At 66.9% G+C, this 112,959-nt stretch carries 107 protein-coding genes and 1 tRNA gene (2 of these 108 only partly in view); 49 read left to right on the forward strand and 59 right to left on the reverse strand.

Translation table 11 applies throughout. The features are described 5' to 3' along the window. Positions 1–603: the beginning of a trigger factor gene (gene tig / locus KEC55_RS10015; RefSeq protein ID WP_176047267.1), read on the reverse strand. Its footprint begins 744 nt before the window's first position; the window shows 603 of its 1,347 coding nt (coding positions 1–603); the start codon lies at positions 601–603; the stop codon falls past the left edge of the window. Positions 604–991: 388 nt separating this feature from the next. On the opposite strand from tig, the gene KEC55_RS10020 reads away from it, so the two are divergent. Together KEC55_RS10020 and KEC55_RS10025 are read left to right on the forward strand one after the other, a co-directional pair. Beyond that, entirely contained in the window at positions 992–2,137 is a 1,146-nt protein-coding gene (locus tag KEC55_RS10020; RefSeq protein WP_282505313.1) for a glycerate kinase, read from the forward strand. 62 nt (positions 2,138–2,199) lie between these two features. Then, the gene (locus KEC55_RS10025; protein WP_039367176.1) at positions 2,200–2,649 is read left to right on the forward strand and encodes a MarR family winged helix-turn-helix transcriptional regulator; all 450 of its coding nucleotides are present in this window, start codon (positions 2,200–2,202) and stop codon (positions 2,647–2,649) included. Between the two features lie 170 nt (positions 2,650–2,819). On the opposite strand, the gene KEC55_RS10030 is transcribed toward KEC55_RS10025, so the two are convergent. Continuing rightward, positions 2,820–3,818 (reverse strand): 2-dehydropantoate 2-reductase, encoded by a 999-nt coding sequence (locus KEC55_RS10030; RefSeq protein WP_282505315.1) that lies wholly within the window; start codon positions 3,816–3,818, stop codon positions 2,820–2,822. 100 nt (positions 3,819–3,918) lie between these two features. Then, positions 3,919–5,076 (reverse strand): helix-turn-helix transcriptional regulator, encoded by a 1,158-nt coding sequence (locus tag KEC55_RS10035; protein ID WP_282505317.1) that lies wholly within the window; start codon positions 5,074–5,076, stop codon positions 3,919–3,921. 302 nt (positions 5,077–5,378) lie between these two features. Between KEC55_RS10035 and KEC55_RS10040 the strand changes: the two genes are divergently transcribed. The 4 genes from KEC55_RS10040 to KEC55_RS10055 all read left to right on the forward strand — a co-directional run bounded on the left by KEC55_RS10040 (position 5,379) and on the right by KEC55_RS10055 (position 9,121). Next, positions 5,379–6,425 carry a porin gene (locus tag KEC55_RS10040; protein WP_282505318.1) on the forward strand — a complete coding sequence of 349 codons (1,047 nt, stop codon included), beginning with the start codon at positions 5,379–5,381 and terminating at the stop codon, positions 6,423–6,425. 21 nt (positions 6,426–6,446) lie between these two features. Next, positions 6,447–7,655, forward strand: a complete 1,209-nt coding sequence (locus tag KEC55_RS10045) for an MFS transporter (RefSeq protein ID WP_282505319.1) — start codon at positions 6,447–6,449, stop codon at positions 7,653–7,655. Between the two features lie 14 nt (positions 7,656–7,669). Next, positions 7,670–8,779 carry a class II histone deacetylase gene (locus KEC55_RS10050; protein ID WP_282505321.1) on the forward strand — a complete coding sequence of 370 codons (1,110 nt, stop codon included), beginning with the start codon at positions 7,670–7,672 and terminating at the stop codon, positions 8,777–8,779. A gap of 111 nt (positions 8,780–8,890) precedes the next feature. Beyond that, positions 8,891–9,121, forward strand: a complete 231-nt coding sequence (locus KEC55_RS10055) for a hypothetical protein (protein WP_124450463.1) — start codon at positions 8,891–8,893, stop codon at positions 9,119–9,121. 139 nt (positions 9,122–9,260) lie between these two features. On the opposite strand, the gene KEC55_RS10060 is transcribed toward KEC55_RS10055, so the two are convergent. Further along, positions 9,261–9,347 (reverse strand) — tRNA-Leu (locus KEC55_RS10060). A gap of 236 nt (positions 9,348–9,583) precedes the next feature. Here KEC55_RS10060 and hpnD point away from each other — a divergent pair. Then, the gene (hpnD, locus tag KEC55_RS10065; protein ID WP_282505323.1) at positions 9,584–10,417 is read left to right on the forward strand and encodes a presqualene diphosphate synthase HpnD; all 834 of its coding nucleotides are present in this window, start codon (positions 9,584–9,586) and stop codon (positions 10,415–10,417) included. Between the two features lie 9 nt (positions 10,418–10,426). Here the strand turns inward: hpnD and KEC55_RS10070 are convergent, their stop codons facing one another. The 3 genes from KEC55_RS10070 to KEC55_RS10080 all read right to left on the reverse strand — a co-directional run bounded on the left by KEC55_RS10070 (position 10,427) and on the right by KEC55_RS10080 (position 13,629). Next, positions 10,427–11,647, reverse strand: coding sequence for a DUF1501 domain-containing protein (locus KEC55_RS10070; protein WP_282505324.1), 1,221 nt, complete (start codon positions 11,645–11,647; stop codon positions 10,427–10,429). A 67-nt stretch (positions 11,648–11,714) separates the two neighbouring features. Next, entirely contained in the window at positions 11,715–13,217 is a 1,503-nt protein-coding gene (locus KEC55_RS10075) for a DUF1800 domain-containing protein (protein WP_282505326.1), read from the reverse strand. A 133-nt stretch (positions 13,218–13,350) separates the two neighbouring features. After that, positions 13,351–13,629, reverse strand: coding sequence for a hypothetical protein (locus KEC55_RS10080; RefSeq protein WP_282505327.1), 279 nt, complete (start codon positions 13,627–13,629; stop codon positions 13,351–13,353). A 258-nt stretch (positions 13,630–13,887) separates the two neighbouring features. On the opposite strand from KEC55_RS10080, the gene ompR reads away from it, so the two are divergent. The 4 genes from ompR (at position 13,888) to KEC55_RS10100 (ending at position 17,366) form a co-directional block, all read left to right on the forward strand. Then, on the forward strand, positions 13,888–14,622 hold the full coding sequence (ompR, locus tag KEC55_RS10085) for an osmolarity response regulator transcription factor OmpR (RefSeq protein ID WP_006478565.1): 735 nt from the start codon (positions 13,888–13,890) through the stop codon (positions 14,620–14,622). 40 nt (positions 14,623–14,662) lie between these two features. Further along, positions 14,663–16,024 (forward strand): ATP-binding protein, encoded by a 1,362-nt coding sequence (locus tag KEC55_RS10090; RefSeq protein WP_282505328.1) that lies wholly within the window; start codon positions 14,663–14,665, stop codon positions 16,022–16,024. A 189-nt stretch (positions 16,025–16,213) separates the two neighbouring features. Next, a complete protein-coding gene (locus KEC55_RS10095) occupies positions 16,214–16,762 on the forward strand; it encodes a peroxiredoxin (protein WP_043188036.1) in 549 nt (182 codons plus the stop codon). A gap of 76 nt (positions 16,763–16,838) precedes the next feature. Then, on the forward strand, positions 16,839–17,366 hold the full coding sequence (locus tag KEC55_RS10100; RefSeq protein WP_282505331.1) for a carboxymuconolactone decarboxylase family protein: 528 nt from the start codon (positions 16,839–16,841) through the stop codon (positions 17,364–17,366). Between the two features lie 136 nt (positions 17,367–17,502). On the opposite strand, the gene ispF is transcribed toward KEC55_RS10100, so the two are convergent. After that, positions 17,503–17,988, reverse strand: a complete 486-nt coding sequence (gene ispF / locus KEC55_RS10105) for a 2-C-methyl-D-erythritol 2,4-cyclodiphosphate synthase (RefSeq protein WP_034188783.1) — start codon at positions 17,986–17,988, stop codon at positions 17,503–17,505. Between the two features lie 28 nt (positions 17,989–18,016). Then, positions 18,017–18,727: a 2-C-methyl-D-erythritol 4-phosphate cytidylyltransferase gene (gene ispD / locus KEC55_RS10110; RefSeq protein WP_059233911.1), complete on the reverse strand. Its 711-nt coding sequence runs from the start codon at positions 18,725–18,727 to the stop codon at positions 18,017–18,019. Between the two features lie 107 nt (positions 18,728–18,834). Here ispD and mfd point away from each other — a divergent pair, with 107 nt between their 5' ends. The 4 genes from mfd (at position 18,835) to KEC55_RS10130 (ending at position 25,290) form a co-directional block, all read left to right on the forward strand. After that, positions 18,835–22,305, forward strand: coding sequence for a transcription-repair coupling factor (gene mfd, locus KEC55_RS10115; protein WP_282505332.1), 3,471 nt, complete (start codon positions 18,835–18,837; stop codon positions 22,303–22,305). Positions 22,306–22,409: 104 nt separating this feature from the next. Continuing rightward, positions 22,410–23,630, forward strand: coding sequence for an acetylornithine deacetylase (argE, locus tag KEC55_RS10120; protein ID WP_282505333.1), 1,221 nt, complete (start codon positions 22,410–22,412; stop codon positions 23,628–23,630). A 60-nt stretch (positions 23,631–23,690) separates the two neighbouring features. Continuing rightward, entirely contained in the window at positions 23,691–24,710 is a 1,020-nt protein-coding gene (locus KEC55_RS10125; RefSeq protein WP_282505334.1) for a threonine/serine dehydratase, read from the forward strand. 145 nt (positions 24,711–24,855) lie between these two features. Then, positions 24,856–25,290, forward strand: coding sequence for a DUF3574 domain-containing protein (locus KEC55_RS10130; protein WP_282505335.1), 435 nt, complete (start codon positions 24,856–24,858; stop codon positions 25,288–25,290). An 87-nt stretch (positions 25,291–25,377) separates the two neighbouring features. Here KEC55_RS10130 and KEC55_RS10135 read toward each other — a convergent pair whose 3' ends face one another. Then, a complete protein-coding gene (locus tag KEC55_RS10135; protein ID WP_282505337.1) occupies positions 25,378–27,900 on the reverse strand; it encodes a penicillin-binding protein 1A in 2,523 nt (840 codons plus the stop codon). Positions 27,901–28,343: 443 nt separating this feature from the next. Between KEC55_RS10135 and KEC55_RS10140 the strand changes: the two genes are divergently transcribed. The 4 genes from KEC55_RS10140 to KEC55_RS10155 all read left to right on the forward strand — a co-directional run bounded on the left by KEC55_RS10140 (position 28,344) and on the right by KEC55_RS10155 (position 31,702). Continuing rightward, positions 28,344–29,024, forward strand: a complete 681-nt coding sequence (locus KEC55_RS10140; protein WP_059233905.1) for a PspA/IM30 family protein — start codon at positions 28,344–28,346, stop codon at positions 29,022–29,024. Between the two features lie 80 nt (positions 29,025–29,104). Then, complete coding sequence (locus KEC55_RS10145; RefSeq protein ID WP_282505340.1) at positions 29,105–30,268, forward strand: tetratricopeptide repeat protein; 1,164 nt, start codon at positions 29,105–29,107, stop codon at positions 30,266–30,268. A 222-nt stretch (positions 30,269–30,490) separates the two neighbouring features. Next, complete coding sequence (gene mscL / locus KEC55_RS10150; protein ID WP_176047291.1) at positions 30,491–30,922, forward strand: large conductance mechanosensitive channel protein MscL; 432 nt, start codon at positions 30,491–30,493, stop codon at positions 30,920–30,922. 333 nt (positions 30,923–31,255) lie between these two features. After that, the gene (locus tag KEC55_RS10155) at positions 31,256–31,702 is read left to right on the forward strand and encodes a hypothetical protein (protein WP_027784713.1); all 447 of its coding nucleotides are present in this window, start codon (positions 31,256–31,258) and stop codon (positions 31,700–31,702) included. A gap of 66 nt (positions 31,703–31,768) precedes the next feature. Here KEC55_RS10155 and KEC55_RS10160 read toward each other — a convergent pair whose 3' ends face one another. Continuing rightward, positions 31,769–32,662 (reverse strand): NAD(P)-dependent oxidoreductase, encoded by an 894-nt coding sequence (locus KEC55_RS10160; RefSeq protein WP_282505341.1) that lies wholly within the window; start codon positions 32,660–32,662, stop codon positions 31,769–31,771. Positions 32,663–32,797: 135 nt separating this feature from the next. On the opposite strand from KEC55_RS10160, the gene KEC55_RS10165 reads away from it, so the two are divergent. Both KEC55_RS10165 and KEC55_RS10170 read left to right on the forward strand, forming a co-directional pair. Then, a complete protein-coding gene (locus tag KEC55_RS10165; RefSeq protein WP_006493215.1) occupies positions 32,798–33,007 on the forward strand; it encodes a dodecin in 210 nt (69 codons plus the stop codon). A gap of 220 nt (positions 33,008–33,227) precedes the next feature. After that, on the forward strand, positions 33,228–34,157 hold the full coding sequence (locus KEC55_RS10170) for a LysR substrate-binding domain-containing protein (protein ID WP_006490213.1): 930 nt from the start codon (positions 33,228–33,230) through the stop codon (positions 34,155–34,157). A gap of 97 nt (positions 34,158–34,254) precedes the next feature. On the opposite strand, the gene KEC55_RS10175 is transcribed toward KEC55_RS10170, so the two are convergent. Continuing rightward, positions 34,255–35,667 carry an 8-oxoguanine deaminase gene (locus KEC55_RS10175; protein ID WP_282505343.1) on the reverse strand — a complete coding sequence of 471 codons (1,413 nt, stop codon included), beginning with the start codon at positions 35,665–35,667 and terminating at the stop codon, positions 34,255–34,257. 509 nt (positions 35,668–36,176) lie between these two features. Between KEC55_RS10175 and uraH the strand changes: the two genes are divergently transcribed. Continuing rightward, the gene (uraH, locus tag KEC55_RS10180) at positions 36,177–36,530 is read left to right on the forward strand and encodes a hydroxyisourate hydrolase (protein WP_011352401.1); all 354 of its coding nucleotides are present in this window, start codon (positions 36,177–36,179) and stop codon (positions 36,528–36,530) included. Between the two features lie 52 nt (positions 36,531–36,582). Next, the gene (locus KEC55_RS10185) at positions 36,583–37,776 is read left to right on the forward strand and encodes a urate hydroxylase PuuD (RefSeq protein ID WP_176047293.1); all 1,194 of its coding nucleotides are present in this window, start codon (positions 36,583–36,585) and stop codon (positions 37,774–37,776) included. 100 nt (positions 37,777–37,876) lie between these two features. On the opposite strand, the gene KEC55_RS10190 is transcribed toward KEC55_RS10185, so the two are convergent. Both KEC55_RS10190 and KEC55_RS10195 read right to left on the reverse strand, forming a co-directional pair. Then, complete coding sequence (locus tag KEC55_RS10190) at positions 37,877–38,287, reverse strand: ACT domain-containing protein (RefSeq protein ID WP_282505345.1); 411 nt, start codon at positions 38,285–38,287, stop codon at positions 37,877–37,879. Positions 38,288–38,359: 72 nt separating this feature from the next. After that, on the reverse strand, positions 38,360–39,280 hold the full coding sequence (locus tag KEC55_RS10195; RefSeq protein ID WP_282505346.1) for a LysR substrate-binding domain-containing protein: 921 nt from the start codon (positions 39,278–39,280) through the stop codon (positions 38,360–38,362). A gap of 133 nt (positions 39,281–39,413) precedes the next feature. Between KEC55_RS10195 and KEC55_RS10200 the strand changes: the two genes are divergently transcribed. Further along, on the forward strand, positions 39,414–40,229 hold the full coding sequence (locus KEC55_RS10200) for an aminotransferase class IV family protein (protein ID WP_282505347.1): 816 nt from the start codon (positions 39,414–39,416) through the stop codon (positions 40,227–40,229). A 12-nt stretch (positions 40,230–40,241) separates the two neighbouring features. Here KEC55_RS10200 and KEC55_RS10205 read toward each other — a convergent pair whose 3' ends face one another. After that, complete coding sequence (locus KEC55_RS10205) at positions 40,242–40,646, reverse strand: RidA family protein (RefSeq protein ID WP_282505349.1); 405 nt, start codon at positions 40,644–40,646, stop codon at positions 40,242–40,244. A 152-nt stretch (positions 40,647–40,798) separates the two neighbouring features. On the opposite strand from KEC55_RS10205, the gene KEC55_RS10210 reads away from it, so the two are divergent. Next, positions 40,799–41,764, forward strand: a complete 966-nt coding sequence (locus tag KEC55_RS10210) for a LysR family transcriptional regulator (RefSeq protein ID WP_282505351.1) — start codon at positions 40,799–40,801, stop codon at positions 41,762–41,764. 81 nt (positions 41,765–41,845) lie between these two features. Here KEC55_RS10210 and KEC55_RS10215 read toward each other — a convergent pair whose 3' ends face one another. From KEC55_RS10215 to KEC55_RS10265, 11 genes are all read right to left on the reverse strand, one after another. Continuing rightward, positions 41,846–42,358 (reverse strand): ureidoglycolate lyase, encoded by a 513-nt coding sequence (locus KEC55_RS10215; RefSeq protein ID WP_282505352.1) that lies wholly within the window; start codon positions 42,356–42,358, stop codon positions 41,846–41,848. Then, entirely contained in the window at positions 42,355–43,368 is a 1,014-nt protein-coding gene (gene alc / locus KEC55_RS10220; protein ID WP_282505353.1) for an allantoicase, read from the reverse strand. The genes KEC55_RS10215 and alc overlap by 4 nt, the downstream gene beginning before the upstream one ends. A gap of 62 nt (positions 43,369–43,430) precedes the next feature. Next, positions 43,431–43,952, reverse strand: coding sequence for a 2-oxo-4-hydroxy-4-carboxy-5-ureidoimidazoline decarboxylase (gene uraD / locus KEC55_RS10225; protein ID WP_282505354.1), 522 nt, complete (start codon positions 43,950–43,952; stop codon positions 43,431–43,433). Then, on the reverse strand, positions 43,949–44,902 hold the full coding sequence (gene puuE, locus KEC55_RS10230) for an allantoinase PuuE (protein WP_282505356.1): 954 nt from the start codon (positions 44,900–44,902) through the stop codon (positions 43,949–43,951). Before puuE ends, uraD begins: the two co-directional genes overlap by 4 nt. A 149-nt stretch (positions 44,903–45,051) precedes the next feature. After that, positions 45,052–45,843: an aspartate/glutamate racemase family protein gene (locus KEC55_RS10235; protein ID WP_282505357.1), complete on the reverse strand. Its 792-nt coding sequence runs from the start codon at positions 45,841–45,843 to the stop codon at positions 45,052–45,054. A gap of 10 nt (positions 45,844–45,853) precedes the next feature. Further along, entirely contained in the window at positions 45,854–47,338 is a 1,485-nt protein-coding gene (locus KEC55_RS10240) for an NCS1 family nucleobase:cation symporter-1 (protein ID WP_282505358.1), read from the reverse strand. Positions 47,339–47,487: 149 nt separating this feature from the next. Next, entirely contained in the window at positions 47,488–48,192 is a 705-nt protein-coding gene (locus KEC55_RS10245) for a GntR family transcriptional regulator (protein WP_282505359.1), read from the reverse strand. Positions 48,193–48,499: 307 nt separating this feature from the next. Next, positions 48,500–49,438, reverse strand: coding sequence for a muramoyltetrapeptide carboxypeptidase (ldcA, locus tag KEC55_RS10250; protein ID WP_282505360.1), 939 nt, complete (start codon positions 49,436–49,438; stop codon positions 48,500–48,502). 81 nt (positions 49,439–49,519) lie between these two features. Then, on the reverse strand, positions 49,520–50,116 hold the full coding sequence (gene tadA / locus KEC55_RS10255; RefSeq protein ID WP_282505361.1) for a tRNA adenosine(34) deaminase TadA: 597 nt from the start codon (positions 50,114–50,116) through the stop codon (positions 49,520–49,522). Next, a complete protein-coding gene (locus tag KEC55_RS10260; protein WP_012328731.1) occupies positions 50,113–50,514 on the reverse strand; it encodes a DnaJ family domain-containing protein in 402 nt (133 codons plus the stop codon). The genes tadA and KEC55_RS10260 overlap by 4 nt, the downstream gene beginning before the upstream one ends. A gap of 279 nt (positions 50,515–50,793) precedes the next feature. After that, positions 50,794–52,011, reverse strand: a complete 1,218-nt coding sequence (locus KEC55_RS10265; RefSeq protein ID WP_282505365.1) for an MFS transporter — start codon at positions 52,009–52,011, stop codon at positions 50,794–50,796. A gap of 289 nt (positions 52,012–52,300) precedes the next feature. Between KEC55_RS10265 and KEC55_RS10270 the strand changes: the two genes are divergently transcribed. The 8 genes from KEC55_RS10270 (at position 52,301) to KEC55_RS10305 (ending at position 58,394) form a co-directional block, all read left to right on the forward strand. Beyond that, positions 52,301–53,071, forward strand: a complete 771-nt coding sequence (locus KEC55_RS10270; RefSeq protein WP_282505367.1) for a GntR family transcriptional regulator — start codon at positions 52,301–52,303, stop codon at positions 53,069–53,071. Then, on the forward strand, positions 53,068–54,807 hold the full coding sequence (locus KEC55_RS10275; protein WP_282505369.1) for a fumarate reductase/succinate dehydrogenase flavoprotein subunit: 1,740 nt from the start codon (positions 53,068–53,070) through the stop codon (positions 54,805–54,807). The genes KEC55_RS10270 and KEC55_RS10275 overlap by 4 nt, the downstream gene beginning before the upstream one ends. Positions 54,808–54,818: 11 nt before the next feature. Continuing rightward, complete coding sequence (locus KEC55_RS10280; RefSeq protein ID WP_175920231.1) at positions 54,819–55,064, forward strand: 4Fe-4S dicluster domain-containing protein; 246 nt, start codon at positions 54,819–54,821, stop codon at positions 55,062–55,064. 31 nt (positions 55,065–55,095) lie between these two features. Next, complete coding sequence (locus tag KEC55_RS10285) at positions 55,096–56,091, forward strand: HEAT repeat domain-containing protein (RefSeq protein WP_282505372.1); 996 nt, start codon at positions 55,096–55,098, stop codon at positions 56,089–56,091. Continuing rightward, positions 56,088–56,366, forward strand: coding sequence for a gamma-butyrobetaine hydroxylase-like domain-containing protein (locus KEC55_RS10290; protein WP_282505374.1), 279 nt, complete (start codon positions 56,088–56,090; stop codon positions 56,364–56,366). Before KEC55_RS10285 ends, KEC55_RS10290 begins: the two co-directional genes overlap by 4 nt. 105 nt (positions 56,367–56,471) lie before the next feature. Next, positions 56,472–57,350 (forward strand): NAD(P)-dependent oxidoreductase, encoded by an 879-nt coding sequence (locus KEC55_RS10295; protein ID WP_282505376.1) that lies wholly within the window; start codon positions 56,472–56,474, stop codon positions 57,348–57,350. 8 nt (positions 57,351–57,358) lie between these two features. Then, complete coding sequence (locus KEC55_RS10300) at positions 57,359–57,847, forward strand: NUDIX hydrolase (protein WP_282505377.1); 489 nt, start codon at positions 57,359–57,361, stop codon at positions 57,845–57,847. 97 nt (positions 57,848–57,944) lie between these two features. Beyond that, positions 57,945–58,394: an acetyltransferase gene (locus KEC55_RS10305; protein ID WP_282507512.1), complete on the forward strand. Its 450-nt coding sequence runs from the start codon at positions 57,945–57,947 to the stop codon at positions 58,392–58,394. Between the two features lie 64 nt (positions 58,395–58,458). On the opposite strand, the gene KEC55_RS10310 is transcribed toward KEC55_RS10305, so the two are convergent. Then, positions 58,459–59,013, reverse strand: a complete 555-nt coding sequence (locus tag KEC55_RS10310) for a TetR/AcrR family transcriptional regulator (protein ID WP_282505378.1) — start codon at positions 59,011–59,013, stop codon at positions 58,459–58,461. Positions 59,014–59,094: 81 nt separating this feature from the next. On the opposite strand from KEC55_RS10310, the gene KEC55_RS10315 reads away from it, so the two are divergent. Then, on the forward strand, positions 59,095–59,775 hold the full coding sequence (locus KEC55_RS10315) for a DJ-1/PfpI family protein (RefSeq protein ID WP_282505380.1): 681 nt from the start codon (positions 59,095–59,097) through the stop codon (positions 59,773–59,775). Between the two features lie 256 nt (positions 59,776–60,031). Further along, a complete protein-coding gene (locus KEC55_RS10320; protein ID WP_282505381.1) occupies positions 60,032–60,649 on the forward strand; it encodes a 3'-5' exonuclease in 618 nt (205 codons plus the stop codon). A 206-nt stretch (positions 60,650–60,855) separates the two neighbouring features. On the opposite strand, the gene guaA is transcribed toward KEC55_RS10320, so the two are convergent. From guaA to KEC55_RS10350, 6 genes are all read right to left on the reverse strand, one after another. Next, a complete protein-coding gene (gene guaA, locus KEC55_RS10325) occupies positions 60,856–62,475 on the reverse strand; it encodes a glutamine-hydrolyzing GMP synthase (RefSeq protein WP_282505383.1) in 1,620 nt (539 codons plus the stop codon). 107 nt (positions 62,476–62,582) lie between these two features. After that, positions 62,583–63,182, reverse strand: coding sequence for a hypothetical protein (locus KEC55_RS10330; RefSeq protein ID WP_282505385.1), 600 nt, complete (start codon positions 63,180–63,182; stop codon positions 62,583–62,585). Between the two features lie 6 nt (positions 63,183–63,188). After that, on the reverse strand, positions 63,189–64,649 hold the full coding sequence (guaB, locus tag KEC55_RS10335; protein WP_282505386.1) for an IMP dehydrogenase: 1,461 nt from the start codon (positions 64,647–64,649) through the stop codon (positions 63,189–63,191). A gap of 51 nt (positions 64,650–64,700) precedes the next feature. Further along, positions 64,701–64,862: a hypothetical protein gene (locus tag KEC55_RS10340; RefSeq protein ID WP_282505387.1), complete on the reverse strand. Its 162-nt coding sequence runs from the start codon at positions 64,860–64,862 to the stop codon at positions 64,701–64,703. A 65-nt stretch (positions 64,863–64,927) separates the two neighbouring features. Next, the gene (locus tag KEC55_RS10345) at positions 64,928–65,737 is read right to left on the reverse strand and encodes a DUF2182 domain-containing protein (protein WP_282505388.1); all 810 of its coding nucleotides are present in this window, start codon (positions 65,735–65,737) and stop codon (positions 64,928–64,930) included. Positions 65,738–65,767: 30 nt separating this feature from the next. Continuing rightward, positions 65,768–66,532 carry a DUF899 domain-containing protein gene (locus tag KEC55_RS10350; protein ID WP_282505389.1) on the reverse strand — a complete coding sequence of 255 codons (765 nt, stop codon included), beginning with the start codon at positions 66,530–66,532 and terminating at the stop codon, positions 65,768–65,770. 113 nt (positions 66,533–66,645) lie between these two features. On the opposite strand from KEC55_RS10350, the gene KEC55_RS10355 reads away from it, so the two are divergent. The 3 genes from KEC55_RS10355 to KEC55_RS10365 all read left to right on the forward strand — a co-directional run bounded on the left by KEC55_RS10355 (position 66,646) and on the right by KEC55_RS10365 (position 69,686). Beyond that, positions 66,646–67,866 carry a helix-turn-helix domain-containing protein gene (locus KEC55_RS10355; protein WP_282505391.1) on the forward strand — a complete coding sequence of 407 codons (1,221 nt, stop codon included), beginning with the start codon at positions 66,646–66,648 and terminating at the stop codon, positions 67,864–67,866. A 31-nt stretch (positions 67,867–67,897) separates the two neighbouring features. Then, complete coding sequence (locus KEC55_RS10360; protein ID WP_282505393.1) at positions 67,898–68,584, forward strand: Vgb family protein; 687 nt, start codon at positions 67,898–67,900, stop codon at positions 68,582–68,584. Between the two features lie 136 nt (positions 68,585–68,720). Next, positions 68,721–69,686 carry a DMT family transporter gene (locus KEC55_RS10365; RefSeq protein WP_282505394.1) on the forward strand — a complete coding sequence of 322 codons (966 nt, stop codon included), beginning with the start codon at positions 68,721–68,723 and terminating at the stop codon, positions 69,684–69,686. A 44-nt stretch (positions 69,687–69,730) separates the two neighbouring features. Here KEC55_RS10365 and KEC55_RS10370 read toward each other — a convergent pair whose 3' ends face one another. After that, positions 69,731–70,054, reverse strand: a complete 324-nt coding sequence (locus KEC55_RS10370) for an RnfH family protein (protein WP_282505395.1) — start codon at positions 70,052–70,054, stop codon at positions 69,731–69,733. Positions 70,055–70,058: 4 nt separating this feature from the next. Next, positions 70,059–70,496, reverse strand: coding sequence for a type II toxin-antitoxin system RatA family toxin (locus tag KEC55_RS10375; RefSeq protein ID WP_176047325.1), 438 nt, complete (start codon positions 70,494–70,496; stop codon positions 70,059–70,061). 99 nt (positions 70,497–70,595) lie between these two features. On the opposite strand from KEC55_RS10375, the gene smpB reads away from it, so the two are divergent. After that, positions 70,596–71,042 (forward strand): SsrA-binding protein SmpB, encoded by a 447-nt coding sequence (gene smpB, locus KEC55_RS10380; protein WP_014896751.1) that lies wholly within the window; start codon positions 70,596–70,598, stop codon positions 71,040–71,042. Between the two features lie 249 nt (positions 71,043–71,291). On the opposite strand, the gene KEC55_RS10385 is transcribed toward smpB, so the two are convergent. From KEC55_RS10385 to ppsA, 3 genes are all read right to left on the reverse strand, one after another. Beyond that, positions 71,292–72,227 carry an SPFH domain-containing protein gene (locus KEC55_RS10385; protein WP_282505398.1) on the reverse strand — a complete coding sequence of 312 codons (936 nt, stop codon included), beginning with the start codon at positions 72,225–72,227 and terminating at the stop codon, positions 71,292–71,294. A 33-nt stretch (positions 72,228–72,260) separates the two neighbouring features. Then, positions 72,261–72,695, reverse strand: coding sequence for an NfeD family protein (locus KEC55_RS10390; RefSeq protein WP_282505399.1), 435 nt, complete (start codon positions 72,693–72,695; stop codon positions 72,261–72,263). A gap of 204 nt (positions 72,696–72,899) precedes the next feature. Further along, positions 72,900–75,302, reverse strand: a complete 2,403-nt coding sequence (gene ppsA, locus KEC55_RS10395) for a phosphoenolpyruvate synthase (protein ID WP_176047327.1) — start codon at positions 75,300–75,302, stop codon at positions 72,900–72,902. Positions 75,303–75,678: 376 nt separating this feature from the next. Here ppsA and ppsR point away from each other — a divergent pair, with 376 nt between their 5' ends. Further along, on the forward strand, positions 75,679–76,494 hold the full coding sequence (gene ppsR, locus KEC55_RS10400) for a posphoenolpyruvate synthetase regulatory kinase/phosphorylase PpsR (RefSeq protein ID WP_047900996.1): 816 nt from the start codon (positions 75,679–75,681) through the stop codon (positions 76,492–76,494). Between the two features lie 149 nt (positions 76,495–76,643). On the opposite strand, the gene KEC55_RS10405 is transcribed toward ppsR, so the two are convergent. The 16 genes from KEC55_RS10405 to rpsB all read right to left on the reverse strand — a co-directional run bounded on the left by KEC55_RS10405 (position 76,644) and on the right by rpsB (position 92,259). Next, the gene (locus KEC55_RS10405) at positions 76,644–77,426 is read right to left on the reverse strand and encodes a TrmH family RNA methyltransferase (protein ID WP_176047328.1); all 783 of its coding nucleotides are present in this window, start codon (positions 77,424–77,426) and stop codon (positions 76,644–76,646) included. Next, a complete protein-coding gene (gene rnhB, locus KEC55_RS10410) occupies positions 77,423–78,067 on the reverse strand; it encodes a ribonuclease HII (protein ID WP_282505400.1) in 645 nt (214 codons plus the stop codon). Before rnhB ends, KEC55_RS10405 begins: the two co-directional genes overlap by 4 nt. Further along, on the reverse strand, positions 78,064–79,233 hold the full coding sequence (lpxB, locus tag KEC55_RS10415) for a lipid-A-disaccharide synthase (protein ID WP_282505402.1): 1,170 nt from the start codon (positions 79,231–79,233) through the stop codon (positions 78,064–78,066). The genes rnhB and lpxB overlap by 4 nt, the downstream gene beginning before the upstream one ends. A gap of 3 nt (positions 79,234–79,236) precedes the next feature. Continuing rightward, a complete protein-coding gene (gene lpxA / locus KEC55_RS10420) occupies positions 79,237–80,025 on the reverse strand; it encodes an acyl-ACP--UDP-N-acetylglucosamine O-acyltransferase (protein WP_059233858.1) in 789 nt (262 codons plus the stop codon). Positions 80,026–80,083: 58 nt separating this feature from the next. After that, on the reverse strand, positions 80,084–80,551 hold the full coding sequence (gene fabZ / locus KEC55_RS10425; protein ID WP_006495559.1) for a 3-hydroxyacyl-ACP dehydratase FabZ: 468 nt from the start codon (positions 80,549–80,551) through the stop codon (positions 80,084–80,086). 129 nt (positions 80,552–80,680) lie between these two features. Then, complete coding sequence (gene lpxD, locus KEC55_RS10430; RefSeq protein ID WP_282505403.1) at positions 80,681–81,763, reverse strand: UDP-3-O-(3-hydroxymyristoyl)glucosamine N-acyltransferase; 1,083 nt, start codon at positions 81,761–81,763, stop codon at positions 80,681–80,683. Positions 81,764–81,779: 16 nt separating this feature from the next. Then, a complete protein-coding gene (locus tag KEC55_RS10435; protein ID WP_048248617.1) occupies positions 81,780–82,277 on the reverse strand; it encodes an OmpH family outer membrane protein in 498 nt (165 codons plus the stop codon). Between the two features lie 64 nt (positions 82,278–82,341). Further along, positions 82,342–84,651 (reverse strand): outer membrane protein assembly factor BamA, encoded by a 2,310-nt coding sequence (gene bamA, locus KEC55_RS10440; RefSeq protein ID WP_282505405.1) that lies wholly within the window; start codon positions 84,649–84,651, stop codon positions 82,342–82,344. 61 nt (positions 84,652–84,712) lie between these two features. Then, a complete protein-coding gene (gene rseP, locus KEC55_RS10445) occupies positions 84,713–86,083 on the reverse strand; it encodes an RIP metalloprotease RseP (RefSeq protein ID WP_282505406.1) in 1,371 nt (456 codons plus the stop codon). Between the two features lie 11 nt (positions 86,084–86,094). Next, complete coding sequence (locus KEC55_RS10450) at positions 86,095–87,291, reverse strand: 1-deoxy-D-xylulose-5-phosphate reductoisomerase (RefSeq protein WP_176047334.1); 1,197 nt, start codon at positions 87,289–87,291, stop codon at positions 86,095–86,097. A gap of 15 nt (positions 87,292–87,306) precedes the next feature. After that, a complete protein-coding gene (locus KEC55_RS10455) occupies positions 87,307–88,128 on the reverse strand; it encodes a phosphatidate cytidylyltransferase (RefSeq protein WP_282505407.1) in 822 nt (273 codons plus the stop codon). Beyond that, positions 88,122–88,904, reverse strand: a complete 783-nt coding sequence (gene uppS, locus KEC55_RS10460; protein WP_011352457.1) for a polyprenyl diphosphate synthase — start codon at positions 88,902–88,904, stop codon at positions 88,122–88,124. The genes KEC55_RS10455 and uppS overlap by 7 nt, the downstream gene beginning before the upstream one ends. Positions 88,905–88,953: 49 nt before the next feature. Next, on the reverse strand, positions 88,954–89,514 hold the full coding sequence (gene frr / locus KEC55_RS10465) for a ribosome recycling factor (protein WP_014896735.1): 561 nt from the start codon (positions 89,512–89,514) through the stop codon (positions 88,954–88,956). A gap of 90 nt (positions 89,515–89,604) precedes the next feature. Beyond that, the gene (gene pyrH / locus KEC55_RS10470) at positions 89,605–90,318 is read right to left on the reverse strand and encodes a UMP kinase (protein WP_011352459.1); all 714 of its coding nucleotides are present in this window, start codon (positions 90,316–90,318) and stop codon (positions 89,605–89,607) included. A gap of 156 nt (positions 90,319–90,474) precedes the next feature. Then, the gene (tsf, locus tag KEC55_RS10475) at positions 90,475–91,356 is read right to left on the reverse strand and encodes a translation elongation factor Ts (protein ID WP_282505408.1); all 882 of its coding nucleotides are present in this window, start codon (positions 91,354–91,356) and stop codon (positions 90,475–90,477) included. Positions 91,357–91,518: 162 nt separating this feature from the next. Continuing rightward, entirely contained in the window at positions 91,519–92,259 is a 741-nt protein-coding gene (rpsB, locus tag KEC55_RS10480; protein ID WP_011352461.1) for a 30S ribosomal protein S2, read from the reverse strand. Positions 92,260–92,636: 377 nt separating this feature from the next. On the opposite strand from rpsB, the gene map reads away from it, so the two are divergent. The 3 genes from map to KEC55_RS10495 are packed head-to-tail and all read left to right on the forward strand — an operon-like array spanning position 92,637 to position 98,091. Then, positions 92,637–93,452, forward strand: a complete 816-nt coding sequence (map, locus tag KEC55_RS10485; RefSeq protein WP_282505409.1) for a type I methionyl aminopeptidase — start codon at positions 92,637–92,639, stop codon at positions 93,450–93,452. A 45-nt stretch (positions 93,453–93,497) separates the two neighbouring features. Beyond that, complete coding sequence (locus tag KEC55_RS10490) at positions 93,498–96,074, forward strand: [protein-PII] uridylyltransferase (RefSeq protein ID WP_282505410.1); 2,577 nt, start codon at positions 93,498–93,500, stop codon at positions 96,072–96,074. Positions 96,075–96,090: 16 nt separating this feature from the next. Beyond that, positions 96,091–98,091: a pseudouridine synthase gene (locus KEC55_RS10495; protein WP_282505411.1), complete on the forward strand. Its 2,001-nt coding sequence runs from the start codon at positions 96,091–96,093 to the stop codon at positions 98,089–98,091. A gap of 80 nt (positions 98,092–98,171) precedes the next feature. On the opposite strand, the gene def is transcribed toward KEC55_RS10495, so the two are convergent. The 5 genes from def to KEC55_RS10520 all read right to left on the reverse strand — a co-directional run bounded on the left by def (position 98,172) and on the right by KEC55_RS10520 (position 106,900). After that, on the reverse strand, positions 98,172–98,705 hold the full coding sequence (gene def, locus KEC55_RS10500; protein WP_176047340.1) for a peptide deformylase: 534 nt from the start codon (positions 98,703–98,705) through the stop codon (positions 98,172–98,174). Then, positions 98,702–100,777 carry an NAD-dependent DNA ligase LigA gene (gene ligA, locus KEC55_RS10505; RefSeq protein WP_282505413.1) on the reverse strand — a complete coding sequence of 692 codons (2,076 nt, stop codon included), beginning with the start codon at positions 100,775–100,777 and terminating at the stop codon, positions 98,702–98,704. The genes def and ligA overlap by 4 nt, the downstream gene beginning before the upstream one ends. Before the next feature lie 165 nt (positions 100,778–100,942). Continuing rightward, positions 100,943–102,220 carry a cell division protein ZipA C-terminal FtsZ-binding domain-containing protein gene (locus KEC55_RS10510; RefSeq protein WP_282505414.1) on the reverse strand — a complete coding sequence of 426 codons (1,278 nt, stop codon included), beginning with the start codon at positions 102,218–102,220 and terminating at the stop codon, positions 100,943–100,945. A gap of 86 nt (positions 102,221–102,306) precedes the next feature. After that, positions 102,307–105,819: a chromosome segregation protein SMC gene (gene smc / locus KEC55_RS10515; RefSeq protein ID WP_282505416.1), complete on the reverse strand. Its 3,513-nt coding sequence runs from the start codon at positions 105,817–105,819 to the stop codon at positions 102,307–102,309. A gap of 139 nt (positions 105,820–105,958) precedes the next feature. Continuing rightward, positions 105,959–106,900: a DMT family transporter gene (locus tag KEC55_RS10520; protein ID WP_282505417.1), complete on the reverse strand. Its 942-nt coding sequence runs from the start codon at positions 106,898–106,900 to the stop codon at positions 105,959–105,961. A gap of 159 nt (positions 106,901–107,059) precedes the next feature. Between KEC55_RS10520 and dapC the strand changes: the two genes are divergently transcribed. The 6 genes from dapC to cls form a co-directional block, all read left to right on the forward strand. Continuing rightward, the gene (gene dapC / locus KEC55_RS10525; RefSeq protein WP_282505418.1) at positions 107,060–108,292 is read left to right on the forward strand and encodes a succinyldiaminopimelate transaminase; all 1,233 of its coding nucleotides are present in this window, start codon (positions 107,060–107,062) and stop codon (positions 108,290–108,292) included. A 43-nt stretch (positions 108,293–108,335) separates the two neighbouring features. Beyond that, complete coding sequence (gene dapD / locus KEC55_RS10530; RefSeq protein WP_014896723.1) at positions 108,336–109,163, forward strand: 2,3,4,5-tetrahydropyridine-2,6-dicarboxylate N-succinyltransferase; 828 nt, start codon at positions 108,336–108,338, stop codon at positions 109,161–109,163. Next, positions 109,163–109,531 carry an ArsC family reductase gene (locus tag KEC55_RS10535; RefSeq protein ID WP_282505420.1) on the forward strand — a complete coding sequence of 123 codons (369 nt, stop codon included), beginning with the start codon at positions 109,163–109,165 and terminating at the stop codon, positions 109,529–109,531. Before dapD ends, KEC55_RS10535 begins: the two co-directional genes overlap by 1 nt. Positions 109,532–109,621: 90 nt before the next feature. Further along, the gene (gene dapE, locus KEC55_RS10540; protein ID WP_282505422.1) at positions 109,622–110,761 is read left to right on the forward strand and encodes a succinyl-diaminopimelate desuccinylase; all 1,140 of its coding nucleotides are present in this window, start codon (positions 109,622–109,624) and stop codon (positions 110,759–110,761) included. Between the two features lie 11 nt (positions 110,762–110,772). Beyond that, on the forward strand, positions 110,773–111,681 hold the full coding sequence (gene prmB / locus KEC55_RS10545; RefSeq protein ID WP_282505423.1) for a 50S ribosomal protein L3 N(5)-glutamine methyltransferase: 909 nt from the start codon (positions 110,773–110,775) through the stop codon (positions 111,679–111,681). Between the two features lie 108 nt (positions 111,682–111,789). Then, positions 111,790–112,959, forward strand: the 5' portion of a protein-coding gene (gene cls / locus KEC55_RS10550; RefSeq protein ID WP_282505424.1) for a cardiolipin synthase. 270 nt of this gene lie beyond the right edge of the window; 1,170 of the gene's 1,440 nt are visible here — the first part of the coding sequence; the start codon lies at positions 111,790–111,792; its stop codon lies beyond the right edge, outside the window.

Consider the following 112,959-nt stretch of genomic DNA (forward strand, 5'->3'; position numbering starts at 1 on the left):
GCCGAGCACGAACGGGAAATCTTCAGCCGTGCCGCCCTGGAACGCGACGTCGTCGATCTTGCCGACGAAGTCGACCGTCACGCGGTCGCCGTTCTTCGCTGCGGTGTCCGCGCCGCCGTCGCCGTGCTCGCCGGCTTCGCCGCGTGCGTGGAAGTGCACGCGCTGCTTGCGCAGGATGTCCAGCGTGCGGTCGATTTCGGCGTCGCTGATCGACGTCGTCGAGCGCTCGACTTCAGCCGTCGCCAGATCACCGATCTTCACTTCCGGGTAGACCTCGAACGTCGCGTCGAACGCGTATGCATCCTCAGCCTGTTCCTGCTTCGGCTCGAAGCTCGGCTGGCCGGCGACGCGCAGGTTTTCCGCGCGGCTGATCGTGAAGAATTCCTGGCCGATCTTGTCGCTCAGCACTTCGGCTTCGACCTGACCCGCGTACTGTTGCGCGACCATCTTCAGCGGCACCTTGCCCGGGCGGAAACCCGGCATGCGCACGTTCTTCGCGAGTTTCTGGATACGGGCGTCGATTTCCTTCTGCACGGTGTCTTTCGGCAGGGAAATCGTCACGCGGCGTTCAAGCTTGCCGAGGTTCTCAACAACGTTAGCCATGGCTTCAATCGTCCTAAAATTATTCGAGCGAATCGGGTTTTCCTTGCCGTGCCTGCCTGCAGCATGCGGTGCGTCGCACTCACACGCCGCGCCGGAGCGCCACGCCATCCCTGCACGCGCCGAATGGCTAGCGCAAGCGGCTCGGAGCACGGCTTTGGCCGGAAGAATCGACTATTCTAGCAAACAATTTTCCTCGTACTGCCAGATCAGCGCGTCGCGCGTGCATCCTCACCATGCCGACAGCCCCGCGCACGGCAACGCGCGCGGATCGCCGCTATGCCGAACGCCGTATCCTCCACGGCCCCACCATCCTGTAAGCTCCAATGGAAAGTGAGCCGTCATTGCGGCCGCGTCATTCTTCACACCAATTACGCCTTCCGGAGACACCATGCCGCAACACCCGTCCGCGCCTGTCGTCGTCATCGCGCCCGATTCGTTCAAAGGCTCGCTTTCCGCCGAGCAGGTCGCGGACGCGATCGCCACCGGCATCCGCCGCGCCCGGCCCGACGCGGTCGTGCGCTGCTGCCCGATGGCCGACGGCGGCGAAGGCACGCTCGACGCGATGCTGGCGGGCGGCGGCACGCGGCGCACGCTGCAGGTGGCCGGCGCGTCGCTCGCGGCACGCGACGCGGCGGTCGGCGTGATCGACGCGCGCACCGCGATCGTCGAGACGGCCGAGATCGTCGGCATTACCGACGCGGTCGGCATGAGCGTACCGGTCGACGCGCGCAGCACGCGCGGGATGGGCGAGGCGATCCGCACGCTGCTCGACGACGGCGTGCGCCGCTTCTTCGTCGCGCTCGGCGGCAGCAGCACCAACGACGCGGGCGCCGGGCTGCTCGCAGGCCTCGGCCTGCAGTGCTTCGACGCCGGCGGCCAGCCGGTCGAGCCCGTGCCGTCGCGGCTCGCCGACATCGCGCGCGTCGACGCGTCGGCGCTCGACCCGCGCCTGAAGGAAACGGAATTCGTCGGCATGTCCGATGTCGACAACCCGCTGACGGGCGCGCACGGCGCGACCGCGGTGTTCGGCCCGCAAAAGGGTGTGGCGCCCGATCAGGTTGCGACCCTCGACGCCGCCCTCGCCCGCTTCGCCGACCTGCTCGAAGCCGAGCTCGACCGCCGCGGCCGTGACCTGCCGGGCGCGGGCGCCGCGGGCGGCCTCGGGTTCGCGCTGCACATGCTCGGCGCGCAGTTCGAAGCCGGCGCCGAAGTGGTCGCGCGCCAGGTCGGGCTCGACGCCGCGCTCGCCGGCGCCGACTGGCTGATCACCGGCGAAGGCCGCTCCGACGTGCAGACGCTGCACGGCAAGGCGCCGTTCATCGCATGCCGTCACGCGCAGGCCGCCGGCGTACCCGCGTCGCTGCTGTCGGGGGCGGTCGACCCGGCCGCGCTGCCGCGCCTGTCCGAGCATTTTTCCGGCTGCTTTTCGCCGGCTCCCGGGCCGATCACGCTCGACGTCGCGATCCGCGACGCGGCCAATCTGCTCGCCAACGAAGCGGAACAATTGACGCGCCTGAAATACGGTGCAAACTGACCGTTGACCCGAGCGCGCGATACAGGAACAATCGGGCCCGCCCTTTTTCTTCAGGATTCGACATGAAAGGCCGTCAAGCCGGGCTCGATCAGTTTCTGACCTATCGCCTCCACGCGCTCACGAAGCGCTCCGACCGCGGGATCGGCGAGGTGTACCGGCACAAGCTCGACATCTCGCTGCCCGAGGCGCGCGTGATCGCCGCCGTCGGCGCGTTCGGCCCGTTCTCGATCATGGATCTCGCACGTCACACCAATCTCGACAAGAGCCAGGCAAGCCGCGCGGCCGAGGCGCTGCTGCGCCAGGGGCTGCTAGAGCGCAGCGCGAGCGAGGAGGACGGCCGGATCGTGCTGATCGCGCTGACCGCCGACGGCCGTGCACTGCATCGCAAGATCATGCCGATCGTGCGCAAATGGAACGACGGCCTGCTCGCCTGCCTGTCCGACAGCGAACGCCAGACGTTCGAGCGGCTGCTCGACAAGGTCGTCGCGCACGCCACCGAGCGGGACGACTGAGCCGCATCACGGGCGCCGCGCCGGCCATATTGATCCGACGAATTCGACGGGCTGCCCACGTTGCCTGACCGGCAACGCGGGCGGCCCGCTTTGCGTCATGTGGCGGGCGCGATGAACGTCCCGCGCTTCGCCGCTGGCGCCGGGCCGCACCGGTAGCGGCCCTGCACGCGCTAGAGCCCGCTGTTCGCCGCGCGCTGGCGCAACAGTCCGAGCACCGCGTCGCAGTACGGGGTCGGCACGCCAAGCTTGCGGCCGAGCTCCGGAAACACGCCGAGGATCGGCCCGATCTCGAGCGAACGCCCCGCTTCGACATCCTGCAGCATCGACGTCTTGAACGCGCCGAGCTTACGCGTGAACGCGATCCGCTCAGGTCCGCTCATCCCCGTGGACAGGCCGAGCCTTGCGCCGATCGCCGCCGCCTCCTCCATCATCCGCAGCGCGAGTTCCTGCGTGAACGGATCGCCGAGCAACTGCTCGGTCGTCGACCCCGTCAGCGCACTCAGCGGATTCATGTTCATGTTGCCCCACAGCTTCGTCCAGATCTCGGCCCGGATCACGGGCGTCGACTCGACGTCGAAACCGCCTGCCGCGAGCGCCGCGGCAAACCGCGCCGTGGCCACGTCGAGCCGCTGATCCGGCGCACCGACGATCAGCCGGTTGCCGCGCCCGCGGCGCACGACGCCCGGCGCATCGGTGCTCGACGACAGGTGCACGACGCAGCCGATCGCCTGCGCGGGCGGCAACGCCGCCGACACCGCGCCGCCCGGATCGACCGCGTCGAGCGGCACGCCGTCGATCGATCCTGCCAGCCCGTGCGTGAACCACCATGGCAACCCGTTCATCGCCGCGACGATCACGGTGTCCGGCCCGACCAGCGGCGCAATGCGCTCCGCCAATGCCGGCAGCGCCTGCGCCTTCAGCGCGATCACCACGTAGTCCTGCACGCCGAGCGCGAGCGCATCGTCGCTCGCGCGCACCGGCACCGACGAGGTATCGCCGGTTTCGTCGATCACGCGCACGCCGTGCGTGTTCAGCGCGTCGAGCGTCGCGCCGCGCGCGTACGCGCTCACGGTCATGCCGGCCCGCGACAGCGCGGCCGCGAGCAATCCGCCGATCGCGCCGACACCGACCACCGCCGCGCGCACCGACCCTGAATTCGTGTCGTTCATGATGGAATTCCGTCTCCTGGGAGCTGACGAGCATAACGTCAAATAGTTGCGGACACAACCATTCGCGCGGAGGCACGCCATGCGCCCGCATTCGTGCGCGTCAGCGCGGCATGCCGCCGGCTTCAACGGGTTCGACCGGTTCGTCGTCGGCCATGCTGCTGCCGGTGGCGCCGAGCACGCCAGCGATCTGGCTCTTGTCGTGCATGCCGAGCTTGCGGTATGCGCAGCGCAGGTAGTGACGCACGGTCGTCGGCGAAATCTCCATCTGTTGCGCGACCTCCTTGTGCGACCGCCCGGCGCCGTAATAGCGAATCGCCGCCAGTTCGCGCGGGCTCAGCCGGTCGAGCAGCGAGCGCGGCCGCGCTTCGATCTGGAACAGCCCCGCGACGGGCACGCACTGGATGCGCAGCGCGTCGCCGACGAACGGCTGGCCCGACTGGCGCCGCAGGTGCGCGACGAGCGGCTCCGGCACGCGCGCCCCGGCCCAGGCCGGCCACTCGGTCCGCAGCACGTCGTCGAAACCGTGATCGGCATGGTGGAGCACGCCGAAGTTGTCGCACAGCGCGCGCGCCGCCGGCGCCACCGTCTCGGCGCGCTCGCGCGTGAGTTGCGCGGCACGATTGATCGTCAGCGCGGCCGCGAGGTGCGGAATCACCTCCTCGAAGCGACGCGCATCGTCGTCGCTGAACGGGCGATTGAGCCCCTGCCGGTAGATCGACATGAACGTCGTCAGGCCGAAACGGCGATCGAGCGTACACACGCACATCAGCTGCGCGAGCCCGTACTTCACGCACCAGTCGCGAAACCGCGTGTCGAGCCCCGGCTCGACGACCGTCAGCCGCACCGCGCGGCCGTGCGCGCCGTGCAGCGTGCGGTGCGCCAGCGGATCGCAATCGCGCACGCGCTTCCAGTCGATGAAGAACGCGTGCGGCAAACAGTACAGAAAGCTGTTGTGCATCACGGGGCCGGTCGGCGCATGGGTCGCGACGCCGGTCCACGCGGCATCGAACGGAATGAGCGCCTGCAGCAGCGAAAAGAACCGGTATTCAAATTCGCCGATGCCGGATTGCGCGGCCACTGCGTACAGGTCGAGCAGCATCAGGCCGAGTTCGCGCTGCGCTGCGTCGCCGCGCGTGACGCCGTCGAAATCGGCGCGCCGGGACGGCAGCGGCGGCCACGCGAATTCGTCGAGCACGATGGCGGCCGGCACGTCGCGCAGCGCTTCGAGATCCTGCCCGATATCCGTCGTGATCCTCACCTTCCGCTCCCCTGCCCGATCGGGCTGCTGATGTGCGCTACGACACCGGCCGATTATAGCGAGTGGCTTTTTTGGCGGGCCACGGTGCCGGAACGGGCGCCAACCCCATCCATTTGAACGGTGCACGGCACGTTGCTGCTCCGCAGCACGCCGCGCCGCGGCATCGCGCGGCGGTAATGCCGCGCACAGCGGGTTTTCCACACCGTTCATCTGTACGACTGTTCGAAGGTTTTCCCGCTGCGGACACTGCGTCGCGACAACACCAACGACAAACCGATGCAGGACGGTATGGAGAACCCCACGTGACGAAATCCCGCTTCATCCGCGCGGCCGCGACCGCCGCGACGCTTGCCGCGTGCAGCGCCGCCGCCCATGCGCAGTCGGCCCTCACGCTATACGGCGCGCTCGATGCCGGCGTGCAATACCTGACGCACGCCGACGGACGCCACTCGGCCGTGCAGTTGCAGAACTACGGCATCCTGCCTTCGCAGGTCGGGATCAAGGGCCACGAGGATCTCGGCGGCGGCTGGCGCGCGCTGTTCAAGCTCGAACAGGGTCTCAACCTCAACGACGGCACCGCGACCGCGCCCGGCTACGCGTTCTTCCGCGGCGCGTACGTCGGCATCGCGGGGCCCGTCGGCACCGTCACGCTCGGCCGGCAGTTCAGCGTGCTGTTCGACAAGACGCTGTTCTACGACCCGCTCTGGTACGCGTCGTACAGCGGCCAGGGTGTGCTCGTGCCGATGAATGCAAACTTCATCGACCATTCGGTGAAGTACCAGTCGCCGACGTTCGCGGGCTTCGACGTCGAGGCGCTTGCCGCGACGTCCGGCGTCGCCGGCAATACACGCGCCGGACGCGTGCTCGAACTCGGCGGCCAGTACACGAGCAACGGGCTGTCGGTCAGCGCGGTGCTGCATCAGGCGCACGGCGACGTGGCGGCGGCCGACGACACTTCAGCGCGGCGCCGGGAACTCGGCACGCTCGCCGCACGTTATGCGTTCGCCACGCTGCCGCTCACCGTCTATGCGGGCGTCGAACGCCTGACCGGCGACCTCGATGCGGCGCGCACGATCGTCTGGGGCGGTGCGCGTTACCAGACATCGAACGGGATCGGCCTGAACGCGGGCGTCTATCACACCGATTCGCGCACGCCGGCGATCGGCCACCCAACGCTGTTCATCGCGAGCACCACGTACGCGCTGTCGAAACGCACCGTCGCATACGTGAACCTCGGCTATGCGCGCAACAGCGGCCAGAGCTCGCAGACCGTCTACGAATACGACCCGACGCCGCTCGCCGGCGCATCGCAGTTCGGCGCGATGGTCGGCATGTACCACCTGTTCTGATTCCCCAAACGAGATCCCGCCATGAAAACCCTGTCCCCGGATGCCGCACGCTCGCCCGACGGCCTTGCGCCGGCCTTCGCGCGCTCGACGCTCGTCGCGCTCGTCGTGTTCGCGGCCATCACGCCGCTGCTGCTGCTCGTTGCACCGGCCGTTGCCGGCCAGCTCGCGACGCAACTCGGATTGTCTGCGTCGCAGATCGGCACCTACTTCTTCGTCGAACTCGGTGCGTTCAGCCTCGCGACCGTGCCGTCGTACCTGTGGCTCGGCCGGGTCGACGCGCGCCGCGTCGCCGGATTCGCCATTGCGCTGTTCGGCGCGGGCAACCTGCTGACCGCGCTGTGGATGCCGGGCTTCGCCGCGCTGCTCGCGCTGCGCGCCGTCACCGCACTCGGCGGCGGCTCGCTGATGGTGCTCTGCATGACGAGCGCGGCGACGAGCGAGAACAGCGACCGCGTGTACGGCCTGTGGGTCGTCGGCCAGCTGATCGCGGGTGCGATCGGCCTGTTCGTACTGCCGCACGTGTTCGCCACGTTCGGGCTGCGCGCGTTGTATGTCGCGCTCGCCGCGCTCGCACTGTTCGCGGCACCGCTATCGCGCGGCTTTCCATCGTCGCTCGGCACGCGGACGACGCCCGCCCGATCCGCGCACGCCGACGCGACGCAAACGCCGCGAGGCTTCGTCATGCTCGCCATCGGCGCTGTGCTGACGTTCTATCTCGCGATCGGCAGCGTGTGGACCTTCGCGAGCCGGGCCGCGGCCGAGGCCGGGCTCGATCCGCAGTCGACCGGCAACGTGCTCGCGATCGCGAGCGTGATGGGGATCGCGGGCGCTGCACTCGCATCGTGTGCGGGCGGCCGGCTCGCGCGACGCGCGATGCTCGCGGCCGGTTACGCGCTGCTCGCCGCGTCGCTCGTCGCGCTCGCCGCGATGCGGCACACCGGCGGCTACAGCGCGGCGATTTTCGCGTTCAAGTTCGCGTGGACATTCGTGCTGCCGTTCATCCTCGCGACCGTCGCGCAGATCGACACGTCGGGCCGCCTCGTGGCAACGCTCAATTTCGTGATAGGCGCAGGCCTTGCCGCCGGCCCGCTGCTTGCGGGCCTGATGCTCGACGCCGGCGGCACGATGCGCGCGCTGTTCGTGGCCGCGACGGCCGTCGCGATCGTGTCGTTCGCCGCGCTGCGCCATATCGATCGCCGCACATGCCCTTCCGCTTCCTCCCAACCGTGACAGGTTACGCACCCATGAATCGCACTGCCTTCTTCACCGACGAACGCACTTTCTGGCACACCGGCGGCACACACGCGCTGTTCTTCCCGGTCGGCGGCTGGGTCCAGCCGCCGTCGAGCGCGGGCTACGCGGAATCGCCCGATTCGAAGCGCCGCTTCCTGTCGCTCGTCCAGGCGTCGGGCCTTGCCGCGCAGCTCGACTTGCGCGGCGCCGAGCCGGCCACGACCACCGATCTGCTGCGCATTCATCCGGCGCACTATCTTGACGCGTTCCGCGCGCTCAGCGACGCGAACGGCGGCGACCTCGGCGATCTCGCACCGTTCGGCAAGGGCAGCTACGAGATCGCCGCGCTGTCGGCCGGCCTCGCGATCGCGGCTGTCGATACGGTCGTCGACGAGCGCGCGGCCAATGCGTTCTCGCTGTCACGGCCGCCCGGCCACCACTGCCTGCGCGACCGCCCGATGGGCTTCTGCATGCTGGCGAACATCCCGATCGCGATCGAGGCCGCCCGCGCGAAACACGGCATCGAGCGCGTCGCGGTGATCGATTGGGACGTGCATCACGGCAACGGCACGCAGTCGATCTACTACGACGATCCGGACACGCTGACGATCTCGCTGCACCAGGACCGCTGCTTTCCGCCCGGCTACAGCGGCGCGGACGACCGCGGCGAAGGTGCCGGCATCGACGCAAACCTGAACGTGCCGCTGCTCGCAGGCAGCGGCGACGACGCATATCGCTACGCGTTCGAGCGGATCGTGCTGCCGGCGCTGGAGCGCTTTCGCCCCGAGTTGATCGTCGTCGCGAGCGGCCTCGACGCGAGCGCCGTCGATCCGCTCGCGCGCATGCAGTTGCATACCGACAGCTATCGCTTCATGACGCGCGCGGCGAAGGATGCCGCGCAGCGTCATTGCGGCGGGCGGCTCGTGATCGTTCACGAAGGCGGGTATTCGGAGGCGTACGTGCCGTTCTGCGGGCTCGCGATCGTCGAGGAACTGGCCGGCATTCGCACCGATGTCACCGATCCGATGCTCGATCTCGCGATCGCCCAGCAGCCGGGTGAGCGGTTCGTTGCGTTCCAGCGCGCGCTGCTCGACGAACTGGCGACGTCGTTCGGGTTGTAACGCGCGGGAACGGATGTGACGGGGCCGGCCCGCGCCGGCCCTTGCGCGATCCGTGCGGATGGGGTTTCCTGTGCTTTTATCCCTGTTCCGGCTCGAGGCCGCACTCTTCCGATGAAATCGTCCCCGCGCGATGACAACGACAACGCCAAAACGCGCCGCCAGCCATCGAAGCTGGTCCAGAACATCGCCGCCGTCACGGTCGGCCTCATCACGTTCGCGATCGGCGCGGCGTGGGTGATCTACAGTTGGGTCGTCGATCGCGAAGCGCAGTATTTCGCGATTCCGCTGGTGTTCTCGGTGCCGGTGATCGTGGCGGTCGCGATCCGGAGTTTCTGGGAGTAGGCGCGCCTGAAATGACAAAGCGCCGCGGTCGGGCGACGCGCGCCGCTTGGAACGACCATCAACGAAAAAAGCGCTGCGGTCTGTCGACCGGCAGCGCTTTTTTGGGGAACCATACCCTGGCGGGTACGTATCCGACTTCTGGTGCGTGAGGCCGGACTCGAACCGGCACACCCTTGCGGGCGTCAGGACCTAAACCTGGTGCGTCTACCAATTTCGCCACTCACGCGCATTTCTGTCGCCTGACCGCGCGGCACGCAAGATACGTGCGCCACGCGCCCGGGACTTCATGCCGGCCCGAAAACCGGCACGCCCGATCAGGCGAGCGCGAGATTCTACCCGATCCGCGCGGCGTTGTCTCGCCCCGCCGGCACGCGTCGTGCAGCGATGCTAGAATGCCGCGCTCGACGTTTCGGCACCGCGCCGTCGCGCGTCCCCCGAACCCGAACCCACCCGATTCCGCCCGTGAACTTCGACGACTACTGTCAGCAAAAGGCCGCCCCTGCGGGCTCCAGCGTCTACTACGCGCTGCGCCAGGCGCCGCTCGCCACGCAGCCGCGCCTGACCGCCCTGTTCGCGCTGCGCCGCGAACTCGAGGAAACCGTCAAGGAAACCAGCGACCCGACCGTCGGACACACAAAGCTCGCGTGGTGGCACAAGGAACTCGCGGCACTGGCCGACGGACAGCCGTCGCACCCCGTCACGAAGGCGCTCGCGCAGCATCATCCGGCGATCGCCGCCGAAGCCGATGCGTTGCGCACGCTCGTCAACGGCTACGAGATGGATCTCGAACAGGCGCGCTACCTCGATTTCGCGAACCTGCAGCGCTACATCGCGCAGGTCGGCGGCACCTTCGCGTCACTGGTTGCGCGCGCAAGCGCGGCGAACCCGGCCGACCCGCAGCCGTGGGCCGCGGACGCCGGCCGCGCGCTGATGCTCGCTCAATTCGTGCAGGAACTCGGCAACGACGCGCGCCACGGCCGCATCTACCTGCCGATCGACGAACTGCAGCGCTACAACGTGACCGCGGCCGATCTGCTGAATGGCCGCTACAGCCCGGCCTTCACCGAATTGCTGCAATTCCAGACGGCCCGCGCGCGCGAAGCGCTCGCGGCCGCCGAAGCGGCGATCCCCGCCTCCGAACGCCGCGCGCAACGCACGCTGCGCGCGCAGATCGCACTGGCCGGCGCGCTGCTCGACGAAATCGAACGCGACGGCTACCAGGTACTGCACCAGCGCATCGCACTGACGCCGATCCGCAAGCTGTGGATCGCGTGGCGCGCGTCGCGCCGCCGCTGACCCCACGCATCACGCCTTCAACAACGGCAGCGTATCGAAGCGCTGCTGCAGCACGCGCGACGCATCGAGCCCCCACCACGGCCCGAGCACGGTCGCATAGAGCTGGCGGAAATCGACTGCGACCGGCAGGTTGCCGTTGCCGTCGAGCCGGCCGAGCGCCGGCGGCGCACCGTACAGTCCGCCGGCCACGCGGCCGCCCATCACGAAATGCGGCGCGGCCGTGCCGTGATCGGTGCCGTTGCTCTGGTTCTCACGCACACGCCGCCCGAATTCCGCATACGTCATCACGAGCGTCTGGTTCCAGCGCCCGAGTTCGGTCAGCGCGCCACGCATCGCATTCATCCCTTCCGCGAACTGCTTGAGCAACGCAGCCTGCTGCCCCGGCTGGTTCTGGTGCGTGTCGAAGCCGTTGAGCGTCAGGCGCAGCACCGCGACGCCATCCTGCGCGCCGGGCCCGGACGCTTCGCACGCGGCCAGCACCTGCATCGCGGTCTTCACCGACGTGCCGAACGCGCCGGCCGGAAAGGCCGTCCTGAACTCACGCATTCCGCCACGCGGACGCAGCCGGTCGGCCGCCTTCACGATGTCGTTCTCGACGTCGATGATGTGTGCGAGCGCAGGGTTCTGCTCGCGCAGCGACGACGGCTCGGCGAGCCGGGCCGCCCGGATGAACTGCGCGGGATTGACGAGCGCGATCGCACGCGCACCATTCGACAGCGGCCCCATCTCGGCGCTGCCGAGCACGACGCCATCCGCCGCGAACCCCGGCGGCACGGGCGCCTGCGCGAACGTGCGCGTGAGCCAGCCTTCGTGCAGGTACTGATCCGAGCGCGACGCGGTATCCCAGATCTCGATCGAGCGGAAATGCGACAGGTTCGGCTGCGGGTAGCCGACGCCCTGCACGACCGCGACCTGCCCGTCGCGCCATAGCGGCATCAGCGGCGCAAGCGACGGGTGCAGCCCCGTATGCGCATCGAGCTGCAGCACCTGCTCGCGCTTGATGCCGATGCTGCGCCGGAACTGGTAGTAGAGCGGATCCGTGTACGGCACCACGGTATTGAGCCCGTCGTTGCCGCCCTTCAGCTCGACGAGAATCAGCACGTTCGCATACCCGGCCGCCGGTTGCCGCCCCGCCTGCGTCGCGGAAGCCGCCATCGCGGGCGCTTGCCACATCGACACGCCGGCCGCGGCCGCAGCGCCCGTCAGCGTCAGAAAATCACGTCGGTTCATCGCGCATCCTTTGGTTTGCCGTCCGGCACCTTTGCCGCGGCGGCGCCCCGCTTCGTCGTCGTTCGAATCATTTCAGTTGATAGGCCGGATCCATCAGCAGCGCCTCGAGATACGCGCTGCCGGTCGAATCCGTGTCGATCGCCGCGACCGGCGACAGTTGCAGCACCGCGTGCTGCAGTTGCAGCTCGGTCGACAATCCGGCGATCGCCTGCGGCCGCGCGCGATATTGCGCGAGCCAGCGTTCGAGGTCGAAACGCAAGCCGGCGCGCGCGGGCTTCGGCGGCGTGCCGCGCATGCCGGCCGCGGACGCCGTGTCGACCACCGGCATCGCTTGCGCACGCGCATTCGGCGGTGGCGTCATCGGATGCGCGGGAGGATGCATGCCGGCCGCCTCCGTCGCGCGGAACAACTGCTCGACGAACTGCTTGCGCGACAGCAGCGTGGTGCTGTTGATCCACAGCCCACCGCCCGGCCAGCCCTTCACGTTCGGCGGATAGAACAGGTTCTGCCCGAGCGTGCGCACGGTGTTCGCAAGCATCTGCGGATCGCCGTACGCGACATCGAACAACCGCACCGACCCGACGACGAACTCGGCCGGCGATTTGACGAGCACGCCACGGTTGCGCGGATCCCAGAACGCATCGGTCGACCACAGCGCGGCGAGCGCCGCGCGAATGTCGTAGCCGCTCGCGCGGAACCGTTCGGCCACCGTATCGAGCGCGCCCGGATCGGGCGTATCGGACACGAATTCGCGCCACAGCTTGCCAGCAATGAAGCGCGCGGTGCCCGGCCGCTTCAGCAGGATGTCGAGAAAGCCGTCGCCGTCGAACGGCCCCGTTTCGCCGAGTATCGTCTTGTCGCCGGCATCGTGCGCTTCGGGCCGCACCTCGAAGCGCAGCGTGTCGGGATCGATCGTCCAGCCCGTCATCGCGCGTGCAGCCTCGGTCACGTCGTACTGCGTGTAATGCCCTTCGCCGAGCGTGAACAGCTCCATCACCTCGCGCGCGAAATTCTCGTTCGGACGTCCCTTGCGATTGCTCGCGCCGTCGAGATACTGCAGCATCGCCGGATCCTTCGCGACCGCATGCAGCAGCGTGCCGAAATTGCCGAGCGCCTCGCGGCGAAACAGCGCGTTCTGCGCGGCCATCGTCTGCGGGTAAGGCACCTTGTCCTGCCCCGACGTGAAGTGCCCGTGCCAGAACAGCGTCATGCGTTCGGTCAGCGGCGACGGCGTGACGATCATCTCGTTGACCCAGGCCGCGCGCAGCGCATCGTAGCGGACGTTGCGCTCGCGCTGCTCGTCGCGGCGCATGTCGGGTGTCAGCGCCTGACGCTGCGCGCGCGTCGGCGGCAACTCGGCGATCCAGTCGGGCCACGTCGTCACGGGCTCGTGCCGCACGCTGCCGAGCGTGTCGGCCACGACCTGCGCGCGCGTCATGCCGACGACACGCGCGACGTCGGCGGGCGCGGGAGAGAAACCGGTGCGGCTGAGGAAAAACAGTGCGTCGTCGGCATCGAGCGGCGACTGCATGGCAGGCGACGGCGCCAGTGCGGCAGCGTTCGCTTTCATCGTCATGGACTCCCGGAACGCACCGGCGGTGCGGATGCCGGTACAACGGCATTCGGCAGGCGAAAGTTGACGGAAAAAGTGCTACGAATTCTTTCCGCGCGGGATGTCGGCGCAGGGCGAAAGACGGCGCGTGTCAGCGCTTGTACAACTCGCGAACGGCGTCTTCGATGTGCTGGCGCAGCAGGTGCCGCTCTTCGGGCGTCATGTGCCCGTCGCGGCGGTGCTGTTCGAGATCGGGAGGCACGGCTGAACGAACCGTCATATCGGCGGTACGGTCCGACTGCGGCGCTTTGCCGCGCGGCAGCTTGCGCGACGGTGCGCCCTGCTCGGGGCGCTGCGCATACGCGAAGTTCGACGCATACGGACCGGCAAGTGCGATCGTCAGCATCAGTGCAATCCGGGCAGATCGCATGACCGTCCTCGCTTCTTTGGTCGATTTGTTCCCTTCGTCACGCGGCAACCGGCTACCTCTGGTACTTGAAAAACCCTGCGGAAATCGGGTGTACAAAGATGAATGATGGAGTGCAGGGGAGTATCTACCGAATTTCGGCTTCGAGTAAAGGAATCTCTATAGCCTGCCTTTACTCGGCGCGACACTACGGGTAAATTTTGTAACCGACTGTAACGCACGAAAATACGTGACCGTGCGTCAATTCCCATTCGCGATAAGATGCCGATCATGGAAACGAAAAACCCCTCCAAGATTCTCGTCGTCGACGACGACCCTCGCCTGCGCGATCTGCTGCGCCGTTACCTCGGCGAGCAGGGTTTCAACGTATACGTCGCGGAAAACGCGACCGCGATGAACAAGCTCTGGGTACGCGAGCGTTTCGACCTGCTCGTGCTCGACCTGATGCTGCCGGGCGAAGACGGCCTGTCGATCTGCCGCCGCCTGCGCGGCAGCAACGACCGCACGCCGATCATCATGCTTACCGCGAAGGGCGAAGATGTCGATCGCATCGTCGGCCTCGAGATGGGCGCCGACGATTACCTGCCGAAGCCGTTCAACCCGCGCGAGCTCGTCGCGCGCATTCATGCGGTGCTGCGCCGCCAGGCGCCGGCCGAACTGCCGGGCGCGCCGTCGGAAACCACCGAGGTGTTCGAGTTCGGCGAGTTCTCGCTGAACCTCGCCACACGCACGCTGACGAAGTCGGGCCAGGAAATTCCGCTGACGACCGGCGAATTCTCGGTGCTGAAGGTGTTCGCTCGCCATCCGCGCCAGCCGCTGTCGCGCGAAAAGCTGATGGAGCTCGCGCGCGGCCGTGAATACGAAGTGTTCGACCGCAGCCTCGACGTGCAGATCTCGCGCCTGCGCAAGCTGATCGAGCCGGATCCGGGCAGCCCGCGCTTCATCCAGACCGTCTGGGGCCTCGGCTACGTGTTCATCCCGGACGGCGCCGCCTGACCTTTTTCCTTTCCGGTTTCGCCCGTCCACGGCCCGTCCCATGCGTATCGACCGGCGCCTCCTTCAGCTCGCGTTCGGCGGGCTGTTCTGGCGCACCTTCCTGCTGATCGCGCTGCTGATCTCGGTCAGTCTCGCCGCGTGGTTCCAGAGCTTTCGCGTGATCGAGCGCGAGCCGCGTGCGCAGCGCGTCGCGCTGCAGCTCGTCGCGGTCGTGAAGCTCACGCGCACCGCCCTGCTCTATTCCGATCCCGATCTGCGGCGCGCGCTGCTGCAGGATCTCGAGAGCAACGAGGGCGTGCGCGTATATCCGCGCGAGAAAACCGACAAGTTCAAGCTGCAGCCCGACGAATCGCTGAACCGCCTGATCGAACACGACATCCGCAGCCGCCTCGGCGACGATACCGTGATCGCGCAGTCGGTCAACGACATTCCCGGCGTGTGGATCAGCTTCAAGATCGACGACGACGATTACTGGGTCGCGCTCGACCGCGACCAGCTCGACAACGTCACGGGCCTGCAGTGGGCCGGCTGGGGGCTGTTCGCGCTCGCGCTGTCGCTGTTCGGCTCGGCGTTCATCACGAGCCTCGTGAACCGGCCGTTCTCGCGGCTCGCGCTCGCCGCACGGCAGATCGGCTCGGGCCAGACACCCGAGCTGCTGCCCGAGCGCGGGATGGGCGTCGCGGCCGAAACCAATCGCAGCTTCAACCAGATGGTGCGCGACCTCGAACAGCTCGAGGCCGACCGCGCGCTGATGCTCGCGGGCATCTCGCACGACCTGCGCACGCCGCTCGCGCGGCTGCGGCTCGAAACCGAGATGAGCCCGTCCGACCAGGCGACCAAGGACGCGATGGTCGACGACATCGAGCAGATGGACCGCATCATCGCGGCCTTCATCGACTACGCGCGCCCGTCGCAGCGCAAGCCCGAGCCGGTCGACCTGTCGTCGATCGCGCAGGAAGTCGCCGCGCGCGTCTCGGGCGAGGACGGCGTCGAGATCCGCACGCGACTCGCACCGAGCGCGATCATCGAAGCCGACGAGACCGACATGCGCCGCGTGATCGGCAACCTCGTCGAGAACGCGCGCAAGTACGGCCAGAGCAAGCAGGACGGCATCTCGCGCATCACGGTCGAGACCCGCGTGTCGCACGCACGCGTCGAGCTGTCGGTGAGCGACGAAGGCCCCGGCATCCCCGAGGATCAACTGCCGCTCGTGATGCGGCCGTTCTACCGCGTCGACACCGCACGCACCAAGGCGGACGGCACGGGCCTCGGGATGGCGATCGTGTTGCGGCTGGTCGGCCGCTATCGCGGCGCGCTGCGCCTGCGCAACCGGAACCCCGAAGCGGGTCTCGAAGTCACGCTCGAATTCCCCGGCGCCGGCAAGGTACGTGCGACTGCGTGACGCGCTCACGCACACCTCTTGCGCTGCACACTATCGATCCGGTTGAGAAAAACTATGAAGATCGTTAGTCAAAATCTATTGAAGCACTTTACTAATAGTGTTATAGTTTTGCCCATGCTGTCACACCATCGTTGCAGCACCGAGGTAGCTTGACTCAGTCCTCTTCCCAACTCATACAGGAGTATCCGCATGAAAACCGTGGGCGATAAACTCGAAGCTTTCACCGTCGTAGCCGCGAAGCCGGGCTTCAACAATCACGAGGAAAACGGCCAGTCGGCATTCGAGACCGTCACCGAAGCGTCGTTCCCGGGCAAGTGGAAGATCATCTACTTCTATCCGAAGGATTTCACGTTCGTGTGCCCGACGGAAATCGTCGAGTTCGCGAAGCTCACGAAGCAGTTCGAAGAGCGCGATGCCATCCTGCTGGGCGGCAGCTCGGACAACGAATTCGTCAAGCTCGCATGGCGCCGTGAGCACAAGGACCTGAACAAGCTGAACCACTACTCGTTCGGTGACGTCAAGGGCGAGCTGATCGACCAACTCGGCGTGCGCGACAAGGAAGCCGGCGTGGCACTGCGTGCAACGTTCATCGTCGATCCGGACAACACGATCCAGCACGTTTCGGTGAACAACCTGAACGTCGGCCGTAGCCCGGAAGAAGTCCTGCGCATTCTGGACGGCCTGCAAACGGACGAACTGTGCCCGTGCAACCGTGCAGTCGGCGGCGCAACGCTGTAAGCGCATCGATGCACGAAGCCCGCGGCGCACGTCCTGCCTGCGGGCTTTTTTAACGGCCAACCCATAGGAGATATCAATGGAATTCATCGACTCGATTAAGGCACGCATCCCCGACTACGCGAAGGACATCCGCCTGAACCTCGACGGCACGATCTCGCGCTCGTCGCTCGAAGGCACCGACGCGGTTGGCGTCGCGCTGGCGGCCGCCATCGCGGCAAAGAGCCCGGTGCTCATCAAGACGATCCGCGAAGCCGGCGTCCTGTCGCCCGAAGAGACGAACGCCGTGCTGACGGCGGCCGCGCTGATGGGGATGAACAACACCTGGTATCCGTATGTCGAAATGGCCGACGACGCCGACCTGAAGACGCAGCGCGCCGAGCTGCGGATGGGCGCGTATGCCACGCACGGCGGCGTCGACAAGCGCAAGTTCGAGATGTACGCGCTCGCCGCGTCGATCGTCGGCAAGTGCCACTTCTGCGTGAAGTCGCACTATGCGCTGCTGAAGGACGAACAAGGGATGACCGTCACGCAGCTGCGCGACGTCGGCCGCATCGCGTCGGTAATCAACGCCGCCGCGCAAGTGATCGCCGCCGAAGGCGAATAAGCGGTTGCGCCACGCGAGCCGGCAGCGATGCCGGGAGCGACGCCCGCTTCAAACGAAAATGCCACGCTGATGCGTGGCATTTTTCATTTCCGCGGGACGGCATGCGGCGCGAACCGCGCGCCGCCACGAGCAACCATCAGCCGCCCTGCTTCACCAGCAACGCGGCGGCCTGCGCCTCGATGCCTTCGCCGCGGCCGAGATAGCCGAGCTTCTCGTTGGTCTTCGCCTTCACGTTCACACGATCGAGCGGCAGCCCGAGATCGGCCGCGATGTTCGCGCGCATCCCGTCGATATGCGGCGCGAGCTTCGGCGCCTGGGCGATCACGGTGCTGTCGACGTTCTGGATCGTGAAACCCGCCGCCTTCACGCGCTCGGCGCACGCGCGCAGCAGCACGCGGCTGTCCGCGCCCTTGAACGCCGCGTCCGTGTCGGAGAAATGGCGGCCGATGTCGCCAAGCGCCGCCGCGCCGAACAGCGCGTCGGTGATCGCGTGCAGCAGCACGTCCGCGTCCGAGTGGCCGAGCAGGCCGCGCTCGTACGGAATCGTCACGCCACCGATGATGAGGGGGCGCCCTTCGACGAGCTGGTGCACGTCGTAGCCTTGTCCGATTCTGAAATCCATGCGTGTTCCGATTGAGATGGGGTGAAAGTCAGGAAGCGTTCGCGGGGCGCGCGAGGATCGCTTCCGCGAGCGCGAAATCTTCCGGGTACGTGACCTTGAAATTGCGCAGGCTGCCCTGCACGACGCGCGGCGTATGGCCGGCCCATTCGATCGCGCTCGCTTCGTCGGTCAGGTCGTGCCCTTCGCGCTGCGCGCGCAGGATCGCCTCGCGCAGCATGCCGATGCGGAACATCTGCGGCGTCTGCGCCTGCCACAGCGCGTCGCGCGACTCGGTGCGCGCGATCGCGTCGCCACCGGCCGGCACGCGCTTGAGCGTATCGGCCACCGGCAGTGCGACGATGCCGCCGACCGGGTCATCCTTCAGCGTCGCGACGAGGGTGCGGATCAGCTCAGGCGTAATGCCCGGGCGCGCCGCATCGTGCACGAGCACCCAGTCCTGGTCGGTCGCGCCGAATTCGGCAAGTTCGAGCAGCCCGTTCAGCACCGACGCCTGCCGCGAGCCGCCGCCGCAGCGGCGCACCGCGAAACGCAGGCCCGCGAAGCGGCGCGCGTCGAAATGGGAATCGTCGGGCGCGAGCACGACGAGCGTCTGCGCGAACTCGCTGCACGCGTCGAACGCGGCGAGCGTGTAGTGCAGCAGCGCGCGGCCGGCCAGCGTACGGTATTGCTTCGGCACGGCGGAGCCGGAACGGCTGCCCGTACCGGCACAGGGAATCAGGGCGAAAAGTCGGGGAGTCACGAAGGGAAACGCCGGAAAGATGAAATCGAGAAGCGGATTTTATAATAGGTCTTTCGTCTCGACCGGCGCACCGCGATGCGCCCGTGCACGCCACCCCTGTCGTCCCTATGCCAGATAACGCTTCCACCCCGTCCGCCTCGCCCGTTGCGCGCGTCAAACCCGGCCAGCGCTTTGCCTTCGACGGCACGCACGGCTCCGCCGACGCGCTCGCCATCGCCCGTTATCTCGCCGACAACCGCCAGGACGTGCCGCTCCTCGCGGTGATCTGCGCAAACGCGGTCGACGCGCAGCGGCTCTCGCAGGAAATCCGCTACTTTTCGCCCGATGCGCGCGTGCGCCTGCTGCCGGACTGGGAAACGCTGCCGTACGACACGTTCTCGCCGCACCAGGACCTCGTGTCCGAGCGGCTCGCGACGCTGCACGACCTCGGCGAGGGCCGCTGCGACATCCTGCTCGTGCCCGCGACCACCGCGCTGTACCGGATGCCGCCCGCCTCGTTCATGGCCGCGTACACGTTCGCGTTCGCGCAGGGCGAGCGGCTCGACGAGGCGAAGCTGAAGGCGCAGCTGACGCTGGCCGGCTACGAGCACGTGAGCCAGGTCGTGCGACCCGGCGAATACTGCGTGCGCGGCTCGCTGATCGACCTGTACCCGATGGGCTCGCCGCTGCCGTACCGGATCGACCTGTTCGACGACCAGGTCGACTCGATCCGCGCGTTCGACCCCGACACGCAGCGCAGCCTCTACCCGGTGCGCGACGTGCGCCTGCTGCCCGGCCGCGAATTCCCGTTCGACGAAGCCGCGCGCACGGCCTTCCGCAGCCGCTGGCGCGAAACCTTCGAAGGCGACCCCAGCCGCGCGCCGATCTACAAGGACATCGGCAACGGCGTGCCGTCGGCCGGCATCGAGTATTACCTGCCGCTGTTCTTCGACGAAACGGCCACGCTGTTCCACTACCTGCCGCAGGACGCGCACCTCGTGTTCACCGGCGATCTCGAGGCGTCGATCCGCCGCTTCACGGCCGATACGAAGCAGCGCCACGCGTTCCTCGCGCACGATCGCGAGCGGCCGATCCTCGAGCCGCAGCGGCTGTTCCTGTCCGACGAGGATTTCTTCGCGTTCGCGAAGCCGTTCGCGCGCGTCGTGCTGCCCGCGCAGCCGGCCGGCGGCTGGGCGACCGCGCTGCCCGAGCTGACCGTCGACCGCCATGCGGACGATCCGCTCGCGTCGCTGCGTACCTTCGTCGAATCGTCGGGCAAGCGCGTGCTGCTGACCGTCGAATCGGCCGGCCGGCGCGAGACGATCCTGCAACTGCTCGCCGAGCATCACCTGCGCCCCGCGCCGAACGACCACTTCGCGGGCTGGCTCGCGAGCGACGAACGTTTCGCGCTCGGCGTCGCGCCGCTCTCGAACGGCTTCGCGGTGCCGGGCGAAGGTTATGCGGTCGTCACCGAAACCGAGCTGTACGGCGCGCTCGGCCGCCGCGCGGGCCGCCGCCGGCAGGAACAGGCGAGCAACGTCGACGCGATGGTGCGCGACCTGTCGGAGTTGAAGGTCGGCGACCCGGTCGTCCATGCGCAGCACGGCATCGGCCGCTACATGGGCCTCGTGTCGATGGATCTCGGCGAAGGCGAGACCGAATTCCTGCATCTCGAATACTCGGGCGACAGCAAGCTCTACGTACCCGTCGCGCAACTGCACGTGATCTCGCGCTACAGCGGCGCCGACCCCGACAGCGCGCCGCTGCACGCACTCGGTTCCGGCCAGTGGGAGCGCGCGAAGCGCAAGGCCGCGCAGCAGATCCGCGACACGGCCGCCGAGCTGCTGAACCTGTACGCGCGCCGCGCGGCCCGCGAAGGCCACGCGTTCTCGCTCGATCCGCGCGACTACGTGAAGTTCGCCGAAAGCTTCGGCTTCGAGGAAACGCCCGACCAGGCGGCAGCCATCGCGGCCGTGATCGGCGACATGACGAGCGGCAAGCCGATGGACCGCCTCGTGTGCGGCGACGTCGGCTTCGGCAAGACCGAGGTTGCGCTGCGCGCCGCGTTCATCGCGGTGCTGGGCGGCAAGCAAGTCGCGCTGCTGTCGCCCACCACGCTGCTCGCCGAGCAGCACACGCAGACCTTCGCCGACCGTTTCGCGGACTGGCCGGTGCGGATCGTCGAGCTGTCGCGCTTCAAGACCGCGAAGGAAGTGAGCGCGGCAATCGCGCAGATCAACGAAGGCAGCGTCGACATCGTGATCGGCACGCACAAGCTGCTGTCCTCGGACGTGCAGTTCAAGCGGCTTGGCCTCGTGATCATCGACGAGGAACACCGCTTCGGCGTGCGCCAGAAGGAGGCGCTGAAGGCGCTGCGCGCGGAAGTCGACGTGCTGACGCTCACCGCGACGCCGATCCCGCGTACGCTCGGGATGGCGCTCGAAGGGCTGCGCGATTTTTCGGTCATCGCGACCGCGCCGCAGAAGCGGCTCGCGATCAAGACTTTCGTGCGCCGCGAGGAAGAAAGCGTGATCCGCGAGGCGATGCTGCGCGAGCTGAAGCGCGGCGGCCAGGTGTACTTCCTGCACAACGAGGTCGAGACGATCGAGAACCGCAAGGCAATGCTCGAGGCGCTCGTGCCGGAGGCACGCATCGTGATCGCGCACGGCCAGATGCACGAGCGCGAACTCGAACGCGTGATGCGCGATTTCGTCGCGCAGCGCGCGAACGTGCTGCTGTGCACGACCATCATCGAGACCGGCATCGACGTGCCGAGCGCGAACACGATCATCATGCACCGCTCGGACAAGTTCGGCCTCGCGCAGCTGCACCAGCTGCGCGGTCGCGTCGGCCGCTCGCACCATCAGGCGTATGCCTACCTGCTGGTCCACGATCCGCAGTCGCTGACCAAGCAGGCGCAGCGCCGGCTCGAAGCGATCCAGCAGATGGAGGAACTCGGTTCCGGCTTCTATCTCGCGATGCACGACCTCGAGATCCGCGGCACCGGCGAAGTGCTCGGCGACAAGCAGTCGGGCGAAATCCACGAGATCGGCTTCCAGCTCTACACGGACATGCTGAACGACGCGGTGAAGGCGTTGAAGAACGGCAAGGAGCCCGACCTCACCGCCCCGCTCGCCGCGACGACGGAAATCAACCTGCATGCGCCCGCGATCCTGCCGGCCGACTACTGCGCGGACGTGCAGGAGCGGCTGTCGCTGTACAAGCGGCTCGCGAACTGCGAGCACGGCGACGCGATCGACGGCATCCAGGAGGAACTGATCGACCGCTTCGGCAAGCTGCCGCCGCAGGCGCACGCGCTCGTCGAGACGCACCGGCTTCGGATCGCCGCGAAGCCGCTCGGCATCGTGAAGATCGACGCGAGCGAGGTCGCGATCGGGCTGCAGTTCGAGCCGAATCCTCCGATCGATCCGATGCGGATCATCGAGATGGTGCAGAAGCACCGGCACATCAAGCTCGCGGGCCAGGACAAGCTGCGCATCGAAACGCGCTCGCCCGATCTCGCGATCCGCGTGTCGACGATCAAGGAAACGCTGCGCGCGCTGGCCCCGAAACAGGGGGCGGCCACCGCGGCGCGCTGACGCGATACCGACGGGCGCGACGTTGCTGCACCGCATCGCGCCCGACGAAGGCGGGCCGGCGCGTTTTTGAGTATGATTTCCCATTCATCAGACGGAGTTTTGCCATGTCCACTCTCGACGCGTCGGCGCCGTCCGCCGCAACCCAAGGCGACGAATCGCTCGTCAGCCTGCCGTGGGTCAAGCAACTGGTGTCGATGGACACGACGAGCCGCGTGCCGAACCTCGGCCTGATCGAAACGGTGCGCGACGCACTCGCCGCGAAGGGCATTGCCTCGACGATCACGCACGATCCGCGCGAAGGCTGGGCGAACCTGTTCGCCACCGTACCCGCGCACGACGGCTCGACCAACGGCGGCATCGTGCTGTCGGGGCATACCGACGTCGTGCCGGTCGATGGCCAGCAATGGGACAGCAACCCGTTCGCGCCGGAAATCCGCGACGGCCGCCTGTACGGCCGCGGCACCTGCGACATGAAGGGCTTCATCGGCACGGCGCTCGCGCTGCTGCCCGAGATGCAGGCGACGAAGCTCGCGAAGCCGATCCATTTCGCGCTGTCCTACGACGAGGAAATCGGCTGTGCGGGCGCACCGCTGATGATCGCCGATCTCGTCAAGCGCGGCGTGCAGCCGTCGGGCTGCATCGTCGGCGAGCCGACCAGCATGCGGCCGATCATCGCGCACAAGGGCATCAATGCGTACCGCTGCTGCGTGCGCGGCCACGCGGCGCATTCGTCGCTGACGCCGAAGGGGCTCAACGCGATCGAATATGCGGCGCGCCTCATCTGCCATATCCGCGACATCGCCGAGCGCTTCCGCGCCGAAGGCCCGTTCGACGAACTGTACGACGTACCGTTCACCACCGCGCAGACGAGCACGATCCAGGGCGGCAACGCGATCAACACGGTGCCGGCCGAGTGCCGCTTCGACTTCGAATTCCGTAACCTGCCGACGCTCGATCCCGAGCAGATCTTCACGCGCATCGAAGCGTATGCGCAGGAAACGCTGCTGCCGCAGATGTTGCGCGAGCATCCGAATGCCGCGATCGAGTTCTCGAAGATCGCCGCGGCACCCGGCCTCGACGCGACCGAACAGGCCGCGATCACGCAGCTCGTGCGCGCGCTGACGGCCGACCAGGACAAGCGCAAGGTCGCGTACGGCACCGAGGCCGGCCTGTTCGAACGCGCGGGTATCCCGAGCGTCGTGTGCGGGCCCGGCAACATCGAGCAGGCGCACAAGCCGAACGAGTATGTCGAGCTCGCGCAGCTCGCCGGCTGCGAGCAGTTCCTGCGCAAGTTCATCCGCAGCATGTCGGTCGACGCGCACTGACTGCCTCCCGCCACGCCGGCCCGCGTGAGCGGGCCGGCCCACTCCGCCACCCGCCACGTCATGTCGACTGAACAACAGGGCACCGCCCATACGACGATCGACGGCGAGCCGATTCCGACGCTCGACGAAATCGCCGCGCAGCATTTCGCTTTGTCGCCGTGGGTCGCGCGCACGCCCGTGTTCGAGCGCGCCGACCTGCCGTCCCTCGAGGGCACGCACGTCAACTTCAAGTTCGAGCTGCTGCAGGAGAGCGGCAGCTTCAAGGCGCGCGGCGCGTTCACGCACCTGCTCGCGCTCGACGAGGCGCGCAAGAACGCGGGCGTCACCTGCGTGTCGGCCGGCAATCACGCGGCGGCCGTCGCGTATGCGGCGATGCGGCTCGGCAGCAGCGCGAAGGTCGTGATGTTCCACACCGCGAGCCCGACGCGCATCGCGCAGTGCAAGCAGTACCGTGCGGAAGTCGTGCTCGCGGGCAGCGCGTCGCAGGCATTCGATCTCGTGCGGCGCATCGAGGCCGAGGAAGGCCGCTTCTTCATCCATCCGTTCAACGGCTATCACACGATCCTCGGCACCGCGACGCTCGGCTACGAATGGGCGACGCAGACGCCCGACCTCGACGCGGTGATCGTGCCGATCGGCGGCGGCGGGCTCGCGGCCGGCATGGCGACCGCGCTGCGGCTCGCGAATCCGCGCGTGCACGTGTACGGCGTCGAACCGGAAGGCGCGGACGCGATGAGCCGCAGCTTTGCGGCGAACCACACGATCAAGATGAGCGCGATGCAGACCATCGCCGATTCGCTGATGGCGCCGCATACCGAGGAATACAGCTACCAGCTGTGCCGGCGCCACGTCGACCGCATCGTCACCGTGTCCGACGACGCGCTGCGCGCCGCGATGCTGTTCCTGTTCTCGCACCTGAAGCTGTCGGTCGAGCCGGCCTGCGCGGCTGCGCTCGCCGCGCTGCTCGGCCCGCTGCGCGAAACGCTGCAGGGCAAGCGCGTCGGCGTGCTGCTGTCGGGCACGAACACCGATCCCGGCACGCTCGGCATGCATCTCGCACACGCGAAACTGCAGCACTGACCCTACATCGGGCACCAACGGACCAACCTAGGGTTATCCCCAGATTATGTTGACAGCCCTGTTGATAACCCGCCGGACAAGCACGCAAGTGGTTGAGCGCGCAGCGTTTTGCGCGCGCGAAGGTCGATCGTCACGAAATGGGCAGATGCGGCCGCTGGCCGCATGCGCGATGGCGCTCGCGCTGCTCGCCGGTTGCGCGACGGCACCCTCGCCCGTCGTCAACGCGCAACCTGCGTCCTGCACGCAACCGGGCGAAAGCCGCATGCTGCAGGCCGACCTGCTGTTCGGGCGCGACATCACCGGGCGCGGCCCCGTCACCGATGCGGAACGCGCGGCGTTTCTCGCCGACACCGTCACGCCGCGCTTCCCCGACGGCCTCACCTACTGGGACACGCATGGCCAGTGGCGCGACCGCGCAACCGGTGCGATCACGCGCGAAGACAGCTTCGTGATCCGTATCATTGCCGACGATACACCCGACACGCACACGCGGCTCACCGCAATCCGGCAAACATACATGCAGCGCTTCCATCAGCAATCGGTCGGCATGACGGTCGCGCCGGCCTGCGCGTCGTTCTGATTCACCCTCTCCTGCTGCCGGCGATTCACGCAAAAAAAAACGGGCGCCCTAAGGCGCCCGTCTCTTGTCTGAAGAACAGCGTACCGCTTACTTGTTCTCGAACATGTCCATGATCTGCTGCTTCTCCTGCGGCGTGACGGGCGGCGGCGCAAGCCCTGCCGCACCGGCCGAACCCAGCGCGTCGTTCGCGCTGATCGCGTTCTCGGCCGGGTTGATGTCGACGTTCGCGACGAAGCCGTTGCCCGGCGTGCGATCGGCGTAGTACAGCTCGCCGTCGATCGAGGTCAGCCCGTCCGGCATCGGCATCTGCTGCTCGGGCACGCCGTTCAGCGCGGTGCGCATGTAGTTCACCCAGATCGGCAACGCGAGCTGCGCGCCGAATTCGCGGCTGCCGAGGCTCTTCGGCTGGTCGAAGCCCATCCATGCGACCGCGACGAGCGACTGCTGGTAGCCGGCGAACCAGCCGTCCTTCGCGTCGTTCGTCGTACCCGTCTTGCCCTGCAGGTCGCTGCGGCCCAGTGCGTTGGTACCCGCGCCCGTGCCAGCCGTCGCGACCGAATGCAGCAGGCTGTTCATCACGTACGCGTTGCGGCCTTCGATCGTGCGCGGCGCCGTGCCGCCCGCGATCACCGGCTGCGACTTCTGCAGCGGCTGGCCGCGTGCGTCGTCGACTTCGGCGATCAGGTACGGATCGACCTTGTAGCCGCCGTTCGCGAACACCGCGTAGCCGGTCGCGAGCTGCAGCGGCGTCACGAGACCCGCGCCGAGCGCCATCGGCAGGTACGGCGGCGTCTTCGCCGGATCGAAGCCGAAGCGCTGCGTCACGTACTGCTGCGCATACTGCGTGCCGATCGATGCGAGGATCCGGATCGACACGAGGTTCTTCGAACGCTGCAGGCCGGTGCGCATCGTCATCGGGCCGTCCGGCTGGTCGTCGTCCTTCGGCTCCCACGCGGTGCCGCCCGGCACGCTCGGCGGGAAGTACAGCGGCGCGTCGTTGATCATCGTCGCCGGCCCCATGCCCTTGTCGAGCGACGCCGAGTAGATGAACGGCTTGAACGACGAGCCCGGCTGCCGCCACGCCTGCGTTACGTGGTTGAACTTGCTCTTGTTGAAGTCGAAGCCGCCGACGAGCGAGCGGATCGCACCGTCCTGCGGGGCAATCGCGACGAGCGCGCCTTCGACCTGCGGCAGCTGCACGACCTGCCAGCCCGTCTTGCCGTCCTTCAGCACGCGCACGACCGAGCCCGGCTTGATGCGCAGCGTATCGTTCGCGCGCGGGCTCAATGCGGCCGACACGAAGCGCAGCCCGGCCGGCCCGATCGTCGTGGTCGCGCCGCCGACGAACTGTACCTCGACCGCATTCGGCGACGCCGACAGCACGACCGCCGACTGCAGGTCGCCGTTGTCCGGGTGATCGGCGAGCGCGTCGTCGATCGCCTCGTCACGGTCGTCGCCGGCCGCGGGCAGCTGGATCGACGCTTCCGGCCCACGATAGCCGTGGCGGCGCTCGTAGTCGAGAATGCCGCGACGCACGGCCTGGTACGCGGCTTCCTGATCGGACGAGTTGATCGTCGTCGTGACGGTCAGCCCGCGCGTATAGGTTTCGTCCTTGTACTGCTGGTACATCATCTGCCGCACCATCTCGGCGACGTATTCGCCGTGCACCGCGTACTGGTTGCCCGGCGTGCGCACGTGGATCTCTTCCTTGATCGCTTCGTCGTACTGCGGCTGCGTGATGTAGCCGACCTCGAGCATGCGCTTCAGGATGTACTCCTGGCGCACCTTCGCGCGCTTCGGATTGACGACCGGGTTGTACGCGGACGGCGCCTTCGGCAGCCCCGCGAGCATCGCTGCCTCGGCAAGCGTGATGTCCTTCAGGTCCTTGCCGAAATACACGCGTGCGGCGGCTGCAAAACCGTACGAACGCTGGCCGAGATAGATCTGGTTCATGTACAGCTCGAGGATCTGGTCCTTCGTCAGGGCCTTCTCGATCTTGTACGCGAGCAGCATTTCGTAGATCTTGCGCGTGTAGGTCTTCTCGCTCGACAAGAAGAAGTTGCGCGCGACCTGCATCGTGATCGTGCTCGCGCCCTGCCGCGCGCCGCCGTGCATCAGGTCGGCCACGCCCGCCCGCAGGATGCCGACGAAGTCGACGCCGCCGTGTTCGTAGAAGCGGTAGTCCTCGATCGCGAGCACGGCCTTCTTCATCACGTCGGGAATGTCCTGGAAGCGCACGAGGCTGCGGCGCTCCTCGCCGAACTCGCCGATCAGCACGTGATCGGCCGTGAACACGCGCAGCGGCACCTTCGGCTGGTAGTTGGTCAGCGCATCGAGCGACGGCAGTTGCGGCGCCATCACGACCAGTGCATAGCCGACGATCAGCGCGCCGACGATCGCCAGCGTCACGAACAGGCCGGCGAACCACAGCGCGACGCGCGAGCCGAACGTGCGACGGCGTCCGCCGCCGCCGCCGCTGCGCTGCTGTGCGCGGCGGTCGTCGTCGCGATCGTCATCATCGGGGTAATAGGCCCCGGACGGCGAACGGCGCAGCGTGTAGTGGGGTTCGTTCCTGTCGGAAGAAGAAGGCGGTCGTTTGATAATTGGCATGTCGGAATGGCGGGCGTACGTGGCGCCCTCGGACGCATGCGGAAATGCAAGCGGATGAATCAGAGTGGGTGCATCGAGATGCGGCTGTCACGTCGACAGACCCCGCCGCGCGGCGATCCGTTCCCGCGACGTGACAGCGCATTTTAATGAAATCGACCGGGTGCCTTCGCGATTTTTTGTAAAAATTCCCGCAATGCCGTGATTTGCGGAACGTATTGTCGGCATCCTCGGCCTATGATGGACACGCAATATCGCGTGTTACCGATTTTTTCTTTCAGTTGCGAAAGGTTCGGTATCCGGATACTCGGGCCGCTTGAACTCGCGCGTTTAAGCCGTATTTAAGTGAACCGGTGGTGTAATATCCGCCGGCTCATGCGGGTCGGAACCGGCCCGCAGCGGGCACTGCCGCGAATGCGCGGCGCCTTTCAATCACGGAGGATTTCATGTCGCTTTTCGACTCTGTTTCGCGCACGATCAAAGGCCTGCTGAACGATGCGGCCGATTCGGTACAGGATCCGTCGCGCGACGCACGGCAGATCGTGCGGGAGCTCGACGACAGCATCGGCCGTGCCGAGAATTCGCTGATCGAGATCGAGGCACAGGTCGCGACCCAGCGCAGCAAGCGCGATGCGGCCGACGACAAGGTGAAGAAGTACGAGGACGGCGCGAAGCGCGCGCTGCAGTCCGGTGACGAAGCACTCGCCCGCGAGGCCCTCGCCGCGCAGTCGAACGCCGAAGCCGAGCGCGATGCGCTCGCGGCCGAGCTGACGACGCTCGAGCCGTCGGTCGACAAGCTGAAGGGGCAGATCGCCGACATGCGTCAGCGCCGCAACGACCTGAATGCGCGCTCGAACATCCTGCAGGCCAAGCAGGAAATCGCGCAGGCGAAGGACGTCGCGGCCAGCGCGCTGGGCGGCATCGGCGGCAAGAACCTGTCCGAGGATTTCCAGAAGCTCGAAGACAAGGTCGCGCTGCAGAACGCCCGCTCGGACGCCCGCCTGAATTCCGCCGACACGTCGAGCGGCAAGGCGCTCGACGACAAGCTCGCCGCACTGAACAAGGGCCCGTCGGTCGAGGATCGCCTCGCCGCGCTGAAGAAGCAGCTCGATACGCCCGCGCAGTAACGGCAAACGCGCCGCGCCCCGGCCCGGGTGCGCGGCGCGAACCGATCGTCAGGAGACGGGCGCCTGCGCCCGGTTCGACCATGAAGAAATCTCTCGCCGCACTCGGCCTCTCGCTGATGTTGCTGTCGTCCGCCGCGTTTGCGGTCCCGTCGCTGCAGCAGGTCGAGCAATCGATCGCGCAACGCAACTGGCAGCAAGCCGACACGCAGCTGTCGCAAGTCATCGACGCCCATCCGAACAACGCGCACGCGCGTTACCTGTATGCGCAGGTGCTGGACCGCGAAGGCCGCGCGTCCGACGCGCTCGCGCAACTGCAGCAGGCGAAAACGCTCGATCCGCAACTGAAGTTCACCGACGCGTCGCGCTTCGCGCAGACCGAATCGCGCATTCGCGCCGACGCCGCGCGCGTGAGCGGCAACGTGCCGTCAGCCACGCAGGCCGGCACGCTGCAGCCAGGGCTCGCCCCTGCCGTCGCGCCGGCCGAAAAACACGGCCCGTCGACCGGCATGTGGATCAGCCTCGGGCTGATCGTCGCGATCATTGCACTGGTGCTGCGCTGGACGCTGCGGCGCGCGCGCACGGCCGACGACGGCCGCGCCGACGACGAACGCCGCACGCAGCTCAAGCGCGCGACCGACGTGCTGAACGACATCCGTCCGCTGAAACTCGACGCGAAGCTGTCGACGGCGCCCGGCGCCGCGGCGCTCATCGGTGAAATCGAAGCGATCGAGACCGACGCGCGCACGCTTGTCGAGGCGCTGTCGAACGGCAAGAATCCGGTGCCGCCGTATCGCGTCGACGAACTCGAACAACGCCATGCGAGCGTGAAAGCGCGCGTCGAAGGCCGCCCCGATCCGGCCGCGCAACCTGCGGCACCGGCGAACGGCAGCGGCTCCGTGTACGCACAGGAAGCCGATCGCATGACGGGCGCGCAGGGCCAGCCCTACCCGCCACAACCCTATCCGCAACAGCAGCCGCCCGTCGTGATCCAGCAAGGCGGCGGCGGTTTCGGCGGCGGGATGGGCGGGCTGCTGACCGGCGTACTGCTCGGCGAGGCGATGTCGGGCGGACGCGAGCGCGTGGTCGAACGCGACGTGATCGTCGACGGCGAGCGCCGCCGGCAGGAAACCGACCCGGGCTTCGACCTCGGCCGCGGCGACGCGTCGAACTGGAGCGACGGCAGCGGCGGCGGCGGCATGGACCTCGGCAGCAACGACGACGGCTGGACCGACGACAACTCCTGACCCAACGCAGCGCGTCGACACGCGCTGCCACGCACGCCACGCTCCCCTGCCTCGCCGGCCGCGCCGACGCGCGAATTTGTCAATCATTTCAAGATGGACTACCGGCAATGGGGAGCGTTCGCTATCATGCGGCCATCGGCGTGCCACCGACCCTCATTCGACGCAATGCAATTCAGCGCGTCGCGGCACGCCTCCCCTCGCCCCAACAGGAGAAAGCCGCTCATGAGCATCATCAAGGAATTCAAGGAGTTCGCCGTCAAGGGCAACGTGATGGATCTCGCCGTCGGCGTGATCATCGGCGGCGCGTTCTCGAAGATCGTCGATTCGATCGTGAAAGATCTCATCATGCCGGTGATCGGCGTGCTGACCGGCGGTCTGGATTTCTCGAACAAGTTCGTTCTGCTCGGCACCATCCCCCCGACGTTCAAGGGTAATCCCGATTCGTTCAAGGACCTGCAGGCCGCGGGCGTCGCCGCATTCGGTTACGGCTCGTTCATCACCGTGGCGATCAATTTCGTCATCCTCGCGTTCATCATTTTCATGATGGTGAAATTCATCAACAAGCTGCGCAAGCCGGAAGAAGCCGCGCCGGCCGCGACGCCGGAAGACACCGTGCTGCTGCGCGAGATCCGCGATTCGCTCAAGCAGCGCTGATCGCCGCGCGCTCCGCTCGCCAGGCCCGCCTCGTGCGGGCCTTTTTATTGCGCGCGCGCTGCACCGCTGCAAGCGGCCTATCTCACTTTTTTGTGACGGGCGAATGCACGCGCGGGGAAAGCAGGTCTATGATGGAGACTAAACGACAGTACGGGCGCCAAGACGCTGGCTGTGTCGATCATGGCGAGCAGGTCGACGGGAGACATTGATCGTCGTACTGCACGAATGCAGCATTTTCGTGTGCTATAAAGGATCGACATGCGGCGTACATAGCCGGGAGTGGGTCGCATGAAAGTGCCGCATTTCTTGCAATTGTTTTTGAGGCGAGTGTTTATGTCCTTCCCGAAAAAACGTCGGCGTGCGCAGCAGGATGGCCAGGAGTCATTCCTCGCGGTTCTGCGCCACTCGAAACCGTTTGCTCAACTCGACACCAAGATTGCCCGCGCCCGTGCGCAGGACGAACCCGTCCTCTATGCGCATGTGCTGCCCGGTCTCGACGTGCTCCTGTGCAGCGTGCGCGGTGCCCAACCGCCCTATCCGGCGATCGCCGAGCTGCGCAAGCGCTGCATCGAATCGATCGCCAACGCGCTCGAGCAGCCGCTCGACGGCCTCGAGAACGGCGGCTACTGGTACGAGGCGAACGGCTTCGGTTTCCTCGTATTTGCGAGCCGTGCGCGTGCGCGCATCCTGCCCGAGTTTGGTGCAGGCACGAAAGCGAGCCTGCGCGGCGGGCTTGGCCGCCAGAACGCCGGCGACACGACACCACGTTCGCTCGGCTGATTCGCCAGTCATTCGATGGGCCGCCTCCGGGCGGCCCATCTGCCATTCACGCGCCCCGCTTGCCCGTCACGACGCCTGCTGACGGCCGTTGCCCGGCCTCACGATGTCGATGAACGCGGCGAAATCGGCGCCGGCGAGCCCTTGCGCGGCACCGAGCCGCAGCACCTGCTGGACAGTGGCCGATACGGGCATCACCGCGCCCGTGTCGCGCGCGGCGTCGGCAATCGCATCCACATCCTTCTGGAACGTGGCGAGCGCACCGATCGGCACGTGACCGCCCGACGTCATGCGCGGCACGAACGTCTGCAGCAGCACCGAATCGGCCCAGCCGCCGGCCAGCGCCTCGGCCAGACGCGCGGCATCGATGCCGCTCGCCTGCGCGAGACCGACGGCCTCGGCGATCGCCGTGACCGTCGCGGTGACGATCGCCTGGTTGCACAGCTTCGCCGTCTGGCCCGCCCCGGCGTCGCCCATGTGCGTGATGCGCGACGCGTACGCGTCGATCAGCGGCCGCACCGCGTCGAGATCGGCCGTGCGGCCGCCCGCCATCACCGCGAGCGTGCCGGCCTGCGCGCCAGGCACGCCGCCGGACACCGGTGCGTCGACCCAGCCGACACCGAGTGCAGCCGCACGCGCCGCGTAGTCGCGCGTCGCCGCGGGCGGAATGCTCGAATGATCGACGATGCGCAGCAGGCGGCGCGCAGCGGCGTCGCCGGAGAGCAGCCCGTGCTCGCCGAACACGACATCGCCAACCGCACGGCCGTCGAGCACACACACGAATACCGTATCGACACGTTCAGCCAGTTCGCGCGGCGTGCCGACCACCTGCGCGCCGTCCTTGACCAGCGCCTCGGCCTTGTCACGCGAGCGATTCCACACGCTGACGCGATGCCCCGCCGCCAGCAAATGCCGAATCATCGGCGCGCCCATCAATCCCGGTCCGCAAAATCCGACTTCCACGATGTTCCTCGTCTCCGATATGGGTTGAACTTGCCGCCCATCATACCTATCACTCAAGAAGCCGGGCACGCACGGCACCGCTTCGGGACCGCGGCTTGCACCGGCAATACAGACCGATATCCCAGGGAGCGCATCATGAGCGACCACGTGTACAAGATGATCGAGCTGACCGGTTCGTCGCGGCAATCGAGCGACGACGCGATCCGCAACGCGATCTCGAAAGCCGGCAAGACGCTGCACAACCTGCACTGGTTCCAGGTAACCGAAACACGCGGCCACATCGAAGGCGACCAGGTCGTGCACTGGCAGGTCACGCTGAAAGTCGGCATGCGTATCGACGACTGACGCGCCCCCGCATCCCACGCCGCGCCGCGATCCGGATCCGCGCAATACGGATCCGTGCGGCGCCGCGTGCGTCGCTTTCCACCCCGTTCAGGCCCCTTGTCACGGCCCGGCCGGTGGGTGTCTGCGGGTATCCATCTCTTGACGCTGGACCCGCTTCATATTAAAAACGATATACCCCCCTTGCCCCTCGATCAGCCCAGCCATATAAACCGGAGATATCATGAGTCAGCAACGCGAGGCGATCGACACGTACCTCTTGCGCGTCTTGCACACCTTGTTGATGGAGCGCAGCGTTACGCGCGCGGCCGTCAAACTGAACCAGTCGCAACCGGCGATCAGCGCCGCGCTGCGACGCCTGCGCGACATCACCGGCGATCCGCTGCTGGTGCGCGGCAAATCCGGCATGGTGCCGACCGAATACGGGCTGCGCCTGCTCGAGCCCGTGCAGAACGCACTGCGTGAAATCGAGCGCATCAAGTTCCAGCAGCACAATTTCGACCCGGCCACGTCGATCCGCTGCTACCGGATCGGCTGCCCCGATTACCTGAACGTGCTGTTCGTGCCGACCGTCGTCGAACGCTTCCGCCAGGCCGCGCCGAACGCGACGCTCGAGTTTCATTCGCTCGGCCCCGCGTTCGACTACGAGCTCGCGCTGGAAGACGGCAAGCTCGACATCGTCGTCGGCAACTGGCCCGAACCGCCCGAGCAACTGCACCTGTCGAACCTGTTCGTCGACGAAATCGTCTGCCTGATGAGCAACACGCACCCGTTCGCGAAGCGCGGCGGGCTCACGCTCGACCAGTACCTGAACGCGCCGCATCTCGCGCCGACGCCGTACTCGGTCGGCCAACGCGGCGCGATCGACGTGCATCTCGCGCGCGAACGCCTCAAGCGCCACGTGGTCGTCACGCTGCCGTACTTCAATCTCGCACCGTACGTGCTCGTGAAGTCCGACCTGATTTTCACGACGACGCGCCTGTTCGCCGATCACTACGCGAAGTTCCTGCCGCTGTCGGTCGTGCCGGCGCCGCTCGACTTCCCGCCGATGCAGTACTACCAGCTGTGGCACGAACGCTGCCACTACTCGGACGAAGTGCGCTGGCTGCGCAGCCTCGTCGCCGAAGCCACCCGCACGCTGATCGAGCCGTAACGGCATGCGCCGTCGCATCGCGTCGTGACACGTCACGGCGCAACGGCGGCCGGTGGCACGCCCGGCAGGGCGGCCGCCGTACCGCTTCAGTGACGCTTCAGCGCGATGCCTCGACGAGCGCGTGCGCAAGCGCGTTGTGACGCTCGATGACGGGCGGCAGATCAAGCGTCGCCAGCCGCCCTTCCCGCACCACAACCTTCCCGTTCACCACCGTGTACGCCGTCTGCGACGGCGCGCAGAACACGAGCGCCGCCACCGGATCGTGCAGCGCGCCCGCGAACAGCGGCTGGCGCAGGTCGAACGCCGCGAAGTCCGCGGCCATGCCGGGCTTCAGCGCACCGATGTCGTCGCGGTTCAGCACCTTCGCACCGCCAAGCGTCGCGATCTCGAGCGCTTCGCGCGCGGTCATCGCATCGGGCCCGAAGCCGACCCGCTGCAGCAGCAGCGCCTGCCGTACTTCCGCGACCATCTGCGCGCCGTCGTTCGACGCGGAGCCGTCGACGCCGAGGCCGACCGGCACGCCCGCCAGACGCATCTTCTTCACCGGCGCGATGCCCGACGCGAGCCGCATGTTCGAGCACGGACAGTGCGCGACGCCCGTGCCGGTGCGCGCGAACAGGCCGATGCCCGCATCGTCGAGCTGCACGCAGTGCGCATGCCACACGTCGTGGCCGACCCAGCCGAGATCTTCCGCATATTCGGCCGGCGTCATCCCGAACTTCTCGCGGCTGTACGCGATGTCGTTGACGTTCTCCGCGAGGTGCGTGTGCAGCGACACGCCGTATTCGCGCGCGAGCACGGCCGCGTCGCGCATCAGGTCACGGCTCACCGAGAACGGCGAGCACGGCGCGACCACCACGCGCAGCATCGCGTAACGGCCTTCGTCGTGATAGGTCTCGATCAGGCGCTGCGTGTCGCGCAGGATGTCGGGCTCGCGCTCGACGACCGAATCGGGCGGCAGCCCGCCGTCGCGCTGGCCGACGCTCATCGAGCCGCGGCTCGCGTGAAAGCGCATGCCGATCCGCTGCGCGGCGCCGATGCTGTCGTCGAGCCGGCTGCCGTTCGGATAGATGTACAGGTGGTCGCTCGACGTCGTGCAGCCCGACTGCAGCAGCTCGGCCATCGCGGTCAGTGTCGACACTTCAATCATCTCGGGCGTCAGGTGCGCCCAGATCCGGTACAGGTTCGTGAGCCAGCCGAACAGCTCGGCGTTCTGCGCCGCGGGCAGCGCGCGCGTGAGGCTCTGGTACATGTGATGGTGCGTGTTCACGAGCCCCGGGATCACGAGGTGGCCGCGCAGGTCGAGCACTTCGTCGGCCGTGTCGGGCAGCTCCGCGGTCGGGCCGACCGCGACGATTCGGTTGTCTTCGATGTAGAGCCCGGCATCGCGCAGCTCGCGGCGCGTGTCGTCCATGGTCACGAGCACGTCGGCGTGCTTGACCAGCAGGGTTTTCGGGCGGGATGAAGAGGTGTTCGGCGCGCGTGCGCCAGCGTGCTGCTCGAGGTTCATGCGTTCTCCGCGTCGGTCTGCCCCCAGGGGCTGTCCTGGAGGCGGTCACACAGCCGTTCGAACGCTGAATCGCGGCACGCCCCGGTGCCTGCGTCCGTTCGAACGCCCTGGCCCGGTTACCCGGCGTGCTCGCCGTCTTCGGGGTACGCGCCGGCCACCGGCCGACGCGCACGGCGGGAGGATCGCCCAAGCGCGCGCCGCACACAATGCGCGATCCGGAATACCGCGCTTCAGGGTTCCGATATGGTACGCCGCACAGGCCCTCGCCGGGCACCTGAAAGCCCGCCGGAAGCCGCGTCCGGCGTGCCGTCGACAGCCGCTCATGCGCGGCGCATTATCTTTGATATCGCGCCCGTATTTGCGCGGGGAACCTTTTTACAATGCCTGCACGGCGCTCGCTTCAATCTCGCCGACGGGTATGTAGCCACGTGACGTGGAGCCTCGATCCGCCGCACAGTCAATGGATCGAGTCGCCGCCGAACCTCGCATTCACACAAGGACAATTGCGAATGGGAAAGCTCACTACCCACGTACTCGATACGGCGCACGGCCGTCCCGGCGCTGCAATCAAGGTGGACCTCTACGCGCTGGACGGCGAATCGCGCCGCGCGATCAAGACCGTGCTGACCAATAGCGACGGCCGCTGCGACGAACCCCTGCTCGAAGGCGCCGCGCTCGCCGCCGGCGAATACGAACTCGTGTTCCATGCCGGCGACTACTTCGCGTCGCTCGGCGTGAAGGTACCCGAACCCCGTTTCGTCGACCGCGTCGTGCTCCGCTTCGGCATCGCCGACACCGGCTCGCACTACCACGTGCCGCTGCTCGTGTCGCCGTGGTCGTACAGCACCTATCGCGGCAGCTGACATTCGAATCAGCGCCCACATCAAACAAACGATTTGAGTCTGGAGGAGTTTCATGGAAGGCTTCATCACCGACTGGCTGAACCTCGCGCTGCGATGGCTGCACGTCATCGTCGCCATTGCGTGGATCGGCGAGTCCTTCTATTTCGTCGCGCTCGACAACAGCCTGAAACCGCCGACCGACCCGAACCAGCGCAAGCGCGGTGTGTTCGGCGAGCTGTGGCACGTCCACGGCGGCGGTTTCTACAACATGCAGAAGTACACTGTCGCCCCGCCGGAAATGCCGGATGACCTGCACTGGTCGAAGTGGCCGTCGTACACGACCTGGCTGTCGGGCTTCTCGCTGTTCTTCGTGCTGTATCTGCTCGCGCCGAACACCTACCTGATCGACAAGAGCGTGCTCGACATGGGCCCGGTGGTCGCCGTCGCATCCGCACTCGGCTTCCTCGCGGCCGGCTGGATCGTCTACGACTCGCTGTGCCGCATCCTCGGCACCAACGATCGCGTGCTCGGCATCTGCGTCGGCCTCTACGTCGTCGTCGCAGCGTACCTCGCCTGCCACATTTTCTCGGGCCGTGCCGCCTACCTGATCGTAGGCGCGATGCTCGCGACGATCATGTCGGCGAACGTGTTCTTCGTGATCATCCCCGGCCAGCGCAAGATGGTCGACAAGATGCTCAAGGGCGAAGAACCGAACCCGATCTACGGCAAGCGCGGCAAGCAGCGCTCGGTGCACAACACGTACTTCACGCTGCCGGTCGTGTTCGCGATGCTGTCGAACCACTATGCGATGACGTACACGAACAAGTTCAACTGGGTCGTGCTCGTGCTGATCATGCTGGCCGGCGCGCTGATTCGCCAGTTCTTCGTGATGCGTCACCGCGGCAAGCAGCTGTGGTACCTGCCGATCGGCGGCGTCGCACTGCTGTCGGGCGCGCTGGTGTGGACGATGCCGAAGCCGGTCGCACCGGAAGCGCAAGCCGCGAACGCACCGAAGATCGTGATCAACGACATCATGCCGATCCTGCAGCAGCGCTGCGTCGAGTGCCACTCGTCGAAGCCGACGCTGATGGGCAGCGCACCCGCGGGCGTGATGTTCGACACGCCGGACGAAGTGTCGAAGAACGCGCAGCGTATCTACGAACAGGCCGTGCGCCTGAAGGCGATGCCGATCGGCAACGTCACGCACATGACCGACGACGAGCGCACCAAGCTCGCCGCCTGGTTCGAGGGTGGCGCGAACAAGTAAGCCGCCGTGCGCCGGGTGCGAATGCCCGGCGCAATCCTCTCCGTTCGCGGGCCCGGTGACGGGCCCGTTTTTTTTGCGTGCGCCGAATGCGCTTCTTGCGCTAGCCGCGTAGCGCGTCGCGCTGCAGTGCGACGAGCGCATCGACCGCGCGCGGGCCGTCGTCGAACGGTACGAAGATGTGATCGTGGTACGCGGCGGCCATCACGTTGCAGCTAATGCCGGCCGCGCCGAGCGCCCGCGCGAATGCAGCCGTGAGGCCTACGGCCGCGAGGTCGGAATGCACGGTCAGCGTAATCCATGCCGAGCGGAACAGCACCGGCCAGCCGCGACGTGCGGCCGCTTCCTCGTCGACCACGACCGTCAACCCTTCCGCTTCGCGGAACGTCGCAATCACTTCGGACAACGATACGTCCACATCGGTCGGCAGCGACACGAAGGCGAACGCGCCCGGATGCAGTTCAGGTTGCATCGTGCGCAGCAGGACCGTGAGGTCGTTTTCAGGTTGGCTCATCGGAAGAACTCGCCTGGAACCAGGCATCGTGCGGTGAAGATGCGGGCACGATAGCATGCGCCGGCGCCACCGCTACGCGCGCATCGTCGCGACTTCGTCCGCGAGCCAGTCACGCAATGCGACGATGCGCGGATCGTCCTGCGTATGCTCCGGATACACGACGTGATACGCAAGGCCCGGCGCCACCTCGACGTTCACGTCGAACAGCTGCACGACGCGCCCTTCCGCGAGATCGCGCACGATCATGTGCGGCTCCGCAAGACCGACCGCCGTGCTGTCCGTCACGGCCTGCACGACGTGGCTCGAATCCGGAAACGACACGCACTGGCTGTCATCGAAACCGTCGACGCCGGCCGCGGTCATCCACGCCGACCAGCGCGGCCAGGTCACGCCGTCGACTTCGCAGTCGACGTGACAGAGCGTGTGGCGCAGCAGATCGCGCGGCTTGCGCAACGGCGGCCCGGCCGACAGCAAGGCCGGGCTGCAAATCGCGACGACCGACGTATCGAACAGGCGCCGAGCGCACGTGCCGCGATAGCGCCCGGTGCCGAAGCGGATCGCGACATCGACGTCGTCGTCGTCGAAATCGCGCAACCGGTCGCTGATGTCGAACGTCAGCTCGAACGCAGGATGCGCGGCCCTGAAACGCGGCAGGCGCGGCAGCAGCCAGTGCGTCGCAAAACGCGCGCCGACCGACACGCGCAACTCCGTCTGCTCCCGCGCGACGCGCCGTGCCCGGGCAGTCGCGCGCAGCAGGCCCGCCAGCGCATCGGCGGCCGCGGCAGCCAGCACGACACCGGCCGGCGTCAGCCGGATGCTGCGGCTCGTGCGGACGAACAGCTCCATGCCGAGCTGCGCCTCGATCTCCTTGATCTGGTGACTGACGGCTGCCGGCGTCAGCCCGACCTCGTCGGCCGCCCGCGAAAAATTCAGGTGCCGCGCCGCCGCATCGAACGTCCTCAGCGCGCGCGTACCGGGCCACATGCGTTCCATCGATCTTCAAAAGGAATTTGATAACCGTTCCAAAACTACTCGTTTTTCATGACGCCATCAATTGGCAAACAATAGGCTTTCTTGAAGATGCCGCGCGCCGTCCCGTGCGCGCGGCCACCCTGGAGAGTCGCCAATGACCGCTGCACCGTTCCCGTCCGTCGCCCAGATCAACGGCGTAGCCGCCACGCCCGATGCGCTCGCCGCATTGGCATTCGCGGGCCACGCGCATTTCACCGCGATGCAGATACGCGAAGGCCGCGTCCGCGGGCTCGACCTGCACCTCACGCGATTGCGCGACGCGTCGAACGCGCTGTTCGGTCATGCACTGCCCGACGAACGGATACGCACGTTCCTGCGCGCCGCGCTCGATCGCGCACCGTCAGCACTGTCGCTGACCGCGACCATCCATGCGACAACGGGTGAATTCGTCGCACCGCGCGACGACGAAGCGCTCGACGTGCTGGTGCGCACCGCCGCGCCGTCGCCGGGGCCGGTCGGCCCGCTCGATCTCGCGCTGTTCGAACACGAGCGCGTGCTGCCCGACATCAAGCACGTCGGCGAAGTCGCGAAGACGCACTTCCTGCGCCGTGCGGTCACGCAGGGTTTCGACGATGCGGCGTTCGTCGATCGTCAGGGGCGCATCAGCGAGGGCTCGATCTGGAACCTGGCGTTCTGGACCGGCGATTCGGTCGTGTGGCCGGTGGCCGGCATGCTCGGCGGCGTCACGATGGGCATCCTGCGCCGGCAACTGGCACGCCTCGGCATCGCACAGCACGACCGTGAAGTGACACCGGCCGATCTGCCGTCGATGGCCGGCGCCGTCGTGATGAATTCGTGGACGCCGGGAATCGCCGTGCGCCGGCTCGGCACGACGACGCTACCCGACTCGTCATCGCTCGCCGTGCTGCTGCATCACGCTTATGAACAGGAGCCGTCCGTCGCGCCGTGACGCGCGCCCTGCTCACCCGGCGACCGCCTCCGGCAGCCGCGCGATCGCCTTGATCTCGAACTGGAAGCCGTACAGCCAGGTCACGCCGACGGCGGTCAACGTCGGATGCGGTGCGCCGCCCCAGTATTCGGGGACGATCTCCCAGATCCGCTCGAACGTCGCTTCGGGATCGACGAGGAACACCGTCACGTCGACGACGTCGTCGAACGTGCAGCCGGCCGCGCGCAGCACCGCATTCAGGTTCTCGAACGCGCGGCGGACTTGCGCGCCCAGTTCCGGCTCGGGCGAGCCGTCCTCGCGACTGCCGACCTGCCCGGACACGAACAGGAAGCCGTTCGAGCGCAGCGCCGGCGAATAACGGTTGCGCTCGTACAGTGCCTGCCGACCGGGCGGAAAAACCACGCTACGCTTTACCATTCAGCATCTCCTTCGGTTTGTGGGGCGAAACTGCCCCGGCATCAACGATGAAGGCACTTTAAGGACCGTTGTCCGGCTGATAAACGGCCAACCCTGTCCAACACTGTTTGCACGCCCCAAACAATCTCCGACCGACGCGGAGCCCTGACCCGATGGATCGATTCGATGCAATGCAGGCGTTCGCCCGCGTGGTGGAAGCCGGCAGCTTCACAAAGGCCGCCGAGACGCTGCACATGAGCCGCACCACCGTCACGCAACTGGTGCAGCAGCTCGAAGCTCGGCTGCGCGTGAAGCTGTTCAACCGCACGACGCGCAAGGTCGTCGTCACGGCCGACGGCGCCGCGTACTACGACCGCGTGGTGCGGCTGCTGGCCGACATGGACGACGCCGAAACGAGCCTGTCGGTTGCATCCGCATCGCCCCGCGGGCGGCTGCGCGTGGACGTGCCGAGCCCGTTCGCGCGCCTGATCCTGATCCCCGCGCTGCCCGCGTTCCATGCGCGCTATCCGGACATCCAGCTCGACATGGGCGTGAGCGACCGCGTGGTGGACGTGATCGGCGAAAACGTCGACTGCGTCGTGCGCGGCGGCGAACCGACCGACCGGTCGCTGGTCGCGCGGCAGGTCGGCGACCTGCGGCTCGGCGTGTATGCGTCGCCGGCCTATCTCGCTCGCGCCGGCACGCCGGCGCATCCGGACGAACTGGAGGACACCCATCACCGGATCGTCGGGTTCCTGTGGGCACGCACCGGCAAGGCGTTGCCGTTTGCGATGGCATGCGACGGCAAGCAGATCACCGTGCGCGGACGCTACGTGCTGGCGGTCGACGACGGCAATGCGTACCTCGAGGCCGGCCTCGCCGGGATGGGCATTCTGTGGCTGCCCGACTACATGGCCCACACGTATCGCTCCCGTGGCGAACTGGTGCCGCTGTTCGAGCGATGGCAGCTCGAACCGATGCCGATGTACGTCGCGTTCCCGCCAAACCGGCACGTCAGCGCGAAGCTGCGCGTCTTCATCGACTGGGTCGCCGAGCTGATGGCGCAGCATGCACCGGTCGCGATCCGGCGCCGCGGCGGCCACGGTTCGCGCAGCGCGCGCAACAACGCGGCGACCTGACGCGCGCGGCGCGGGCCGCGCATAAAAAAACCCGCGCATCGTGCGCGGGTTTCGACAGACGCCGGCTGAAACGCCGGTGACTCAGGCAGTCAGCGCGGCGAGCGCCTCGTCGGTGAGCCACAGCGATTCCTGCAGGTCCTGCTCGTTGAGGTTCAGGCCGTCTCCGCCGCGATCGACGACGATGAAGTCGCTGACGCCGCCGAGCGCGATCAGCGGGTGATGCCACACGCCCTTCGCGTAATTGACGCCTTGCCAGCCGCTCGTCACGAATGCGCGGATCTTCGCCGGATCGAGATCGCCCGCGGGCGCCACGACGACGAGATACGGCTGGTCGTTCAGCGGCACGAATGCCTGGCTGCCGAGCGGGTGGCGCTCCAGCATCTTCACTTCGAACGGCAGCGTGCGCGGCTGGCCGCGGAACAGATTGACGAGCGTGCGACCGTCTTCATCGGTCACGTCGACTTTCGCGAGATCGTGAAAGCGGATCGTCGTGCCGAGGTTGATCGGGATCTGCTTCGCCCCGTCCGTTTCGACCACGTCGCCGAACGGCGCGAAGGCTTCCTTGGTCAGCGGTTCGATAACAAGCGTCTTCATTTGTCGAGCGTCCCCCACAGACGCAGGCGCGACACGCCACCGTCCGGAATGATGTTCAGTCGCACGTGCGTGACAGGGCCGAGCGACGCGATGTCGTGTTCGAAATAGTGCTGCTTGTCCATCTGCAGCTTCTGCTCGCCGAGCAGCACCGGCCAGAACATCGACTGCGTGATCAGCGAGCTGTCCGTGCCGCCCGACACGTACGCGGCCTGGATCGAGCAGCGGTCCGGGTAGTTGCCCTTGAAGAACGCGGTATCGACTTCGATCTTGCGGATCACGCCCGGCTGCGCGAGCGCGATGATCGCCCAGTCGTTGCCCGGTTCGCGGCGGCGGCGGGTTTCCCAGCCGTCGCCCATGTTCACGCCACGGCCCGGCAGCAGCAGGTTCGATGCGACGCCGAAGTGCTGGTTGTTCGCGGCCACGACGTAACCGCCGTTTTCCATCGCCGCGAGATCGAACTGCTCGGTCGCGCTCGCGCCGGCCCAGTCGAGCTGCGGCTGGCCATACACGCGCAGGCGCGCAATGCCGCCGTCCGGGTAGATGTTCACGCGCAGGTGCGTGAACGCACGCGCGTCGCTCGTTTCGACGTAGTGATGGCTGTTGCCCTGCAGCGTCGTCGACGGCACGATCTCGACCCACTCGGTCGCATGCGTCGGCGCACCGTCGGCCACGAACGCGGCCTCGATCGACGCGGCCGGCGGGAAGTTGCCGGTGAAGTGGCTCGTGTCGATGTCGAAGCCCTTGATCACGCCCGGGCGCGCGAGCTTGACGATGCACCAGTCATAGCCCGTCGTGCGCTTGCGGCGCGTTTCCCAGCCATCCATCCACTTGCCGTGGTCGTCATACTTGCCGGGAATGAATACGGCCGGCTCGGGGTTCAGCATCCGGTCCTTCGGCGCGAAGAAATCGTCGCTGGCCTCGAGCGCCTGCGCACCGAGACGCGGGTCGGCAAGATTCACGTAGCGCCGCGTGAAATCGGGTGCGTTGGGATCGAGAAGCGGAACAGCCATGATGTTTCCTTGTTTCAGTGATGCGATCAGGCCGCTGCGACGCAGCAGGCCGTATTGCGGTGTCAGGCGTCGATCAGGTCGTCGAGGCGGAAGCGCGCGATGCGGTAGATCTGGTCGAGGCTCGCACGCAGTTCCTCGGTGCGCGAATGATTCACGCGCGACTCGAAGTTCGCGATGATGCCGTGACGGTCATAGCCGCGCACCGCGAGGATGAACGGGAAGCCGAACTTCTCGCGATACGTGCGGTTCAGCGTCAGCAGCTTGTCGAACTCTTCCTGCGTGCACTGGTCGAGGCCCGCGCCGCTCTGCTCGCGCGTCGACTCGGCCGTCAGCTCGCCGCGCACGGCAGCCTTGCCGGCCAGCTCCGGGTGAGCGTTGATCAGCGCGAGCTGGCGCACTTCGCCGCCGGCTTCCACCGCACCCGACATCGTCTTGTGCAACGCGTCGATGCTCGCGAACGGCCGCTCGCTCGCGGCGACCTCGGCCACCCACGGCGAATGTTCGAAGATCCCCGACAGTGCCGCGACAAATGCGCTCGGCGCCATCGTGTTCAGTTGTTCCAACGTGTAGCGCATCGCCTTCATGCTTTCCCTTCGTTTTGATGATTGGGCTGATACGGATGATGTTCACGCCAGTGACGCGCGATATCGACACGGCGCGTCACCCATACGCGATCGTGCTTCTCGATGTGGTCGAGGAAACGCTGCAGCCCGCGGAACCGGCCCGGCCGGCCGAGCAACCGGCAGTGCATGCCGATCGACAGCATCTTCGGCGCCTCGTCGCCCTCCGCGTACAGCACGTCGAATGCGTCGCGCAGGTAGTCGAAGAAGTGATCGCCGGTGTTGAAGCCCTGCGGCGTCGCGAAGCGCATGTCGTTCGTGTCGAGCGTGTACGGCACGATCAGCTGCGGCAACGTCTTGCCGCCCGACACTTCGACGTCCATCCAGAACGGCAGGTCGTCGCCGTAGTTGTCGGAGTCGTACAGGAAACCGCCGTGTTCGGCGACCAGGCGGTGCGTATTGGGACTGTCGCGGCCGGTGTACCAGCCGAGCGGGCGCTCGCCCGTCACGCGCTCGATCGCTTCCATCCCGAGGCGCATGTGCTCGGCTTCGAGTTCCGGCGCCATGCTCTGGTAGTGGATCCAGCGCCAGCCGTGGCACGCGATTTCATGGCCCAGCTCGACGAATGCGCGCGCGAGCTCCGGATGACGCTCGATCGCCATGCCGACGCCGAATACCGTCAGCGGCATCCCGCGCTTCTCGAATTCGCGCAGGATGCGCCACACGCCGGCCCGCGAACCGTATTCGTAGATCGACTCCATGCTCATGTGGCGGTCCGGATACGCGGCCGCGCCGACGATTTCGGACAGGAACTGTTCGGAGCCCGGATCGCCGTGCAGCACGCAGTTCTCGCCACCCTCCTCGTAGTTCAGCACGAATTGCACGGCGACGCGGGCGCGCCCCGGCCAGTTCGCCTGAACGGGATGGCGGCCGTAGCCGATCAGGTCGCGAGGATAGTTGGGATCGAGTGACATGGGTTCGAAATGCGGCGAAAGCGGGCTGAAATAATGGGTTCGCATCGACTGCGCGGTGCCCGAAGGCCGGCCGCGCAAGCCAATGCGATGACGGCCCAGTGTAGCGAAAACGTTCATACGCGCCCATACAGCGACGCAGATAGTGCGTGTCAGACGGTGTGTATGTGCGGTTGCGGCAAATTCGGGACCGGTTCCCCCGCATCCCCGTCCGGCGGGCTGAAGCGGGCGAATGCGCCGTCGTAGCGCTTCGGCAGCGGCCGGGCGAAATCGCCGCGTTTCGCGGTCGCGAGGCGCAGCGCGACGAGCGCCTCGGCCCATTTGACGGCCGCCGTGACGCCCTCGACCACCGGCGCGCCGATCTGCTGCTCGATCTCGTGCGCGAATTCGGCCATCCCCGCGCAACCGAGCACGATCGCGTCGGCGCCGTCCTCGTCGAGCGCGCGCCGGCATTCGTCGACGATGATCCGGCGCGCGGCCGAGCCGGGCCGGTCGAGCTCGAGCACCGCGACGTCGGTCGCGCGCACGTTGCGGCAGAAGCGCTTCATTCCGTAGCGCTCCGCGAGGTGCCACGCCATTCCGCAGGTGCGCGCGAGCGTCGTGACGACCGAGAAGCCCGGCGCGAGCACGCTCGCCGCGTGCATCGCGGCCTCGGCGATGCCGATCACCGGCCCGCGCGCGAGCTCGCGCGCCGCGTACAGACCCGGGTCGCCGAAGCACGCGATCACGTACGCGTCGCAGCCGTCGCGCTCGCCCTGCGCGATCTCGGCGAGCAGCCCCGGCGTCGCGAGCGCCTCGTCGTAATACCCTTCGATCGACGGCGGCCCCATCGGCGGGCTCACCGCCACGATCTCCGTGCCGGCGGCCGCGACCTCGCGCGCGCAGCGACCCATCGCGTCGGTCATCCGCTGCGTCGTATTCGGATTGATCAGTCGGATCTTCATCGCACGCTCCTCACGCTTTCGTGCTCACGAGCAGCCGGTAGAACACGAAGCCGAGCCCCGCGCCGATGAACCACGAGAAGTTCGCGACGCCCTGCCAGCCCGGCACCATCACGCAGACGATCGCGATCACCGCGGCCGGCAGCAGCGCGGCGACCGCACGGCGGTTCACGCCGCCCGTGTACCAGTACGTGCCGCTTTCCGACATCGTGTACAGGTCGTCGCGTACGAGCCGGCCGCGCTTGACGAGGTAGAAGTCGGCGATCAGCACGCCGTACAGCGGGCCGATGAACGCGCCGAGCACGTCGAGCGTGTAGTGGATCACGGCCGGGTTGTTGAACAGGTTCCACGGCGTGATGAAGATCGACGCGACGGCGGCGAGCATCCCGCCCGCGCGCCAGCTGATCAGCTTCGGTGCGACGTTCGAGAAGTCGAACGCGGGCGACACGAAGTTCGCGACGATGTTGATGCCGATCGTCGCGATCGTGAACGTCAGCGCGCCGAGGATCACCGCGGTCGGGTGATCGATGCGGCCGACCGTCTCGACCGGGTCGGTGATGAGTTCGCCGAACACCGGCAACGTCGCTGCCGTCGTGATCACCGTGACGAGCGAGAACGCGAGGAAGTTGACCGGCAGCCCCCAGAAATTGCCGCGCTTCACTTCGCCGAACGAGCGGCAGTAGCGCGAGAAGTCGCCGAAGTTCAGCATCGGCCCGGAGAAGTACGACACGACCAGCGACACGGCCGTGATCATCACCGGGATCACCTCCGCGCCGTGATACTTGACGCCGCCGAGGTTGATGCCGATGTTGCGCCAGCCCGCGCGCCACACCATGTAGCCGGCGAGGATGAACATCACGACGTAGACGGCCGGGCCCGCGAAGTCGATGAACTTCTTGATCGTCTCCATCCCGTTCCAGAACACGAACGCCTGCAGCACCCACAGCAGCATGAAACCGGCCCAGCCGACCGCCGACAGCCCGAGGAAGCCGTAGCGATGGACGTCCGCGTACGGCAGCCATTGCGGGAAGAACTTCAGCACGACGATCACGAGCGCGCTCGATGCGAGATAGGTCTGGATGCCGTACCACGCGATCGCGATCAGCCCGCGGATCACGGCCGGCACGTTCGCGCCGAGCACGCCGAACGTCGCGCGGCATGCGACCGGATACGGCACGCCGATCTGCTGGCTCGGCCGTGCGATCAGGTTGCACAGCACGTTCACGAGGCCGATGCCGACGATCAGCGCGATCAGCACCTGCCAGCTCGTCAGCCCGAGCGCGAACAGGCTGCCCGCGAACACGTAGCCGCCGACGCTGTGTACGTCCGACATCCAGAATGCGAAGATGTTGTACGAACCCCATGTCTGATTCTTCAGGGGTGCCAAATCTTCGTTGTACAGACGTTCACTGTACCCATTCGGCAGTGTCGGATCGCCGCCCTCGCCGCCTTCTTCCGCCGGATAGGCGCTCTCGTGCGCCACACTGAACTGAGCCATGACTTCTCCTTGACGCGGCCGGGCGGCCGCTCCACCGTCATCGATATCGCTCCGGATCGTCGCCCGGAGTCGGACCCGCCGCCCGCGGCAAACACCGCGGGCCTGCATTTCGCTCGTTCTGTGGCGCGCGGCCGGGTTCGCGTCGCCGCTCAGGCGCCGCCGAACACTTCGCGCAAATCGACCTGCCCTTGCGCGGGCCGGTCGAGAATCTTCAGTTCGACATGCTGCAGGTGGCGCGCCATCAGCGTCGCCGCCTGCTTCGGATCGCCCGCCTCCAGCGCGGCGAGGATCTCGTCGTGGTCGTCGCACGAGCACGGGCTGCGCCCGTGCGATTCGTACAGTGCCGACATCAGCGTCGAGCGTGCGACGAGCCCTTCGAGGCACTCGCTGAGCGTCGCATTGCCCATCAGCGTGGCGAGCGTCGTGTGAAATTCGCCCGACAGCCGGATCCACGCCGCGAAGTCGTGCCGCTCGAACGCCCTGCGTTCCTTGTCGATCAACGCAGCAACGCCTTTCAGCCGCTTCGCGCCGGGCCCGGTTGCAAGCCGCTCGACCACCGCAAGCTCGATGATCCGGCGCATCTCGAACACCTCGTGCACGTCCTGCAGCGTCGGGCTCGCGACGAACGCACCGCGGTTCGGCTCGAGCTCGACCAGCTTGTCGGTCGCGAGCTGAGCGAGCGCCTGGCGGATCGTCCCGCGCTTCACGCCGAACACATCGCAGAGCTGCGCCTCCGTCAGCTTCGCGCCGGGCGCGAGCCGATGCTCGAGGATCGCGGTGCGGATCCGCTCGGCGATCGCTTCGGGGCCGGCTACGCCGGACGGCTGGGAATCGGGCTCGTTCATGATCTGCATCGTGTGATGGTCCTCATGCTAGGGCGGACATAAAGATTGTCAACAATTCTTTTCCGAGATTGCGCACAATTGGCGTGCATCGATGTGACCCTGCCCGGTGCAGGATGCGCTCATTCCATGCACGGCAAGCCTTTCAGGCAAGACAGAAGCCGTTCTCGTCGTATACCCGCCCGGCCATTTTGTTGACAAAAATGGTGCACAACCTGGCAACGACCTGATTCAAGTCGATGAAAAATTTCGACCGTTAGTTGCGTACTTACATAAAGAAAAAGGCGGGAAACCCGCCTTTCGATCGATCGCGTCGGCATCAGCCGAGGTGCGGATAGTCCGACAGTGTCAGCCGGAAGCCGTGCGCGTTCGCAACCAGCTGTGCCTGCGCGCCGAACGGCAGTGTCAGCAGGTCCGGCACGTGGCCGAACTGGAGCCCCGTGACGACCGGAATCCCGATCACCGCGCGCACCTGGTCGATCATCGCCTGCATGTCGTAGCCGTTGTCGTACTCGAACGGCCGCGCGCCGGTGAACTGGCCAAGCACGAGCGCTTGCTGGCGCGCGAGCAGCCCCGACAGGTGCAGCTGATAGATCATCCGCTCGATCCGGAACGGCTGCTCGTTGACGTCCTCGATGAACAGGATGCCGCCTTCGATGTCGGGCATGTACGGCGTGCCGATCAGCGACGTCAGGATCGCGAGGTTGCCGCCCCACAACGTGCCCGTCACGTTCACGCTCTGCACCTGCGGCGCCTCGGTGACGATCGTCGTGCTCGGCTGCGTCAGCGTCTGCCAGAAGTGCTGCATCGTGAAGTCGCTCGGCGTTTCCGCGCCGAAGTCGGCGGACAGCATCGGGCCGCCGAACGTCTTGATGCGCGCCTTCGCATAGAGCGCGAGCTGGATCGCGGTGAAGTCGCTGTGGCCGACGAGCGCGACCGGTTGATCGCGCAGCCGACGCTCGAGCCCACGGTAGTCGAGCCCGTGCAGGATCCGCGCGGCGCCGTAGCCGCCGCGCACCGCGAGCGCGATGTCCGGCAACCGCCGCTCGGGATCGGCGAGGCGGTTCAGGTCGCCTGCCCGCTCGCCGTCGGTGCCGCCGAACCGCTGGAAGCGTCGCTGCGTCGCCTCGATGTTCTCGATGCGCTGCTGCGCACTGCTGAGGCGCTCGAGCGCGCGGTTGATCGCGTCGGGGTCGTGCGGATAACCGGACGGCGCCAGCAGGCGGATGGTGTAGGACGCGGCGGGCTGGAAGGACATGGCGAAAGGTGTCGGGTCGTCAAACCTGCTTAGAGGGTCCGAACCGTCTCCGGTTCACGGCGTCGTGCGCGGCGAGCGTGCTTACGACGCGCCGGATTCGGCATCGCGGGCGAGCCGCGCTTCGCGCAGCGCGCGGCGGCGCTCGGCGAAGAACGACTTCAGCGCGGCGCCGCATTCGTCGGCGAGCACGCCGCCCGTCACTTCGGTATGGTGGTTGAGCTGCGGATTCGCGAACGCGTCGATCACGCTGCCGCACGCGCCCGTCTTCGGATCGGCGGCGCCAAAGACGACTCGCGCGATGCGCGCATGCATGATCGCCCCTGCGCACATCAGACACGGCTCGAGCGTCACGTACAGCTCGCAGCCGGGCATCCGGTAATTCTGCAGATGCTGCGCGGCCATGCGCAGCGCGGCCATTTCCGCATGGGCGGACGGATCGTGCCCGCCGATCGGATGGTTGAAGCCGCGTGCGATCACTTCGTCGCCGCGCACGAGCACCGCGCCGACCGGCACTTCGCCGGCCGCGCGCGCCTCTTCGGCGGCGGCCTGCGCGAGCCGCATGAAATGCAGGTCGCGCGCCGACACAGGCGTGGCTTCGGGAACAGGTGTATCGGTGGCCGGCTCGGCCGCCGGGGCGATTGCCGACTGGGCTGCGTCGTGCAGCTCGCCGGACGTCACATCGGCCCCGCTTCGGCGGGCGCTTCGTCGAGCCCACGCTCGCACAGGCGTTCCGCGATGCGTCGGCAGTAGTCGCGCGGCATCACCATCGGGCCGCCGCGCAGCGATTCCAGTGCCATGTCGAGCGCGAGGATCTTCGCCTGCAGCCGGCACCGCGCGGCACGGTCGCTGACCGCCTGCACTTCGTCATGCAGGTTGCGCAGCGCGCGCAATTGCTCGACCGCCGGCGGCACGAAGCCCGCGTTCTTCAGGATACGGTTGGCCACCCGCACCTCCTCGGGCACGAGCAGGTCGTCATCCAGCGCCTGCGGCGCGCCGGTACCCGGCAAATCGTCGAACTCGCCCCGCGCGGCGGCGGCGGCAATACGTTGTTCGACCAGGGCGTCAAGCAATCTCATCAGTCAATCGGAACAATGCGGCAGGCCGAATTCTAGCAGGGTGACGCGGCTATGACAGGCCCTTCGAATATATGCTCGACATTGTGTTTTTTAGGGGCCGAATCGCTGCGCATGCACGCCGATCACCGTCAAATGCCGCTCTGCTGCGCCGCAGCGGGCTGAGCGGCGTCCGGACCGCGTCAAACGCATGCGGTGTCGGGCCCTATTTTTAATCGTGACGAGGCGAGTCGAACCCCGCCGATCCGGCGAATTGCCCGCCGCCCTGCTGCCGTTGCCGCGTCACGCGGCCACCGTTTCCGGGTGCGGTTTCGCGAACGGGCGGAACATCATCGCGATCAGGAACGCGCCGATGCCGATCGCGAACGAACCGAGGTACAACCAGCCGTAGCTGCCGAACGTGTCGACGATCAGGCCGCCGGCAACCGGGCCCGCGGCCATCCCGAGGCTGCCGGCCATCGCGCAGCCGCCGATCACGGTGCCCATCATCCGCAGCGGAAAATTCTCGCGCGCGAGCACCGAATACAGCGGCATCACGCCCGCATAGATGAAGCCGAACAGCGTCGCAACCGCGTAGAACCCGTCGAGCGAGCGCACGAAGTAGTAGCCGAGCGCGCCGAGCGCCTGCGCGAGCAGCCCGGCCACCAGCATGCGCTTCGCGCCGAGGCGATCGCCGAGAATCCCGAACGCGATCCGGCCGCCCATGCCGGCGAGCCCTTCGACGCTATAGATCGACACCGCGACGATCAGCGGGATGCCGCACGTGACCGCGTAGCTGACCGTATGGAAGATCGGGCCCGAGTGCGTCGCGCAGCAGAAGAAATTGGTCAGCAGCAGGATCGTGAACTGCGGCGAGCGCAGCGCATCCGCGACCGACATCGCCGCGGGCGCGCCGGCAGCCGAAGGCGCGGCGGGTGCGGGAGCATGGTCGAGCGCGGGCGCCCGCCGCACCAGCAGCGACACGGGAATCATCACGACGGCGGCCAGCGCGGCAATCAGCAGCATCGACGTGCGCCAGTCGCGCACCGACACGAGCCACGCGGCGAGCGGCGCCATCGTCATCGGCGCCATCCCCATGCCGGCCGACACGAGCGACACCGCCAGGCTGCGATGCGTGTCGAACCAGCCCGTCACGCACGCCATCATCGGCGCGAATATCGCGGCCGTCGCGCTGCCGACGGCGAGGCCGAAGGTCAGTTGGAACACGAGCAGCGACGGCGCGCGGCTCGCCAGCGCCAGGCTCGCCGACAGCAGCGCCGCGCCCGCGATGACGACCGGCCGCGTGCCGATCCGGTCCGACAGGCTGCCCCACGCCATGCTCGCGAACGCCATCGCGATGAAGCCGAGCGTCATCGCCGTGGAAATGCCGGTCATCGACCAACCCGTGTCGCGCGCAATCGCGCGCAGGAACACCGGCAGCGAAAACATCGCGCCGATCGCGACGCAGCCCATCAGGCCGCCCGCGGCGACGATCACCCAGCGGTATCGGGAATCCGTCATCTGGTGTCTCCTGGTTCGTTTCGACCGTCCTCGGAAACCGGGCGCGGGCCGCGTGCACGGTGCAATGCCCGGTCGACATGGATACGACGGGCGAATCCCCGGGAAATCGACATGCGCGGCCCACGGACCGGCGATTTTTTATTGTCGGTCAATTCGCGCGGCCGGCAAGGGGCGGATCACGCGTTCGCCGCGCTTTTCCGGAATCGGAAATTCGATATCGCAAATGGTTGGTTTGGGCGCGCGACTACGCTGACTACACTCGCCCCATCTTGTCATAACAAGTTGATCGATGACCTCATCCAACGTCGTGCCGCTGTCGGCTGCCCCGCTCTACGTGCAGATCAAGGACACGCTGCGCGCGCGCATTCTCGACGGCACCTATGCGCCGCACAGCCGGATGCCGTCCGAGCACGAGCTGTGCGCAATGTTCGACGTCAGCCGCATCACGGTGCGCCAGGCGCTCGGCGACCTGCAGAAGGAAGGACTGCTGTTCAAGCTGCACGGCAAGGGCACGTTCGTGTCGAAGCCGAAGGCGTTCCAGAACGTGACGTCGCTGCAGGGTTTCGCCGAGGCGATGTCGTCGATGGGCTACGAGATCGTCAACCAGTTGCGCAGTTTCCGCACCGTGAAAGCCGACCGCCATCTCGCGACGAAGCTGAACGTGCCCGAAGGCGCGCCGCTCGTCGAGATCCACCGCGTGCGGCTGCTGAACCGCGAACCGGTGTCGCTCGAACAGACCTGGGTGCCCGAAGCGCTCGGCAAGCGCCTCGCGGGCGCCGATCTCGCGACCCGGGACATCTTCCTCGTGCTGGAAAACGACTGCGGGATCCCGCTCGGCCATGCCGACGTGTCGATCGACGCGATCCTCGCCGACGACGAAATCGTCGACGCGCTGCGCGTCGAGGAAAGCAGCCCCGTGCTGCGCATCGAGCGCCTCACGCACGACACGTCAGGTGCCCCGATCGACTACGAATACCTCTACTTCCGCGGCGATGCATTCCAGTACCGGCTGCGCATCGACCGGCAAAAAACACGCAAATCTGCAAGGAAACAGCAATGACGACCCAGGTTCATGAATACGACATCGTCGTGGTCGGCGGCGGCACGGCCGGACCGATGGCGGCGATCAAGGCGAAGGAGCGCGATCCGTCCCTGCGCGTGTTGCTGCTCGAGAAGGCCAACGTGAAGCGCAGCGGCGCGATCTCGATGGGCATGGACGGCCTGAACAACGCGGTGATCCCCGGGCATGCCACGGCCGAACAGTACACGCGCGAGATCACGATCGCCAACGACGGCATCGTCGACCAGGAGGCCGTGTACGCATATGCGACGCACAGCTTCGCGACGATCGAACAACTCGACCGCTGGGGCGTGAAGTTCGAGAAAGACGGCACCGGCGACTACGCGGTGAAGAAGGTCCATCACATGGGCTCGTACGTGTTGCCGATGCCGGAAGGACACGACATCAAGAAAGTGCTGTACCGGCAGCTGAAGCGCGCGCGCATCGCGATCACGAACCGGATCGTCGCGACGCGTGTGCTGACCGACACGCAGGGCCGCGCGTGCGGTGTGCTTGGCTTCGACTGCCGCACCGCCGAGTTCCACGTGATCCGCGCGAAGGCCGTGATCCTCTGCTGCGGAGCGGCCGGCCGCCTCGGCTTGCCGGCGTCGGGCTACCTGATGGGCACCTACGAGAACCCGACCAACGCGGGCGACGGTTACGCGATGGCCTATCACGCCGGCGCCGCGCTCGCGAATCTCGAATGCTTCCAGATCAACCCGCTGATCAAGGACTACAACGGCCCCGCGTGCGCATACGTGACGGGCCCGCTCGGCGGCTTCACCGCGAACGGCAAGGGCGAGCGCTTCATCGAATGCGACTACTGGAGCGGCCAGATGATGTGGGAGTTCTACCAGGAACTGCAGAGCGGCAACGGCCCCGTGTTCCTGAAGCTCGACCATCTCGCGGAGGAAACGATCCGAACCATCGAGCAGATCCTGCATACGAACGAGCGGCCGAGCCGCGGCCGCTTCCATGCCGGGCGCGGCACCGATTACCGCAGCCAGATGGTCGAGATGCACATCTCCGAGATCGGCTTCTGCAGCGGCCACAGCGCATCGGGCGTCCATGTGAACGCACGCGCCGAGACGACGGTGCCGGGGCTCTACGCAGCCGGCGACATGGCGGCTGTCCCGCACAACTACATGCTCGGCGCGTTCACGTACGGCTGGTTCGCCGGGCAGAACGCGGCCGACTACGTGGCCGGCCGCGATCATGCGCCGGTGGACGACGAACAGGTCGAGGCCGAACGCGCCCGCGTGCTCGCGCCGCTTCTGCGCGAACACGGCCTCGCGCCGGCGCAGGTGGAGTACAAGCTGCGCCGCATGGTGAACGACTACCTGCAACCGCCGAAGGTGACGCGCAAGATGGAAATCGGGCTGCAACGTTTTGACGGCATTACTGAGGATATCGACCAGATGAAGGCCAGCCATCCGCACGAACTGATGCGTGCGGCCGAAGTGCGCGCGATCCGCGATTGCGCGGAAATGGCCGCGCGCGCGTCGCTGTTCCGCACCGAGAGCCGCTGGGGTCTGTACCACCATCGCGTCGACTTCCCGCATCGCAACGACGCCGAATGGTTCTGCCACACATGGCTGCGCAAAGGCATCGACGGCGCAATGCGCAGCGAGAAGCGGCCGGTCGAACCCTACATCGTGCCGCTTGCCGATGACGAACGCGGCGCCTACGCGCAGTTGCGCATCCGCGAACCGGCCGCGCTCGCGGCCGCCCTCTGAGGAACCATGCCATGCCGCATACCCCGCACGACATCTTCCAGCGCAGCAGCGCGCCCGTCACGATCGACGATGCACTGTGCATCGCCGACAAGGGCTGCACCGTCTGCGTCGACGTGTGCCCGCTCGACCTGCTCGCCATCGACGTGACCAAGGGCAAGGCCTACATGCAGTTCGACGAATGCTGGTACTGCATGCCGTGCGAGCGCGATTGCCCGACCGGCGCAGTCAAGGTCGATATCCCTTACCTGCTGCGCTGACCGCGTGCGTCAGCGCCCTATTCCCTCGCTCATGACCGACTTCTCCTACGCTTCCTCGCTACCCGGCGCACACGAGCGCGACCGGGCCGCGCTCGTCGCCCGCCTCGCCGCGCCCGACGCATCCGTGCGCCGTGTCGCGCTCTTCGAACTCGCGGATCTCGAGGATCCCGAGCTCGTGCCGGCATTCGTCGCCGCACTGCGCACCGATCCGTCGGCCGACGTGCGCGGCGAGGCTGCCCGCGTACTCGGTGCGTGGGAACAGCCCGATATCGTCGATGCACTGTGCGGCGCGCTGCTCGATCCCGACGACGACGTGCGCGCCGCCGCCGCGCAGAGCCTGTCCGAACTGAAGGATGCGGCATCGGGCGCCGTGCTGTGCCGCTGGGCCGACCGGCCCGAGCCGTTCGTCCGCCGCGCCGTGCTGCGCGGCTTGCGCGAATTGCGCGACCCCGCCGCGTTCGCCTCCGCGCTGCACGCGCTCGATGCCGAGCCGCCGGCCGTGCGCGCCGAAGCCGTTGCAGTGCTAGGCTGGCTCAGGGATCCGCGCGCGCTTTCGCCGCTCGCGCGCATCGCGACGGCCGATGTCGATGCGGACGTGCGACGCGCCGCGGTCGGCTCGATCGGCTTCGCGGCAGCCAACGATGCGATCGTCACCGACGCATTGCTCGCCGCACTGCGCGACCGCGCATGGCAAGTGCGCGAGGAAGCGGCCACCACGCTCGGCAAGCTGCGCGTGACGACCGCGCGCGAGCCGCTCGTCACCGCGCTCGACGACGATTACTGGCAGGTGCGCCTGCGTGCCGCGCGCGCGCTCGGGCAGTTACGCGATGCGGCCGCGGCACCGGCCGTCGTCGCGCTGCTCTCGCATGCGATCAGCAATCTGCGCAAGGAAGCCGCGCTCGCGCTCGGCGAATTGCGCGACCCTGCGACGCTGCCCGCACTGAACGATGCGCTCGAGGATCGCGATCCGGAAGTCCGCAAGGCCGTGCGGATCGCAATCCATCAAATCGGCGATGCTCCGCGATGATCGCGCCGACCGAAATCGCGCTCGATCATCCGGCACGCACGCTGACGCTGCACTGGCCCGACGGCAACGCGCAGCGCATCGGCTATGCGCAATTGCGCAGCGATTGCCCGTGCGCGGAATGCAGACGAATCCGGCGTGACGGCGGCCGTGTCGATGCACGCCCCGACCTGACGATGGAAGGCGTGGAACCGGCCGGCTACGGCATCCGCCTCATGTTCGGCGACGGCCATGCACGCGGCATCTATCCGTGGCCGTATCTGGCGGACCTCGCGTAGCACCGTCATGCGGCTCACGCGGGCTCGCAGGCGAGATGGCCGGCGTGCGAAAACGCTGCGATACTGACGCCCACGACCGTCTCCACCCACCGTGGGAGCAAGGACATGCAAACCGCAGTCGGATTCATCGGCCTCGGCGTGATGGGCACGCCGATGGCGCTCAATCTCGCACGAGCCGGCACGCCGCTCGTCGTTTGGAGCCGGTCGCACGGCAGCGACGATGCGTTGCGCGACGCCGGCGCACGCGTCGGCAAGCACGTCGACGACGTATTCGCGACCTGCCGCACCGTGATCCTGATGCTCGCGAACGACGCGGCGATCGACGCCGTCCTCGCGCGCGGCACGCCCGGTTTTGCCGCGCGCGTCGGCGGCCACACGATCGTGAACATGGGCACCAACGCCCCCGAGTACTCGCGTGCGCTCGCCGATGAAATCGCCGCTGCGTCGGGCCGCTACGTCGAGGCGCCCGTGTCGGGCTCGCGCAAGCCGGCCGAGGCCGGCCAGCTCGTCGTGATGCTGGCCGGCGCGCCGCACGACGTCGACGCCGTGCGCCCGCTCGTGAAGCCGCTGTGCCGCGACAGCTTCGTATGCGGCGACGTGCCGTCGGCGCTGACGATGAAGCTCGCGGTCAACCTGTTCCTGATCACGATGGTCACCGGCCTGACCGAAGCCACGCATTTCGCGCAACGTCACGGCATCGATCTCGCCCGCTTCGCCGACGTGCTGAACGCCGGCCCGATGGCGAGCGACGTGTCGCGCGTGAAGCTCGGCAAGCTGGTCGCCGGGGATTTCTCCGTGCAGGCCGCGATCACCGACGTGCTGAAGAACGCGCGCCTCGTCGCCGAATCCGCGCGCAGCATCGGCATCGCGTCACCGCTGCTCGACATCTGCCACGCGCTTTATGGCGAGACCGCCAAGGCCGGACATGGCTCGGACGACATGGTCGCTGTCATCCGGGCGATAGAACGTCGCACCGACGCATAGGCACGGCCATGTCAGGATCGTCGCATTCCGCATCCGTTGCCGCCGCGCCCGTACGCGCCGTTCCCGCCGTGATCGGCATCGTGCTGCGCGAACGCGACGTACTGCTCGTGCGCCGCGCGAATCCGCCCGATGCGGGATGCTGGGGATTCCCCGGCGGCAAGATCGAACCGGGCGAACCAATCGCGGACGCGGTCGTTCGCGAGATCGCCGAAGAGACGACCGTCGAAGTCGCAGCGCTCGATGCCTTTACCGCGCTGGATGCGTTCGATTACGATGCCAGCGGCGCCGTGCGCCAGCATTTCATCATGGTCGCGGTGCTGTGCAGATGGTTGCGCGGCACGCCCGTTGCCGGCGACGATGCGCTCGATGCGCGCTGGTTCGGCATCGACGAGCTCGACCGCGACGATTTGCCGATGAGCGCAGGTGTGTGCGACGTCGCACGACGGGCGATCGAGCGGGCGGCATCGCTGGGCGACGCGCGACGCTCGCCCATCTGAAATTCCGTTGTCGTTTCCGCGCTACCGTGCGGACGACGCGTTCGGTCCATCAAGGGGCCGGCTACCCGCCGAGTCCCGGATCACCACTTATCCCGCCATGATCAGAATTCGCAAATCCACCGACACCGACGGCACACGCGTGCTGGCCATCTGGCGCAATGCAGTCGATGCCACGCATCACTTCCTGAGCGACGACGATCGGCGCGCGATCGAATCCGAAGTCGTCGCGTTCCTGCCGGCCGCACCGCTCGACCTGGCTGTCGACGCGCACGATCGCGCGATCGGTTTCATGCTGCTCGACGGCAGTCACATGGAAGCGCTGTTCGTCGATCCCGCCCACCATGGCACGGGTGTCGGGCGGCGGCTTGTCGAACATGCACTCGCGAGCCATCCCGGCTTGACGACCGACGTCAACGAGCAGAACGAAGCGGCGACGGGATTCTACGAACGGCTCGGATTCGAGCGCTGCGGGCGATCGGCGCTCGATGGACAAGGCCGGCCTTATCCGTTGATTCACCTTCGTTATCGGGGTGGTAAGCAGCCCTGAGGAGGATCGGGAAAACGCGTGACATCCAGTTGCGTCGCATCAATCTGATACGCCCCTCACGCAGCTACACGCGTCGACGCGGCAGCACGCGCTCGGCGACGGCGAACGCACGTTGCATGAAGTGATTGAACCGCTCGGCCTCGCGCCGCAGCCCCGCCTGCTGACCGCCGATCAGACACAGGTGCGCCACCTGCCCCACGATCTCGGCTTCGCCCGGCATGCGGACCCAGCGACGGGATGTCTCGACCGCGAAGGCGAGACGCGTGGCATCGACGCGCTGCTGGAACGCCGCAACCAGTGCGTCCTGCAACGCCCACGCGCGGATCGCCACTTCGCGTCCCGGCCGCTTTTCAGCTGCGATGCGCAGGTAGCGCGTCAGCGTGTCGCCCGCACTGCGGCCCTCCGCCGCGTACGCGAGCATGCGTGCGGTGTAGTCGTCCTCCCACGCGGTCAGCAGTGCCCGGACGAAGTCTTCGCGATTGCGGAAGTGGTGATAGAACGAGCCGCGGGTCACGTTCAGCCGTCGCGCGAGGCTTTCGGCCGAAATGCCCGAATAGCCTTCCCCGTCGAGGGCGTCGAAGCCCGCCGCGATCCAGTCGTTTCGAGTCAGTGTGCGCATCGGCATCGCCATACAGGCTGTGTATGGTGCGGGTTGGACAGTTAGGCTGCGAACTCTATCACGGCCGCCGCCGCTTCCCGCATGGCGCCACGACTCCTGGAGTTCGCGTTGAAAGACATCGCGCTCGTTGCATTCGACCGGTTCACCGACATCGACCTGTTCCTGATGTGGGACATACTCGGACGTAACACCTCGGACTGGCGCGTCCGGATTCTTGGCGCGCAGCCCGTGCTGCATTCCGCGCATGGGCTGACCATTCCCGTTCACGGCCCGCTGTCGGATGCCAATCACGCCGATGCCGTGTTGTTCTCGAGCGGCAAGCAAGGCATACCGGCCGCGTTGGCGAGCCCGGATTTCCTGCCGTCGTTCGATCTCGATCCGGCACGCCAGCATATCGGATCGATTTGCGCCGGCGCGTTCATTCTCGAGCGGCTTGGGTTGCTGCCGGAGCGTCGGGCGACCACCCATCCCGATGCGTGGGGCGGCTTGCTCGCACATGGGCTGCAAGCGCCGGAGCAGCCGCTGGTGTGTCACGGCAACGTCGCGACGGCGGGCGGCTGCCTGGCGGCGCTCTACCTGACTGGGTGGCTGGTGGAATCGATGTTCGATCCGGACAAGCGCCGCGAGACGCTGCTGCCCGTGCTGCCGGCCGGGCAGCGGGACATCTATGAGGAACTGATCGAATTCAGCATCAGGCAAGGTACGGGGCAAACCACGGGCTCGATCCGAATGATCGAAGGCGCGAGCGGCCTTGCCGCCTGATGTTCGGACCGACGTGCATCCGATCGCCAGCGTACCGATCGGGCATCGCGGCGAAGAAGAAGCGATGCTTCTGAACCGGCGGCGGCGCATCGAATCCGGGCAGCGTCAGTTGGGTCGCGGCACCATGGCAGCGGATTGCAAACGGTGAAATGGCGAGAAAGTGCGTTTCTGGGGCTGAACGAGTCTATCGCAGACTCGAAAGTGCTACCCTCTCGGCCAACCCAAACGTCACCCCATGAAGCAGCAGGATTCAACCATGCAAACCGTCGCGGTACTGGACTTCGAAACCACCGGGCTGTCGCCGAATATGGGCGACCGTGCGACCGAAATCGCCGTCATCCTTCTGCGTGACGGGCAGATCGTCGACCGTTTCCAGAGCTTGATGAATGCGGGCAGACGCATCCCGTCCGACGTCGTCGCGCTCACCGGCATCACGAACGACATGATTGCATCGGCGCCACCGGCGTCCGAAGTCATGAAGGAAGCAGCGGCATTCGTCGGCAAGCATGCCGTCGTCGCCCACAACGCCGGTTTCGACAAGCGCTTCTGGCAGTCGGAGCTCGGGCTGCTCGGCATGTCGGCCGAGCACTCCTTCGCCTGCACGATGCTCGTCGCGAGACGGATCTACCCGGACGCCCAAAGTCACCGCCTGTCGAGTCTGGTCGAGATGCTGCGGTTGCCGAAATCGGGCCGTGCGCACCGGGCGATGGTCGATGCCGAGATGGCTGGCCATCTGTGGTGCCGATTGCAGGACGACATTGCCCGGACTTACGGGCTGGATCGGATCGATCACGCGCTGATGTCGCGTGTCCAGGCAACGAGCAAGGCGAAGGTGCCGACGTACCTGCGATCGCTCGTGCGCGCGCACGCGTGAGCATCCGAATCCGATCGCGACCGGGAACACGACGCGTCCTGATCCACGCGATGCGTTAACGCAAAACGGCTTGGCAATCGCCAAGCCGTTTTTTGTCCGGACCGGAGCCCGGACAGCAGACGAACCGAACCGGCCACCCGCTACGCACTATCGCGCCATCAACCGACGCGCAATGACGAAAGCGAACGCCGATTCGGCCGCGATGCTTACTCCCACTCGATCGTCGCCGGCGGCTTGCCCGAGATGTCGTACACGACCCGGTTGATCCCGCGCACTTCGTTGATGATCCGGTTCGACGCACGGCCGAGCAGCGCGTACGGCAGGTGCGCCCAGTGCGCGGTCATGAAGTCGGTCGTCTGCACGGCGCGCAGCGACGTCACGTAGTCGTACGTGCGGCCATCGCCCATCACGCCGACCGACTTGACCGGCAGGAACACCGCGAACGCCTGGCTCGTCAGGTCGTACCAGCTCTTGCCGACATCGGCCTCGCCGCACAGGCCCGCAGCCGCATCCTGCGCGGTCGCGGTCGTGTTGCGCAGCTCCTCGATGAAGATCGCGTCCGCGCGGCGCAGCAGGTCCGCGAACTCGCGCTTCACTTCGCCGAGAATCCGCACGCCGAGGCCCGGGCCCGGGAACGGATGGCGGTACACCATCTCCGGCGGCAGGCCAAGCGCGACGCCCAGTTCGCGCACTTCGTCCTTGAACAGGTCACGCAGCGGCTCGAGCAGCTTCAGGCCAAGCGTTTCCGGCAGGCCGCCGACGTTGTGGTGGCTCTTGATCGTCGTCGCCTTCTTCGTCTTCGTGCCGCCCGATTCGACCACGTCCGGGTAGATCGTGCCCTGCGCGAGCCACTTCGCCTTCGACAGCTTCTTCGCTTCAGCCTGGAACACTTCGACAAACTCGCGACCGATGATCTTGCGCTTCGCTTCCGGATCGGTCACGCCGGCCAGGTGGCCGAGGAACTGATCGGCGGCATCGACGTGCACGACCTTCGCATGCAGGCGGCCCTCGAACATGTCGAGCACCATCTTGCCTTCGTTCAGGCGCAGCAGGCCGTGGTCGACGAACACGCAGGTGAGCTGGTCGCCGATCGCGCGGTGGATCAGCGCCGCTGCGACGCTCGAATCGACGCCGCCCGACAGGCCGAGAATCACTTCCTCGTCACCGACCTGCTCGCGGATCTTCGCGACGGCTTCCTCGATGTGGTTCTTCATGATCCAGTCGGGCTTCGCGCCGGCGATCTGCAGCACGAAGCGTTCGATGATCTGGCGGCCCTTCACCGTGTGCGTGACTTCCGGGTGGAACTGCACCGCGTAGTAGCCGCGCGCCTCGTCGGCCATGCCGGCGATCGGGCAGCTCGGCGTCGACGCCATCAGCGCGAAGCCCGGCGGCAGCTCGGCAACCTTGTCGCCGTGGCTCATCCAGACCTTCAGCATCCCGTGGCCTTCGGCGGTCGTGAAATCCTCGATGCCGTCGAGCAGGCGCGTATGGCCGTGCGCACGCATTTCCGCGTAGCCGAATTCGCGATGGTCGCTCCACTCGACCTTGCCGCCGAGCTGCACGGCCATCGTCTGCATGCCGTAGCAGATGCCGAGCACCGGCACGCCGAGATCCCACACGGCTTGCGGCGCGCGCAGTTGATGGTCTTCGTACGTGCTCGCGTGGCTGCCCGACAGGATCACCGCCTTCGGCGCGAACTCGCGGACGAAGTCGTCGGACACATCGTTCGGATGGATTTCGCAGTAGACGTGGGCTTCACGCACACGCCGCGCAATCAGTTGGGTGACTTGCGAACCGAAGTCGAGAATCAGGATTTTGTCGTGCATGGCTGCGGACGGGATGAAGAGAATGAGAAAAGCAGCGCACAAAGCGCTGCGTCAAAAGCATGGACAACGGCGTCGGGCGGCAGGTGGCTCGCGCGACGCATCGCCGGTCAATCCTGCATCGGCGGGCGTTCGTCGAGTGCGACGCCGCCGGACGACTGACTGGAACCGGATGAAGCCGGCGACGATGCCGAAGGCGCCGCGGGACGGCTGACGACGGGCTCGACACGCTGCGGTGCGGGCGACGACGCCGGCGCCGGCTCGGCCGGACGTTGCGCCGGGGCGCGCGCCTCGAGCGCTTGCGCCTTCTCGCGCCGGCGCACGGCCGATGCGATTCGCACGCCGCCGAGGCCGAGCAGGATCAACACGACACCGGCCGCGACCGACAGCACCCTGCCGGCGGCCGCAAGCGCGGGACCGCTGCTGGCGCCGAGCGACCAGACGATCGTCAGCACGCCGGTCAGCCAGTACACATGGCCGACCGACCGCGCCACCGGCGCCGTGAGGTCACCGTTGAACGCCGCATGAAACGCGAGCCACGCGAGCCCGAGCAACGCGATGCCGAACGCCTGGCCGAGCATCGCCGGCTGGATGTTCTGCAGCTGCAGCGCATTGAACAGCGACTGCCAGGGCGTCAGCACGAACAGCACGCCGAACGCCAGCAGCAGCACGGCATCGAGGATCAGCACGGCTCGCAGCAGCGGTTTCATCGGCGATCAGTCCACGTGGTAGTTCGGGGCTTCCTTCGTGATCTGCACGTCGTGCACGTGCGACTCGCGCATGCCCGCCGCGGTGATCTGAACGAATTCGGCCTTGTCGTGCAGCTCGTCGATCGTGCGGCAGCCGCAGTAGCCCATGCTCGCGCGCACGCCACCGACCAGTTGGAACAGGATCGCGTTGACCGAACCCTTGTACGCGACGCGGCCTTCGATGCCTTCCGGCACGAGCTTGTCGATGTTCGCCGAGTTGTCCTGGAAGTAGCGGTCCGCCGCGCCGTCCTTCATTGCACCGACCGAACCCATGCCGCGGTACGACTTGTACTGGCGGCCCTGAAACAGGAACACGTCGCCCGGCGCCTCTTCGGTGCCCGCGAACATGCTGCCCATCATCACCGCGTTCGCGCCGGCCGCGAGGGCCTTCGACACGTCGCCCGAGAAGCGCACGCCACCGTCGGCGATGCACGGCACGCCCGTGCCCTTCAGCGCTTCCGCGACGTTCGAAATCGCGCTGATCTGCGGCACGCCGACACCGGCGACGATCCGCGTCGTGCAGATCGAGCCCGGGCCGATACCGACCTTGACCGCGTCCGCGCCGTATTCGACCAGCGCCTTCGCGGCAGCGGCCGTCGCGATGTTGCCGCCGATCACTTCGACGTGCGGGAAGTTCTGCTTGACCCAGCGGACACGCTCGAGCACGCCCTTGCTGTGACCGTGCGCGGTATCGACGACGATCACGTCGACGCCGGCCTGCACCAGCAGCTCGACGCGCTCTTCGTTGTCGGGGCCGACACCGACCGCCGCGCCTGCGCGCAGCTTGCCGTGTTCGTCCTTGCACGCGTCCGGGTGCTCGGTCTGCTTCGTGATGTCCTTGACGGTCATCAGGCCGCGCAGTTCGAACGCATCGTTGACGACCAGCACGCGCTCGAGGCGGTGGCTGTGCATCAGTGCCTTCGCTTCGGCGAGCGGCGTGCCTTCCTTGACCGTGACGAGGCGCTCGCGCGGCGTCATGATCGACTTGACCGGCTCATCGAGGCGCGTTTCGAAACGCAGGTCGCGGTTCGTGACGATACCGACGAGCTGCGGGCCTTCGACGACCGGGAAGCCCGAAATGCCATGCTGGCGCGACAGCGCGATCACGTCGCGCACCTTCATTTGCGGCGGCACCGTGATCGGGTCGCGGACGACGCCCGACTCAAAACGCTTGACCTTCGCGACCTCGCGGGCCTGCTCGGCCGGCGTGAGGTTCTTGTGGACGATACCGACGCCACCCTGCTGCGCCATCGCGATCGCGAGGCGACCTTCGGTGACCGTGTCCATCGCGGCGGACACGAGCGGCATGTTCAGGGAGATGTTGCGGGTCAGCTTGGTCTTGAGGCTGGTGTCGCGCGGGAGAACGTCGGAGAAGGCGGGAACGAGGAGCACGTCATCGAAAGTGAGTGCTTTTTGGATCAGACGCATGGCAAATCCTATGGGCGCAAAAGCGAATTATACGCGAAGCGCCGTGAATTTTCACAACACGAACAACGGCTTAGCCGGTTTCAGCCGTTCGGGGGCCGAATCGTTCGGATCGCGGTTCGGTTCGTTTTCGATCGCCTTTCGTTTCACCGCTGCATCGAGCCATTCGCGCAACCAGCGGCAATCCGGCCCATCGGCCCGTTGCGAACCGGTCACGCGACCGAAGCGGCCACGGTGAAGCGAGGCCCGGCAACGTGTCGAATCGGCCTGCCTACCCTGTGTTATAGCAGCCCTGCCGCACGCACGATCATCGCAATGCCGCCGCCGACCGCCACGCAACCGGCAATCCGCGCAGCAACACGCCCGCCGGGCGGCGCGAGGCGCTCGGCGGCGATCGCGACCGTCACGGCGGCCATCACGCGCAGGTCCATCATGCCGGCCGCCAGCGCGATCGCCATCAGGTTCCCGCAACAGGCGCTGCAGTGCATGGCGGCCCGCACGCCGTGCCGCCACGCCGCACCGGCAACGGCCGACGACCGGTGTACGCCGCCGGCCATATGCCGGCAGCACGCCAGCCGCCGCGCCTTCCACGCGGAGAATTGCAGCATGCCTGCAACCGACACGACCGCGCCGGCCGCGAACGGCAGCGCGCGGGCAAGGCCCGGCAGCCGTGCGGCAGCGGCCGTCAGCGCGGCGCCAGCCGGAAACACGAGCGCCCCGAGCGCCATCCACACCGCGAAATACCCGGCGCCCGCAACGACGACGAGCCAGGCGGAACGCGCCGTGGCCATCGGGCCGATGCGCTGCCGGTATTGCCAGAGCATCGGCGCCAGCGCCGGCAGCATCATCGCCGCCGTCATCGCGCCCCACATTCCGGCGAACGTCGCGAAGGCACGTCCGGCGCCCCGGCCGCACGGCTGCAGCCATGCGGCCGAAGCCATCCAGCCACCGGCCATCGGTTCGCCGCCCATCGCGGCCATCGACGCGTGCTGCGCCAGTGTCGCCGTCACGGCGACGGCGAACACGGCCGCGAGTGCGGCCCCGAATTCCCGCGGATCAGGGTCTGCCCCGCCGATTGCCGACCGCGCCATCGCACGCTCCCGCCCGTCGCCGGCTTGCACTCAGCCGCGCGCGTACTCGTCGTGACGGCGCCACCACGGGCCGGCCTCGTTGCGCCCGCGCGGCGCGCGATCGAGCCACTGGTACATCCCCCACAGCCCGTCAAGCCCGCGCGCGTAGGTCGAGTACGTGTGATAGACGACACCATCCTCTCGCACGAATGCGCTCATCCCCGGCCGGTCGAGCGAATACGTGACCGCGTCGGTGCCGCAGGTGGCCGCGAACTGCACGACGGGCGCCGGCGGTGGATCCATGTCCATCGCATGGCCGGCCCGCGCGTAGTTGTATTCGATGTCGCCCGCGCGCTGCTGCGTTTCGGTGAACGACACGTTGAAGTCGAAGTTGAAATCGCTGCCGACCGACGATGCCCATGGGAAGGTCCACCCCATCCGCTCGCGGTACGCGAGCAGCTTCGCGAGCGGTGCGCGCGACACGGCCGAGAGCGTCACGTCGTGGTGCGCCAGGTGCACGGCGAAGCCGTCGAACCCGTCGGCGAGCGCCGAGCACGACGGGCAGCCGGCCTTGTAGTCGGGGCCGAACATGAAGTGATAGACGAGCAGTTGCGAACGGCCGCGAAACAGGTCGTCGAGCGTCGCCCGGCCGTCCTCGGTGTCGAACCGGTAGGTCTTGTCGACACGCACCCACGGCAGCGCCTGGCGCCGCCGTGCAAGTTCGTCGCTTTGCCGCGTCAACGCCTTTTCAGCGTCGAGCAGTGCGCGGCGCTCGGCCAGCCATTCGTCGCGCGTTCCGGTGAGATGGTTCGTCATTGCGGGTGCCTCCTTCGGTGGGTATCCGGGCACGGCGTACGAAGCCGTGTACGTGGTGCTAGATTAGTGGCCGGCATCGGACCGGAGGGAGTGACAACTGTGTCGGGATTCGGATGGATTCGCTGATCACGGCGGCCGCGCGCGCGCTCGCGGCCGGTGACGCGCTCGGCGCGCTGAACCGCGTCGCGCTGCGTGACGATGCGCCGGCGCTCGCGCTGCGCGGCATCGCGATGGCGCAGCTCGGCGATTTCGAACGCGCGCGCGCCCTCGTGCGCGGCGCCGCACGTGCATTCGGCGCGAAGGAAGCCGTTGCACGGGCGCGCTGCGTCGTCGCGGAAGCCGAGATCGCACTCGCGTCGCGCGACCTGCGCTGGCCGACGCGCGCGCTCGATGCGGCCTGCGCAACGCTCGACGCGCACGGCGACCGCGCAAACGCCGCGCATGCGCGCTATCTCGGCGTACGCCGGCTGCTGCTGATCGGCCATATCGACGATGCCGAGCAACTGCTCGCGCATCTCGATCCCGCGCCGCTGCCAGCCGCGTCGCGCGCCGCCCATGAACTGATCGCGGCCGGCATCGCGATGCGCCGCATCCGTACGCACGCGGCACGCGCGGCGCTCGCCCGTGCGAACGCGGCCGCGCGCGACGCCGGCATCGCCGCACTGACGGCCGAGGTCGACACCGCCGCACGCGTGCTCGACGCACCGGCCGCTCGCCTCATCGCGCGCGGCACCTCGCGGCTCGTACGGCTCGACGAAGTCGAGACGCTGTTCGCATCGAACGCGCTCGTCGTCGATGCGTGCCGCCACACGGTGCGCGATGCGCGCACGACCGTGTCGCTCGCGCGGCGCCCCGTGCTGTTCGTGCTCGCCCGCGCGCTCGGCGAGGCCTGGCCGGCCGACGTGTCGCGCAACGCGCTCGTGGCCGCCGCGTTCCGCGCGAAACATGCGGACGAATCGCATCGCGCGCGGCTGCGCGTCGAGATCGGCCGGCTGCGCGCGGTGCTACGGCCGCTCGCGAACGTCATCGCGACACCGCGCGGCTTTGCGCTCGAACCGCTCGGCGTGCGCGAGACCGTCGTCCTCGCGCGCCCGGTCGACGATCGCCACGCGGCCGTGCTTGCACTGCTCGCCGACGGCGAAGCATGGTCGAGCTCCGCGCTGGCGCTCGCGCTCGGCGCAAGCCAGCGCACCGTGCAGCGCGCGCTCGACGCGCTCGCGGAGGCCGACAAGGTGCAGGCGCTCGGTCGCGGCCGCGCGCGCCGCTGGATGACGCCGCCGCTACCGGGATTCGCGACGACCTTGTTACTCCCTGCTCCGCTGCCGGGAGACTAGGATGGCTTCACCGAACGACGAGGTGACGAACATGAAACGCTCCCATGCAGAGATCATTCGCGAATATGGCCCGTTTCCGGGCGTCGACGGCGTGCACGGCGTCACGTTCGACGGGCAGCACGTCTGGTATGCGTCCGGCGACAAGCTGAACGCGCTCGACCCGGAGCGCGGCACGACCATCCGCTCGCTCGACGTCGCCGCGCATGCGGGCACCGCGTTCGACGGCCGCCACCTGTTTCAGATCGTCGAGGACCGCATCGAGAAGCTCGACCCCGAATCGGGTCGCGTGCTCGCGACGATCCCGGCCCCCGGCGGCGGCGCCGATTCGGGGCTCGCGTGGGCTGAAGGCACGCTGTGGGTCGGCCAGTACCGCGAACGCAAGATTCATCAGATCGATCCGGAATCGGGCGCCGTGCTGCGCACGATCGAATCGAACCGCTTCGTCACCGGCGTGACGTGGGTCGACGGCGAGCTGTGGCACGGCACGTGGGAGGCCGAGCAGAGCGACCTGCGGCGCATCGACCCGCGCACGGGCCAGGTGCTCGAGCAGGTCGACATGCCGGCCGGCGTCGGCATATCGGGGCTCGAATCCGACGGCCACGACCGCTTCTACTGCGGCGGCGGCAACAGCGGCAAGCTGCGCACCGTGCGGCGCCCGGCGCACTCGAGCGCAGCGGGCGACGGCGCGGGCGCGACGCCCGATCCGGCAGACGATTGATCCGTCGCCGGTCCACGCCGCTCGGGCACGCAACGCCTCGAAATCCCGCCGTGCGCCGAGTGCAGGAATGAACAAGACGCCGCAGCAACGGCGTCGCTAAGATGCGCGCACATCAGTCATTTGTTCGGAGCAGTCGATGCAGCGCGGCGTGGTTTACGGTGTCCTGGCAGGTGCCCTGTGGGGCATGGTGTTTCTCGTTCCGCGGCTGCTGACCGACTTCTCGCCGCTGCTGTTGAGCGCCGGCCGCTATGCGATGTATGGCCTCGTGTCGCTCGCGGCCGCGCTGCCGGCGGCCCGCTCGCTGCTCGCGCGACTCACCCGCGAAGATCTCGTCGCGTTGATGAAACTCGCCGTCGTCGGCAACGTCGCGTACTACATGCTGCTGTCCGGCGCCGTGCACCTGATCGGCATCGCGCCCAGCTCGCTGATCGTCGGCGTGCTGCCCGTGACCGTCACGCTCGCCGGCCTGGGCGACCACGGCGCCGTGCCACTGCGGCGGCTCGCCGCCCCGCTCGCGCTGGTGATCGCGGGCATCGTCTGCATCAACGTCGACCTGTTCACGTCCGAGGCCGCACACGCGACGACGCTCGGCCAGAAACTCGCGGGCATCGCCTGCGCGGCCGGCGCGCTTGCGAGCTGGACCTGGTACGCGGTGGCGAACGCGCGCTACCTCCAGCGCCATCATCATTTCGGCGGCAACGAGTGGTCGGTGTTGTGGGGTGTCGTGACGGGCCTGATCGGCGGGCTCTGCTGGATCGCGATCCTCGCACTGCCGGCGGGCACGGTGCAGGCAGCCGTCCCGGCGTCGCGCTGGCAGTTGTTCTGGTTGCTGAACCTCGTGCTCGCGATCGGCGCGTCGTGGCTCGGCAACGGGCTATGGAATGCCGCGTCGAAGCGCTTGCCGCTCACGCTGTCCGGCCAGTTGATCGTGTTCGAAACCGTATTCGCGATGCTGTACGCGTTCGTGTACGACCAGCGGATGCCGCACGCGCTCGAGGTCGCCGCGCTCGTGCTGCTGCTCGCCGGCGTGTACGGCTCGGTGCGGCAGCACGGCGACACGCCGGGCAGCGCGTCGACCAACGCAAACGCCGCGGCCCACTGAGTGCGCCGCGGCGTTTGATCAGACGAATCGGAACGAAAAACGCGTCAGCGCGCGTCCTTGTGCATCCACTTGCGGCCCTCGATCGAGCCGGCGCGGCGGGATTTGTCGACGCGCCGCTGGCGCGCCAGCTTCGGATCGACGATCAGCGGGCGGTAGATCTCGACACGGTCGTGGTCGGCGAGCGGCGCGTCGAGCGGCGCGAGCTTGCCGTACACGCCCGTCTTCGCGTGCGCGAGGTCGATCTCCGGATGCAGCGCGAGCACGCCGCTCGCGTCGATCGCCGAGCGAACGGTCGCCCCTTCGGGCAGCGACAGCGGGATCAGCGTCTGGCGATCCGGCAGCGCATAGCAGACTTCGATCGACAGCATCGCGTCACCCCTTCCCGTAGCGCTGGTCCGCGCGCTTCACGAACGAATCGACGAACGTGTTCGCGATATGGCTGAACACGGGCCCGATGATCTTCTCGAGCAGGATGCTCGAAAACTCGTAGTGCAGCGCGAATTCGATCTTGCACGCATCGGCACGCAGCGCCGTGAAGCGCCACGTGCCCGTGAACTTCTTGAACGGACCGTCCGTGAACTCCATGTCGATCCGCGTCGGGCGTTCCTGCGTATTGCGCGTCGCGAAATGCTGCTTGATGCCCTTGAAGTTGATATCGATGCGCGCTTCCATCCCGCGCTCGTCCTGACGGCGAATCTCGACGCCGCCGCACCAGGGCAGGAAATTGGGGTAGTCGGCCACGTCGGTGACGAGGTCGAACATCTGTTCCGCCGAATGGCGGATCAATACGGTTTTCTGGACATCTGCCATAAATCGCGCGGCATCGCTGAAGGTGGAAACGCCAAGCCGGGCGATTCCCGCCCCGCTTTGCTAAAATCGTGATTTTAAACGAGTTGGCCCGATCCTTTCATGAGCATCATCGACAACAGGAAAGCGCACTTCGATTATCACATCGAGGAACGCTACGAGGCGGGGCTCGTGCTGGAGGGCTGGGAAGTCAAGGCGCTGCGCGCCGGGCGCGGCCAGATCCGGGAAGGTTACGTCGTCGTGAAGAGCGGCGAGATCTTCCTGATCGGCACCCATATCAGCCCGCTGCCCGAAGCCTCGACGCACATCACGCCCGACCCGGTTCGCACGCGCAAGCTGCTGCTGCACCGCGAGGAAATCAAGAAACTGATCGGCAAGGTCGAGCAGCGTGGCTACACGCTCGTGCCGCTGAACTTCCACTACAAGGGCGGTCGCGTGAAGTGCGACATCGCGCTCGCGAAGGGCAAGAAGCTGCACGACAAGCGCGAAACCGAGAAGAAGCGCGACTGGGAACGCGAGAAGGCACGCATCATGCGCGCCGGCACCTGACGCGCGCAACCTGCAATACAAACGACACGGCCCGCTCGAAGCGGGCCGTGTTGCTTTGGGTTCGGTGAATCCCACATATCGATCGCCCAGAGGCGGCCGGCGGCGTTCGATACACAAAGCCGGTGGTTTCGCCTGACGATTCGCGCCGAAGGCGCCTTACGGGCTCCGGCGGAACTCGCCCGAACGCGCGACGATTGGCCGCATGCGGATCGCATACAGCGGCCGCCAGCGCATCAGGAACGCCCCGGCTCAGCCCTTCCCGCCCGCGGCCGGCGACGCGCGTTTGACGATCGACATCGCCGATGCGATCGCACTGCCGAGATCCGACAGGTTCGACGGCACGATCAGCGTGTTGCCCTGCTTCGCGAGATTCGCGAACGCGCCGACATACTGCTCGGCGACCTTCAGGTTCACCGCGTCCATCCCTCCTTGCGACTGCATCGCGCTCGCGATCTTCTGGATCGCCTGCGCGTTCGCCTCGGCCACCGCCAGAATCGCAGCGGCCTCGCCCTGCGCCTGGTTGATCGCGGCCTGCCGCTCGCCTTCGGACTTCTGGATCGCCGCTTCACGCGCGCCCGACGCGAGGTTGATCTGTTCCTGCTTGCGGCCCTCGGATGCGGCGATCAGCGCACGCTTTTCGCGCTCCGCGGTGATCTGCGCCTGCATCGCGTGCAGGATTTCCTTCGGCGGCGTCAGATCCTTGATCTCGTAGCGTAGCACCTTCACACCCCAGTTCGACGCGGCCTCGTCAAGCGCCGACACAATGCTGTGGTTGATGAAGTCGCGTTCCTCGAACGTCTTGTCGAGTTCCAGCTTGCCGATCACCGAGCGCAGCATTGTCTGCGACAACTGCGTGATCGCGAGCACGAAGTTGCTCGACCCGTACGACGCCTTCATCGGGTCCATCACCTGGAAATACAGCACGCCGTCGACCTGAAGCTGCGTGTTGTCGCGCGTGATGCAGATCTGGCTCGGCACGTCGAGCGGGATTTCCTTCAGTATGTGCCGGTACGCGATGCGATCGACGAACGGCAGCACGATGTTCAGACCGGGCGACAGCGTCGCGTGATAGCGCCCGAAGCGCTCGAGTACCCATGCATGCTGCTGCGGCACGATCTTCACCGTCTTCGACACGATCACGATCGCGATGATGAGCAGGACAACCCAGATGATCAGCGAATCCATGAAGTATTCCCTCCTTGTTGTATTGGCGGACGATCAGCCCGCGGGTTTCGCCACGACCACGAGACAATTGCCGCGCACGGCACTCACCTGATACACGTGCACATCGTCGCGCTCGCCGTTCGCAAGCTCGACGTCCCAGTCGGCGCCGCGATACTGCACGCGTGCGCGGCCGTCACGCCACGCATCGACCGTGACGGTCGAGCCGATGTCGAGATTGACGTCGGGATTCGTCGACGTGTCGCGCTTCTGCTTGCGGCCAAGCCCCGAGCGGCGCAGCGCGATCATCGCGATGAGCGCGACCGCGGCCGCCGCGCCGAACTGCACGTGCGGCGCGAAACCGGCCAGTTGCAGCAAGCCGCCCGCGAGAAAGCCGAGCGCGATCATCAGCAGGTAGAACGTGCCCGTCAGCAGTTCGGCCACGACCAGCACGCCCACCGCGACCCACCAGAACAGATGCCCCGACATCATTTTGGCCTCCAGAAAAACGCCCCCGATACTCACTATATTCGCTGCCGCGAGCGGAGGCGACCGGCACGCCCGGATCGGCACGTTGCGTACCGACAAAAAAAACACCCCGGTGCGTACCGGGGTGTTTATAACACGAACCTTGCATTTTGCCTTCAACGAAAGCGTGGCGGCACCGCGCTTTCGCCGAAGCGGCATCACCGACCGTTACTTCCGGTTGGCGGCGAGTGCCTGCCACGTATCGATGATCGTGTCGGGGTTCAGCGAAATCGACACGATGCCTTCGTCGGTCAGCCATTGCGCGAAGTCCGGGTGATCGGACGGGCCCTGGCCGCAGATACCGACGTACTTGCCCATCTTGAGGCAGGTATCGATCGCGCGCTTCAGCAGGAACTTGACGGCCGGATCGCGTTCGTCGAAGTCGACGGCCAGCAGTTCCATGCCCGAGTCGCGGTCGAGGCCGAGCGTGAGCTGCGTGAGGTCGTTCGAGCCGATCGAGAAACCGTCGAAGTGTTCCAGGAACTCTTCGGCGAGGATCGCGTTGGTCGGCACTTCGCACATCATCACGAGGCGCAGGCCGTTTTCACCGCGCTTCAGGCCGAACTTCTCGAGCAGGCCGACAACACGCTCCGCCTGCTTCACGGTCCGCACGAACGGCACCATAATCTCGACGTTGGTCAGGCCCATCTCGTCGCGCACGCGCTTCAGTGCACGGCACTCCATCTCGAACGCCTGCGCGAAGTCTTCGGCGATGTAACGCGACGCGCCGCGGAAGCCCAGCATCGGGTTTTCCTCGTCCGGCTCGTAACGCGAACCGCCGATCAGCTTCTTGTACTCGTTCGACTTGAAGTCGGACAGACGCACGATCACGGGCTTCGGATAGAACGCCGCAGCGATCGTCGCGACGCCTTCGGTCAGCTTGTCGACGTAGAACTGACGCGGCGATGCGTGACCGCGCGCGACGCTCTCGACCGCCTTCTTCAGGTCCTGGTCGATGTTCGGGTACTCGAGAATCGCCTTCGGGTGAACGCCGATGTTGTTGTTGATGATGAACTCGAGACGCGCGAGACCCACACCGCCGTTCGGCAGTTGCGAGAAGTCGAACGCGAGCTGCGGGTTACCGACGTTCATCATGATCTTGACCGGGATTTCCGGCAGTTCGCCGCGCTGCACTTCCGTGACTTCCGTCTCGAGCAGGCCGTCGTAGATCTTGCCTTCGTCGCCTTCCGCGCACGATACCGTGACGAGCGCGCCGTCCTTCAGGATGTCGGTCGCATCGCCGCAACCGACGACTGCCGGCACGCCGAGCTCACGCGCGATGATCGCCGCGTGGCAGGTCCGGCCGCCACGGTTCGTGACGATCGCGGCCGCACGCTTCATCACCGGCTCCCAGTTCGGGTCGGTCATGTCGGCCACCAGCACGTCGCCCGGCTGCACGCGTTCCATTTCCGACGGATCCTGGATCACGCGCACGGGGCCCGCACCGATCTTCTGGCCGATCGCACGGCCCGTCGCCAGCACCTGCGACTGGCCCTTCAGCTTGAAACGCTGCTCGGCCTTGCCGGTTGCCTGGCTCTTCACCGTTTCCGGACGCGCCTGCAGGATGAAGATCTTGCCGTCGCGGCCGTCCTTGCCCCACTCGATGTCCATCGGACGCTGGTAGTGCTTCTCGATGATGACCGCGTACTTCGCCAGCTCGATCACGTCCTCGTCGGTGATCGAGTAGCGGTTGCGCTGCTCGTGCGGCACGTCGACCGTCTTCACGCGGCCCGGCTCGCCCGGCTGCGTGAATTCCATCTTGATCAGCTTCGAGCCGATCGAGCGGCGGATGATCGGGTACTTGTCCTGTGCGAGCGTCGTCTTGAACACGTAGAACTCGTCCGGGTTCACGGCGCCCTGCACGACGGTTTCGCCCAGGCCGTAGCTCGACGTGATGAACACGGCGTCCTTGAAGCCCGATTCGGTGTCGATCGTGAACATCACGCCCGCGGCGCCGACGTCCGAGCGGACCATGCGCTGCACACCGGCCGACAGTGCGACTTCGGCGTGCGTGAAGCCCTTGTGGACGCGGTACGAGATCGCGCGGTCGTTGTACAGCGACGCGAACACGTGCTTCATGCGGTCGAGCACGTCTTCGATGCCGACGACGTTCAGGTACGACTCCTGCTGGCCGGCGAACGATGCGTCGGGCAGGTCTTCCGCGGTCGCGGACGATCGCACGGCAAACGACAGCTCGGCCGGCGAGCCGTTCTTCAGGACTTCAAACTGCTCGCGAATTTCCTGCTCGAGACGTGCCTGCATCGGCGCGTCGACGATCCACTTGCGGATTTCGGCACCGGCTTCGGCAAGCGCCTTCACGTCGTCGATGTCGAGGGACTCGAGACGCTTGGCAATACGATCGGTCAGGTCGTTGTGCGTGAGGAAATCGCGAAACGCGAGCGCGGTCGTGGCGAAACCGGTGGGTACGCGAACGCCTGCTTCGGAAAGCTGGCTGATCATCTCGCCGAGCGACGCATTCTTGCCGCCCACGATCTCCACATCAGTCATCCGCAACTGCTCGAACGGAATTACATACGCCTGGTCCTTTGCGACGTTTGCTGCGTTAGTCATACAAGCCCCTAAGTGTGAAAAAAATGCTCGATTGCGCAAGTGGGCTCGGACGCGGGCGCTTGCAAAAAGGCGCGGCGCGTCTTGCGCAACCTGTTAGATAAACACTCGCAGCGGCGAAAAATCTTTCGACCCGATTTGCAAAAATCCCGGCAGAACGGCGATATTTACAGACAAATCGCCACACTTGCCGGGAATTTTGGAATCGAGCGGCAAAGCCTGGGGCGCCTTTCGCGCCCTGCCCCCGCAATTGCTTATCCAACAGGTTGCCGCTATTCTACCGTGCCGGCTGCCGGATGTGGCGCGACCTTGTCACTGCGTCTGGAGGCGAACCTCCAGCCGCCCGCGCAACCGCCCTTCACGCTCGACGCCCAGATTCATGCTGCCTACCGTATTCATCGTCTCCGACGGCACCGGGATCACTGCCGAAACCTTCGCGCACTCGATCCTCTCCCAGTTCGACCAGAAATTCCGCCTCGTGCGCGTGCCGTTCGTCGACTCGCTCGACAAAGCCTATGCGACCGTCGAGAAGATCAACGAGGCCGCCGTACACGACGGCCGCCGCGCGATCGTGTTCACGACGCTCGTCGACAGCGAGTCGAACGACATCGTCAAACGCTCGAACGCGCTCGTGCTCGACATGTTCCAGCGCTTCGTCGAACCGCTCGAGCAGGAACTGGAGCTGAAATCTAGCCACGCGATGGGCCGCGGCCACCAGAACGCCGACACCGAGGAGTACAAGACGCGGATCGAGGCGATCAACTTCTCGCTCGCGCACGACGACGGCCAGTCGAACCGCAACCTGTCGGAAGCCGACGTGATCCTCGTCGGCGTGTCGCGCAGCGGCAAGACACCGACGAGCCTGTATCTCGCGATGCAATACGGCGTGAAGGCGGCAAACTATCCGCTGATTCCGGAAGATTTCGAGCGCGGCAAGCTGCCGTCGGCGCTGTCCGCGCACCGCGAGAAGCTGTTCGGCCTGTCGATCGACCCGCAGCGCCTATCGGAGATCCGCAACGAGCGCCGGCCGGGCAGCAAATATGCGGCGCCCGAGAACTGCCGTTACGAGATCAACGAGGCCGAGGCGATGATGCGTCGCGAAGGGATCAAGTGGCTGTCGTCGACGCACAAGTCGATCGAGGAAATCGCGACGACGATCCTGCAGGAAATCCGTCTCGACCGGCAGTCGTACTGAGCGCCTGCGCGCGGGCGGCCGCCTGGCCGCCCGCCGGAAACAAAAAGGCGGATCAATGAAAAACCCCCAAGGGTTGGAATGATGTCCAACTCTTGGGGGTCAGCTCACGAACGCGGCCTTTTTGTTGTGCGGCGCGTGCGCGCGCGGCGTCATGCAGGCCGCTGCTGGCGCACCTGCTCGAACAGGCACACCGCTGCCGCTGCTGCGACGTTCAGCGACTCCATCCCGCCCGGCTGCGGGATCGTCACGCGATGCGTGGCCGCATCGCGCCAGAACGCCGACACGCCGGCGCCCTCGTTGCCGAACACCCACGCAACCGGCCCCGACAGGTCGCAATCGTAGACCGCCTGCGCGCCATGCGAGTCGGTCAGTGCGACCGGCACGTCGAGGCGTTCGGCGAGCGCGGCAGCGTCGACATCCTCGTGGATCGACAGCAGGAAATGGGCACCCATGCCCGAGCGCAGCACCTTCGACGACCAGGCATACGCCGTTCCCGGCGCACAGAACACGTGGCGTACACCGGCCGCCGCCGCGCTGCGCAGGATCGAACCGACATTGCCGGCATCCTGCACGCCGTCGAGCACGACCGACGTATGCGTGACGCGAGCGGGCAGCGGTTGTTCAGGCCGGTCGACGAGCAGCAGGAAGCCGACGCCGTTGACGACGTTCGACAACTGCCCGAACAACGCGTCGGGCAACGTGACGATCCGCTGCGCGTCCACGCGCGCGACGATCGCCTGCGCCTCGGCGTGGCCGAGCGCGCCTTCGGTCGCCACGCACAGCTCCGGCGTCGCGCCCGTATCGAGGTACGCGCTCGCGAGATGGAATCCTTCGAGCAGCGCCTGGCCGCTGCGGCGCTGATGGGGCGTCGAACCCGCCAGCGCCTTCAGGCGCTTGTACAGCGGGTTGTCGCGGGAAGTAATGCTTTTCATCGAATCAGGTCGAGTGCCGCACGGACGGGCGCGAACGAGCGCCGATGCGCTTCGCACGGGCCGTGCTCGCGCAGTGCGGCAAGGTGTTTCGCGGTGCCGTAGCCCGCATGTACGTTGAAGCCGTACACCGGGAAGCGTTCGTGCAGGTCGACCAGCATGCGGTCGCGCGTGACCTTCGCGAGGATCGACGCAGCCGAGATGCTCGGCACCAGCGCGTCGCCGCTGACGATCGCCTCGGCCCGCACGGTCAGCGTCGGGCAGCGGTTGCCGTCGATCTGCGCGAGCGTCGGCAGGACCGCCAGACCCTCGACGGCCCGCTTCATCGCGAGCATCGTTGCGTGCAGGATGTTCAGCGTGTCGATCTCGTCGACGCTCGCCGACGCGACGCAGTACGCGCGCGACCGCGCGACGATCAGCTCGTACAGCGCGTCGCGCTTCTTCGCGGACAGCGCCTTCGAATCGTCGAGCCCGTCGATCGGCTGCGCGGGATCGAGAATCACCGCGGCCGCCACCACCGGCCCCGCGAGCGGGCCGCGGCCGGCTTCGTCGACGCCGCAGACGATCTCGTCAGGGCGGCTGAAGTCGAAACCGCCCTGCTCGTCGCTCGACGAACGGCGGCGTGATGCACGTACTGCGGTCATGCGCGCCCCTTGCGATGTTCGAGCACGCGTACGACGGCTTCGGCCGCCTTCACGGCCGTATTCTGCCGCAGCGAAAGATGCATTTCGGTAAACACGTCGGTCAGCGTGCGGCGGTTCGCGTCATCGCGCAGCTGCGTAAGCGTCGCATCGGCGAGCGCCTCGGGCGTCGCGAAATGCTGCAGCAGCTCGGGCACGACGAAACGCCCCGCCAGGATGTTCGGCAAGCCGACGTACGGCAGGTAACCCTGCCGGCGCATGATCTGACCGGTCAGCCAGGGCACCTTGTACGAGATCACCATCGGCTTCTTCAGCAGCGCGGCTTCCAGCGTGACCGTGCCGCTCTTCACGAGGATCGCGTCGGCAGCCGTCATCGCGACTTGCGAGCGGCCGTCGGTGAGCGTCAGCGCGAGTTGCGGATGCGCATCGACGAGCGGCTGCAGCAGTTCGCGCAGTGCGGGCGTCGCCGCCGGCATCACGAACCGCACGCCGGGCTCGCGCTGCTGCATCAGCGCCATCGCCGCGAAGAACGTCGGGCCGATCAGCGCGATCTCGGAGCGTCGGCTGCCCGGCAGCACCGCGATCACGGGGCCGTCTGCGGGCAGGCCCAGCGCGATGCGCGCGCCGTGCGTATCGGGTTCGAGCGGAATCTCGTCGGCCAGCGGATGGCCGACATACGTCGATGCGACGCCTGCCTTGTCGAGGATCGCCGGTTCGAACGGGAACAGGCACAGCATGTGATCGACGGACTTCGCGATCTTCTTGATCCGGCCGCCGCGCCACGCCCAGATCGACGGGCACACGAAGTGGATCGACGGAATGCCCGCGTCGCGCGCGGCCTGTTCGACATTGAAGTTGAAGTCAGGCGCGTCGACACCGATGAATGCGTCCGGCCGCTCGGCGAGCAGCTGGCGCTTCAGTTCGCCGCGAATCCGCAGGATCTCGGGAATCTGGCCCAGCGCCTCGACATAGCCGCGCACGGTCAGCTTGTCCATCTGCCAGTGCGAGTCGAAGCCCTGCGCGATCATCCGCTGCCCACCGATCCCGTAATACTGGGCCGATTCGGGCAACCGCTCGCGCAGGCCGCCGAGCAGCGATGCCCCGAGCAGGTCGCCCGACGGCTCGCCGGCCACCATCGCGAGCCGGAGCTGATTGGTCGGAAGCGCCATCGCTTAGCGGATGATGCCGCGTTGCGACGCGTCGATGAAATCGACGAGTGCCTTCACCGGCGCATCGCCGTCGCCGCCGGCCTCCGCCAGCTCGCGCAACTGCACCTTCGCTTCCTCGAACGACAGGCCGTTCTTGTAGAGCACGCGGTACGCGCTGCGCAGCGCCGAGATCGCATCGGCCGAGAAGCCGCGCCGGCGCAGCCCTTCAACGTTGATCCCGTGCGGTTCGGCCTTGTTGCCGGCCGCGATCACGAACGGCGGGATGTCCTGCACGAGCGCCGACGCGCCGCCCAGCATCGAGTGCGCGCCGATGCGCACGAACTGGTGGACGCCCGACATGCCGCCGACGATCGCCCAGTCGCCGATCTCGACGTGGCCGGCCATCTGCGCGTTGCTCGACAGGATCACGTTGTTGCCGACGCGGCAGTCATGGCCGATGTGCACGTAGGCCATGATCCAGTTGTCGTCGCCGAGCGTCGTCACGCCGACGTCCTGCACGGTACCCGTGTGGATCGTCGTGAATTCGCGGATCGTGTTGCGGTTGCCGATCACGAGCTTCGTCGGCTCGTCCTTGTACTTCATGTCCTGCGGACGGCCGCCGACCGACGCGTAGTGGCCGATGCGGTTGTCTTCGCCGAGCGTCGTATGGCCTTCGATCACGCTGTGCGAGCCGATCGTCGTACGCGCGCCGATCGTGACGTGCGGGCCGACGATCGCGTACGGGCCGATCTCGACCGATTCGTCGATCTGCGCGCCCGGCTCGACAATCGCGGTGGGATGAATCCTGGTCATGCGCCGTTGCCTCTCGATGTGATGTGTCGCGTTGCGTTGCCCATGCGTGCCGCGTCGCTCAGGGCGCCGCGTCGGCCGTCTTGACCGTGCACATCAGTTCGGCTTCCGCCGCCACCTTGCCGTCCACTTCCGCCACCGCCTTGAACTTCCAGATACCGCGGATGTAGCGTTCGAACGTCACGTTCAGAATCAGTTGATCGCCCGGCTCGACCACACGCTTGAAGCGCGCACCGTCGATGCCGACGAAGTAGTACAGCGTGTTCTCCGGATCCTTCGGCTGCTCTTCCGCGAAGGTCAGCAGTGCGGCAGCCTGCGCGAGCGCCTCGAGGATCAGCACGCCCGGCATCACCGGCCGCTTCGGGAAGTGCCCCTGGAAAAACGGCTCGTTGATCGACACGTTCTTCAGCGCTTTGATCCCTTTGTGCGGCTCGAGTTCGAGCACGCGATCGACGAGCAGAATCGGGTAGCGATGCGGCAGCAGCGTGAGGATCTTGTGGATGTCGAGATTGATTTTTTCAGTGCTCATGATGGTTCGTCTCACGCAGAGGCTGCGCGGTGGTGATGCAAAGGCTGAAGCGGGCCGCCGCGCGGCCCAGTCTGGCAAACCGGGCCGGTTGCGCTGGCCGTGCCCGGTTCGTGGTCTCGCATGATGCGCTCAGGCGTCCGTGCCGCCCTGGGCGGCGAGCGCGGCTTCGAGCGCCTTGATGCGATCGCGCAGCTTGTCGAGGTTGCGCACGAGCGCGGCGCTCTTGTTCCATTCGCCGTGGTCAACGGCCGGGAACGCGCTGGTATAGATGCCGGCCTTCGGCAGCGACTTCGATACGCCCGAATTCGCGGTGATGATGACATAGTCGCCGAGCGTCACGTGGCCGGCGATCCCGGCCGCGCCGCCGATCATGCAGTGGCGGCCGATCGTCGTGCTGCCCGCGATGCCTGCCTTGCCGGCGATGACCGTATAGGCGCCGATCCGGCAGTTGTGGGCGATCTGCACCTGGTTGTCGATCTTCACGCATTCCTCGATGACGGTATCCGCCATCGCACCGCGATCGATCGTCGTGTTCGCGCCGATTTCGACGTCCGGGCCGATCGTCACGCCGCCGACCTGCGGGATCTTGACCCAGCTGCCGGTGCGCGCGTCGCCGTCGCCGACGAAATCGGGCGCAAAGCCGAAGCCGTCGGAGCCGATCACGGCGCCCGCATGGACGATCGCGCGCGGGCCGACCTTGCAGCCGTGGTACACCGATGCGTTCGGATAGAAGTGCGAGCCGGCGCCGATCGTCGTGCCGCGGCCGACGAACACGTTCGCGTCGAGCTGCACGCCGTCCTCGATCACCGCGCCGGCCTCGACCGTCACGTTCGGGCCGATCACCGCACTCGCGGCGACCTTCGCGGCCGGATCGATCGTCGCGCTCGGATGCACGCCGGCGGCGCGCTGCGGCGTGGCCAGGTCGATGAACATCTGCGCGACGCGCGCGAAGTACGCGTACGGATTCGGCGTCACAATGAAATTGCGGGGGCCGCTAGCGGCCGCGCCCAGCTTCTCGAGGTCCTTCGGCGCGATCAGCACCGCGCCTGCCCGGGTCGCCTCGACCTGCGACAGGTACTTCGGATTCGCGAGGAACGCGAGCTGCTGAGGGCCTGCCTGGTCGAGCGGTGCGAGCCCGCTCACCTTGCACTGTGCGTCGCCGGCGATCTCGCCGCCGAACCGCTTTACGAGTTCCTCAAGCGTCAATGCCATTCGTCGTCTGCTCCGTTCAGTTCGTCGAGCCGGACGCGAGCGCCTTGAGCACCTTGTCGGTGATGTCGATGCGCGGGCTGACGTACACGGCTTCCTGCACGATCAGGTCGTAATTCTGCTGCTCGGCGATCTGCTTGATGACCTTGTTCGCCCGCTCCAGCACGGCCGCCAGTTCCTCGTTGCGACGCTGGTTCAGGTCTTCGCGGAACTCGCGCTGCTTGCGCTGGAAGTCGGTATCGAGCTGGGCGAGATCGCGCTGCTTCTGCGCGCGATCGGCCGCCGACAGCGACGTGCCGTTCTTGTCCAGCGAATCGGACATCGACTTCAGGCGCGCGGCCAGATCCTGCAGATCCTTGTCACGCTTCGCGAACTCGGCTTCGAGCTTCGTCTGCGCCGCCTTCGCGGGCGCCGACTCGCGCAGGATCCGATCCGAATTGACCGCCGCGATGCGGGCGACGTCCTGTGCGTGCACCGTTGCCGCGCCCAAGGCCAGCGCAACGGTCAGCGCGCACATCACTCGTTTCGAAAACTTACCGGTTAGCAAAATTACCCTCTCGTTGCTGTTGTCATGCGTTCGGTCAGAACGCCGTCCCGATCTGGAACTGGAATTTCTGGTACTGGTCGCCTTCGTGCTTCTGCAGCGGGAAACCGAGGCTCAGCTTCAGCGGGCCGATCGGCGAGATCCAGGCGAGACCCACACCGTAGCCGTAACGCAGGCCGTTCGCGCCGGTACTCGTGCCGCCCGGCGCGTTACCCCACACGTTACCGCCGTCGAGGAACGTGAACACGCGCAGCGTGCGGTCGTAGCCCGTGCCCGGCAGCGGGAACGTCAGTTCGATGTTGCCGACGAGCATCTTCGAACCGCCGATCGGGTCGTTCGTCTTCGTGTCGCGCGGGCCCAGCGAGCTCGGCTCGTAGCCACGCACGGAGCCGATACCGCCCGCGTAGTAGTTCTTGAAGATCGGGTACGGGTTGCCGATACCGTTACCGTAGCCGCCCTGCAGGTTCATGCCCAGGATGAAGCCGCGCGAGAACGAATAGTAGTATTGCGCCTGCAGGTCGGCCTTGTAGTACTGGATCTTGCCGACCGGCACGCCGTACTCCATGTTTGCCTGCGTGAAGTAGCCGCGGCTCGGGATCAGCGCGCTGTCACGCGCGTCGCGCGACCATGCGACGGTCAGCGGCACCGTGTTCGACACGCGGCCGAACTGGTTCACGTAATCCTGGTAGCTCTGCGGCGTGTTCGAATCGACGTCGAGGCGGTTCTGCTCGAAGCCCGCGCCGAAGTAGACGGTGTCGACTTCCGAGAACGGAATGCCGAACTTCAAGTTGCCGCCCGCGCTGATGATCCGGAAGCTCGAGCTCGTCGAATAGTAGAGCGGCTGATACGTGCGGTAGTAGACGTCCGTGATCCGCTTGATGCCGTCGACCGTGAAGTACGGGTCGACCTGCGTAACGGTCAGCGTACGGTAGCTCTTCGCGGTGTTGACGTTCACCGACAGGCTGGTACCCGAACCGAACACGTTGTCCTGCGACACGCCGGCCGACAGCACGACCTTGTCCGTCGACGAGAAGCCGGCACCCAGCGTGATCGCGCCGGTCGGCTTTTCGTCGACCTTCACGTTCACGTCGACCTGGTCGTTCGTGCCGTCGACCGGCACCGTCGTCACGTCGACGTTGGTGAAGTAGCCGAGACGGTTCACGCGGTCCTTCGACAGCGCGAGGCGGTTCGAATCGAACCACGAGCTTTCGAGCTGGCGCATTTCGCGGCGCACCACCTCGTCGCGCGTGCGCGTGTTGCCGACGACGTTGATGCGGCGCACGTACACGCGGCGGCTAGGATCGACGACGAGGTTCAGGTTCACCTTGTGGTTCGCCTGGTCGATGTCCGGCTGGGCGTTGACGGTCGCGAATGCGTAGCCGTATTCACCGAGCTTGTCGACGATCGACTTGGTGGTCTGCTGGAGCTTTTCGGCCGAGAAACGATCGCCCGGCTTGATCTTGATCAGCTTGTTGAGTTCGGCTTCGCGATCGAGCAGATTGCCCGACAGCTTGATGCCCGACACCGTGTACGGCTCGCCTTCGTGCAGCGTGACCGTCAGGTACATGTCCTTCTTGTCGGGCGAGATCGACACCTGGGTCGACTCGATGTTGAACTCGAGGTAGCCGCGGTTCAGATAGTACGAACGCACGGCCTCGAGGTCGCCCGTGAGCTTTTCCTTCGCGTACAGGTCGTTCTTCGTGTACCAGGAGAACCAGTTCGGCGTCGACAGCTGCATCTCGTCGCGCAGCGCGCTGGTGCTGAACGCCTTGTTGCCGATGAAGTTGATCTGACGGATCTTCGCGCTCGGGCCTTCGGCCACCGCGAACAGGATCGACACGCGGTTCGCGTCGACCGGTGTGATCGTCGTCTTGACCTCGGCCGCATAGAAGCCGCGCGTCAGGTACTGGCGCTTGAGCTCCTGCTCCGCCTTGTCGACGAGCGCCTTGTCGTAATAGCGGCCATCGGCGAGACCGACGGCGCGCAGCGCCTTCGTCAGGTTGTCCTTGTCGAATTCCTTCGTGCCGGTGAAGTCGATCGACGCGATGGCCGGACGCTCCTGTACCTGCACGATGACGACGTTGCCTTGCGTGGCGATGCGAACGTCGTTGAAAAAGCCCGTCGCGTACAACGCGCGGATTGCTTCGGATGCCTTGTCGTCCGTGAAGGTATCGCCCTGCTTGATCGGCAGATAGGCGAACACCGAACCCGCTTCGACGCGCTGCAGCCCCTCGATCTTGATGTCTTGCACCACGAACGGTGCCGCTGCATGCGCCGCGAGGCCGTGAGCGGCGAGCGCGGCCGCTGCAACTGTCTTAGGTACAAAGCGATGAGGTTTGAACAACATGCATCCCCAATATTTAGCTGCATCAAATCGGGCGACTGCCGTGCAGCGGCCGCCTGACGCTTCAGAAATGGATTAACCGAGCCAGATCGTTGAACAGCGCGATCGCCGACAATGCGACGATGCAGATCAACCCGGCTCTTTGCAGAATCAGCTGCCAGCGCTCCGAGACGGCTTTCCCGGTCGCGGCTTCAACCGCATAATATAACAGATGCCCCCCGTCCAAAACGGGAATCGGCAACAAGTTCAGGACGCCAAGGCTAATGCTGACAAGGGCGAGGAACGACAGGAAGGCCGATGGTCCGAGCCGCGCGCTCTTGCCCGCGTAGTCGGCGATCGTCACCGGGCCGGACAGGTTCTTCAGCGACGCGTTGCCCGTGATCATCCGCCCAAACATCTTCAGCGAATACACGGAGATGTCCCACGTGCGGCGCGCACCGAGCCGCAGGCTATCGATCGGCCCGTAGCGCACGTCGACGGACGGCGCATGCATCGACAGCGCCGCGCCGATCCGGCCGACCTGCTGCCCCGATTCGTCGTCACGCTGCATCTGCGGCACGATCGACACCGTCTGCGCGGCGCCGTCGCGCTCGATCTGCAGGTCGAGTGCCTGGCCGGCATGGTGCTTCACCGAATCGATGAAACGCGTCGCTCCGCCGATCGGCTTGCCGTCGAGCGCCACCAGCTTGTCGCCGGCCTTCAGGCCGGCCTGCTCCGCCGCGCTGCCCGGCTGCACGGATGCGACCGACAGCGTGCCGCCGCCGGTCTCGAAGCCCAGATGGGCCATGAAATCGTCGTCGAGCTGACTTTCGGGAACATTGCGGAGGTCGACGCGGAAATCGAACGTCGCGTTGCCATCGCGTGCGCCGAGCACGATCTCGCGGTGGTCGAACGCGGCCGACAACAGCTTCCAGCGCAGGTCCGACCACGAGCGCACCGGCTCGGACTCGCCGCCCTGCGCTTTGCGGATCGACACGATCGTCTCGTTGCCGTCGAAGCCCGCGCGGGCCGCCACCGTCCCTGCGGCCGGCGGCGCGACGATCGCGGTCGGCTCGGTCACGCCGGTGGCAAACACGATCGAGAACAGCGCGATTGCCAACAGGAAGTTCGCAATCGGCCCGGCCGCGACAATCGCGATCCGTTTGTAGACGGACTGCCGGTTGAAGGCCTGCCCGAGCTCCTCGGGCTGGATGCCGGGGCCCGGATCGCGCTCGTCGAGCATCTTCACGTAGCCACCGAGCGGCAGCACGGACAGCGTCCACTCGGTGCCCGTCCGACGGCTGACCCAGCGCGCGATGGGCTGGCCGAAGCCGATCGAGAAACGCAGCACCTTCACGCCGCACCAACGTGCGACGCGATAGTGTCCGTACTCATGCACGACGACCAGTACCCCGATCGCCACCGCAAACGCGACCAGTTCGACCAGCACGTTCATGAGCACCCCATTCAGACAGTACGCTCCACGCGGGGCGCAGGCGCTTTAGCAATGATCTCGGCGGCGAGGCGGCGTGCCTCTGCATCCGCTGCCAGGACGTCGTCGAGCCCGTTGGGCGCACGGTTCGGCAGCGCGTTGAGCACCGAGTCGACCGTCGCCGCGATCGCCATGAAGCCGATCCGGCGCTCGAGAAATGCTTCGACCGCAACTTCGTTCGCCGCGTTCAATGCGGCGCTCGCGATGCCACCCTCCTCGAGCGCCTTCAGCGCGAGCGCGAGGCACGGGAAGCGCGTGTAATCGGGCTTCTCGAACGACAGCTGCGCGATCTGCGCGAGGTCGAGCTGGTCGACGCCCGCGTCGACGCGCTCGGGGAATGCGAGCGCGTGCGCGATCGGCGTGCGCATGTCGGGGTTGCCGAGCTGCGCGAGCACCGAGCCGTCACGGTACGACACGAGCGAATGGATCACGCTCTGCGGATGGATCAGCACGTCGATGCGATCACCCGGCAGCCCGAAGATCCAGTGCGCCTCGATCACTTCGAGGCCCTTGTTCATCATCGTCGCGGAATCGACCGAGATCTTGCGGCCCATCACCCAGTTGGGGTGCTTGCACGCTTCGTCCGGCGTCACGTCGACGAGCGTGGCCGGTTCGCGCGTGCGGAACGGGCCGCCCGACGCGGTCAGGATGATCTTCGAGATCCCGCCGTGCTCGGCCGCATCGCGCGGCATGCACTGGAAGATCGCGTTGTGTTCGCTGTCGACCGGCAGCAGGATCGCGCCATGGTCGCGCACGGCGTCCATGAAGATCGCACCCGACATCACCAGCGCTTCCTTGTTCGCGAGCAGGATCCGCTTGCCGGCGCGCGCGGCCGCGAGGCTCGGCGCAAGACCGGCCGCGCCGACGATCGCCGCGACCACCGTATCGCAGCCGTCGCTGTTCGACACGTCGACGAGCGCCTGCGGGCCGTACAGCACGGTCGTCTTGCTGCCCGCCGCGCGCAGCTTCGCCTCGACGTGCGAGGCCGTCGCGGCATCGCCGACCACCGCCACTTCTGGGGCGAAGCGCAGACACTGCTCAACGAGCTTGTCGCCGTTGCGGTGCGCGGTCAGCGCGTAGACCGAGAAGCGCTCGGGATGGCGCGCGACCACGTCGAGCGTGCTGTCTCCGATCGAGCCCGTGGAACCGAGCAATGTCAGACGTTTTTGCATAACAGAATTAATGGTTTAACCAAGCAGCAGCATCGCAAGCGGCAGCACCGGCAGCAGCGCGTCGACACGATCGAGCACGCCGCCATGGCCCGGCAGCAGTCCGCTCGAATCCTTCACGCCCGCTTGCCGCTTCAACAGCGACTCGAACAGATCGCCAATCACGCTATACGCAACCAGCAGCGTCAACGCGGCCCACGCGCCGGGCATCCCGTAGCGGGCGGCGAATGCGGAAAACAGGGTCGGCTCGAACGCATGCGAGGCCATCGCGACACCGGCGACGACCATCACGGCCAGCCAGCCGCCGATCGCGCCTTCCCAGCTCTTGCCGGGGCTGATCGTAATGGCCAGTTTACGCTTTCCGAAGGCCTTGCCCGCGAAGTATGCGCCGATATCGGCCAGCCAGACGACCAGCAGCAGCGACAGTACGAACGGCACGCCCTGCGCGCGCGCCGCGACGAGCGCATGCCAGCAGGCCGCAAACACGATCAGGCCGGCGGCGAGCAGGAACGGCCGCCACACGCCGCCCGCGAGTTCGGGCTTGCGCCGCAGTGCGAACGGGCCGACCAGCAGCCAGAATACGCCGGCCGCCATAAAAAGGGGGCGGGATCCCGCCGCATCGATGCCGAGCGGCGTGGTGGCCGCCAGCGCAAGCGCCGCGACGACCGCATAGACGACCGGGCCGGCGCCGCCGAGCCTCAGCAGGCGCGCCCACTCCCACGCGGCGAACACGAGTACGGCGCCGATCAGCGCGCCGAACGCCGTGAGCGGCGCGAACAGCGTCACCGGCAGCAGGACTGCCAGCATCACGATCGCCGTGATCACACGGGTTTTCAGCATGAAAGGGAGTCGGCGTTCTGCGATTGCGGTTCGAGCTGCGCACTCGTGCGCCCGAAACGGCGCTCGCGCTCGGTATACGACGCCATCGCGTCGGCCAGCGCCGCGCCGTCGAAATCCGGCCAGTATTTGTCGGTGAAATAGAACTCGGCGTACGCGAGCTGCCACAGCAGGAAATTGCTGACGCGCTGCTCGCCGCCCGTTCGGATGAAGAGATCGGGCTCCGGCGCATAGGCCATCGCCAGGTGCGGCGCGAACGCGTCCTCCGTCACTTCGACCTCGCGACCCTCGCGCACGGCCTGCTCGATGAGCTTCTTCGTCGCCTGCAGGATGTCCCACCGGCCGCCGTAATTGGCCGCGATGGTGAGCGTCAGGCGCGTATTGCGCGCCGTCTTGGTTTCGGCGCGGCGAATCAGTTCGCGGATGCGCGGCTCGAAACGGTCGAGATCGCCGACGACACGCAGGCGGATCCCGTTTGCATGCAGCTTGCCGACCTCGCGCTCGAGCGCGGTGATGAACAGCCGCATCAGGAACGACACTTCGTCGTTCGGCCGGCGCCAGTTTTCCGAACTGAACGCGAACAGCGTCAGGTATTCGACGCCGGCGCGCGCGCAACCTTCGACCACCGCCCGTACGGCATCGACGCCGCGGGTGTGCCCCGCGACGCGCGGCAAGCGGCGTTCGGTCGCCCAACGGCCATTGCCGTCCATGATGATCGCGATGTGACGCGGCACGACGCCGACGTCAGGCACGCGAACGGTAGAGCTGGTATAGGTCATGGCCGTTGAGACAGTAATGCGGGAAGAAGGCGGCGCGCGAGGACGGTCGTCAGACCGTCATGATCTCGGCTTCCTTGCTCTGCACGAGCTTGTCGATTTCGGCGACGTGCTTGTCGGTCAGCTTCTGCACGTCGTCGCTCGCACGGCGCTCGTCGTCTTCCGAGATTTCCTTGTCCTTCACGAGCTTCTTGAGCGCTTCGTTCGCGTCACGGCGCAGGTTGCGGATCGCGACCTTGGCCGTTTCGCCTTCGCTCTTCACGACCTTGGTCAGCTCGCGGCGGCGCTCTTCCGTCAGCGCGGGCATCGGCACGCGGATCAGGTCGCCGGACGTTGCCGGATTCAGGCCGAGATCGGCTTCGCGAATGGCCTTCTCGACCTTCGCGACCATCGGCTTTTCCCACGGCTGCACGCCGATCGTACGTGCGTCGACGAGCGTCATGTTGGCAACCTGCGAGATCGGCACCATCGACCCGTAGTAGTCGACCTGCACGTGATCCAGCATGCCGGTGTGCGCGCGGCCCGTACGGATCTTCGCCAGATCGCTCTTGAATGCATCGATCGAGCGCAGCATCTTCTGCTCAACGCCCTTCTTGGTATCAGCGACACTCATTTCAACCTCCGAACCTTCAAACCTTCAAAAAACGCGGGTGCTGCCCGGCGCGCCACGCACACCAGGCCGACGACCCGCATCCGCGGGAGTTTACACGTGGACGAGCGTACCTTCGTCCTCGCCCAGCACGATGCGCTTGAGCGCGCCCGGCTTGTTGATCGAAAACACGCGAATCGGCAGCTTTTGGTCGCGGCACAGCGCAAAGGCCGTCGCGTCCATCACCTGCAGGTTGCGGCTGATCGCCTCGTCGAAAGTGATCGTCGTGTAACGCGTGGCCGACGGATCCTTCTTCGGATCGGCAGAATATACGCCATCGACCTTGGTCGCCTTCAGCACGACTTCGGCGCCCACTTCCGAGCCGCGCAGCGCGGCGGCCGTATCCGTCGTGAAGAACGGGTTGCCCGTACCGGCCGCGAAGATCACGACACGGCCTTCCTCGAGCTGGCGGATCGCGCGGGGGCGGATGTACGGCTCGACGACCTGGTCCATGCGCAGCGCGGACTGCACGCGCGCCTCGATGCCGGCGTGGCGCATCGCGTCCTGCAGCGCCAGCGCGTTCATCATCGTCGCGAGCATCCCCATGTAGTCGGCCGTCGCGCGGTCCATGCCGGCCGCGCCACCCGCGACACCACGGAAAATATTACCGCCACCGATCACGACCGCGAGCTGCGTACCGAGACGCACGACTTCGGCGATATCGGCCACCATCCGTTCGATCGTCGCGCGATTGATGCCGAAGGCATCGTCGCCCATCAGCGCTTCGCCGGAGAGTTTGAGAAGGACGCGTTTATAGGCATTGGACATAGGGGCTTCCGAGCGACGAGAGGATGACAACCACGAACTGTAGGGGCGAAATACTGATTCGGGCAAGCGCCGACGACCGGACCGGGGTTCCCGGCCGGCCGGCAGCGCCGCCGGCCGCGGCGGAGCGGACGCCCGCCGCGGATACTGCCTGACTGCTTACTGCTGCTTTGCTGCTGCGACTTGCGCGGCCACTTCGGCGGCGAAGTCGTCCTGGCGCTTCTCGATGCCTTCGCCGACGACGAACAGCGCGAACTTCTGCACTGCGGAATCCGCTGCCTTCAGCATCTGCTCGATCGTCTGCTTGTCGTTCTTAACGAACGTCTGGTTCAGCAGCGACACTTCCTTCAGGTACTTCTGGACGCTACCGTCGACCATCTTCGCGACGATTTCAGCCGGCTTGCCCGATTCCGCAGCCTTCTGCTCGGCCACGCGGCGTTCCGTTTCGATCAGTTCCGCCGGCACGTCGGCCGACGACAGCGCGACCGGCTTCATTGCCGCGATGTGCATCGCGACATCCTTGCCGACCTGCTCTTCCGCACCCGTGTACTCGACGATCACGCCGATACGCGCGCCGTGCAGGTACGTTGCGATCTTGTTCGCGGTTTCGAAACGGACGAAACGGCGGATCGACACGTTCTCGCCGATCTTGCCGACCAGTGCCAGGCGCACTGCGTCGACCGTCGTGCCGTCGAGCGGCAGCGCCGACAGCGCAGCCACGTCGGCCGGGTTTTGCGTCGCAACGAGTTCCGCGACCGTCTTCGAGAACGCGAGGAAATCGTCGTTCTTCGCGACGAAGTCGGTTTCGCAGTTCAGCTCGACCAGCGCGCCTGCGTTGCCGCCGACGAACGATGCGACGACGCCTTCAGCCGTCACGCGCGATGCCGCCTTGCTCGCCTTGTTGCCGAGCTTGACGCGCAGCAGCTCTTCAGCCTTGGCCAGATCGCCGTCGGCTTCCGTCAGCGCCTTCTTGCACTCCATCATCGGTGCGTCGGTCTTTGCGCGCAGTTCTGCCACCATGCTTGCGGTAATTGCCGCCATCATTCGCTCCTTGAGTCTGTATTCACAACGCCGCCCGCTTGGACGCGAACGGCCGAGATTCGTTTCCGGACCCGCGCCGATTCGGCGCGATCAGGTCCGGCGCACAAGCTTAAAAAAAGGGGGCCTGTTGAGAGCCCCCTTTTTGCGCCGGCTCGGGGCCAGTTACGCGTTTTCCTCGACGTACTCGTCGTCGCCGCGTGCTGCCTGGACCACTTCGTTGACCGCGTTCGCACGGCCTTCGAGGATCGCGTCGGCCACGCCTTCGGCGTACAGCGCGACTGCCTTGCTCGAGTCGTCGTTACCCGGGATCACGTAATCCACACCTTCCGGCGAGTGGTTCGTATCGACCACGGCGATGACCGGCACGCCCAGCTTGTTCGCTTCCGTGACGGCAATCTTGTGGTAGCCGACGTCGACGACGAAGATTGCGTCCGGAATGCCGCCCATGTCCTTCACGCCGCCGATCGACTTCTGCAGCTTGGCGATTTCGCGTTCGAACAGCAGCGCTTCCTTCTTGCTCATCTTCTCGGTTTCGCCCGATTCGACGGCTGCTTCCATGTCCTTCAGGCGCTTGATCGATACCTTCAGCGTCTTGAAGTTGGTCATCATGCCGCCGAGCCAGCGTGCGTTGACGTACGGCATGCCTGCGCGCTGCGCTTCCTGGGCGATCGTGTCACGCGATTGACGCTTCGTGCCGACGAACAGGATCGTGCCGCGGTTCGCTGCCAGCTGGCGCACGTACTTCTGTGCGTCCGTGAACATCGGCAGCGTCTTTTCGAGGTTGATGATGTGAATCTTGTTGCGGTGACCGAAAATGAACGGAGCCATCTTCGGGTTCCAGAAGCGCGTCTGGTGACCGAAGTGGACACCCGCTTCCAGCATTTGGCGCATCGTAACTGCCATGTAAATTCTCCACGAGGGTTGGGTCTTAAGCCGGCCGCCGTACCGCCGCGTGAACCCGCCCGCAAGGGCGCAAATTCTGCGCGGCCGGCACCCTGGTTGCGCCGGCTTGTGATTCGGCACGTGCAAAACGCCCGTGCCGCAAGCCTTTCACCGCGATGCCGCCCCACAACGGGGCACTACGGCATTTGGATGTCGACTTAGCCAAAGAGTATAGCACGCCGATTTGTCCGCTCTCAAGTCGCTCACCACTTTCGCTAGCCGCGCGGCGGCCGGCCGGACAATCCGCGAAAACCCGCACCCGCACCGCCGGCAGGGGCTGCGAGGCCCGCCATAAGGTGCGATAATCCGTCAATTCACCGCATTCCAGGCATACCTCGATGGCTATTACGCTCAAAAACGAACACGATATCGCGGAGATGCGCGTCGCCTGCCGTCTCGCCAGCGAAGTGCTCGACTTCATCACGCCGCACGTCGTCGCGGGCGTCACGACCGCCGAACTCGATCGCCTCTGCCACGAGTTCATGCTCAACGAACAGGGCACGGTCCCCGCGCCGCTGAACTACCAGCCGCCCGGCTATCCGCCGTACCCGAAGGCCACCTGCATTTCGGTCAACGACGTGATCTGCCACGGCATTCCCGGCGAGAAGGTGATCAAGAACGGCGATGCGCTGAACATCGACATCACCGTGATCAAGAACGGCTACTTCGGCGACACCAGCCGGATGTTCATCGTCGGCGAAGGCTCGATCCTCGCGAAGCGCCTCGTCCAGACCACCTACGAATGCATGTGGCTCGGCATCGACCAGGTCAAGCCCGGCGCGCACCTCGGCGACATCGGCTACGCGATCCAGAAGCACGCGGAAGCGCAGGGCTACAGCGTCGTGCGCGAATACTGCGGCCACGGCATCGGCACGGTGTTCCACGAGGATCCGCAAGTCGTCCACTACGGCCGGCCGGGCACCGGCATCGAACTGAAGGCCGGGATGATCTTCACGATCGAGCCGATGATCAACGCCGGCAAGCGCGACATCCGCACGATGCCCGACCAGTGGACGGTCAAGACGCGCGACCGCAGCCTGTCGGCGCAGTGGGAGCACACGGTGCTCGTCACCGAAACCGGCTACGACGTGCTGACCGTGTCGGCCGGCACGCCGGCGCGCCCCGTGTTCGCGCAACCGGCCGCCGCCGTCTGAGCGCCGTCGCGCCAGCCCGCCCCGCCCGCACCTGAACGGCCGCCCATGAGCGCTCACGCCGCCCCCTCGCCCGACGCGCTGTCGCGGCGCGCCGAATTCAAGGCCGCCAAGACGGAGATGCTCGAGCGCTTTCGCCGCGCGACGAACGTCGCGTCGCTGATGCACGCGCTGTCGAAACTCACCGACGACGCGCTGAAGCGCGTGTGGGACGACTGCGGGCTGCCCGCGACGCTCGCGCTCGTCGCCGTCGGCGGCTACGGGCGCGGCGAGCTCGCACCCTACTCCGACGTCGACATCCTCGTGCTGCTGCCCGATGCGCACGACCCGGCGCTCGACGCGCGCATCGAGCGTTTCATCGGGATGGCGTGGGATCTCGGTCTCGAGATCGGCAGCAGCGTGCGCACGGTCGCGCAGTGCATCGAGGAGGCGTCGCAGGACGTCACGGTGCAGACCTCGCTGCTGGAAGCGCGCCGCATCGTCGGCAGCACCGCGCTGTTCGAGCGCTTCACGGTGAGCTATCACGAGGCGCTCGACGCCCGTGCGTTCTTCACCGCGAAGGTGCTCGAGATGCGCCAGCGCCACGCGAAGTTCCAGGACACGCCGTACAGCCTCGAACCGAACGTGAAGGAAAGCCCCGGCGGGCTGCGCGACCTGCAGACGATCCTGTGGATCGCACGCGCGGCCGGCTTCGGCAGCAGCTGGCGCGAACTCGACACGCGCGGCCTCATCACCGATCGCGAGGCGCGCGAACTGCGCCGCAACGAAGGCTTCCTGAAGACGCTGCGCGCGCGGCTGCACGTGATCGCCGGCCGCCGCCAGGACATGCTCGTGTTCGACCTGCAGACGCAGGCCGCCGAGAGCTTCGGCTACCAGCCGACGCAGGCCAAGCGCGCGAGCGAGCAGCTGATGCGTCGCTACTACTGGGCCGCGAAAGCCGTCACGCAGCTCGCGACGATCCTGATCCAGAACATCGAGGCGCAACTCTTCCCCGCGACGAGCGGCATCACGCGCGTGCTGTCTCCCGATCGATTCGTCGAGAAGCAGGGCATGCTGGAGATCGTCGACGACAGCGTGTTCGAACGCCATCCCGACGCGATCCTCGAAGCGTTCCTGCTGTACGAGACGACCCGCGGCGTGAAGGGCCTGTCCGCCCGCACGCTGCGCGCGCTGTACAACTCGCGCGAAATCATGAACAACGCATGGCGCCGCGATCCGCAGAACCGCGACACGTTCATGCGGATCCTGCAGCAGCCCGAAGGCATCACGCACGCGTTCCGGCTGATGAACCAGACGAGCGTGCTCGGCCGCTATCTGTTGAATTTCCGCCGCATCGTCGGACAGATGCAGCACGACCTGTACCACGTGTATACGGTCGACCAGCACATCCTGATGGTGTTGCGCAACATCCGTCGCTTCGCGGTGGCCGAGCATGCGCACGAATATCCGTTCTGCAGCCAGCTGATCGGCAATTTCGAGCGCCCGTGGGTGCTGTATGTCGCGGCGCTGTTCCACGACATCGCGAAGGGCCGCGGCGGCGACCACTCGACGCTCGGGATGGCCGATGCGCGGCGCTTCTGCCGCGAGCACGGCATCACCGGCGACGACGCGTCGCTGATCGTATGGCTCGTCCAGCATCACCTGACGATGAGCCAGGTCGCGCAGAAGCAGGACACGAGCGACCCCGAAGTCATCAAGCGCTTTGCCGAAGTCGTCGGCAACGAACGCTACCTCACCGCGCTGTACCTGCTGACCGTCGCCGATATCCGCGGCACGAGCCCGAAGGTATGGAACACGTGGAAGGGCAAGCTGCTGGAAGACCTGTACCGCATCACGCTCGCGGTGCTCGGCGGCGCGAACCCCGACGCACATTCGGAGCTGAAGTCGCGGCAGGAACAGGCGCTCGCGCTGCTGCGCCTCGAGACCGTGCCCGACGACGCGCACCGCGCGCTGTGGGATCAGCTCGACGTCGGCTTCTTCCTGCGTCACGATGCGGCCGACATCGCGTGGCAGACGCGCGTGCTGTACCGGCACGTGAACGCCGAAACCGCGATCGTTCGCGCGCGGCCGTCGCCGATCGGCGACGCGCTGCAGGTGCTCGTGTACGTGAAGGACCGCCCGGACCTGTTCGCGGGTATCTGCGCGTATTTCGACCGCAACGGTCTGTCGGTGCTCGACGCGCGCGTCAGCACGACGCGCCACGGCTATGCGCTCGACAACTTCATCGTCACGCAGACCGAACACGACGTGCGTTACCGCGACATCGCGAATCTCGTCGAACAGCAGCTCGCGACGCGGCTCGCCGAAACCGCACCGCTGCCGGAACCGTCCAAGGGCCGCCTGTCGAGGCTGTCCCGGACGTTTCCGATCACACCGCGCGTCGACCTGCGGGCCGACGAGCGCGGCCAGTACTACATCCTGTCCGTGTCGGCCAACGACCGGCCGGGCCTTCTCTATTCGATCGCGCGCGTACTCGCCGAGCATCAGATCGGCGTCCACGCGGCGCGGATCAATACGCTCGGCGAACGCGTCGAGGATATCTTCCTGCTCGCGGGCGCCGGCTTGTCCGACAACCGCCTGCAGATCCAGCTCGAAACCGAATTGCTGCGAGCGATCGCAGTCTGAGTGAATTCCAGCGTTTATGCGCACCAAACTAACCGTCAAGAATCCGAAGCCGGCGTCGCCGACCCGCGCCCCTGTACGCTCCGGCAGCCTCGTCGCCCGCAAGGCCGTGCGCCCCGCGGCACCGCCCGCCGGGGACAAGCCGGCCCGCCCGAAAAAGGCCGCCCCGGCAGCCGCCGGCGAACGCTCGTTCAAGCCGCGCGGCGCGGCAGGCGCCGAGCGCCCGGGCGCGGATCGCGCACCGGCCAAGCGTGCGCCGCGTGACGGCGGTGCCGAACGCGGCCCGCGCGCACCGTATCGCGACAATGCATCCGGTGAAGGGGCGAAGCGCAGCGTCGGCGACCGTCGCACGTCGTCGGATCGTCTGCCGCGCCGCGATGACGACGCACGTCCGCGTCGCGCGGGTGGCGAAGGCGGTGCACGTGCGCCGTATCGCGACAACGCATCCGGCGAAGGGGCGAAGCGCAGCTTCGGCGACCGTCGCACGTCGTCGGATCGTCCGCCGCGCCGCGATGACGATTCACGTCCGCGCCGCGCAGGTGGCGAAGGCGGCGCACGCGCGCCGTATCGCGACAATGCATCCGGCGAAGGCGCGAAGCGCGGCTTCGGCGACCGTCGCACGTCGTCGGATCGTCCGCCGCGCCGCGATGACGATGCACGGCCGCGCCGTGCGGGTGGTGAAGGCGGCCCGCGTGCCCCCTATCGCGACAATGCATCCGGCGAAGGCGCGAAGCGCAGCTTCGGCGACCGCCGTACGTCGTCGGATCGCCCGCCGCGTCGTGATGACGACGCACGTCCGCGCCGCGCCGGTGGCGAAGGCGGCCCGCGTGCCCCCTATCGCGACAATGCATCCGGCGAAGGCGCGAAGCGCAGCTTCGGCGACCGCCGTACGTCGTCGGATCGTCCGCCGCGTCGTGATGACGATGCCCGCCCGCGTCGCGCGGGTGGCGAAGGCGGCGCACGCCCGCCGTATCGTGACAACGCATCCGGCGAAGGCGCAAAACGCAGCTTCGGCGACCGCCGCACGTCGTCCGATCGCCCGCCGCGCCGCAACGACGACGACGCGCGCCCGCGCCGCGCAGGCGCCGATGAAGGCAAGCGCCCGTCCTATCGCGACAAGCCGGCCGGCGAAGGCGCAAAGCGCAGCTTCGGCGACCGCCCGGCTCGCCCCGCACGCGACGGCGAGCGCCGCTCGTTCGGCGCGGTCAAGACCGCACAACCGGTCAAGCGCGCTGCGGCCGACGTCGACTACGGCGACGAAACGGGCCTGATGCGCCTGTCGAAGCGGATGTCCGAACTCGGCATGTGCTCGCGCCGCGAAGCCGACGAATGGATCGAAAAGGGTTGGGTGCTCGTCGACGGCGAACGCATCGACACGCTCGGCACCAAGGTCCGCGCCGACCAGAAAATCGAGATCGACGAGCGCGCGAGCGCCGCGCAGGCCGCGCAGGTGACGATCCTGCTGCACAAGCCGGTCGGCTATGTGTCGGGCCAGGCGGAAGACGGCTACGAGCCGGCGGCCGTGCTGATCACGCGCGCGAACCGCTGGAGCGGCGACCATTCGCCGGTACGCTTCTCGCCGCAGCACCTGCACGCGCTCGCGCCGGCCGGCCGACTCGACATCGACTCCACCGGCCTGCTCGTGCTGACGCAGAATGGCGTGGTCGCGAAGCAGCTGATCGGCGAGCAGTCGGACATCGACAAGGAGTACCTGGTGCGCGTGCGCTTCGGCGAGCGACTCATCGACATCGACCAGCACTTCCCTGCTGAATCGCTCGCGAAGCTGCGCCACGGCCTCGAGCTCGACGGCGTCGCGCTGAAGCCCGCGATGGTGAGCTGGCAGAACGGCGAGCAGTTGCGCTTCGTGCTGCGTGAAGGCAAGAAACGCCAGATCCGCCGCATGTGCGAACTGGTCGGCCTCGACGTGATCGGCCTGAAGCGCGTGCGCATGGGCCGCGTGATGCTCGGCGCGCTGCCGCAGGGCCAATGGCGCTATCTGTCGGCCGACGAGACGTTCTGACCGCGGGCGCTCCACCTGCGCCACGCAATGAAAAAGCCCGCGCAAGCGGGCTTTTTTCTTGTTCACCGGAGACCGGACGATCAGTCGTCGTCGGTCGGGTCGAGCCCCGGGAACAGCACCTCGGTGAAGCCGAAGCGTGTGAAGTCGGTGATCCGCATCGGATACAGCTTGCCGATCAGGTGATCGTATTCGTGCTGGACCACGCGTGCGTGGAACCCGTCGGCGACGCGGTCGATCTTCGCGCCGAACTGGTCGAAACCGCTGTAGCGCACCTTCGCGTAGCGGCTGACGACGCCACGCATGCCCGGCACCGACAGGCAGCCTTCCCAGCCCTCTTCCATGTCCGGCGGCATGTACTCGATCTTCGGGTTGATCAGCACGGTCTCGGGCACCGGCGGTGCATCCGGGTAGCGGTTGTTGTTGCCGAAGCCGAAGATGATGATCTGCAGCCCGATACCGATCTGCGGCGCGGCCAGCCCGGCGCCGTTCGCGTGGTGCATCGTCTCGAACATGTCCGCGACGATCTCGTGCAGTTCGGGGGTATCGAACCGCTCGACCGGTTTGGCGATTTCGAGCAGGCGCGGATCGCCCATCTTCAGGATCTCGCGAATCATGGCGTATTGCCCTCCAGGAGTTGGTGCAGACCGTCTTCGTCCAGCACGGGGATGCCGAGTTCCTCGGCCTTCACGAGCTTGCTGCCAGCTTCGGCGCCCGCGACCACGTAATCCGTCTTCTTCGATACCGAGCCCGCCACTTTCGCACCGGCCGCTTCGAGCATCTCCTTCGCGGCGTCGCGCGTGAGATTCGGCAGCGTGCCCGTCAGCACGACCGTCTTGCCGGCCAGCACGCCCTGCGGCGCCTTCGGCGCGGGCGGCCCTTCCGGCCACGTGACCTTGCCCGGTGCGCGCAGCTGCTCGATCACGGTCCGGTTGTGCTCTTCCGCGAAGAACTGATGAAGCGACTCGGCGACGATCGGCCCGACGTCGTTGACTTCGAGCAGTTCCTCGACCGACGCGTCCATGATCGGCGTGAGCGAACCGAAATGCTTCGCGAGATCCTTCGCGGTCGATTCGCCGACGTGGCGGATGCCGAGCCCGTAGATGAAGCGCGCGAGCGTCGTATGCTTCGCCTTCTCGAGCGAATCGAGCAGATTCTGTGCGGACTTCTCGGCGAAGCGGTCGAGCTCGGCAAGCGTCGCGAAACCGAGATTGAACAGGTCGGCCGGCGTGCGCACGAGATTCAGCTCGACCAACTGGTCGATGATTTTCTCGCCGAGCCCGTCGATATCGAGCGCGCGACGCTGCGCGAAATGCCACAGCGCCTGCTTGCGCTGCGCCGGACAGAACAGCCCGCCCGTGCAGCGGGCGATCGCCTCGTCCGGCAAGCGCTCGATCTTGGAGCCGCAAACCGGGCATTCGGTCGGCATCACGAATTCGGCCGCGTCGGCCGGACGCCGATCGAGCAGCGCGCCGACCACCTCGGGAATCACGTCGCCCGCGCGGCGCACGATGACCGTATCGCCGATCCGGATGTCCTTGCGGCGCACCTCGTCTTCGTTGTGCAGCGTCGCGTTGGTCACGGTCGCGCCGCCGACGAACACGGGCTCGAGGCGTGCGACCGGCGTGATCGCGCCGGTGCGGCCGACCTGCACGTCGATCGCGACGAGCTTCGTCAGCGCTTCCTGCGCCGGAAACTTGTGCGCGAGCGCGAAGCGCGGCGCGCGCGACACGAACCCGAGCCGCTCCTGCTCGTCGCGCCGGTTGACCTTGTAGACGACGCCGTCGATGTCGTACGGCAGAGAGTCGCGCTTCTCGCCGACCTTGCGGAAGAACGCGAGCAGGCCCTCGGCGCCCTGCGCGACCGCGCGCTCGCGGTTCACGGGCAGGCCGAGCGACTCGTACCAGTCGAGCAGCGCGCTGTGCGTGTCGGGCATCGCCATCCCGTCGAGTACGCCGATCCCGTACGCGAAGAACGACAGCGGACGCTGCGCGGTGATCTTCGAGTCGAGCTGGCGCAGGCTGCCGGCCGCCGCGTTGCGCGGGTTCGCGAATTCGCGCTGCTCGGCCGCGCGCTGGCGTTCGTTCAGGCGTGCGAAATCGCGCTTGAACATCAGCACCTCGCCGCGCACGTCGAGCACGGCCGGCACGTTCTTGCCCTTCAGCTTCAGCGGAATCGAGCGGATCGTGCGCACGTTCTCGGTCACGTCCTCGCCCGTCGTCCCGTCGCCGCGCGTCGACGCCTGCACGAACACGCCCTGCTCGTAGCGCAGCGAGATCGCGAGGCCGTCGAACTTCAGTTCGCACGCGTACTCGACGGGCTCCGTCGCCGAGCCGGCAAGATCGGTCGCCTTGTCAAGCGCATCGGCGATGCGCTTGTCGAACGCGACAATGTCCTCGTCGGCGAAGCCGTTGTTCAGCGACAGCATCGGCGCGTCGTGGACGACCGGCGTGAAGCCGCCGGCCGCCTCGCCGCCCACGCGTTGCGTCGGCGAATCGGGTGTTACGAGTTCGGGATGGTCGGTTTCGAGCTGCTGCAGTTCGCGGAACAGCCGGTCGTATTCGGCATCGGGCAGATCCGGCTGGTCGAGTACGTAATAGGCGTGGTTCGCCCGCTCGAGTTGGTCGCGCAGCCACGCGGCGCGCGCGTCGGGCTGGCTGGCTGGCGGTTCGGCTTGGGTTCGGGCCATGCTGGCGGGGGATTCGCTCTGAAAAATCGGATGCCCGATTATCTCAGTTTGACGCCGCGGCGGGGCATGCAATGCAAGCCCGATGAACGTGTTGCAGCGCACACCGAAGGGTGTTTGCCGCAACGGCGAACGGCGGCACCGAAGCCCGCCGCCCGCGCGTTCGCATTACTGGCTGAAGAGGCGGCGCGTGACCGGCGAACCGGCCGGGATGCCGGCTTCCTCGAGCTTCGCGTACAGCTTCATCAGTTGCTGGTCGATCGCGACGAGCGTCGATTCCGGCAGCGGCCGGCGCGAATCGTCGACGACGCGCGCGCCGATCCGTTCGGACAGCGACTTCGCGTAATCGCACATCAGCCGGAACGGCAGGATGTCCTCTTCGGCAACCGGCACGTCGAGCACCAGCGTGATCATGTTGCCGCCCTTGTACGTGAGGTCGTCACGCAGGAAGTTCGTATCGCCGAATTGCAGCATGAACACCGGGTTCTGCTTCGCGTCGAGCTTCACGAACCGCGTGCCGTCGCGCGACAGCAGCAGCCCGTCCTGCGATGCAACCGCCTGCACGTAGTTCGCCGACCACGGCGCGCCGTCCGACATCACGTTGATCGACAGCTGCGCGTCGCACTGCGCGGCAAATGCGTCGAGCTCGCGCGCCATCGCGACCGTTTCCATCATGTCCGGAAATTCCGGTGCGCCGTCGATCGCGTCGGCGAACTGCTGGACGCCCGTCACGAATTCGGAGAATTCGAGCTCGTTCAGCGCGCCGCTGCGGTTCGCGAGCTGCGCGGCCGCGCGCAACTCTTCGTAGCGCACGCCGTTCTGCAGCAGCTCCCACTGGCCGCCTTCCGGCTTGCCTTCGATGTGCACGGGCTTGCTGCCCGCACGGCGCAGCCGCTGCGCGGCCGGCAGGATCTTGTCGCCCGGCAGCGGCCCGGTGAGGCGGATCGGCACGATGCAGTCGATCCGGCGATCGACGATCGCGGGCGGCGCCGACGAGATCGTCGTCGTGGCCGGCAGCACGGGTTCGGACGGCTCGGCCGCCTCGGCCGACGCTTCGTGCGCGGCGACAGGCGCGGCTTCCTCGCCGGCTGCCTGCTCGGTCACGTCGGACGGCGTGTCGACGCCGGTCGCCTCGGCCTGCAGATCGGCCGGCATGTCAGCCGGCGCCGCCCCGCCGAACGTCGGCTCGACGCGCGCGACTTCAGCCGGCGCAGCGGCAGCCGCCGCGACCGGGGCCGCGGGCTCGCGGCGCACCGGCTGACGCACCGGTTCGATGAACGGCAACTCTTCGTCGCGCTCGGGGCGGTTCATCGCCTCGGCCGCTTCCTCCGGCATCGGGCGCGGCATCCTGCGCCGCACTTTCGCGCCCTGCCATGCGTTGTAGACCACGACGCCGCCCACCACGACAGCGCCCGCGCCGATCAAACCGAGTGTCAACTCGTCCATGCACGCTCCATCAGCAATTCTTATTCGTCGGGACCGCGAACGGGCGCGTCATGCGCCGCGCGAACGCGATCCGGTTTCGTCAAACGTCAATTCTGGGCAAAACCCGCGGCTGTTTCCATGTCCACCGCAACGATCCGCGACACGCCCTGCTCCTGCATCGTCACACCGATCAGCTGCTGCGCCATTTCCATCGCGATCTTGTTGTGCGAGATGAACAGGAACTGCGTCTTGTCGGACATCGCGCGCACGAGATTCGCGAAACGCTCGGTGTTCGCGTCGTCGAGCGGCGCGTCGACCTCGTCGAGCAGACAGAACGGCGCCGGGTTCAGCTGGAACATCGCGAACACCAGTGCGGTGGCCGTCAGCGCCTTCTCACCGCCCGACAGCAGGTGAATCGTCGCGTTCTTCTTGCCCGGCGGCTGCGCCATCACCTGCACGCCGGCGTCGAGAATCTCGTCGCCCGTCATGATCAGCTTCGCCTGGCCGCCGCCGAACAGGCGCGGGAACAGATCGCTGAAGTGACGGTTGACCTCGTCGAAGGTGCCCTGCAGCAGCGTGCGGGTTTCCTGGTCGATCTTGTGGATCGCGTCCTCGAGCGTCGTGATCGCGTCGATCAGGTCGGCCGACTGCGCATCGAGGAACACCTTGCGCTCGCTCGCGGCCTTCAGCTCGTCGAGCGCGGCCATGTTCACCGGGCCGAGCGCGTTGATCGCGTTGTTCAGGCGCGTGACTTCGCCCTGCAGGTACGACGGCTTCAGGTCCGGCGTCAGCTTCGCGGACAGCGCGGCCTCGTCGACCTCCGCCGTCACGAGCTGCTCGGCGAACTGTTCGACGGACAGGCGCGCGGCCTGCTCCTTCAGCTGCAATTCGGTGATGCGATCGCGCAGCGGCTGCAGCGAGCGCTCGGCCACGAGGCGCTGCTCGTCCGACGCGCGCAGCTTCGCGGTCAGGTCGTCGAGTTCGATCCGCGCGGCCTGCAGCGCTTCTTCCTTCACCGCGCGAATCTCGAGCGCGTCCTGCAGGCCGGTGTGCGCGGTCTGTTCGTTGATCGTCTCGAGTTCGGCGCGCGCGTCTTCCAGCGACCCGGCAACGCGCTCGCTTTGCTCGTGCGCGACTTGGATGCTGCGCTTGAGCTCGTCGATCCGCGTCACCGCATTGCGCGCAGCGAAGCGGGCGTCGTTCGCGCCGCGTTCGAGATCGCGCGCTTCCTGGCGCGCCTGCGTCAGCGATTCGTCGAGCGCTTCGAACGCGAGCTGATTGTCTTCGAAGCGCGCCTGCAGTTCGGCGAGTTCGCCGTCGAAACGCTCGAAATTCGCTTCCGACTCCGCGCGCAGTGCACGCTGCTCTTCGATCTGCGCGCCGATTTCCTCGAGTTCCTCGCGGATCTGCGTGCTGCGCTGTGTATAGCGTTCGTGCGCCTGCGCGAGCTTCAGCACGTCCATCTGCAGCGCGTGCACGCGCTGCGTCGCACGTTCGGCCTGCGCGCGCACGTCGCCGAGCGCTTGCGTGGCCTGCGTGTGCGCGGCTTCCGCACGCACGGCGGCCGTGCGCGCCTCGTCGGCGAGCAGCGCCTGGGCACGCACCTGGCGCGTCAGGTTTTCGATTTCCTGCTGGCGGGCCAGCATCCCGGCCTGCTCCGAATCGGCTGCGTACAACTGCACGCCGACGCGCGTGACGACGTGACCCGCCTTGACGACGAACGCACCGCCTGCCGGCAACTGCGCACGCGCGGCAAGCGCCTGGGCGACGTCGTCGGCGACGTACACGTTGCCGAGCCAGTCGTTCAGCACCGCACGGATGCCCGCGTCGTCGATGCGCACGAGCGACAGCACCGGACGCAGCCCGGCCACCGCGGCGGGCGGCTCACCGGCCGCGGGCGGCGCGTAGAACGCGAGCTTCGCGGGCGGCGCATCGGTCGCGAACGCCTTCACCCAGTCGAGATTCGACACTTCGAGCGCGGCGAGGCGCTCACGCAGCACGGCCTCGAGCGCCGCTTCCCAGCCGGCCTCGACGTGCAGCTTCTTCCACAGACGCGGCAGCGCGCCGAGCTCGTGCTTGTCGAGCCACGGCTGCACCTTGCCTTCGGTCTGCACGTTTTCCTGCAACTGCTTCAGCGCGGCGAGGCGCGCCTCGAGCTGGTGGATCTGCGCGGCTTCGGCCTGCACGCGCTCCTGCGCGGCACGGCGTTCGCCGTCGAGACGCGGCACCGTTTCCTGCGCGTCGGCAAGGCGCGCCTGCGCTTCGGCGAGGATCTCCTCCTGCTCGGCCAGCTGCATGCGCAGCTCCTCGAGCTGTGCCTCGTCCGGCGCATCGAGCCCGCCCGCTTCGCCCTTCAGGCGCTCATGGCGCTGCTGAAGCTGCTGGAGCTGCTGGTCGGCGTTGCGCTGGTGCGCGGCCTCGAGCTTCAGCGACTGTTCGGTCTGCGCGATCCGCGCACGCTCGTCGTTGAGCTGCGCCTGCGCATCGCGCCACTTCGCCTCGAGCGCCGGCAGCGCGTCGTGCTTCGACGCCGCGCTGTCTTCGGCAAGCGCGGCCTTCTCGTCGGCCATCGCGCGCGCTTCTTCGGCTTCCTCGAGCTCGTCCTGCGCCTTCTCGGCTTGCGCGCGCCATTGCTCGCGCTGCGCGTTCAGCGCGGCGATCTGCGCCTGCACGCGATTGCGCGATTCGACGATGAACTTGATCTCGGCCTCGAGGCGGCTCACTTCGGCGTTCGCCTCGTAGAGCGAGCCCTGCGCGCCCTGCATCGCGTCGCTTGCCGCGTAGTGCGCGACGCGCAGCGTCTCGAGCTGCGCCTCGACCTCGCGCAGCCTGGCCGTCTGCGCCTCCAGGTCGATCTGCGCCTGTTCGATCGCGCGCTGCTGCTTCTGCTGCTCGCCCGCGGCCTCGTTCTTGCGCAGCAGCCACAACAGGCGCTGCTTCTCCTCGCCGTCGGCGACGAGTTCCTTGTACTTGGTGGCAACGACGGCCTGCGCCTCGAGCTTCTCGAGGTTCGCGCCGAGTTCGCGGACGATGTCCTCGACGCGCGTCAGGTTCTCGCGCGTGTCGTGCAGGCGGTTCTCGGTTTCGCGGCGGCGTTCCTTGTACTTGGACACGCCCGCGGCTTCCTCGAGGAACACGCGCAGCTCTTCCGGCTTCGCCTCGATGATCCGCGCGATCATGCCCTGCCCGATGATCGCGTACGCACGCGGCCCGAGGCCCGTGCCGAGGAAGATGTCCTGGATGTCGCGGCGGCGCGCCGGCAGGTTGTTGATGTAGTAGCTCGACGTGCCGTCGCGCGTCAGCACGCGCTTCACGGCGATCTCGCCGTACTGGCCCCACTGCCCGGCCGCGCGGCCGTCGGAGTTGTCGAAGATCAGCTCGACGCTGGCCCGGCTGCCGGGCTTGCGTGCGGTCGAGCCGTTGAAGATCACGTCCTGCATCGACTCGCCGCGCAGCTCGGAGGCACGCGACTCGCCGAGCACCCAGCGCACGGCATCGATGATGTTGGACTTGCCGCACCCGTTCGGGCCCACCACGCCGACAAGCTGGCCCGGAACCTGGAAATGCGTGGGATCGACAAAGGATTTGAAGCCAGCGAGTTTGATCGAGCTCAGACGCACGGCGGTATCGGATGTGAAGAAGGTGTGAAACGGACGGGGCCGCACTGCGCGGGGCCGGACGGCCCATGCGCGCGACGCGCCCCGGAATTCAAAAACGGGGCCGCGCGCATACAGCGTTGGGCCCCGCAAACGGCTTCCATCATACCATCGCGCGTGCGCCGTCCCGACCGTCGCCGGGTTTGCCCGGTGCGGGCGCGGCGCGATGGACCCGGCTCGACAGCAGCGTCGCCAGCACGATGCACACGCCGCCCGCCCATTCGCGCGCGGTCGGCAGCTCGCTGGCGAACACCCACGCCGACAGCGCGGTGATCACGATCTCGAACAGCATGATGATCGACGCACGGTTCGCCGGCACCCGTGCGAGGCCGTACTGCACGAGCAGGTTATTCGACGCCATCGTCACGCCGATCGCGGCGATGATCAGCACGGCCGTCCCGAGCTGGCCGCCCGCCGGCGCGGCCGGCAGCCCTTCGAACAGCGACGCGATCGCGCCGAACACGGCCGCGCCGCCGAACAGCGTCGCGGTGCGCATTTCCGCGCGCATCTCCGGCAGCTCGCGGCTCGCCTTGATCACGAGCACGTTGCTCATCGCGAAGCTCAGCCCGGCCGCGAGGCCGGCCCATTCGGCCGGATTGGCCGGCAGCGGCAGGCCGAGCTGCGGCGACCACAGCATCAGCATCGCGCCGCCGATCGACAGCGCCGCGAGCCCCGCGCCGGCCCAGGTCAGCCGCTCGCGAAGCAGGAAGTGCGCATAGATCGCGGTCCACGCCGGGGTCAGGTAGAACAGCAGCATCACGCGCAGCACCTCCCCGTGGATCGTGCCCCACACGAAGCCGAGGTTCGTCACGCCGGCCGTCACCGCGATGCCCGGCAGCACCCAGTGCCAGCGCAGCGTCGCGATCGTGCGGTGCCGCGCGACGATCACGAACAGGAACGCCACGAGGCTCGTCAGCGCGCTCGCGAGGGTGCCCGTCACGCCGAGCGATGCGAGGATCCGCAACGGATACCAGATCAGGCCCCATACCGATGCGCCAATCAGGATGGCCAGCGTCGGCAGGCTGCCGCGTACCGCGTTATTCATTTGGTTCGATACCCTTTATTCGGCGGGCCCGGCCGCCGTTCCGGCAGGCCGTGACCGCATTCCGTCACGCTATAATCGTTCGTTGCGACCCGCGCGCCGTCGGCGCCCGTTCGCAGCCGCGCGGCACGCCCGCCGCTTCTTTCGCTCCAACCGGCCGCGATGGCCGCTTCGCCCGTGAACCCTCGACTCGACTCGCTCCAGCCCTATCCCTTCGAAAAGCTGCGCGCCCTGTTCAAGGACGTGACGCCTTCCGGCGACCTCAAACCGATCAGCTTCGGCATCGGCGAGCCCAAGCACCCGACGCCGGCGCTGATCCGCGACGCCGTGGTGGCCGCACTCGACGGCCTCGCGTCGTACCCTGCCACGGCCGGCTCGGACGCGCTGCGCACGTCGATCGCACACTGGCTCGAGCGCCGCTACGGGCTGCCGGCGATCGATCCGGCCACGCAGGTGCTGCCCGTGTCGGGCTCGCGCGAAGCGCTGTTCTCGCTCGCGCAAACGGTGATCGACGCGCGTCCGGCCGCGCAGGGCGAGAAGGCGATCGTACTCTGTCCGAATCCTTTCTATCAAATTTACGAAGGCGCGGCGCTGCTGGCCGGTGCCGAACCCTATTTCGCGAACAGCGACCCGGCCCGCAACTTCGCGTGCGACTACGCGGCCGTGCCCGACGCAATCTGGGCGCGCACGCAGCTGCTGTACGTGTGCTCGCCGGGCAACCCGACGGGCGCCGTGCTGACGCTCGACGACTGGCGCGAACTGTTCGCGCTGTCCGACCGCCACGGTTTCGTGATCGCGTCCGACGAGTGCTATTCGGAAATCTATTTCGACGAAGCGGCGCCGCCGCTCGGCGGCCTCGAGGCCGCGCACCGCCTCGGCCGCGGCTTCGAGCGCCTCGTGATGCTGTCGAGCCTGTCGAAGCGCTCGAACGTGCCGGGCATGCGCTCGGGCTTCGTCGCCGGCGACGCGGCGCTGCTGAAGAAATTCCTGCTGTACCGCACGTACCATGGCGCGGCGCTGTCGCCGGTCTGGCAGCACGCGAGCATCGCCGCGTGGAACGACGAGGCGCACGTGCGCGAGAACCGCGCGCTGTACCTGCAGAAATTCAATACGGTCACGCCGATGCTCGCCGACGTGATCGACGTGAAACTGCCCGACGCCGCGTTCTACCTGTGGGCCAACGTGTCGCGCACCGGGCTGTCGGACACCGAGTTCGCCCGTCGCCTGTACGCCGACTATAATGTGACGGTTCTGCCCGGCTCGTACCTGGCGCGCGATGCGCACGGGTCGAATCCGGGCCGCGATTTCATCCGGATCGCGCTCGTCGCGGGCACCCCCGAATGCGTCGAGGGCGCGCAACGCATCGTCGATTTCTGCCGGTCTCTCGCGCGGTAATCGTCCATCCGATCAATTCCATCCATCTCCTGCGAAAACGAACATGTCGCAACAACTTCAGCAAATCATCGATACCGCCTGGGACAACCGCGCCGAGCTGTCGCCGAAGGCCGCACCGGCCGACGTCCGTGAAGCCGTCGCGCACGCGATCGAGCAGCTCGACAAAGGCGCGCTGCGCGTTGCCGAGAAGATCGACGGCAACTGGACCGTGCACCAGTGGCTGAAGAAGGCCGTGCTGCTGTCGTTCCGCCTGGAAGACAACGCACCGATGCCGGCCGGCGGCTACTCGCAGTTCTACGACAAGGTGCCGTCGAAGTTCGCGAACTACACGGCTGAGGATTTCGCCGCGGGCGGCTTCCGCGTCGTCCCGCCGGCCATCGCGCGCCGCGGCTCGTTCATCGCGAAGAACGTCGTGCTGATGCCGTCGTACACCAACATCGGCGCGTACGTCGACGAAGGCACGATGGTCGACACGTGGGCGACGGTCGGTTCCTGCGCGCAGATCGGCAAGAACGTGCACCTGTCGGGCGGCGTCGGCATCGGCGGCGTGCTCGAGCCGCTGCAGGCGAACCCGGTCATCATCGAAGACAACTGCTTCATCGGCGCACGCTCGGAAGTCGTCGAAGGCGTGATCGTCGAGGAAAACTCGGTGATCTCGATGGGCGTGTACCTCGGCCAGAGCACGAAGATCTACGACCGCGAGACGGGCGAAGTCAGCTACGGCCGCATCCCGGCCGGCTCGGTCGTCGTCGCCGGCAACCTGCCGTCGAAGGACGGCTCGCACAGCCTGTACTGCGCGGTGATCGTCAAGAAGGTCGACGCGAAGACGCGCGCGAAGGTCGGCCTGAACGAGCTGCTGCGAGGCGACTGATGGCAAAGCCGCACACCGTGGTCGTCTACGGTATTCCGAACTGCGACACCGTGAAAAAGGCCCGCGTGTGGCTTGACGATCACGGCGTCGAGTTCGAGTTTCACGACTTCAAGAAGCTCGGCGTCAGCGCGCCGCTGGTCGAAGACTGGCTGAAGGACGTGTCGCTCGACGCGCTCGTCAACAAGCGCGGCACCACGTGGCGCGGCCTGGACGACGCAATGAAGGCGGCCGCCGAAACGAAGACCGGCGCGGTCGCGCTGATGATCCACAAGCCGTCGGTCATCAAGCGTCCCGTGCTCGTCGTCAACGGCCGCGTGAAAGCGCTCGGCTTCGTGGCCGATCAATACACGGCGCTGTTTGCCGCATAGGGCCGCCCGCGCTGCGCCTGTCGGCGCAACGCAACGTCCTGTCGCTGCCGGCCACCGCGCCGGCATTTTTTATCGAAAGTGGTCCGAACCATGTCCGCCACCCTAGCCCTTACCGAACAACTGATCGCCCGCGCGTCCGTGACGCCCGACGACCAGCACTGCCAGCAGATCATGACCGAGCGCCTCGCCGCGCTCGGCTTCGAATGCGAGACCATCGCGTCGCACGGCGTGACCAACCTGTGGGCCGTCAAGCGCGGCGCCGACGGCCGCGACGGCAAGCTGCTCGCATTCGCGGGCCACACCGATGTCGTGCCGACCGGCCCGCTCGAGCAGTGGAGTTCCCCGCCGTTCGTCCCCGCCCATCGAGACGGCAAGCTGTACGGCCGCGGCGCGGCCGACATGAAGACGTCGCTCGCGGCATTCGTCGTCGCGTCCGAGGAATTCGTCGCGGCCCATCCCGGCCACCGCGGCACGATCGCGTTCCTGATCACGAGCGACGAGGAAGGCCCGGCCACCGACGGCACCGTGAAGGTCGTCGAGCTGCTCGAAGCGCGCGGCGAACGGATGGACTACTGCATCGTCGGTGAACCGACATCGACCAACGCGCTCGGCGACGTCGTCAAGAACGGCCGCCGCGGCTCGATGTCGGGCGAACTGGTCGTCAAGGGCGTACAGGGCCACATCGCGTATCCGCATCTCGCGAAGAACCCGATCCACCTGCTCGCGCCGGCGCTCGCCGAGCTCGCCGCCGAGCAGTGGGACGAAGGCAACGAATACTTCCCGCCGACGACCTGGCAGGTGTCGAACCTGCACGCCGGCACCGGCGCGACCAACGTGATTCCCGGCCACGCCGACCTGCAGTTCAACTTCCGTTTCTCGACCGCCAGCACGGTCGAGGGCCTGCAGGCGCGCGTGCACGCGATCCTCGACAAGCACGGCCTCGAATACACGCTGAAGTGGTCGGTGAGCGGCCTGCCGTTCCTCACGCCGCGCGGCGAGCTGTCGGGCGCGCTGGAAAACGCGATCCGCGCCGAGACCGGCATCACGACCGAGCTGTCGACGACGGGCGGCACGTCGGACGGCCGTTTCATCGCGCGCATCTGCCCGCAGGTGATCGAATTCGGCCCGCCGAACGGCAGCATCCACAAGATCGACGAGCACATCGAGGTGCGCTTCGTCGATCCGCTGAAGAACGTGTACCGCCGCGTGCTCGAACAACTGATCGCCTGATGGAGCCTCGCATGACGACACCTTTTGCTACTGTTCGCGACCTGCTGCGCTACGCGGTCACGCGCTTCTCGAAGGCGAAGCTCGCGTTCGGCCACGGCTCGGACAACGCGTACGACGAAGCGGCCTACCTCGTGCTGCGCACGCTCGACCTGCCGCTCGACACGCTCGAGCCGTTCCTCGACGCGCGCCTGCTGCCCGACGAGATCGCGGCCGTGCTCGCGGTGATCGAGCGGCGCGCGACCGATCGCGTGCCGGCCGCGTACCTCACGCATGAAGCGTGGATGCACGGCCACCGTTTCTACGTCGACGAACGTGTGATCGTGCCGCGCTCGTTCATCGGCGAGCTGCTCGACGACGGCCTGCAGCCGTATGTCGCCGATCCCGAGCAGGTCGGCGCGGTGCTCGAACTGTGCACGGGCTCGGGCTGCCTCGCGATCCTCGCCGCGAGCGCTTTCCCGAATGCCGAAATCGACGCGGTCGACCTGTCGGACAAGGCGCTCGAAGTCGCCGAGATCAACGTGCGCGACTACGGCCTCGAAGACCGCATCGGGTTGCACCGCGGCGACCTCTACGCACCGCTGCCTGCATTCCGCACCGACCCGGGCTCGCGCTACGACGTGATCCTGACGAACCCGCCGTACGTGAACGCATCGTCGATGGCCGCGCTGCCGCCCGAATACCAGCACGAGCCGGAGATGGCGCTCGCGGGCGGCGATGACGGCATGGACATCGTGCGACGCATCGTCGCCGAAGCGCACCGCTGGCTGCACGACGACGGCGTGCTCGTCGTCGAGATTGGCAACGAGCGCGAGAACGTCGAAGCGGCGTTCGGCGGCCTCGAACTCACGTGGCTACCCACCAGCGCGGGCGACGACGCCGTCTTCCTGATCCAGGCATCGGACCTGCCGCGCAAGGCCTGAGCCTTTCCGGCCCACCCGCCGTGCGGCGCACCATTGCGCCGCACGGTTGGGTAAGATGCGCGTAGGCGGCCGCCCGGCCGCATGACTTCAGGAGTCCGTCACGCGCCCATGACCCTCGACTGGTTACATCTCGGCACCCTGATCCTGACCATCCACGTGCTCGGGATCGTCGCGGCGTGCCACGCGATCATGAACACGCGCACGTCGCAAGGCGCGATCGCGTGGGCCGTCTCGCTCGCGGCCATGCCGTACCTGACGCTCGTTCCGTACCTGTTCCTCGGCCGCAGCAAGTTCTCCGGCTACGTCGACGCGCGGCGCCACGAGCTGGAAATGTTGCGCATGCACACACCGCGCTCGCCGTGGCTCAGCACCGACGCGACCGACGGCCCGGCTGCCGATGCGCTTGGCCAATCCGCCGTGCTCGCGCTGACACGGCTCGGCGGCATGCCGTTCCTCGGCGGCAACTCGGTGCGCACGCTCGTGAACGGCGACGCGACATTCTCGGCGATCCTGTCGGCAATCGACGCCGCGCGCGACTACGTGGTCGTCCAGTTCTTCATCGTGCGTGACGATGCGCTCGGCCAGATGCTGCGCGACGCGCTGCTCGCGCGCGCGGCCGCCGGCGTGCGCTGCTGCCTGCTGTACGACAGCATCGGCAGCTTCGACCTGCCGCACAGCTACGTCGACACACTGCGCCGCGGCGGTGTCGAGGTCCATCCGTTCGCGACCAACCGTAAGTTCGTCAACCGCTTCCAGCTGAACTTCCGCAACCATCGCAAGATCGTCGTAGTCGACGGCAATCGTGCGTTCGTCGGCGGCCACAACGTCGGCGTCGAATATCTCGGCGCGAAACCGCGCCTGTCGCCGTGGCGTGACACGCACATCGAAATTCGCGGCCCGGTGGTCGCGAGCATCCAGTACGTGTTCGCCGAAGACTGGCACTGGGCGACGCAGAAGCTGCCGCCCATCGCGCTGCCGCCGCCCGCGCAGCCCGGCGACGGCATGCATTGCCTCGCGGTGCCGATGGGGCCGGCCGACAAGCAGGAAACCGGCTCGCTGTTCTTCGTCGAGGCGATCAACGCCGCACGCGAGCGGGTCTGGATCACCACGCCGTATCTCGTCCCCGACGAAGCGGTGATCTCCGCGCTGAAGCTCGCGGTGATGCGCGGTGTCGACGTGCGCATCCTGATCCCGAGCCGGCGCGATCACTACGTGGTGTTCGAGGCGTCGAAGCTGTACGCGCGCGACCTCGTCGACGCGGGCGTGAAGGTGTTCCGT

It is taken from the genome of Burkholderia cepacia, assembly GCF_029962485.1.
In the GTDB taxonomy this organism is placed as follows: Bacteria; Pseudomonadota; Gammaproteobacteria; order Burkholderiales; family Burkholderiaceae; genus Burkholderia.

Coding starts and splice junctions, on each gene's coding strand:
- KEC55_RS10020 (WP_282505313.1), top strand. CDS start 992: ATGCCGCAACACCCGTCCGCGCCTGTCGTCGTCATCGCGCCCGATTCG.
- KEC55_RS10025 (WP_039367176.1), top strand. CDS start 2,200: ATGAAAGGCCGTCAAGCCGGGCTCGATCAGTTTCTGACCTATCGCCTC.
- KEC55_RS10030 (WP_282505315.1), bottom strand. CDS start 3,818: ATGAACGACACGAATTCAGGGTCGGTGCGCGCGGCGGTGGTCGGTGTC.
- KEC55_RS10045 (WP_282505319.1), top strand. CDS start 6,447: ATGAAAACCCTGTCCCCGGATGCCGCACGCTCGCCCGACGGCCTTGCG.
- KEC55_RS10050 (WP_282505321.1), top strand. CDS start 7,670: ATGAATCGCACTGCCTTCTTCACCGACGAACGCACTTTCTGGCACACC.
- KEC55_RS10055 (WP_124450463.1), top strand. CDS start 8,891: ATGAAATCGTCCCCGCGCGATGACAACGACAACGCCAAAACGCGCCGC.
- KEC55_RS10070 (WP_282505324.1), bottom strand. CDS start 11,647: ATGAACCGACGTGATTTTCTGACGCTGACGGGCGCTGCGGCCGCGGCC.
- KEC55_RS10075 (WP_282505326.1), bottom strand. CDS start 13,217: ATGAAAGCGAACGCTGCCGCACTGGCGCCGTCGCCTGCCATGCAGTCG.
- KEC55_RS10080 (WP_282505327.1), bottom strand. CDS start 13,629: ATGCGATCTGCCCGGATTGCACTGATGCTGACGATCGCACTTGCCGGT.
- ompR (WP_006478565.1), top strand. CDS start 13,888: ATGCCGATCATGGAAACGAAAAACCCCTCCAAGATTCTCGTCGTCGAC.
- KEC55_RS10090 (WP_282505328.1), top strand. CDS start 14,663: ATGCGTATCGACCGGCGCCTCCTTCAGCTCGCGTTCGGCGGGCTGTTC.
- KEC55_RS10095 (WP_043188036.1), top strand. CDS start 16,214: ATGAAAACCGTGGGCGATAAACTCGAAGCTTTCACCGTCGTAGCCGCG.
- KEC55_RS10100 (WP_282505331.1), top strand. CDS start 16,839: ATGGAATTCATCGACTCGATTAAGGCACGCATCCCCGACTACGCGAAG.
- ispF (WP_034188783.1), bottom strand. CDS start 17,988: ATGGATTTCAGAATCGGACAAGGCTACGACGTGCACCAGCTCGTCGAA.
- mfd (WP_282505332.1), top strand. CDS start 18,835: ATGCCAGATAACGCTTCCACCCCGTCCGCCTCGCCCGTTGCGCGCGTC.
- argE (WP_282505333.1), top strand. CDS start 22,410: ATGTCCACTCTCGACGCGTCGGCGCCGTCCGCCGCAACCCAAGGCGAC.
- KEC55_RS10125 (WP_282505334.1), top strand. CDS start 23,691: ATGTCGACTGAACAACAGGGCACCGCCCATACGACGATCGACGGCGAG.
- KEC55_RS10130 (WP_282505335.1), top strand. CDS start 24,856: ATGCGGCCGCTGGCCGCATGCGCGATGGCGCTCGCGCTGCTCGCCGGT.
- KEC55_RS10135 (WP_282505337.1), bottom strand. CDS start 27,900: ATGCCAATTATCAAACGACCGCCTTCTTCTTCCGACAGGAACGAACCC.
- KEC55_RS10140 (WP_059233905.1), top strand. CDS start 28,344: ATGTCGCTTTTCGACTCTGTTTCGCGCACGATCAAAGGCCTGCTGAAC.
- KEC55_RS10145 (WP_282505340.1), top strand. CDS start 29,105: ATGAAGAAATCTCTCGCCGCACTCGGCCTCTCGCTGATGTTGCTGTCG.
- mscL (WP_176047291.1), top strand. CDS start 30,491: ATGAGCATCATCAAGGAATTCAAGGAGTTCGCCGTCAAGGGCAACGTG.
- KEC55_RS10155 (WP_027784713.1), top strand. CDS start 31,256: ATGTCCTTCCCGAAAAAACGTCGGCGTGCGCAGCAGGATGGCCAGGAG.
- KEC55_RS10165 (WP_006493215.1), top strand. CDS start 32,798: ATGAGCGACCACGTGTACAAGATGATCGAGCTGACCGGTTCGTCGCGG.
- KEC55_RS10170 (WP_006490213.1), top strand. CDS start 33,228: ATGAGTCAGCAACGCGAGGCGATCGACACGTACCTCTTGCGCGTCTTG.
- KEC55_RS10175 (WP_282505343.1), bottom strand. CDS start 35,667: ATGAACCTCGAGCAGCACGCTGGCGCACGCGCGCCGAACACCTCTTCA.
- uraH (WP_011352401.1), top strand. CDS start 36,177: ATGGGAAAGCTCACTACCCACGTACTCGATACGGCGCACGGCCGTCCC.
- KEC55_RS10185 (WP_176047293.1), top strand. CDS start 36,583: ATGGAAGGCTTCATCACCGACTGGCTGAACCTCGCGCTGCGATGGCTG.
- KEC55_RS10190 (WP_282505345.1), bottom strand. CDS start 38,287: ATGAGCCAACCTGAAAACGACCTCACGGTCCTGCTGCGCACGATGCAA.
- KEC55_RS10195 (WP_282505346.1), bottom strand. CDS start 39,280: ATGGAACGCATGTGGCCCGGTACGCGCGCGCTGAGGACGTTCGATGCG.
- KEC55_RS10200 (WP_282505347.1), top strand. CDS start 39,414: ATGACCGCTGCACCGTTCCCGTCCGTCGCCCAGATCAACGGCGTAGCC.
- KEC55_RS10205 (WP_282505349.1), bottom strand. CDS start 40,646: ATGGTAAAGCGTAGCGTGGTTTTTCCGCCCGGTCGGCAGGCACTGTAC.
- KEC55_RS10210 (WP_282505351.1), top strand. CDS start 40,799: ATGGATCGATTCGATGCAATGCAGGCGTTCGCCCGCGTGGTGGAAGCC.
- KEC55_RS10215 (WP_282505352.1), bottom strand. CDS start 42,358: ATGAAGACGCTTGTTATCGAACCGCTGACCAAGGAAGCCTTCGCGCCG.
- alc (WP_282505353.1), bottom strand. CDS start 43,368: ATGGCTGTTCCGCTTCTCGATCCCAACGCACCCGATTTCACGCGGCGC.
- uraD (WP_282505354.1), bottom strand. CDS start 43,952: ATGAAGGCGATGCGCTACACGTTGGAACAACTGAACACGATGGCGCCG.
- puuE (WP_282505356.1), bottom strand. CDS start 44,902: ATGTCACTCGATCCCAACTATCCTCGCGACCTGATCGGCTACGGCCGC.
- KEC55_RS10235 (WP_282505357.1), bottom strand. CDS start 45,843: ATGAAGATCCGACTGATCAATCCGAATACGACGCAGCGGATGACCGAC.
- KEC55_RS10240 (WP_282505358.1), bottom strand. CDS start 47,338: ATGGCTCAGTTCAGTGTGGCGCACGAGAGCGCCTATCCGGCGGAAGAA.
- KEC55_RS10245 (WP_282505359.1), bottom strand. CDS start 48,192: ATGCAGATCATGAACGAGCCCGATTCCCAGCCGTCCGGCGTAGCCGGC.
- ldcA (WP_282505360.1), bottom strand. CDS start 49,438: ATGTCCTTCCAGCCCGCCGCGTCCTACACCATCCGCCTGCTGGCGCCG.
- KEC55_RS10260 (WP_012328731.1), bottom strand. CDS start 50,514: ATGAGATTGCTTGACGCCCTGGTCGAACAACGTATTGCCGCCGCCGCC.
- KEC55_RS10265 (WP_282505365.1), bottom strand. CDS start 52,011: ATGACGGATTCCCGATACCGCTGGGTGATCGTCGCCGCGGGCGGCCTG.
- KEC55_RS10270 (WP_282505367.1), top strand. CDS start 52,301: ATGACCTCATCCAACGTCGTGCCGCTGTCGGCTGCCCCGCTCTACGTG.
- KEC55_RS10275 (WP_282505369.1), top strand. CDS start 53,068: ATGACGACCCAGGTTCATGAATACGACATCGTCGTGGTCGGCGGCGGC.
- KEC55_RS10280 (WP_175920231.1), top strand. CDS start 54,819: ATGCCGCATACCCCGCACGACATCTTCCAGCGCAGCAGCGCGCCCGTC.
- KEC55_RS10285 (WP_282505372.1), top strand. CDS start 55,096: ATGACCGACTTCTCCTACGCTTCCTCGCTACCCGGCGCACACGAGCGC.
- KEC55_RS10290 (WP_282505374.1), top strand. CDS start 56,088: ATGATCGCGCCGACCGAAATCGCGCTCGATCATCCGGCACGCACGCTG.
- KEC55_RS10295 (WP_282505376.1), top strand. CDS start 56,472: ATGCAAACCGCAGTCGGATTCATCGGCCTCGGCGTGATGGGCACGCCG.
- KEC55_RS10300 (WP_282505377.1), top strand. CDS start 57,359: ATGTCAGGATCGTCGCATTCCGCATCCGTTGCCGCCGCGCCCGTACGC.
- KEC55_RS10305 (WP_282507512.1), top strand. CDS start 57,945: ATGATCAGAATTCGCAAATCCACCGACACCGACGGCACACGCGTGCTG.
- KEC55_RS10310 (WP_282505378.1), bottom strand. CDS start 59,013: ATGCGCACACTGACTCGAAACGACTGGATCGCGGCGGGCTTCGACGCC.
- KEC55_RS10315 (WP_282505380.1), top strand. CDS start 59,095: ATGGCGCCACGACTCCTGGAGTTCGCGTTGAAAGACATCGCGCTCGTT.
- KEC55_RS10320 (WP_282505381.1), top strand. CDS start 60,032: ATGCAAACCGTCGCGGTACTGGACTTCGAAACCACCGGGCTGTCGCCG.
- guaA (WP_282505383.1), bottom strand. CDS start 62,475: ATGCACGACAAAATCCTGATTCTCGACTTCGGTTCGCAAGTCACCCAA.
- KEC55_RS10330 (WP_282505385.1), bottom strand. CDS start 63,182: ATGAAACCGCTGCTGCGAGCCGTGCTGATCCTCGATGCCGTGCTGCTG.
- guaB (WP_282505386.1), bottom strand. CDS start 64,649: ATGCGTCTGATCCAAAAAGCACTCACTTTCGATGACGTGCTCCTCGTT.
- KEC55_RS10345 (WP_282505388.1), bottom strand. CDS start 65,737: ATGGCGCGGTCGGCAATCGGCGGGGCAGACCCTGATCCGCGGGAATTC.
- KEC55_RS10350 (WP_282505389.1), bottom strand. CDS start 66,532: ATGACGAACCATCTCACCGGAACGCGCGACGAATGGCTGGCCGAGCGC.
- KEC55_RS10355 (WP_282505391.1), top strand. CDS start 66,646: ATGGATTCGCTGATCACGGCGGCCGCGCGCGCGCTCGCGGCCGGTGAC.
- KEC55_RS10360 (WP_282505393.1), top strand. CDS start 67,898: ATGAAACGCTCCCATGCAGAGATCATTCGCGAATATGGCCCGTTTCCG.
- KEC55_RS10365 (WP_282505394.1), top strand. CDS start 68,721: ATGCAGCGCGGCGTGGTTTACGGTGTCCTGGCAGGTGCCCTGTGGGGC.
- KEC55_RS10370 (WP_282505395.1), bottom strand. CDS start 70,054: ATGCTGTCGATCGAAGTCTGCTATGCGCTGCCGGATCGCCAGACGCTG.
- KEC55_RS10375 (WP_176047325.1), bottom strand. CDS start 70,496: ATGGCAGATGTCCAGAAAACCGTATTGATCCGCCATTCGGCGGAACAG.
- smpB (WP_014896751.1), top strand. CDS start 70,596: ATGAGCATCATCGACAACAGGAAAGCGCACTTCGATTATCACATCGAG.
- KEC55_RS10385 (WP_282505398.1), bottom strand. CDS start 72,227: ATGGATTCGCTGATCATCTGGGTTGTCCTGCTCATCATCGCGATCGTG.
- KEC55_RS10390 (WP_282505399.1), bottom strand. CDS start 72,695: ATGATGTCGGGGCATCTGTTCTGGTGGGTCGCGGTGGGCGTGCTGGTC.
- ppsA (WP_176047327.1), bottom strand. CDS start 75,302: ATGACTAACGCAGCAAACGTCGCAAAGGACCAGGCGTATGTAATTCCG.
- ppsR (WP_047900996.1), top strand. CDS start 75,679: ATGCTGCCTACCGTATTCATCGTCTCCGACGGCACCGGGATCACTGCC.
- KEC55_RS10405 (WP_176047328.1), bottom strand. CDS start 77,426: ATGAAAAGCATTACTTCCCGCGACAACCCGCTGTACAAGCGCCTGAAG.
- rnhB (WP_282505400.1), bottom strand. CDS start 78,067: ATGACCGCAGTACGTGCATCACGCCGCCGTTCGTCGAGCGACGAGCAG.
- lpxB (WP_282505402.1), bottom strand. CDS start 79,233: ATGGCGCTTCCGACCAATCAGCTCCGGCTCGCGATGGTGGCCGGCGAG.
- lpxA (WP_059233858.1), bottom strand. CDS start 80,025: ATGACCAGGATTCATCCCACCGCGATTGTCGAGCCGGGCGCGCAGATC.
- fabZ (WP_006495559.1), bottom strand. CDS start 80,551: ATGAGCACTGAAAAAATCAATCTCGACATCCACAAGATCCTCACGCTG.
- lpxD (WP_282505403.1), bottom strand. CDS start 81,763: ATGGCATTGACGCTTGAGGAACTCGTAAAGCGGTTCGGCGGCGAGATC.
- KEC55_RS10435 (WP_048248617.1), bottom strand. CDS start 82,277: ATGTGCGCGCTGACCGTTGCGCTGGCCTTGGGCGCGGCAACGGTGCAC.
- bamA (WP_282505405.1), bottom strand. CDS start 84,651: ATGTTGTTCAAACCTCATCGCTTTGTACCTAAGACAGTTGCAGCGGCC.
- rseP (WP_282505406.1), bottom strand. CDS start 86,083: ATGAACGTGCTGGTCGAACTGGTCGCGTTTGCGGTGGCGATCGGGGTA.
- KEC55_RS10450 (WP_176047334.1), bottom strand. CDS start 87,291: ATGCAAAAACGTCTGACATTGCTCGGTTCCACGGGCTCGATCGGAGAC.
- KEC55_RS10455 (WP_282505407.1), bottom strand. CDS start 88,128: ATGCTGAAAACCCGTGTGATCACGGCGATCGTGATGCTGGCAGTCCTG.
- uppS (WP_011352457.1), bottom strand. CDS start 88,904: ATGACCTATACCAGCTCTACCGTTCGCGTGCCTGACGTCGGCGTCGTG.
- frr (WP_014896735.1), bottom strand. CDS start 89,514: ATGAGTGTCGCTGATACCAAGAAGGGCGTTGAGCAGAAGATGCTGCGC.
- pyrH (WP_011352459.1), bottom strand. CDS start 90,318: ATGTCCAATGCCTATAAACGCGTCCTTCTCAAACTCTCCGGCGAAGCG.
- tsf (WP_282505408.1), bottom strand. CDS start 91,356: ATGGCGGCAATTACCGCAAGCATGGTGGCAGAACTGCGCGCAAAGACC.
- rpsB (WP_011352461.1), bottom strand. CDS start 92,259: ATGGCAGTTACGATGCGCCAAATGCTGGAAGCGGGTGTCCACTTCGGT.
- map (WP_282505409.1), top strand. CDS start 92,637: ATGGCTATTACGCTCAAAAACGAACACGATATCGCGGAGATGCGCGTC.
- KEC55_RS10490 (WP_282505410.1), top strand. CDS start 93,498: ATGAGCGCTCACGCCGCCCCCTCGCCCGACGCGCTGTCGCGGCGCGCC.
- KEC55_RS10495 (WP_282505411.1), top strand. CDS start 96,091: ATGCGCACCAAACTAACCGTCAAGAATCCGAAGCCGGCGTCGCCGACC.
- def (WP_176047340.1), bottom strand. CDS start 98,705: ATGATTCGCGAGATCCTGAAGATGGGCGATCCGCGCCTGCTCGAAATC.
- ligA (WP_282505413.1), bottom strand. CDS start 100,777: ATGGCCCGAACCCAAGCCGAACCGCCAGCCAGCCAGCCCGACGCGCGC.
- KEC55_RS10510 (WP_282505414.1), bottom strand. CDS start 102,220: ATGGACGAGTTGACACTCGGTTTGATCGGCGCGGGCGCTGTCGTGGTG.
- KEC55_RS10520 (WP_282505417.1), bottom strand. CDS start 106,900: ATGAATAACGCGGTACGCGGCAGCCTGCCGACGCTGGCCATCCTGATT.
- dapC (WP_282505418.1), top strand. CDS start 107,060: ATGGCCGCTTCGCCCGTGAACCCTCGACTCGACTCGCTCCAGCCCTAT.
- dapD (WP_014896723.1), top strand. CDS start 108,336: ATGTCGCAACAACTTCAGCAAATCATCGATACCGCCTGGGACAACCGC.
- KEC55_RS10535 (WP_282505420.1), top strand. CDS start 109,163: ATGGCAAAGCCGCACACCGTGGTCGTCTACGGTATTCCGAACTGCGAC.
- dapE (WP_282505422.1), top strand. CDS start 109,622: ATGTCCGCCACCCTAGCCCTTACCGAACAACTGATCGCCCGCGCGTCC.
- prmB (WP_282505423.1), top strand. CDS start 110,773: ATGACGACACCTTTTGCTACTGTTCGCGACCTGCTGCGCTACGCGGTC.